This is a genomic window from Comamonas koreensis (assembly GCF_014076495.1).
Classification (GTDB): domain Bacteria; phylum Pseudomonadota; class Gammaproteobacteria; order Burkholderiales; family Burkholderiaceae_C; genus Comamonas; species Comamonas squillarum.
Map to the genome: position 1 here is coordinate 228951 of NZ_CP043575.1, position 110749 is coordinate 339699.

Below are 110749 nucleotides of genomic sequence, written 5' to 3' on the forward strand. Positions count from 1 at the left end.
AACACCCGGGTCACCTGGCCGAGCACGCCCATCTCGTCCATCACCGGCGAGCCGCGCGCAATGCCGGCGACCTCGCCCTTGTCGATCACGACGCGGCGGTTGAAGGCGTCCGCCGTCTCGTACACCACCTGGGCAGCGCGCCCCTCGGTCTTGAGGCGGGGCACCAGGTTGAGCAGCTGGCGCAGGCGCTGGTTCTCGTGGTCCAGGGTCTCGACCAGGTTGGCGCGATGCGTCAGCGCGATGGCGTTTTTCTCGGCCACTATGGCCGCTGCCTGCGCGGTGTGCAGGTCTTCAAAATACCTGGCGCCGCCCTGGGCCAGCAACACCGGCTGCAGCATCACCCACTGCATCGGGAACAGCACCGTGGCGACGGCCTTGCGCAGCGGCTCGGTGAGCTTGAAGCGCACGTCGGCCACCATCAGGAACACGGCCAGCGCCACGCACAGCGCCAGGCGCACATTGGCGCTGGGCCCCTGGGGTCGGAAGGTCGGTATACCGCCGGAGAAGACGTTGCGTGCCATGCGGTGGCCTCAGCAGAACCGGGCCCTGCGCGCTGCGCCTGTTCCGGGCGCGTGCCGCCCCGCCGCTCGGCGGTCTGCACGGTGGACAAGGGACATGAGCAGGGACATCAGAGAAAAGCGAAAAAGCAGAAGCGGGCGCATGGCGGCGGCGGGCCCATCAGCCAGACCTTGTGCACACTGCCAGTGGCAAGCGGGCCACAAAACGCAATGGCGGGCCGGCAGCGGGCTATGGGTTGCATAGTCGCTGACGCTCGCCATTATTGCGTATCCGCGCGGAGGGCGCCCGGGTTATTCGCTGGTGAAGATGGTCACGCCCTTGCGGTCGAGCGTATCGAGGGCGATACCGCAGCCGCGCACCACGCAGGTCAGTGGCTCCTCGGCCACCAGCACCGGCAGGCCGGTTTCCTCGGCCAGCAGGCGGTCCAGGTCGCGCAGCAAGGCGCCGCCACCGGTCAGCATCATGCCGCGGTCGGCAATATCGGCCCCCAGCTCGGGCGGCGTTTGCTCCAGCGCGTTCTTCACGGCAGAGACGATTTGGTTCAGCGGCTCGGTCAGGGCTTCCAGCACCTCGTTGGAGCTGATGGTGAAGCTGCGCGGCACGCCTTCGGAGAGGTTGCGGCCCTTGACTTCGATTTCCTTGACTTCGGAGCCCGGGAACGCCGAACCAATGCTCTTCTTGATCAGCTCGGCCGTGGGCTCGCCGATCATCATGCCGTAGTTGCGGCGGATGTAGTTGATGATGGATTCGTCGAACTTGTCACCGCCCACGCGCACACTGCCCTTGTAGACCATGCCGCCCAGCGAGATCACGCCCACTTCGGTGGTACCGCCACCAATGTCGACCACCATCGAGCCCGAGGCCTCGGACACCGGCAGGCCGGCACCGATACCGGCAGCCATCGGCTCTTCGATCAGCTCCACCTGGGTGGCGCCAGCCTTGAGCGCAGCATCCTTGATCGCGCGGCGCTCGACCTGGGTCGAGCCGCAGGGCACGCAGATGATGATGCGCGGGCTGGGCGAGAGCAAGGTGCGGGGGTGCACCATCTTGATGAACTGCTTGATCATCTGCTCGGTGATCAGGAAGTCGGCAATCACACCGTCCTTCATCGGGCGGATGGCTTCGATATTGCCGGGCACCTTGCCCAGCATGGCCTTGGCTTCGCGGCCTACGGCCTGGATGACCTTGCGGCCATGGGTGCCACCTTCATGGCGAATCGCAACCACGGAGGGCTCATCGAGCACAATCCCTTTGTCGCGTGCAAAAATCAAGGTGTTGGCCGTGCCCAGGTCGATGGCCAGGTCGGTGGAAAAGTAGCGACGGAACGCTCCGAACATGCAAGTTTCCTCTAGGGCATGGAACGCGCTTCGGCGCTCCATCGCCCTTCATTGGTGTGTGGTGAGATGACAGAAGGGTTTTTGATGCGCAATGACCGACGTTGCCGCGTTATTGCGTCAAAGACGGGATAATACCCCATCCCCTGTGAATAACTTACAGGGCAACGCTTTCCGGCCCCGTTTTTTTACGACTGGTTTACATACGACTATCTATGGCCCTGACAAAAGATGACATTGCCCGCATCGCCAACCTGGCGCGGCTCGAATTATCCGGCTCCGAGAGTGAGCGCATGCTCTTGCAGATGAATAACTTTTTCGGCATTGTGGAGAAGATGCAGGCTGTGGATACCTCCGGTGTCATGCCCCTGTCACACCCCGTGGCCGCGATCCAGGAAATCAGCCTGCGCCTGCGCGATGACGTCATCAGCGAACCCAATAACCGGGAGGCCAACCAGCGCAGTGCCCCTGCCGTGGAAAAAGGCTATTTCCTGGTGCCCAAGGTGATTGAGTAATTCACAGCATCTTCAGGCCTGGCGGGCCGGGCAAACACCGGCCCCCGGCCGGGGTGGCAGCCCAGGCTTGCAGCCCGCCCCTGAGACCGGCGCCCCGCGCCCCTTCCCATTCACCGAGATCGCCAAGATCGCGAGATTTGCATGAGCATCCCTACCGAATTGCATGACTTGAGCGTGGCCCAGCTGGCTGCCAAGCTCAAAAGCCGCGAAGTGTCCTCCGTCGAGGCCGCCCAGCACTTTCTGGCCCGCGCCAAGACCCACCAGGATCTGGGTGCCTACATCCACATCAATGAAGACGTGACGCTGGCCCAGGCCCGCGCTGCCGATGCCGCCATTGCAGCGGGCACGGCCGGCAAGCTCGCCGGTGTGCCGATGGGCCACAAGGACCTGTTCGTCACCCAGGACTTCCCCACCACCGCGGGCAGCAAGATGCTGGCCGGCTACCAGTCGCCGTTTGACGCCACCATGGTGACCAAGCTGGCAGCTGCTGGCGCGGTCACGCTGGGCAAGCTGAACATGGACGAGTTCGCCATGGGCTCGGCCAACGAGAACAGCGCCATCAGCCCGGTGCGCAACCCCTGGGACACCAGCCGGGTTCCCGGCGGCTCGTCCGGCGGCTCGGCAGCAGCGGTGGCCGCGCGCCTGGCGCCTGCGGCGACCGGCAGCGATACCGGCGGCTCGATCCGCCAGCCTGCGTCGTTCTGCGGCATCACCGGCATCAAGCCCACCTATGGGCGCGCCAGCCGCTACGGCATGATCGCCTTCGCCTCCAGCCTGGACCAGGCCGGCCCGATGGCGCGCACCGCCGAAGACTGCGCGCTGCTGCTGAGCGAAATGTGCGGCCCCGACCTGGACCGAGACTCCACGAGCCTGGACCACCCGGCCGAAGACTTCACGCTGCACCTCAACGACTCGCTGGCCGGCCTGCGCATTGGCGTGCCCGCCGAGTTCTTTGGCGATGGCCTGAGCAGCGATGTGCGCGCCGCCGTCGATGGGGCTTTGAAGGAGTACGAAAAGCTGGGCGCCAAGCTGGTGCCCATCAGCCTGCCGCGCACCGAGCTGTCCATCCCCGTCTACTACATCATCGCCCCGGCCGAGGCCTCGTCCAACCTCTCGCGCTTTGATGGCGTGAAGTTTGGCCACCGCGCCAAGGACTACAGCGACCTGGTGGACATGTACAAGAAGACCCGCGCCGAAGGCTTTGGCGACGAGGTCAAGCGCCGCATCATGACCGGTGCCTATGTGCTCTCGCACGGCTACTACGACGCCTACTACCTGCAGGCGCAAAAGATCCGCCGCATGATTGCCGACGACTTCCAGACCGCCTTCCAGGACTGCGACCTGATCGCCGGCCCCGCTGCGCCCACCGTGGCCTGGGCACTGGGCGGCAAGAGCGACCCGCTTGCCAACTACCTGGCCGACATCTACACGCTGCCCGCGTCGCTGGCCGGCCTGCCTGGCCTGAGCGTTCCCGCCGGCTTTGGCGAAGGCGGCATGCCCGTGGGGCTGCAGCTGATCGGCAACTATTTTGGTGAAGCCAAGCTCCTGAACGCCGCCCACCAGCTGCAGCAAGCCACCGACCACCACCTGCGCCAGCCAACCGGCATCGCGAAGTAACGCAGGGAGGAAAACAGAACATGACCGAAACAAGCATCAAGCTCATCAACGGCTACGAAGTGGTGATTGGCTTTGAAACCCACACCCAGCTGGCCGCCAACAGCAAGATCTTCAGCCGCGCCAGCACCGCCTTTGGCGCCGAGCCCAACACCCAGGCCTGCGCCGTAGACCTGGCCCTGCCCGGCACCCTGCCGGTGATGAACAAGAAGGCCGTCGAATGCGCCATCAAGCTCGGCCTGGCGCTGGGCAGCACGATTGCGCCCGTCAGCATCTTTGCACGCAAGAACTACTTCTACCCCGACCTGCCCAAGGGCTACCAGATCTCGCAGTTCGAGATCCCGGTGGTGCAAGGCGGTGAGGTGAGCTTCTTTGTCGGCGACCAGAAAAAGACCGTGCGCCTGGTGCGCGCCCACCTCGAAGAAGACGCGGGCAAATCGGTGCACGACGAGTTCATCGGCCAATCGGGTATTGACCTGAACCGCGCCGGCACGCCGCTGCTGGAGATCGTCACCGAGCCCGACATGGGCAGCACCGCCGAGGCCGTGGCCTACGCCAAGGAACTGCACAAGATCGTCACCTGGATCGGCATCTGCGACGGCAATATGCAGGAAGGCTCGTTCCGCTGCGATGCCAACGTGTCCGTGCGCAAGCCGGGCCAGCCGCTGGGCACCCGCCGCGAGATCAAGAACCTGAACTCGTTCAAGAACATGCAGATCGCCATCGATTACGAAATCCGCTGGCAGATCGAAGAGATCGAAGACGGCCGCGCGATCCAGCAGGCCACCGTGCTGTTCAACCCCGATACCGGCGAGACCCGTGCGATGCGCACCAAGGAAGACGCGGCCGATTACCGCTATTTCCCCGATCCGGACCTGCCGCCGCTGGTGGTCGCCGACAGCTGGGTGCAGGCTGTGAAGGCCGAGATGCCCGAGCTGCCGCGCCAGCGCGCCGACCGCTTTGTGGCCGACTACGGCCTGCCCGAGTACGACGCCACCACCCTGACCCAAAGCCAGGCGATGGCCGACTACTTTGAAGCCGCCGCCAAGGCCAGCGGCCAGCCCAAGCTGGCCAGCAACTGGGTGATGGGCGAGATCTCGCGCCGCCTGAACATGGAAGAGATCGGCATGGACCAGGTCAAGGTCAGCGCCGCGCAGCTGGGCACCTTGATCGCCCGCATCCACGGCAATGTCATCAGCAACAACAGCGCCAAGCAGGTGTTCGAAGCGCTCTGGAGCGGCGAAGGCACCGACGTCGACGCCGTCATCGACGCCAAGGACCTCAAGCAGTCCAACGACACCGGCGCGCTCGAAGCCATCATCGACGAGGTGATCGCCGCCAACCCCGGCAATGTCGAGCAGTACAAGGCCGGCAAGGACAAGGCTTTCAACGCCCTGGTCGGCCAGGTGATGAAGGCTTCCAAGGGCAAGGCCAACCCGGGCCAGGTCAATGAGCTGCTGAAGGCCAAGCTGGCCTGATCTCCCCGCCACCGCTGACAGCAAGAAGCCTCCAGCAATGGAGGCTTTTTTACGGGCTTGCCAGGCATGCACCCTGGCTGACCCTCCTGGTTATCGCGCGTTGGCGACTACCAGTTGCTTAGGCCAATGCGGGCTTCAGCGCTGCTGCTGGGAGCGGTCTTGCTGACCAGGCTGCTTTTGCTGCGGCGACTGCTGCTGGTGTTGCTGCTCTTTGGGCGAGCCGGGCTTTTGGCCCGATTGCTGCTGGTTCACCTGGTTGGGATTGCGTTGGCTGTTTGGCTGATTCATAGCGTTAGCTCCTTCAAGATGATGACCGGGCGACATGCCCTGCCATGGCTCTATGCTCGCGCTGCAGCCGAACGGCCGGTGTAGGAATTGACGCGCCGCTTGCATCGAGACGTTTCTCGGTGCACATTTTGCAAAGCCGCTTTGTGCATTCCAGGCGGTAAGCAGCGCAGGGCCGCCTACATTCCTTTTCCGTCCTTCACAGAAATACAAGCGAGGCTTTACTCCCAGCGGTCGGCCATATCTTCGGTATAGCCCATCACCAGGATGCGCTGGGTTTGCAGCAGCGCTGGCAAGGCTTGCCAGCCCGCATGGGCCAGCAGCGCCTCATCACCCGTGGCATACAGCGCCCGCAAATCCTCCACCAGCGCCTGGGCCTGCACGGCACCGGGCGGCTGCACGCGAGCCAGTGCCATCCAGGCGGCGCCCATGGCCAACAGCTGGTAGCCATGCTGCTCGGCCAGATGCTGGTGGATGGCGTGGTTTTGAAAGCTGTCCCAGTCTGCGCTGAAATAGCCATTGGGTTGGCCAGCAATCAGCGGATCGCCTTGGGCCAACGGCAGGCGCTGGATATAGACGACGTCATCGAGCAGCAGATCAGGCGCGCGATTCGCGGCCAGCAGTGCGTCGAGATCGCTGGCGCTTACCGCCAGGCTGCCGCAGACATCGGCCCAGCGTTGCGGGCCCTGGCGCAGCTGGCGCGCGCGGTGCTGCAGCGCCTGCAGATCCCAGGCCGCCTCCTGCACTGGGTCGTCCCAGTCCATATCCGGCGGGCTGGCCAGGTAGAGCCGGTCATCCTGGCTGGCATGGCCGCTGGTGTAGCTGCCCTGCTGGATATCGTCCAAGGTGCACAGATAGCGGTGCGCGGGGTCTGCGGCGCGCAGCGCTTCGACATGCGCCAGCAAGGCGGTCAGGCTGCCAACTTCTTCGATCCATTGGTAGGCAAAGCTGTAGTTGGTGCGGGGGTACGGCGGGCTGGGCTGCGCGAAGAATCCGGTGTTCATGGAGGTCTGCTGGCTGGGGGATGGAGAGCGCCAGTATCGCCGCGCATGCCCTGCCGCGCCCACAAAAAAGCCCGCATCGTGCGGGCTTTGGCGCAGGGTTCAGAAGATCAGCACATCTGTGCGTTGTCCGGCGTCTTGGGCTCGGTGCCCAGTTGGCGCCGGTTGCACTTGCACTGCTGCTGCGAGTACTTGGCCTCGCGCAACGGCTGGCCCTGTTGCAGCGGCCAAGGCTGCTGCTTGGTCATCGGCAATGGCAGTTGTTGCATGGGGTGCTCCGTGTGGTCTTCGTGGGCCGCGCTGTCGCAGCCTACTTCTGCGAGGACTGCTTGCGGTCCTGCTGGCCCGGTTGCTGCTGCTTCGGGGATTGCTGCTGTTGCTGCTGCTCCTTTTTCTGGGCAGGGTGCTGTCCGGACTGTTGGTGGTTCTGCTGGTTCATGGCGTTTACTCCTTCAGTGTCAGGTTGGCGGCAGGGACAAACGCCTGCCGTAAGGACATGGTGCCGCTGCAGGGTGGCGCTGGCTGTAGGAGTTTTGGAGATTCGTTTGGCTTTACGTAAACAGGCCGGTGGATTTGCAAAATTTCTTTACAAAACAGCGCTGTAGGCCAGCCAATAACTATCGGATGGCCCTGCACTTTTATCGTCCACTATCCACGTTGACAATGGGCCGCCCGGGCCGCGTGTGCTTGCCTTTGAACAGGTTCTTAGGCCTCAGTCCTCGCTGGGTTGCTCGAGGCGCTTTTGGGGCTGAAAGTCGACCAAGGTCTGGCCCTCGTTGTCGATCACCAGGGCTGGCAGGTTCAAGCCGGTGCTCAGGTAAAAACCGCCGGGCCAGGCCTGGGCCGCCAGGTGCTCGCCGTCAAACAGCAACTGCGGCATCTCGCGCGTGGACTTGCGCCACACCACTTGCAGGCTGTGCGCATCGACGATCTGCAGCACCACCTCGGCGGCGGTGGTAGGGGTCTCGTCGTAGCGCATCAGCACACGGTCCGCATTGCGGGCCAGCACCTCGCCGCTGAACTGCACCGGTACGCTGGCCACCGCGGCAATCTGGGTAATGCCCGCGTCGCGCAGCGCCTGGCGGCTGACGACAAAACCATCGCTGACCGGCTGGTAGAGCTTGGGGGCGGCGCGCACCTGCTTGTCGGCGCTGGAGTGCACGCTCAGCCGTGGCCAGCGCTCAAACTCGCCTGGCCTAACTTTTTGCGCAAACTGCAGCAAGATCATCGGCATGCCGTACTGGGCCACGTCGGTGTCAAAGTCGGCATAGTCGATGCGCGAGGCCGTCTGCGGGTACTGTGCCCAGGGGCGCTGCTGCCAGCGCTGCAGCCGCTCGGCCCAGGGGTAGAGCTCGCCACTGGCCCAGTACAGCGCATAGCGGTCGCCGGTATTGCTGGTCACATCCAAGAGGCCCGGCTCGCGCAGCTCGCCAAACGCATATTTGGACACGCCTGTGCCCAGCTCGGCCGCAAAGCGCTGGCGCAGCGCGGCATCCATCGGCGCAAACGCGGTCTGCGCCGGCTCGCGCAGCCACCAGTGCCGGTCATTGAGCAGCAGCGACAGCTGGCCATGGGCCTCGCTGCGCAAGCGCGCCGGCTGGCGCAGCTGGGCGCGCGGCAGCACAATGCGCTGGGGCTCGCCCAGCAGCTGCTTGGCCTGCAGGTCGTTGTCCAGCAGCACAAACACATCGTCCTGCGCGGTGCTGTGCTTCATCACCCGCAGCATGCGCAGGCTGCCGTCCTCCCCTTGGTAGATGGCCGAGGCGGCCACATCGCCCAGCTCCTCGGCCTTGTCTGCACCCGATTGCAGCAGCTTGACCGTCGCGGGCACCAGCAGCGGCAGCACAAAAAAGAACAGAAAGCCCAGGCCCATCGGAAGATAAAAACGCCGAGGAATGCTCACTGCGCAGCTCCTGCGGCCGCAGCCCCAAAGTCCTGCAGCACCTCGCCGTCATCGCCAATCAGCAGCGCGGGCTGGCGCATGTCGTTGACCAGCAAAAAGCCGGCGCTGACGGCCTGGCCGGTGACATACATGCCGCCTTCGCGCTGGCCCAGTGCGGGCAACTGGTCGATGGTGCGGCTCCACACCACCTGCTCGCTGGCCTTGTCCAGCAGCTGGATCACGCGCCCCTCCTGCCGCAGCGGCGTGGGGTTGTAGGCCAGCAGCAGGCGGCGCGCGTTCTCGGCCATCACATCGGCATGGAAGCGCGGCACCGCCGGCTGCACCACCTTGATGCGCAGCAGGCCCCGGTCCTTGGTGGCATAGGGGCGGGTCGAGAAGCCATCGCCAATGGCCACATAGCTGCGCGGCGATGTCTGCACCTCGCGGCTGTCGCTGGGCTGCAGGTCGTAATAGCCAAAGTAGGCGGGCTGGCCGGGCTCGTGCCGCCACCAGGACTGCACCAGCACGGCGCGGTTCTCCTCGCCGGTCGGGCGGGGCAGCGATTCATAGCGGTAGAAGGCGATCTCCTGGCGGTAGCCGGCCTGGGCCTTTTCGTAGAGGCTGCTGCTGTCGGCCGCCGGCCAGATCTGGCCGATCAGCCAGTACACCAGGTATTTGCTGCCGCTGCGGCTGGTGACCTCCAGGCTGTCGGGCCGGTCGCGGCCCTTGGGCGCTACGCCCACGATGCCCTCGCCCAGCTGCGCGGCAAATTTCTCACTGAGCTGGGGCAGCAGATCGACAAAGCGCAGGCTCGCCAGATCCAGCCGCCAAAAGCCGCGTTCCCGCAAAAACAGGTAGAGCTGGCCGTCCGAGAAAAACTGCAGCTCGGCCCGCCCGGAGCTGCCGGCCCAGGGCATGGCCATGCGCTGGGGCTCGCCCAGGCTGGCGCCGGTGGCCGCATCACGGACCAGCACGCGGTAGACCACATCGCCCTGCTCGCGGTTTTCAAACAGCTGCACGAGCAAGCGCTGGCCGTTGCGCTCGATCAGCGTCGTCGCCTCACTGCGGCCCAGTGCCAGCTGCGGTGCCTTGTCTTGCCAGGCAGTGGGCAGCTTCAGCTGGAGCCCGGGTTGCAGCCGGGGCAGCCACCAGGGGATGGACACCAGCATGGCCATCGCCACCGCCAGCCAGGGCAGGTGCTGGCGCAACCGCGCCCCGTTTGGCGCCCCTGGCGCGGCCTGACCAGCCGCGAAGGACTGGCCCTGCAGCTGCTCCAGCCGGAACTGCGCGCCGCACTGCAGGCAGGCAAAGCGGTCGCGCGCACCTGCGCTGCGGCAGTTCGCTGCGCCGCAGCGCGGGCAATACGGGGATGACAGAGAGGACGACGGGGGCCAGACGGGCATAAGCCAGCGATGATAAACCGAGGGCACAGAAGTGGAGGCAGCCGCTTTGCAAACGAAGCTGGGCGCCGCTGGGGCGGCGACTCCCAGGTGTCAGCCATGCGGCGCGGCTTGGCGGCCCAGCCGCTAATATCCAAGGTTTTGAACCTGCTGCGCCCTGCCCCATGACCACCACTGCATCCCCCGCTGTTGCCAACGACATCCCCGCCTACACCGTGGATGAGCCCGCCAACCAGATCTTCGGCCTCGGCATGGCCATGGCCGAGGCCTTCTTGCTCAAGGGCGAGGCGATCGGCAATGAGCGCGCCCGGGTGCGCATGCCCTACCAGAAGCAATACACCAACAGCCGGGGCGATATGCATGGCGGCGCCATCGCCACCTTGCTCGATGTGGGCCTGTCCTGCGCCGCTCGCGCGCATGATCCGTTGCGCTATGGCGTCATCACCGTGGACCTGACCATTCATTACATTGCGCCGGGCAGCGGCGATGTGGTCTGCACGGCCGTTTGCGAAAAGCGCGGCAAGAGCCTGTCCTTTGTGCGCGGCGAGCTGCATGACGATGCCGGCAACCTGTTGGGCCTGGCCACCGGCACCTTCAAGCTGGTCGATAAACAAAAAATCTAAGCCTGCAAAAAACCGGCAGATATGGCATGCTGGCGGTCTTATTGCTCACTTTTTGACCATGACGACGCGCCAATCCACCCATGCCATCCATCCCCAGTTTCTGGACCGTTTCTCGCCCCGCGCCTTCTCGGGCAAGGCGCTGACGCACAAGGACATCGAGACCATTGTGGAAGGCGCACGCTGGGCCCCTTCGGCCAGCAACAAGCAGCCCTGGCACTTTGCCTATTCGATCAACGGCGATGCCAACTGGCAGGCGTTTTCCACCATTCCCAACGAGTTCAACCGCCGCTGGTGCCTGAATGCCGGCGCCCTGTTGGTGGTGCTGTCGAACAAGGACGAGTCTCCCGCGCCCAGCTTTGACACCGGTTGCGCCTGGGGCTACCTGGCCCTGCAAGCCCATGCGATGGGCCTGGCCACCCACGCCATGGGCGGCATCGAGCGCGATGCTGCACGCGCCGTGCTCAAGCTCGGTGACAACTGGCAGGTCGAATGCCTGGTCGCCATTGGCGAGCGCGGCGACAAGTCCAGCCTGCCCGCCGACCTGGCCGAGCGCGAGACGCCCTCGCCGCGCAAGGCGCTGTCGGAAATCTTGACCGCAGGCCCCCTGGCTTAAACACCGGCACCCAGCAACGCAAAGGCTCCCGACTGGAAGCCTTTGTGCATGAGGTACTTGGTATTAAGCGACGTTGAGGCGCTCGCCACTTTGCCGGTCAAACACATGCCAGTGCTGCGGCGCCGTGTGCCAATGCAGCGCCTGGCCGGGCGCCAGCGCCAGGCGTTCCTTGACGGTCGAAATGAGTGGCTGCTGGCCAAAGCGGCTGACCACCTGGGTTTCGGCGCCGGTGGGCTCCACCACCTCGACGGTCGCAGCGCTAGTGGCGACACCGCTCAGGGGCGCCACTTCCAGCTGCACATGTTCGGGCCGCACGCCCAGCCACAGCGCACGCTCGCCCTGGGCCTGCAGGCCGGGCAGCAGCGGCAGGCGCAGGCCATCGTCGGTCACCAGCTGCCAGCCGTCCTGCGCTGGCTGGCTGCGGGCGGCAATCAGGTTCATCGAGGGCGAGCCAATGAACTGCGCGACAAAGGCATTGCGTGGCCGGTCGTACAGCTCCAGCGGCGTGCCCACCTGCTCGATCAGGCCGTCGCGCATCACCACGATGCGGTCGGCCATGGTCATGGCCTCGATCTGGTCATGCGTCACATAGACCGTGGTGGTGCGCAGGCGCTGGTGCAAGGCCTTGATCTCGGTGCGCATCTGCACGCGCAGCTTGGCATCCAGGTTGGACAGCGGCTCGTCAAACAAAAAGGCCAGTGGCTCGCGCACAATGGCGCGGCCCATGGCCACACGCTGGCGCTGGCCGCCCGACAGCTGGGCAGGCAGGCGGGCCAGCAGCGGCTCCAGGCCCAGAATCTCGGCCACCTGCTGCACGCGCTGCGCAATGGCTGCGGGCGCCTGGCGCTGCAGCTTGAGCGCAAAGCCCAGGTTCTCGGCCACCGTCATATGCGGGTAGAGCGCATAGTTCTGGAACACCATCGCAATATTGCGCTCGCGCGGCGGCACATCGTTGATGAGCTGGCCACCCAGCACGATCTGGCCGCTGCTGACCTCTTCGAGCCCGGCGAGCATGCGCAGCAAGGTGGATTTACCGCAGCCAGATGGGCCGACCAGCGCCACAAACTCGCCCTCGGCGATATCGAGCGAAATACCCTTGAGCACATCGTGCCCCTCAAAATGCTTGCGCAGCTGTCTCAATGCAATCGAAGCCATGTCAGTCCTTAACGCCACCGGCGGTGAGGCCGTGAACGAGGTATTTGCGCACCAGCACCGTGAACAGCAGCACCGGCAGCATCACCAGGGTGCCGGCCGCTGCAATCTTGGTCCACTCCCAGCCGTCGTACTGCAGAAAATTGACGATGGCCACCGGCGCCGTCACCGCCTGCGTGCGGGTCAGAATCAGTGCGAAGAAAAAGTCGCTCCACGAAAAGATGAAGCACAGCACGGCGGTGGCCACCAGGCCCGGCCGGGTCAGTGGCAAGGTCACATGCCAGAAGGCCGACCAGATGCTGCAGCCGTCCATCCAGGCCGCCTCTTCGAGCGCCGTGGGAATGGCCTCAAAAAAGCCCTGCATCATCCAGATCACGATGGCCAGGTTGAAGGTCAGGTAGACCAGCACCAGGCCCCAGACGGAATCGAGCAGGCCCAGCCAGCGAAATGCCAGAAAGAACGGAATCGTGAACGCAATGGGCGGCGCCATGCGTGTGCACAGCACCCACAGCGCCACCTGGCGCCGCTGCTTGAAGCGCCAGCGCGACAGCGCATAGGCAGCGGGCACCCCCAGGAGCAGCGACAGCCCGGTGGACAGCACACTCACCAGCAAGCTGTTGCCAAAGGAGCGTGCAAAGTTGTCCTGCCACAGGCCCGCAAAGGCCTCCAACGTGGGGCTGAAGACAAGATCCAGCGACAGCGCATCGCCCGCCGGGCGAAAGGCCATCTGCACCATCCACAAAAAAGGCAGCAGCACCACCATCAGCACCACCACGGCAGCGGTGCTGAGCAGATGGCGCTGCGCGCCTTGCACGGCGCGTTGCCATACGGGCAGCGCAGGTGCTGCGTGGTGCCAGGTCTCAGCGTGCATGGGCATCTCCCTTGGCCCGGCCCAGGCGGCTGACCAGTGCGCTCAGCACAAAGATGATGGCCAGCATCACCACCGCAATGGCGCTGCCGTAGCCCCAGTACGAGAAGTTGAAGGCCTGGATAAAGCCGTAGAAATTGGTGACCTCGGTCACGGTGCCCGGCCCGCCATTGGTCAGCACATACAAGAGCGGAAAGGCCTTGAAGCTGTCGATCAGGCGGAACAGCGCGCAGACCACCAGGGTGCGCTGCAGATAGGGCAGCACGATGTAGACAAACACCTGCCAGCGGTTGGCGCCATCGATGCGGGCGGCATCGACCGGGTCGCGCGGCACCATCTGCAGCTGGGCCAGCACCATCAGCATCGTGAACGGGAACCACTGCCAGACATCGGCGGCCACAATGGCCCACAGCGCGGTGTCGGGGTTGGCGATCAGCGAGCGCAGCGGCCAGCCCCACTGCTCGAGCAGCGCATGCATCGGGCTGATGTCGGGCGTGTAGATGATCTTCCAGACCAGGGCCACCACAATCGGCGGCAGCACCATCGGGATCAGAAAGAACGTGCGCAGGCCCGCGACCACCCGGCTGCTGCTGTGCAGCAGCAAGGCCAGGCCCAGGCCGACGAGCAGCTGCAGCAGCACACTGACCGACGAGAGCTTGGCCTGCACCCAGAGCGAATCGACAAAGCGCTGGTCCTGCAGCAGCTGCGCATAGTTGCCGGCGGGCTGCTCAAAATGGAAGGTCGCTGCTGGGTCGGTCAGGCTCAGCGGCGTGAGGCTCACTACCACCAGCGTGACCAGCGGCAGCAAGGTGATGGCGGCCAGCACCACCAGTGCGGGTGCCAGGCCCAGGCCATAGGCCCGTGCCGATTCGCGCTGCCAGTTGCGCTGCCAGTTGCGCGACGCTGCAGCCGCAGCGGGCTTGCCGCGCGCCTGGCTGGGCAGCGGGCGCGCGGGTCCGGTGTCGAGCGCCTGCGGCGCGAGAGATGCAGTGGGCGGCATGGGCGCGCTCCCTCGCCACTCAGACCGAGACGCCGGCGCGGCGCAGCTCGGCAATCGACGCGGTCTGCGCCTGCTTCATCGCCTGCTCAGGCGTGCGCTGGCCCGTCACGATCAGCTCAATGGCCTTGTTGATCTGCTGGTCCACCTGCGGGTAGGCAGCCACGGTGCGGTATTTCATATGGCCTTGCTTGGCCGACAGCTCCACCGACGATGTCACCAGCGACGCGATGTCATAGCCGTTGACGCGCTGGCGCTCACGGTAAGCGGCCGAGTCAATGTCCGAGCGCCGCGTGGGCGAGCCGTAACCTGCAGCCACGGCGCGCTGCAAGGTTTCCTTGGACGTGGCCCAGCGGATGAACTGCCAGGCGGCATCCTTGTTCTTGCTGCCCACCGGAATGCCCCAGCCATGGATGGCCGTGCCCGGAAAGCGCCCGGCCACACCCTTGGGCACCTGGCCCCAGGCCGCCGATGCCGCCACCTTGCTACTGGACTTATCGGCCAGCTGCGAGAGGTTGATCTGGCCTTGCACGCTCAAATGGCTGCGCCCGGCCTTGAGCGACTGCACGGCCTGGTCCGAGGTGTAGGAGACCACACCGTCGGGCCCGTACTCGCGCAGCAGGCGGGCAAAGTAGTCGGCCGCCGCTATCGCCTCGGGGCTGTCCAAGGTGGGGAACAGGTCATCGGGCGCCTTGCGGAACACATCGCCGCCAAAGGCCTGCAGGAACGGGATGAAGGTCCAGCCATAGTGGTTGTCGGTGACAAAGCCGGCCGCGCGCTCCTTGCGGTTGAGCAGCTTGGCCGCTTGCAGCCAGGCGTCTGTCGTATCGGGAAAGGCCAGGCCCGACTGCTGGAGCACATCAAAGCGCGAGGCCGCCGCAATCGTGACCTCGGCCTGCCAGGGGATGCCGTAGAGCTGGCCATCGCGGCCGCGCTCGGGCGCCAGCGCGCCTTCGAGAAAGTCGCGGATGTCAAAGCTCGCCGGCGTCTTGTTGGGGTCGTTGATATAGCCATCGAGCGGCGTCAGCCAGCCCGAATTGATCCAGCGGCTCGAATAGATGAAGGTGACATTGACCGCATCAAAGGCCGCCCCCTTGGTGGACAGCTCCAGGTCAGCGCGCTGGTTGTAGACCGGAAAGCCGGGCGTGTCGAAATTGACTTTGGCGCCCGTGGCCTCCTCGAACTCGGGAATCCAGGGCCGCAGCAGCTTGGAATACGGCGAGCTGTACAGCGAGGTATTGAGCGTTACGCCCTTGAGCGGCTTGCTGTCCAGCGCCAGTGCCGGAAAGCCCAGCACGCTGCCGGCGCCGGCCGCCAGCGCAGAGGCCAGCAGCTTGCGGCGCGGCACCAGCAGGCCGCCTTCGTAGTGGTAGGTGGTTCGGGTCATGGAAACTCTCTGTGGTGCGCGCAGGCGGCCATCGCCATCTGCGATCGGTGTGTTGCTGTTGGGGAGGGCGCTGCGCCCAGCCGGTGCGCCTGGCCGCCGCTCAGGCTGCTCAGGCCGCTGCCGGCTCGCGCACGGTCAGGTCGACGCTGGTGCGGCCATCGACCGAGGTCGCCACGTCGCCGGTGACCGTCACGCGCCGCATCACGCGGTGGGCATCGGCATAGTCATTGATGGCGTAGTGCTGGGTGGCGCGGTTGTCCCAGATGGCAACATCGCCCGGCTGCCAGTGCCAGCGCACGGTGTTTTCCAGCCGCACGATGCGCTCATGGAAGAGCTGCAGCAAGGCGGCAGACTCGTTGCTGCGCAGGCCCTTGATGCGCTTGGCAAAGTGGCCCAGCAGCAGCGCCTTCTCGCCCGTCTCGGCATGCACATGCACCAAGGGCTGCTCGGACTCGATGGTCTTGCTGGTGAAGACCTTGCGGTAGCTCGCCCGGCCCTGCGTCTCGGTCTGGCTGGCGGCTGTGTTCTGGCGGAAGTTCTCCGCATAGTCGTAGTCATTGCCATGCACGGCCCAGAGCTGCTCGGCGAGCTGCTGCAGCGGCGCGGGCAGGCCTTCATAGGCGGCCACGGTATTGGCCCAGACGGTGTCGCCACCATGGCCGGGCAAGGTCACGGCGCGCAGCACACAGACCTTGGGGAAGACCGCCTTGAAGGTCACATCGGTGTGCCAGGAATCGGCCCGGCCGCCGTGCTGCGAGTTGAGCTCCAGAAAGGCCGTGCCATCGGGCGCGGGCACGGTAGGGTGGGCCTCGATCTCACCAAACAAACGGCCAAAGGCCTGGTGGCCGGCGTCATCGAGGTGCTGCTGGCCCCGGAAGAAAATCACCCGGTGCTGCAGCAGCGCTGCCTTGATCTGGGCAAACAGCGCCGGTTCCAATGCACCCGACAGCGACACCCCATGCACCACCGCGCCGATGCGGCCCGCCAGGGGCTCGACGTGCAGGGCCGTAGCTGCAGCGGCATCGGCCGCTGGGCTCAGGTGGCGAACATTGGTGATGGCATTCATGGGCGCTCCTCGTGGTCTGGCAATCGGGTTGAAGCCTTCATGCTAGGCAGCGGGGTGCGCCACCACAACGACGCATTTCATGCATCGATATGCCAACAGCAGCTAAGAAAAAAGAGGCATAAGCCTCTTTCTTCGGTGTCTAAAGCCATCTACCGCATCGGCGCCGCTGGTTCGCCGTACGGTGGGCGCGGCATCAGAACAGCACGCGGCAGCGGATCGTGCCGGCGATCTGGGCCAGCTTCTCCAGCGCCAGGGCCGACGATTCCTGGTCGATATCGATCACCACATAGCCCACCTTTTCATCGGTGCGCAGGTACTGGCCGGCGATGTTGATGCCGTTGTCGGCCAGCACCTGGTTGATGGCCGACAGGATGCCTGGGCGGTTCTCGTGCACGTGCAGGATACGGTTCTTGCCAGGGTGCTCGGGCAGGGCCACTTCGGGGAAGTTGACCGCCGAGGTGGTGGTGCCGTTGTCGCTGTACTTGACCAGCTTTTCTGCCACTTCCAGGCCGATATTGGCCTGGGCTTCCATCGTCGAGCCGCCGATGTGCGGGGTCAGGATCACGTTGTCCATGCCGCGCAGCGGCGACTGGAACTCGTCCTTGTTGCTCTTGGGCTCGACCGGGAACACGTCGATGGCCGCGCCCAGCAGCTTCTTGGCTTGCAGCGCCTGGGCCAGCACGTCGAGGTCCACCACGGTGCCGCGCGAGGCATTGATCAAAATGCTGCCAGGCTTCATCGCCGCGATCTGGGCCGCGCCAATCATGTTGTGGGTCGAGGCCAACTCGGGAACGTGCAGGGTCACGATGTCGGACTGCGCCAGCAGCGCGTTGAGGTTGGCCGCCTGGTGCGCATTGCCCAGCGGCAGCTTGGTGACCACATCATGGAACACGACCTTCATGCCCAGGCCTTCGGCAAGCACCGACAATTGCGTGCCGATCGAGCCGTAGCCGACGATGCCCAAGGTCTTGCCACGGATCTCGAAGGAGTTGTCGGCGCTTTTCTTCCAGCCGCCCCGGTGCGATACCGCGTTCTTCTCGGGGATGCCGCGCAGCAGCAAGATGGCCTCGGCCAGCACCAGCTCCGCGACAGAGCGTGTGTTGGAGAAGGGCGCATTGAACACCGCAATACCGCGCTCGCGCGCCGCATTCAGATCGACCTGGTTGGTGCCGATGCAAAAACAGCCCACTGCCACCAGCTTGTTGGCCGCAGCAAACACATCGGCCGTCAGCTGCGTGCGCGAGCGGATGCCGACAAAGTGCACGTCGGCAATCTTGCGCTTGAGCTCTTCGCCCTCCAAGGCGCCGGTCAGCGCCTCGACCTGGGTATAGCCTGCCGCCTGCAACACCTTGAGCGCAGAAGGGTGGATGCCCTCGAGCAGCAAGAACTTGATCTTCGATTTATCCAGCGATGTTTTGGTCATGAATGCGCGCTTTCTCTTTCACAAACGACTGCGGTCTGCCCACCAGGCTGCGATCGGCAGCTAGCAGACCCGGGTCGATCATGGCGCAGAACCTTTGCCATTACGTGTTGTCGGGTTGACCCTAGGTTGTATCGCAGCAGGGCTGGCGCCCAATCACCTGCGCCAGCTTGCCCGCCGCCCCACAGCAAACCTTTGATTTGTTGGGTATTTAAGAATCCAAGGCCTTCGCTGACAGCGCCCGGGCTTCAACCCTGGCCTGCAAAGGGCGGGGCTGCGTGGTACAAAAAGCGGGTGATTTTGTGACACAACCACCAGGAGTTTTGTATGACAAGCACCGCAACCCATAACCTGTTTGAACCTGTGCAGGTGGGTGATCTGGCCCTGGCCAACCGCATTGCGATGGCCCCGTTGACGCGCAACCGTTCGCCCAAGGCCGTTCCCCAGCCGATGGCAGCCACCTACTATGCCCAGCGCGCCAGCGCCGGGCTGCTGATCACCGAGGCTACCGCCATCAGCCACCAGGGCCAGGGTTATGCCGATGTGCCCGGCCTGTACGAGCAGGACCAGCTCGATGGCTGGAGCAAGGTCACCAGCGCGGTGCATGCCAAGGGCGGCAAGATCGTCTGCCAGCTGTGGCATGTGGGCCGTGTCTCGCACCGCCTGCTGCAGCCGGACCAGCAGGCCCCCGTGGCGCCCTCGGCCATCACTGCCAAGACAAAGACCTACCTGATCGACCCGGCCACCGGCGAAGGCCGCTTCGAGCCGACCTCCGAGCCGCGCGCGCTGGATGCCGAGGAGATCCCCGGCATCGTGCACAGCTTTGCTGCGGCCGCCCGCAATGCGGTCAAGACCGCCGGCTTCGATGGCGTCGAGATCCACGGCGCCAACGGCTACCTGCTCGACCAGTTCTTGAAGACCGGCGCCAATGCGCGCCGCGACGACTACGGCGGCTCGATCGAAAACCGCGCCCGCCTGACCTTGGAAGTCACCCGCGCGGTGATCGACGCGGTCGGCCGTGGCAAGGTCGGCATCCGGCTCTCGCCCGTCACCCCCGCCAATGGCATCGACGACGCCGATCCCCAGAGCCTGTTCACCTACCTGGCCCACCAGCTGGCGCCGCTGGGCCTGGCCTATATCCATGTGATCGAAGGCGCCACCGGCGGCCCGCGTGAAGTCGAAGGCCGTCCCTTCGACTACGAGGCCTTCAAGGCGGAATACCGCCGCGCCGGCGGCAAGGCCGCCTGGATGGTGAACAACGGCTATGACCGTGCGCTGGCCGAGCAAGCCGTAGCCAGCGGCCAGGCCGATATCGTCGCCTTTGGCCGGCCCTACATTGCCAACCCCGACCTGGTCGAGCGCCTGCGTAGCGGCGCGGCGCTGAACACCGGCGACAGCAGCACCTACTATGGCGGCGGCGAGAAGGGCTATACCGACTACCCCACCCTCGCCGGCTAAGCGCCTTGAACGGCCTGGGCCTACAAAGGCCCGGGCCGCGGCTTTACCGGATTTTGGTAGAGTGCGCAGATGCCATTGACTCCCCTCTTCCGCACCACGTTCTGTCTGCTGCTGGTCCCCGGCCTGGCCGCCTGCTCCAGCCTCTGGCCCTCCAAAAAAGAGGCCCAACCGGCGCCACGTGCGCCCCAGCAGGCTCCCGCAGACAAACCGGCACCGCAGGCCCCGTCACCTGCGGCGGCCAGCATCAGCGAAGCCGACCTGGCCGGCGTCTGGGAATGCCAGTTCCAGATCAGCATGGGCAAGGACAGCGCCAGCTTTACCTATACCAACCAGTTCAACCCCGACCACAGCCTGCGCTCGCAGGCCTTTTTGGTCTATGACATGCCCAGCACCGACCAGCAATACCGCTTTGTGCTGCAAGGCACGGGCCAGTGGCGCATGGACGGCAGCACCATCACGATGATCGTGCCCGAGGTGGTCAAGCAGGACCGCTCCGAGCACAAGAAGCCCGAGCTGATGCAAGACAAGGATCTGGTGCCCGAAGATTTGAGCGACACCTGGGCGGTGCAGGCCCACAAGGGCAAGAACCTGCGCGTGACCGTGGGCAGCCTGGCTGACTCCATGCTCTGCAACAAGGAATAAAGGCCGGGCCTGCCATGGATTCGCTGACTCTGGCCTTTTTGCCGCTGGCCCTGTGGTGGCCGGTGGCCCTGGGCCTGTCCTTGCTGCTGGTGCTCGCCGCCGTGCTGTGGATGTTTGTGCAAAACCGCCCCACCCGGCAGCGCGCAGCAGGTGGCGGCCCCGCCTGGCTGCCCTGGGCCTTTGCGCTGTTGGCGCTGGCCTGGTGGGCCTGCGGCTTGGCGCTGGCCTTGTGGCCGCTGAGGGAGCTGGACGAACTGGGCCAGTGGGCCCGCGCACCCAGCTATGTGCTGGTGCCGCTGTGGATTGGCGGCATTGCCTGGGTGGGCGCGCTCCTGGTGCAGCGCCTGCTGCGCAGCACAGCGGCCATGCGCGGCTAAGAACCTGTTCAAAGCACCGGTTTGGTGGCGATTGCCGATTGACAGCCGCCCCATTTGCGCGACACTGGTGTTTACATCTGAGTTGGAGGCTTGCCATGACCGATATCGACAGCATCAACCTCGACAAGCTGCGCAATATTGTGCAGAAGTTCACGCACCGCGACTTCACGGCCGCCCAGATTGCCGACGACTACTGGGATGGCGCTGCCGAGCAGATCGGCGCCAGCGGCGCACAGTTTGAAGCCGTATTGCAGCGCAACGCGGCGCTGCTGGGCATACAGACCGTTGGCAGCCACCAGCCCGCCCGCTGGCATGTAGCGGCTTAACGGCTGTTTCACCTCCCCCTCTTCCCTGTCGCACAGCACCGCCGCCCAGCGGTGCTAGGCTTGCACCATGCTGCAGCCCGAACGCCTCCATTTCCGCGATTTCTCCCCCGCCGACCTGTTCGTCGTCGCCCATGCGATGGGTGATGCGCGGCTGACCGCGTTCTACGGGCTGGAAACAGAGCACAGCGATGCCCGCGCGATTGCGCAGGAGCAACTCGATTGGTATGCGTCCGTCGCCAGTGAGGGCAGCGGCTGGTGGCAGGCGGTGCTGCTCGATGGCGCCGTCATCGCGGCCGTCGGCCTCTACGACCATGACGACGAAGCCGACAGCGCCGATCTGGGCTACTGGCTGCTGCCCGACCACTGGGGCCAGGGTTGGATGGACCAGGCGCTGCGCCAGTGGCTGCCCAGCGCCTTTGCGCGTCTGGACTTGCACAGCGTGGTGGCCTATGTGGAGCCTGGCAATGCGGCATCGACCCGGCTGCTGGACCGCCTGGGCTTTTGCCACGAAGGCCTGCTGCGCGACTGCAGCAAGCGCGATGGAGCGTATGTATCGCTGCAGCGCTATTCGCTGCTGGTCAGCGAACTGGCTGGGCTGTAGCGCAACAGCGCTCAGCCCGCCGGCTGGCCATCGCGCACATGGCAGCCCTGCAGATGGTCATTGACCATGCCCATGGCCTGCATGAAGGCATAGACCGTGGTCGGGCCGACAAACTTCCAGCCGCGTTTTTTCAGGTCCTTGGACAGGGCGACCGCCTCGGGCGGCACACCCATCTGGCGCACGGCCTCCAGCGTGATGCGCTCGGGGCGGCTGGCGGGTGCTGGCGCAAAGCGCCACAGGTAGGCGTCAAAACTGCCGAACTCGCGCTGCACTTCGGCCAGGCGCTGGGCATTGTTGATCACCGCCTCGATCTTGCCCCGGTGGCGCACAATGCCGGCATCGGCCAGCAGGCGCTGCACATCGTCGGCGCCAAACTGCGCCACCTGCAGGGCATCAAACTGTGCAAAGGCGGCTCTGAATGACGCGCGCTTGTTCAGAATCGTCAGCCAGCTCAGGCCCGCCTGAAAGCCTTCGAGGCAGATCTTCTCGAACAGCCGGCGGTCGTCATGCACGGGGAAGCCCCATTCATGGTCATGGTAGTGCTGGTAGAGGGGCGAGGCCATGCACCAGCTGCAGCGCGCGCGCTGGTCGTCGGCCAGCGCCAGGCCTGGGGCGAGGGAGTCAAGAGGCATGGGGGCGTGCGCACGGCTACTTGGCAGCCGGGCTCCAGTAGGGTTTGAGGCTTTGGGCCTCTTCGTCAAAGCGCAGATTGGTGGCCTTGATCTCGTCGTTGATCGTGGCGATCTGCTCGTCCACTTCCTTGAAGTCACGGCGGTTGCCATCGAGGCGCGCCTGCAGCGGGGCGGGCGCCTTGCTCGGGTCCTTCTTGTAGAACTCCATGTCCTGGTCGATCTTCTTGCGGTCTTCCAGCAAGAAGCTGCGGCGCTCCTGCACGATGCGGATCTGGGCGCGCAGCACGTCGACGGCTTCAGCGCGTTCGGCGTCATGCGCGGCCTTGCTGGGGAAGCGGGTCGCCAGTGCCCGCTCGCGGCGCTTGCCGTCATTGGCGCGGTAGCGCTCTTCGGCCTCACGGCGCTGCTGGGCGGCCTGCTCGGCGCGCTCGCGCTCGGAGTAAGCAGGCCCGACCGTGCGTACCGCACCGCCGGGCATCGTGACCTGCTGCTCACGGTCCGCGCAGGCGGCAATGGGCCGGTCCGCCGTCAGGCGGCGCCCGCCCGCATCGACGCAGCTGTAGACCATGGTCGTAGACGGGGACTTTTGGGCATGGCTGGCGCCAGCGAGCATCAGCATCGCCATGGCCCAAGCAGCGGCACACCGGTCCTTGCGCATCGTCAGATCCTTATCATTCAAAACTATCGAATTCTAATAATCAATTGCCAACGCCATAACGTTCCCGGTACGCCAGCACCTGACTGTGGTGTTCACGCATCGAATCGGCGGCCGCACCCTGGGCCAGAAAGGCCAGCAGGTCCTCCAGCTTGGCGATGGTGCAGACCTGCATGCCCAGCTGGTCACGCACATATTGCACCGCACTATGCGCCACATCCTTGCCATTCTCAGTGGCTTTTTCCTGTCTGTCCAATGCAATGGCCATGGCGTGGGGGATGGCGCCCGCGCCCTGGATCAGCGCAATCGATTCGCGCGCGGCGGTGCCGGCCGACATCACATCGTCAATGATCAGCACGCGGCCCTTGAGGGGCGCACCCACCAGGCTGCCGCCTTCGCCGTGGTCCTTGGCCTCTTTGCGGTTATAGGCAAAGGGCACGTTCTTGCCCTGGCGCGCCAGCTCCACGGCCACGGTCGCAGCCAGCGGAATGCCCTTGTAGGCCGGGCCGAACACCATGTCGAATGCCACACCGCTGGCCAGAATTGCTTTTGCATAGAATTCGGACAGCCGCGCCATCTTGGCGCCGTCATCGAACAGGCCCGCATTGAAGAAATACGGGCTGATGCGGCCGGCCTTGGTGGTGAACTGCCCAAAGCGCAGCACGCCCGCGTCCACGGCAAACTCTACAAAATCCTGCGCCAGCTGCGCATCCGCGCCTGACTGTGGGAGACTAACGACCATGACCCAATCCTTGTTCAAATTAACCAGCCTCAACCTCAACGGCATCCGCTCCGCTGCCACCAAGGGCGTGATCCCCTGGATTGAGACAACCCGGCCCGATTGTATTTGTGTGCAGGAAATCAAGGCACAGCAAGCGGATATGCTGGACAAGTTCGACGTCATCGATGAGATGAACGGGTATTTCCAGTTTGCCGAGAAAAAAGGCTACTCGGGCGTGGGCATCTATACCCGCCATGCGCCCAGCGATGTGGTGATCGGCTTTTCGCCCAACGAGTTCGACGCCGAAGGCCGCTATGTGGAGCTGCGCTTTGACACGCCCACGCGCAAGCTCTCCATCATCAGCTGCTACTTCCCCAGCGGCAGCTCCGGCGAGATCCGCCAGGCCGCCAAGTACCGCTTTCTGGCCGAGCTGCACCCCCACCTGATGCGCCTGCGCGCCGAGCGCGACTTCATTCTCTGCGGCGACGTGAACATTGCCCACACCAATGCCGACATCAAGAACTGGCGCAGCAACCAGAAAAACAGCGGCTTTCTGCCCGAAGAGCGCAGCTGGATGACCCAGCTGCTGGAGAAAGAGACCGAGACCGGCGGCCTGGTCGATGTGTACCGCGTGCTGCAGCCCGATACCACCGATGCCTGCTACACCTGGTGGAGCAACCGGGGCCAGGCCTATGCCAACAACGTGGGATGGCGCCTGGACTACCACCTGGCCACGCCCGCGATTGCCGCGCTGGCCCGCAAGGAGCATATCTACAAGGATGTGAAGTTCTCGGACCACGCCCCGATTACCATCGATTACGACTTCCAGCTGTAACCCATCGCCCAGTCCCTGCGGCCTCCGTCCCGGGAGCTGCAACCGCCCTTCGGGAGCCTTCCATGCGCATGACCGCAGTACCTGTTCTTCTGGCCTGTCTGCTGGCCAGCACGGCCGCCTGCGCCAAGAATGCCTCCGACTACAGCACGCAGGAGCTGGTGGAGGCGCTGGCCCAGCGCCTGTCCAAGGTGCTGCTGGCAGGGCCTACGCGGGATTCACCAGACAATACCGCCGCCATCATCGTGCTCGAAGGCAAGGCCCTGGCACTGGCACCCCGGCTGCAGTCCACCGCCACGATGCGGGTGCTGAGCCGGGAGCAGCTGGTGGCCGAGCAGCGCGCCAACTTTCTGATCATCTCGCAGCTGGGCCAGCAGGGCGCGGACATGCTGGTCGATTACGAGACGCCCAATAACGCCTCGTACGGCACCCTGCGCATCCAGCACAAGGACGGCAAGCTGGTCTTCAAGGGCGAAGACACCTACCGCAGCAGCAGTGGCGCGCGCGCGACCTATGCCCGGCTGTATGGCGGCCTGCCCTGCCGCAATGGCAGCGAGATGGCCTACCGCTTCAACTATGCCGACCGCTATGCGCGCAGCGGCGAGTGCCCGGTCGAGCGCTTTCCCAAGAGTGACTCCGCCTTCGAATGGTAAGAGCGCTCAGCTTTTGAGCGTCGCCAGCACCTCATCGAGCATCTGCTTGGCATCGCCAAACAGCATGCGGTTGTTGTCCTTGTAGAAAAGCGGGTTGTCCACGCCCGCGTAACCGGTCGCCATCGAGCGCTTCATCACGATCGACTGGCGCGCCTTCCAGACCTCCAGCACCGGCATGCCGGCAATGGGGCTTGTGGGGTCGTCCTGCGCGGCCGGGTTCACGATGTCATTGGCGCCAATGACCATCGCCACATCGGTGTCGGGAAAGTCGTCGTTGATCTCGTCCATCTCCAGCACGATGTCATAGGGCAGCTTGGCCTCGGCCAGCAGCACATTCATGTGGCCGGGCATGCGGCCGGCCACAGGGTGGATCGCAAAGCGCACCTCGACGCCGCGCTCGCGCAGCGTGCGGGTGATCTCGTTGACGGTGTGCTGGGCCTGGGCGACTGCCATGCCATAGCCCGGCACAATGACCACGCGCTTGGCCTCACGCAGCATCTCGGCGGTTTCGGCCGCCGTCACCGCCACCACCTCACCCTGGGGCGCCGCACCTGCCTGGCCCGCGGACGTGGGCGCGCCACTGCCAAAGCCGCCAGCGATGACGCTGATAAAGCTGCGGTTCATCGCCTGGCACATGATGTAGCTCAGGATCGCCCCGGACGAGCCCACCAGCGCGCCGGTGACGATCAGCAGGTCATTGCCCAGCATGAAGCCCGTGGCCGCTGCGGCCCAGCCCGAATAGCTGTTGAGCATGGACACCACCACCGGCATGTCAGCACCGCCAATGGCCATCACCATGTGCAGGCCAAACAGCAGCGCGATGGCGGTCATCACCAGCAGCGCCAGCATGCCCAGGCCCAGCGATGCGCTCTGCACAAACCAGCAGCCCAGCGCGACCACCACCACCAGCCCCAGCAGATTGAGCAGGTGCCGGCCCGGCAGCAACAGCGGCTTGCCACCAATGCGGCCATTGAGCTTGCCAAAGGCCACCAGCGAGCCCGAGAACGTGACCGCGCCAATGAGAATGCCGATATAGATCTCGGCCGCATGGATGGCCTTCTCGGCGCCTTGCAGCGGGTGCGAGGTATCGACATAGCTGGCAAAACCCACCAGGCAGGCGGCCAGGCCGACGAGGCTGTGCATCAGCGCCACCAGCTCGGGCATCTGGGTCATCTTGACCCGCTTGGCAGCATACAGGCCGATGCCGCCGCCCAGCACCAGCGCAACCACAATGGCCACGACGCCGGACTGCGAGACGCGCGGGCCAAAAATGGTCGCCAGCACCGCCAGGCCCATGCCCAGCATGCCCAGCAGATTGCCGCGCCGCGCGGTCTCGGGGTGTGACAGCCCGCCCAGGCTGAGGATGAACAAGATGGCAGCGCCCAGGTAGGCGACGGTGGCAAGGCTTTCGGTCATGCAGTTCTACCTCGGTGGCCTATTTGTGGAACATGGCCAGCATGCGGCGCGTGACCGCAAAACCACCAAACATATTGATCGCCGTGAGCACCAGCGCCACAAAGGCCAGTGCGCCGATCAGCAGCCCCGGCCGGTCCGTGCCCACCACGCCCGGCGGCGCCATCTGCACCAGCGCGCCAATGGCGATGATGCTGGAGATCGCATTGGTCACGCTCATCAGCGGCGTGTGCAGCGCGGGCGTCACGTTCCAGACGACCATGTAGCCAATAAAGCAGGCCAGCACAAACACCGTCAGATGCCCCAGGAAGGCCGCAGGCGCATGGGCGCCAATGAGCCAGAAGAGCAGCGCCAGCACTGCAAAGAGGATCGCCAGGGTGCGTGCCGGCAAGGGGCTGCCGGCGCCATGGCCGTGGCCGCGTTTTTTGGCAGCCGCCGGGCTGGCTGCTGCCGTGCCCGCAGCTCCCGCAGTAGCCGCTGCCGGTTTGGCCACGGGTGCGGCCGCCAGCGCAGGCGCGGGCCAGCTGATGCTGCCCTGGTACACCACCGTCAGGCCCCGGATCGCATCGTCCTCCATGTTGACCAGCGCATGCCCATCCTTGGCCTTGCACAGCTCCTCGGTCAAGCGCAGCAGGTTGTTGGCATACAAGGTGGAGGACTGCGCCGCCAGGCGCGAGGCCAGGTCGGTGTAGCCCACAATCGTCACGCCGTGGCGCACCACGGCCTCGCCGGGCACCGTCAGCGCACAGTTGCCGCCCTGCTCGGCGGCCATGTCCACAATCACGCTGCCGGGCTTCATCGCCTGCACCATCTCGGCAGTGATCAAGCGCGGCGCCGGCTTGCCGGGGATCAGGGCCGTGGTAATGATGATGTCGGCCCATGCCGCCTGCTGCGCATACATCTGGCGCTGCGCGGCCTGAAAGCCCTCGCTCATCACCTTGGCGTAGCCGCCGCCACCACCGCCTTCTTCGGCATAGTCCACCGGCACAAAGGTGCCGCCCAGCGACAGCACCTGGTCGGCCGCCTCGGCCCGCGTATCGTTGGCGCGCACCACCGCGCCCAGGCTGACCGCCGTGCCAATCGCCGACAGGCCGGCCACCCCTGCTCCCGCAATAAACACCTGCGCAGGCGGCACCTTGCCCGCCGCCGTGATCTGCCCGTTGAAAAAACGCCCAAAGGCATGGGCAGCCTCGACCACCGCCCGGTAGCCGCTGACGCCCGCCATCGAGGTCAGCGCATCCATCTTCTGCGCGCGGCTCAGGGTGCGCGGCAGCGCATCCATGGCCAGCACGGTCAGCCCCTTGGCTGCCAGCTGCGCCATCAGCGCGGGGTTTTGCGCGGGCCAGACAAAGCCGACCAGGATCTGGCCGGCATGCATCCATTCCACCTCTTCAGGCGTCGGGGGCCGCACTTTGAAGAGAATGTCAGCCCCTGCCCAGATCGCCGCACTGGGCAGCACCTGGGCGCCCGCCGCGCGGTAGGCCTCGTCGCCAAAACTGGCCGCCTCGCCAGCGCCAGCCGCCACACTGACACGAAAGCCCAGCTTGACCAGCTTGTCGACCACCGCAGGCACAGTGGCGACACGCTTTTCACCGGGAAATATCTCGTGCGGCACACCGATACACTGGGGCGGAGACGCCGCGGCCTGCGGCGCAGGCGCGGTGGGCGGTGAGATGCTGGACATGGATGCGCGCTCCTGGTTCAGGGATCAACGGGCTTGCAGAGCGCCGGTATGCCCGGCGATGGCTGCAGCGCTGAACCCCTTGTATCACGGGGCAGCCATTTGGGCTACGCGCATTTTTGCCTAGGGCCTTGCATATCTACTATGCGAGTCATGACCATGGCTGGGCCGCGATCAGATCCAGAGACCATTCGCCACCGTGCGCGCGCCCGCCTCGCCATCCCCCGTATTCGCCACCCCACGCGGCTCGATCAGCAGCAGCTGAACCTCTTCCTGTGCAAAGGGTTTGTGCTCTATACCCTGGGGGATAACAGCCATTTGGCCGGCCTGCAGGTGGATGGCGCGGATGTCACCGCTGGCGTCGCGCAGGTCGATGCGCAGCTGGCCATCGAGGACGATAAAGGTCTCATCGGTGTCGCGGTGCTGGTGCCAGAGAAATTCGCCAGCGATCTTGACGACCTTGAACTGGTAGTCGTTCATCTCTGCCACCACGCGCGGCTGCCAGTGGCCCTGCAGCAATGCGATCTTGCCTTGCAGATCGATGGACTGGCCTTGGCCACGGTGGCTTGGAGTGGGAGCTGTTTCGGTAGGTGCTGACATGGTGGTGCTGTAAGTGTTGAAAACAGCAGCCAGCTTAAGAATGCACCGCCCAAAAGTATTGAACGTTTGTGGGGAAGCGTTCAGCGGCGTGATGCCTGGCGCATGACCTGCAGCCAGCGCCCCGGCGTGATGCCAAAGGTCTTGAGAAAATGCCGCGTCATATGGCTTTGATCGGCAAAACCGGCATCCTGGGCGGCCTCGGCCAGCGACAGGCCCGCCAGCAGCCCGCGCCGCACGGCATCGAGCCGGCGCATGGTGAGGTAGCGGTAGGGGCTGGTGCCGTAGAACATGCGGAAATCATGCGACAGGCTCCAGCGGTCGCGGCCGGTGGCCGCTTCCAACTCGTCCAGCGCCACGACCCGGGTGGCATGGGCCTGCAGATAGTCACGCGCGCGGAGGGCGGCTTGGTAGTCGCCCTTGCCTATGGCGCGCCGCGTGCCGGGCCCACCGGTGGCAGCGGCCAAGGCGTGGGCCAGCTGCACCAGCGCATCGCTTTGCTCCAGCGGCTCGGCAATATCCCCCACGCCTTGCAGCAGGACCTCAGCAGCGGCCGATATCGCCGGGTCGTTGGTGATGCCGCCCTCCAGAAATGGCAGCGCGCTGCCGCCCAGAATGTCCTGGATCAGCGCAGGCTCCACATAGACCATGCGGTAGCGAAAGCCCTCGTCCGTGCCGGCCTGCCCGTCATGCGCCTCGTCGGGATGGAGCACCAGGGTGCTGCCGGCCAGGCTGTCGCGCCGGCCGCGCCGGTAGTGAAAGCTCTGCACGCCCGCCAGGGTGCGCCCTATCGCATAGGTGTCGTGGCGGTGCATCGCGTAGGCCCGGCCCTGGAACCAGGCCTCGATGCGCTCCATGCTGTCGGAAGGCGGGCTGCGCAGCACCCAATCCGAACGTGGCAAGGCAGGGGGGCGGGGCATCAAGAGTCCAGATAGGTGGTGAAAGCAGGGGGCGAAGTGCTGATTCTACAAACCATCCCCCAATCGGCGCCCGCCACTTGCGGCTCCGAACCCCGCCCAGCCCCAAGCCCACCACAGCTTGCCGCACAATAGCCAGATTGCGCCCCGCATCCGCCAGCCCTGCGCGTTGCCGCAGGCACCGATTTGAACCATGCTCCACTACCACACGATTCCCGTCACCGCGTTTCAGCAAAACTGCTCCCTGGTCTGGTGCGACCAGCAGATGGAGGCCGCCGTCATCGATCCCGGTGGCGATCTGGATCGGATCGAGGCAGAGATCGCGCGCCTGGGTCTGCAGCTCCAGGCCATCTGGCTCACCCATGCGCATATCGACCATGCCGGTGGCGCCGGCGAGCTGGCCGCGCAGCGCGGCCTGCCGATCATTGGCCCGCACCCGGGCGACCAGTTCTGGATCGATGGCCTGCCCCAGCAAAGCCAGATGTTCGGCTTTCCACCCGCGCAAAGCTTTACACCTACGCGCTGGCTGCAGGATGGCGATACGGTCAGCATCGGGCAGGAGACCCTGCAGGTGCGCCATTGCCCCGGCCACACCCCCGGCCATGTGGTCTTCCATGCGCCGCAGATCACGCGCTGCTTTGTTGGCGATGTGCTGTTTGCCGGCAGCATTGGCCGCACCGATTTCCCCCAGGGCAACCACCAGCAGCTGATCGACTCCATCACCCAGCGGCTGTGGCCCATGGGCGATGCAACGGTGTTCATCCCCGGCCATGGCCCCGAGAGCAGCTTTGGCCGCGAGCGCCAAAGCAATCCTTATGTGGGTGGGACCTGATCCGGGGTTCAGGTTTTAACGCCAAAGGCCAGCGGCATGCCGCTGGCCTATTTTGCATGGGCGCCGATCAGAACTTGGCGGTCAGCGAGGCGTAGAACGAGCGACCGGGCTCGTTGTAGGTGGCGGCCCCTGCGCCGTAGATGGTGCGCGGGTTGTTCACGCCCACGGCATTGCCCATGCGGTAGAGCCGCTTGTCAAACAGGTTCTTGATGCCGGCGGTCAGGGTGACATCCTTGCTGAAGCTGTAGCGCGCGCCCACGCCCACCAGCGCATAGGGGGCCAGGCGGCGGGTTTCCTCGCCGGTCAGCGGCAGGCCCTGGTAGTCGAGCTTGTTGGGCTTTTGGCCGCCGTACCAGGTGACCGAGCCGAGCAGTTGCAAGGCGTTGGTGGTCTGCCACTCCATGCGTGAATTGAGCGTGTACTTGGGGATGATGGACAGCTGCTCGCCGGTGGTCTTGTTCTTGCTCTGCACCATGTACGTGAGGTTGTTGCTCAGGCGCACTGCGGGGCTGAGCTTGACGTTGAACGTACCCTCCACACCAGAGACCACTGCCTTGGGGATATTGGTCCAGGTGAACACATCGGCATTGGCATAGGCGCCGGTGCCGCCGGTCGCGGTGCCCACCGGGGTCATGCCCGCATCGATCTTGTTGCGGTAGTCGTTGTGGAACAGGGTCACGCCCGCCAGCAGGCCCTCGTCGGCATACTCGATGCCCAGCTCCTTGTTGATGCTGGTCTCGGGCTTGAGGTCGGCATTGCCCATCAGGTAGCAGGCGCCGCCCGCGCCCCAGCAACCAATGCCACGGCTGTAGAGCAGGTAGTTGGGGTTCGTCTGGTACAGATTGGGCGCCTTGTAGGCCCGCGCCACACCGGCCTTCAACGTGACCTTGTCCGTCAGGTAGTGCGACAGGTTCAGCGACGGGCTCCAGTTGGTGCCCACCTCGCTGTGCTGGTCCAGGCGCAGGCCGGGGGTCAGCAGGGTTCTGGCATTGAGCTCGATGTTGTCTTCGACAAAGAGCGAGGCAATGCGCGACGATGCTTTGCCGCTGCGGCCGGTGTTGTCCACCCCCGGCACGCTGCCGGCCTCGGTCGTGGTTTGCGAGACGGAGTTGCTGTCGTTGAGCTTTTGCTCCACCCACTCGGCGCCCAGGGTCATCACATGGGGCAGGCTGCCCCATTGGCCTCGGGCGCTGATCTCGCCATGGGCGGTCAGGATGTCGAGCTTGGAGGTGCCATAGGCATCGCTGGAGAACAGGCCTTCGGTACCGCCGGCCAGGCCTTCGTTCATGCGCGTGTTGCGCGTGGTTTCGTACTGCAGGTAGGCGGTGGAGCTGCCAAAGTCGTACTCGCCCTTGTGCGTGACGGCATAGGTCGAGCGGTACATGCGGTTGGTCTCGGTGCCCAGCGCATCGAGCACGCGCTGCGAGGTGGCCACCAGCTTGCCATTCGCATCGACCGTGTAGTTGTTGGTGTTTTGCGTATCGCCCGCGTAGATATTGCCCTGGCGCGCAAAGCTGGCATCGAAGTCGATGCGGTGGCCCGCTGCGGGCTTGAGGCTCAGGCGCCCCGAGAGGTTGCGGTCGCGCACGCCTTCGCGGCCGGCCGGAAAGGTGCCGGCATAAATGCCGGTGCGGGTCGAGGCATGGCCCTGGTTGATGTCCCAGGCGTCCGCATCGGTCTTGTCGACATTGCCGCTCAGGCGAAAGCCCAGCTGCTCGGAGATCGGCCCGGCGAGCGAAAAGCTGGTGCGGCTGCTGCTGCCGTCGCGCGAATCCTCTGGCTGGTTGTAGTACACGGTGGCGCTGCCGCTCAGCTTGTCGGGGATGCCCTTGGTGATGATGTTGACCACGCCGCCAGCCGCCCCATTGCCGTAGCGGGCAGCGGCGGGGCCGCGCAGCACCTCGATCTGCTCGACGGCCTCTTGCGGCACCCAGTTCATGTCGCCCCGCGTGTCGCGCTCGCCGCGCCAGCCGTAGCGCACCGATCCGCGGCTGTTGACGGGCTTGCCATCGACCAGGATCAAGGTGTTTTCCGGCCCCATGCCGCGCAGGTCGATCTGGCGGTTGTTGCCGCGCTGGCCGCTGCTGGAGTTGCTGGTCAGGTTCACACCGGGCTGCTGGCGCAGCACATCGGCGAGGTCATTGCTCGGCTGGCTGTCCAGGTCCTCGCGCGTGACGGTCGAGACGCCCGGCGCCTGCTTCCAGGCGCTTTCTGCCGTGCCCAGCACCTGCACCGTCGCCAAGGTCGGATCCTGCTCCGACGGCGCTTGCGCTGCAGCCTGTGTTTGCGCCTGGGCCCCTGCCTGCATGCCCAGCACCGCCACCGCCGCTGCCACGGCGCGCAAACGCCACCCCTGTTCCCCTGCCTGGATCGCCATACCACCCCTTTTTTGAAAGACAAATGATTTTCATTACCGAATATCGAATTCTTCCATTGCAGGGGTGACTCGTGGTTTGCGCGGCCAACAAAGATGTTTGCGCCAGCGGCAGCACAGGCATGCAGCAAGGCTAAAAGCCGGAAGGCGAGTGATTAAACCCGTACCCGCGCCAGCTTGGGCGCCAGGCCAAAGCGCCGGCGGTAGGCGGTGGCAAAGTTGGCGGCGCTGGTGTAGCCGGCCAGCAGCGCGGCCTGGCCCACGGTGATGCCATCGCGCTCCAGCGCCTGGCGGGCGCGCTGCAGCCGGCATTCGCGCAAAAACTCAAACACCGTGGTGCCGTAGACGCTGCGGAACTGGCGCTGCAAGGTGCTGGCATTGACGCCTGCCTGGCGCGCAATCGCATCCATCGACAGTGCATCGGCCTGGCCCGAGGCGAGAAACGCATGCAACTCGCGCAGCCGCTGGTGTTCGCGCGGCAGCAATCTCGCCGCACTGCCGCCCGCCGCTGCGGCCTCGCAATCGCCCACGGTGGCCAGCGCCTCGCCCAAGAGCTCCAGCGCATGGCTCTCCAGGTACATGTGCTGCAGCAGGGGAGTCAAGCCGGGCGGGTGCACGATCTGCTCGGCAATCACCGCAGCGCGCGGCGACAGCTGCCACTGGCGCGTGGCCAGGTGCTCGTGCATGAAGCGCTGCAGATCGGGCCAGCCGGCCCCATCGCCACCACCAGCCTGGGCCAGCCAGGCAGGGGTGAGCCCCAGGCTGACGCGGCGCGAGTACACGCCCGAGCGCGCCCGCCGCTCAAAGCGCTCGCGCTCGGCCACCGACACCAGCGCGGCGCTGGCGCCTGCGCCTTGGTGGCTCAGCGCCACCCGGGTCAGGCCGTAAGAGACATCGATACGCCCTTCGAGCAACACCACCAGGCGCAGCCCGGCATCGATATCGGCCTGCGCGGTCTGGTCGCGCGGGTCGCAGCCGTCTTCGCTGTGCAGGTTCAGGCCAGGGCGCAGCTCGCGCAGCCGCGAGACATGCGCGCGCAGCTCCGCCTCGGCGTTGATCGCGGAATCAGCGGCGCGCACAGGCCAGGCCGGTAGAGCGTGTTGAAGGAGCCCAGCATGCGCAAACATCTTTCTTGCTGCAGCAAACATGGGCCAAGCGGGTTTGTGCCATGCTTGCCATGATAATTTCTTAATGCAAATCATTCTCAAGCCCATGGTTGATTTGCCGCAAGCCCAGCCCCTATGCAACTCGCCCTGCCCCCTCTTCCCACCCTGCCCTTGGCCCAACTGGCCGATATAACCCGGCGCCGTTTGCTGGGCCTGGGCGCTGCGCTCGCGCTGCCCGGCTGCGCCTGGCACAGCAGCCTGAAGGACGCGCCACCGGTCACCCTGCCCGGCACGCGGCAGCTGGACCTGCGCGCCCCCGGCATGCCGGGCCCGGGCGCGCCCGAGCGCGTGCACCGCATCATGGTGGCCGTGCCGCCCGCGCCACCACCGCCCCAGGGCTACCCGGTGCTCTATCTGCTTGACGGCAACCTGCTGTTCACGCCCACCGCGCAGCTGATGCGCAACCGTTTTGCGCGCGGGCCCTCGGTGCCCACGCAAGGCGCCGTGGTCGTTGGCCTGGGCTATGCCGACAGCCAGGTGCTGGACCTTGCTGCGCGCAGCTATGACTACACGCCGCCGGCCCCCGGCCCGGCTACCGATGCGCGCGGACGCGCCGAAGGCGGTGCCGACCATTTCCTCGACTTCATCGACCAGCAGGTGCGCCCGCTGGTGGAGGGGAGCTTGCCGATCGACACGGCGCGCCAGACCTTTTTTGGCCACTCGTACGGCGGCCTCTGTGTGCTGCACGCGCTGCTGACGCGGCCGGGCAGATTTGGCCGCTATGTCGCCGCCAGCCCCTCGATCTGGTGGCGCGATGGCTTGGTGCTGCAGGCCTTGCCCGGATTCTTGGCGCATGCCGCCAGCCAGGCGAAGGATGCGCCGGCGCTGCGGCTGCTGGTCACGCAAGGCGAGCGCGAAGCGAGGCCTGTGGCGCCATCCACGCAGGCATCTCGGCCCGCGCCATCCCCCCCCGCCAGCGACCCGGCCCGCGACGCCATACGGCGCCAGCGCCAGAACGCCCCGGGCATCCCCGCGCTGATGGAGGGCCTGCGCGGCGCGCCGGACCTGGAGTTGCGCTATGCCAGCTTTCCCGGCGCCGACCACGGCAGCGCCATGCTGCCAGCGGCCCAGCAGGCGCTGGCCATGGCGATCGAGGACTGAGCGCCATGCCTGTGTCCACATTACCCATCCTCTCCAGCCAAGGCCAGGTCGCCACCCCGGAGGCCAGCCGCTATCTGCAGCGCCTGTGTTACCACTTCAGCCGCAAGATCAGCGTGCAGTACGACAGCCACCAGGGTGAGGCCCAGTTCCCCTGGGGCCACTGCAGCCTGCGGGCCGAGGGCGACATGCTGTCCTTTGTCTGCAGCGCTGACAATGCCGAGGCACTGGCCAGGGTGCGCCATGCGATCGACGCGCATGTGGCGCTGTTCTCGCGCAAGAACCCGATGGTGGTGGCCTGGGTGTAAGCCGCCCTAAACCTTCGCTTTAGCGCTTGGCCTGCTCGTAGAGGCCTTGCACCTTGGGCACATTGGCCTGCAGGCTGGCAATGCGGTTGGGCCCAGTCGGGTGGGTCGACAAAAAGCCGATGCCGCCCTTGCCGGTGGCAGCGCCCATCTTCTCCCACAAGCTGACGGCGGCCTGCGGTGCATAGCCGGCACGCGCAGCGATCTCCAGCCCCACCAGATCGGCGTCGGACTCATCGGAGCGGCTGAACTTGAGCGTAAGCAGCTGGCCGCCCAGGTTGGCCGCAGCGGTGCCCATATCGCCCAGACCCAAAATCGCCGCACCCAGGCGGATGCCCAAGCCAGTGGCCTGGGTCTTGGCCAGCTGCTCGCGCGAGTGCTCGCGCAGCGCATGCGCCATCTCATGGCCCATCACCATCGCAATCTCGTCGTCGCTGAGCTGGAGCTGGTCAATGAGCCCGGTGTAGAACACGATCTTGCCGCCAGGCATGCAAAAGGCGTTGATCTGCTTGTTGCCGATCAGGTTCACCTGCCACTTCCAGTCCTTGGCGCGCGGGTTCCAGGGCAGGGCCTGTGCAATCAGGCGCTGGGCAATCGTCTGCAGGCGCTGCAGCTGGGCATTGCCCGGCCCCGCCAATGCGCCCTGCTGCTTGGCCTGCGCCAGCAGCTCCCCGTACTGCTGCTGTGCCGCCTGCTCCAGCGCTTCGGCCGGCACCAGGTTGCGCAGCGCCGACGACTTGCCAACCTCCACCTGCGCCCAGGCCGTGCCCGTCCCGCCAGCACTGGCCACCACAGCTCCGGCCACCAGGGCCTGCAGCCAGGCACGGCGCCCTTGGCAGGCGCAGCTGAACAGTGGTGAGGGATGGGGTAGATCAGGCATTCCAGTTCCAATCATTAAAGAGCGATGATTGCACAGCATTTTTAGCCCCATATACGATTTCGCTTGGTACATCGATGAACATATTTAACAAATAAATTGCAAACAATGGTGGGCTCTGGTACAAATCGACACCTTATTACATTTTGCTTCCAAGCAAAGCGGGCCGCCCATGCCTTACCTGCGTCTTCTTGCCGCCGCGTGCCTCGCGGTCGGCTTCGCCTCCGCCGCACAGGCGCAGATGGAAATCCCCGCCGGCTCTGAAGGGAGCCTGGGCGGAGGCAGCCAGGATCTGGGCTGTGAATCTGTCACGATTGCAGGCACTTACTCCCTGGATGGGGGCAGCTTGCAAAATGCCGGTGCCTTCCTCATTGAAGCGGGTGGCGTGCTCGATGCCCAGGGCAGCATCCAACTGGGTTCTGATTTCCGCAACCAGGGCAGCTTGAACGCCGCAGCCAGCGCCATGGTGTTTGACGGCTCCTGCGCCGCCCCCGGGGCCAGCATCACGGTCACCGGCGTCACCACCGTGGCCAACCTCACCCTCAGCTCCAGCAGTGGCCAGAGCTTTGTGCTGCCCAACGGCGCCAATATCGTGGTCACCGGCAGCCTGGTGCTGCAGGGCCAGCCAGGCCAGCCGCTGCAGATCACCACCGCTGCCGGCCAACCGGCGACCTTCACGCTGGGCCCCGGCGCACAAGTCACCCAGCAAAACGTGAATCTGGTCAATGTCTATGTCGGCCCACCGCCCAGCACCGCGCCCGTCGCCGTGCCAGTCTCCGGCCTGGGCTGGACGGCCAGCCTCGCGCTGCTGCTTTCGCTTCTGTCTTGGGGCGCCTTGCGCTCCGCCCGCATCCGCTCTTTTCTGAGAACCCAGCCATGAACCTCGTCACCTCCTTCTTCCACAGCCGTTGGCTGGCCGGCGGCATCATGGCCCTGGTTGCCAGCGCCGCTTGGTCCGCCGATACCAGCTTCAAGCCGGCGGCGGGCTCGGGCTTTGTCATCAAGGGCCAGGCCAACCAGGATCTGTTCCGGGTGCAGGGAACTGGCGAGACCTATGCCCCGCCGCTGCCTTCCGCGCCGGCCACCGGTACCGAGCAGCTGTGTATGGACCCCGCCACGGGCCGCCTGCTGCGCTGCGCCGACGGCATTGGCACCGGGGCGACGGGCCCTGCTGGCCCCACGGGCCCTCAAGGTGCCGCTGGCCCGGTGGGTGCCACCGGCCCCGCTGGCCCTGCCGGCCCTGCCGGTGAAATTGGCCCTGCAGGCGCAGTGGGTCCCGCAGGCGCCACAGGCCCTGCAGGCCCCACGGGCACGACCGGTGTAGCAGGCCCCGTTGGCCCGGTCGGCCCCACGGGTAACGCAGGCCCCGCCGGCCCAGTCGGTCCCGTGGGTGCGACTGGCGCCACGGGCTCCACAGGCCCTGCAGGCGCGGTTGGCCCACAAGGCCCCACTGGACCACAAGGCATTCCAGGCCCCGTTGGCCTCACCGGTGCGACCGGTCCCCAGGGCCCCATCGGCCCTACCGGTGCAACAGGTGCGCCAGGCTCCATTGCTGCGGTCAATCTGCGCTCCGACACCAAATCAGGTGAACTCTGCCAGGCTTCGGCCTGCTGCGCCGCAAACGAACAAGTGGTGGGTGGCGGCTACGAAGCGGCCAATGCCAAGGGTGGCAATGCGAACTTTGATGTGCGCGTCTCGGCCAGTGCACCAGGCACGCCTGCCAGCTGTGGCGGCACGCAAGGCTGGACGGTACGCGTGCTCAACTCTTTCGTGGGTGATGGCTCCTTGAGCTGCACAGCCTACGCGCTCTGCGCTCCGGTCGCTCCCGCCGTCCCATGACCCTAGCAGCCGCTCCCTGCCCACCAGCCCAGCCCCGTCAGGGTCTGCGCCTGCAGGGCATCACCACCATGCGCCTGCCCTGGCGCCTGGAGGTAGCGGCCGCCTTGCAGCAAGCCCAGCAGTTGCCTGAATCGCTGTGGCGCATGCATTTCAACCAGGGCCGGCATGACGGCGGCTGGCAGGCGCTGGCCTTGCGGGCGTCTGCCCAGGCACCATCGGACATCATGCCGATGGATGCAGACGTGGACGCCTATACCGACTGCGAAGCGCTGCAGGCCTGCCCGGCCATTGCCGAGCTGTTGCGCAGCCTGGACCTGCAGTGCAAATCGGTGCGCCTGATGCGCCTGCAGCCCGACAGCGAAATCATGGAACACACCGACGCGGGCCTCTGTGCCGCCGAGGGCGATGCCCGGCTGCACATCCCCTTGCAAACCGAAGAGAAGGTGTTTTTCCACCTGGGTGGCCAGCGCGTGCCCATGCGCGTGGGCGAATGCTGGTACACCGATGTCTCCCTGCCCCACCGCGTGCGCAACCGCAGCGGCAAGGCGCGCATCCACCTGGTGGCCGATGTGCTGGTCGACGAGCGCCTGGCACAGGCCTTTGCAGCCGGTGACCAGGGCGAGCCTGCTACCGATGACGGCGACCCCTGGCTGGCCTTTACGCAGTTTCGCCAGGCCGTGTTTGCGCAAGAATCTCTGGCCGATGCGCTGGCCGGCTGCCCGGATCTGGCCAGTCTGAGCGCCCGCAGCATCGCGCTGGGCCAGGCCCAGGGGCTGGTGTTTGATGCCTCCGATGTGGAATCGGCGATGAAGGCCGGGCGCCGCGCCTGGAATGCCCAATGGATGCTCTGACACTCCGGGGCTGGCGGCCCGTTCGGCTGTACTGGGATGGGGCCCAGGTCATGGTGGACTGGGCGCGCCTGGGCGATGCGCCGCTGCGCGCACCGTTCTACCAAGAGAGCCTCAAGCCGCTGCTGGGCACCCCGTTCAACCAGGCGTTTCGCCGCCAGACGCCACTGGAGGTGCTGCTGGCTTGGCACGCGCAGTCGCCGGGCATGGCACCCTGCTTGCTGGTCTTCCATGTCTCGCGCTGCGGCTCCACCCTGTTCCCCCAGGCCCTGGCCGAAAGTGCCCACCACCTGGCGATGTCCGAGCCGCCTCCCGTCGATTTCCTGCTGCGCGAAGCGCTGGTCAACGGCTGGCTCAGCCCCGCGCAAGCCATCGCTGCCTTGCGCGCCTGGATGAGCGCCTGGGCCCAGCGCAGCGACGCGGCCAGCCCGGCACTGCAATCGGCCAGCCTCAAGATCGACGCCTGGAACACCGGCCAGGCCCCGCTGCTGATGCAGGCCTGGCCCGAGGCCTTGCCGGTGTTCCTGACGCGCGAGCCGCTGGCGGTGCTGGTGTCGCAAATGCAGGAACGCGCCTTTTACCTGGTGCCCGGTGCCTTTGGCCCCACATTCGGCCTGCCGGGCCTGAGCCTGCTGGAGCAGGCCACGATGCCGCCCGAGCAGTACTGCGCCCGCATGCTGGGCCGCATTTATGCGGACATGGCACGCGTCGCCGATCCGGCGCAAGCGCTGGTGCTGGACCATGCTCAGCTGCCCGAGGCCATTGAGCAACTGGTTCTGCCACGGCTGTCCTGGCAACCTGATGCAAAAGCCATGCAAGCGCTGCGCGAGCGTTTGTCGCGCCACGGCAAACGGCCGCATGAGCCCTTTGCCCAGGACACAGACAACAAACATGCCAAGGCCAACGCTGCATTGCGCGCGCTGGCCGAGCAATGGATGGCCACCCATTACCAGCAATTGCGGGCCCGGTGCGAAGCCCATGACCGCGCAGAGACTCTCTCCGAGGCCGCTATATGACCATGATTCCAAGACGCCATTTCCTCGCCTCCACCAGCGTGGCCGTCAGCACGACCGGTGGCTGGAGCGCAGCGCAGGCGCTGGCGCCCAGTGCCCCGGCCCGGCAAACCTCCAAGGCCTGGCAACTGCTGGCCGTCGCTCCCCAGTCGCACAAGGTGGCCGATCTGGGATCGGACTACCGCCGAGGCCTGGAGCTGGGCCTGGCCCAGCGGCCTGACGTTGCTGTACAGCTGCACTGGGTGGAAGCCCCACCCACCCCCAACCGCGCCGCCCGCAGCATCACGGCGGCGATCGATCAGCGGCCCCAGCTGCATGGTGTTGTCGGTTGGATGCCGCCCGCCGTCGAAGCCCAGGTCGCTGCCCATGCCCAGCCCCTGGGCCTGCCCCTGTGGGCCAGCGATACCGGCGCCGATCTGCCTGCCGCCGCCGAGCCCGGCCAGCCCCAGGCTGTCGTGCGCCATAGCCTGGATCTGTGCGGCAGCGCCGCGCAGCTGGCGCAGGCCGTCTACCAACAGCTAGGCCCTCGGGCCGTGCTGGCTGTTGGGCAGATGGAAGGGGGCTATGACTTTGTCTATAGTTTCGAGCATGCCTACCGTGCGCTGGGGGGGCGGGTGGTTGCTCGCCATGTGGGCGAGTTTGGGCCGCAGAGCGCGGAATTTGACGGCTTGCGCACTGCCGTTTTCAGCCACCGGCCTGATGCCGTTGTGGCCCTGTACTCTGGTCCGCAGTTGGCCCGCTTTGGCCGCTGGTGGCAGGCTCACGCCCAGTCGCAAGGCGCTTGGGGACTGGCTGGCTTGCCTTGGCTGGCGGATGTGCATACCGGCGGCAATGCCGTTACCGCCGGTGCATGGCCCAGCGCTGCACAGGCTCAGCCGGTTTGGAAGCAACGTTTTGAGCGGGTTGGATTGCCTTGGACCGCTGCTGCCCTGATGGGTGCCGAGGCGGGTTACAGCATTGCGGCTGCCCTCGACCAAAGTACGCAAGGCCCTTCTGCTTCTGCGTTGCACGAGGCTTGGATGATGCCGGTGCTGCAGGGCCCGCGCGCGGTTAGTTCGCGCATAACGACCTCAACCAACCACGTATTCAACCGCCCAGCCACCCCGCTTATCAGTGGATGGCTCAATGGCTATCTGCAAACCTAACAACATCAAAGGAACCGACCATGGAACCGTTTATTGGCATGATCACTATGTTCGCCGGTAATTTTGCCCCGCGGGGCTGGGCTTACTGTGCAGGGCAGACACTCGCTATTAGCCAAAATCCAGCCTTGTTCTCCATTTTAGGAACCACCTATGGTGGCAATGGGCAGACCACTTTTCAGCTTCCAAATTTGATGGGTCGGGTGCCGGTAGGCGCCGGTCAAGGACCAGGGCTTCCGTTCGTCACCCTGGGGGAGCAAAGTGGAACCCCAACCATCACGTTGAACCTGCAGCAACTCCCCCAACACAACCACCCCACAATAGCTAGCACTTCAGCAGGTACGCTACAGGCTCCGGCTACGGGCGCATTCCTGGCGCAATCAAACCAGCGAGACGCGCAGTACGTTGAGGCCAGTGGGGTAGGTACAACGGTCCCATTGGGTGGAAGCAGCATCGCTGGTGGGTCACAGCCGATTTCCATCATGCAACCCTATCTGGGCATAAATTTCATCATTGCACTTGAAGGCATCTTCCCATCGCGCAACTGAGAGGGTGTTCTTTCAGCAGCCCGCTCAGCCGGGCCGCTTCTGTTCCAAGCCCAGCGCATCCAGATAAGCCAGCACGGCGCCCAGAGCAACTTCAGGCGCCAAATCTTCGCCCTGAAGATGCAGCTCCGGCTGCAGCGGCCGCTCATACGGGCTGCCGATACCGGTAAAGTCGCGCAGTTCGCCGCGCCGAGCGCGCGCATACAAGCCCTTGGGATCGCGCGCCTCACACACAGCCAAGGGCGTATCGACAAAGACCTCGACAAAAGCTCCTGGCGCAAACAAGGCCCGCGCCTGTGCCCGGTCTGCTGCAAACGGCGAAATCGCAGAGACGATAACGACCAGACCCGCATCGACCATCAGCCGCGCCACATGGGCCATGCGGCGGATGTTTTCTGCCCGCGCCTCGGCGCTGAATCCCAGATCGGCATTGAGCCCCTTGCGCAGGTTGTCACCATCGAGCGCATAGGTATGGCAGCCGCGCTGGTGCAAGGCCCGCTCCAGCGCATGGGCCAGGCTGGTCTTGCCTGAGGCCGATAAGCCGGTAAGCCAAATGCAGCAGGGCGCATGGCCCATCAGCGCGGCGCGCTGCGCCGGCAGCACCGCCTGGCCTGGCGGAAAGATAAAAGCAGCGGGATCGGGTCGGCCGGTCATTCGGCAGGCTCCGTCTTGGCAGGCTCACGGCACATGGTCCAGTACAGCCCATCGCTTGGCAGCTGCACAAAGCCCAGCCGCCCATATAGATGGCGCGCCCGGTTCTGGGGCTCCACACTCAGCGCCATGGGCCGCTGCTGCGCGTCGGCGTGGTTGCACAGCCACCGCAGCAGCACGCTGCCCAGGCCTTGGCTGCGCTGTGCAGCCAGCAGCGAGATATCGACAACCCGCAGTGCATCAGCGCTGTCATCGACGATCAGGCGCCCAACCGGTTGGCCATCCCGCTCAACCAGGTAATGCAGCGCCTGGGGGTAGTAGCTGCGGTAATGCTGACGCTGAAAATCAAACTGCGAATGGCAGAAGGCATCGATGGCCTCGGGTGGCCAGCCGGTGAGCGCCAGCTCATCGCTGCGCACATCGCGGTAAAGAGCACGTAAAAAATCCGCATCTGACGCCAAAGACTGGCGCAGCTGCAAGCTGCCCAGTTGCAGGGCCGCAGGCAGCTCAGAGGGCATGGCTGAATTGGGCTTCGTAGTACACGCCTTGCGCATCGGCGCCGGTGGCGGACACCATGATCGCAAAATCACCCCATTCCGCATGGCGTGCGCGGTAAGTCTGGCTGGGCAGAACCGGGGCCGTCGGGCCCTGAAAATTGAGCCGGTATGCGGCCATGCCGGGGGCGGCTCGGCTTTGCGCCTCAAAAGCGGTCACCAACAGCGGAATCTGCTGCGTCTGCCCGGCAGTGTCCCCCGCCAGAAAGACCAGCGACTGGCCCTGGAGCTGGCTGGCCATCTCCTGCGTCAACACCCGCGTCCATACGGCGTCATCCAGTTGGTAAGTGGTGTCTGGCAAGGTCATACAGGGGCAGCAAACGCAGTCCGTGGTGGCAAGAGCGCCATTCTATCGCCGGGCCTGCAGAGCACGCCGTCCATGTGCGACCCGGCAGTCAACTGCGCATCTCGGCTTTCACGACCACCCATAGCCCCAGCAGCACGGCGGCCAGCCCCACCCAGGCCACCCAGGGCTGGTGTTCGCCGACGATCCACACGGCCAGCACAAAGGCCGCCACCGGCTCGATGAGGCTGAGCGCCACGCCGGTGGGCCCCGAGATATGGCGCAGACCCATCGAGAACAATAAATGTGCAATGCCCGAGACAACGGCGCCCAGGTAGACAACAACCAGCACGGCAGACAGGCTCCACTGCGGCATGCCCGCATACAGTGCGGCCACCGGCAGTGCGAGCAGTGCCGCGCCGCTGAACACATAGAAGTTCACCACCTTGGGGGACATATGGCTGACCAGGCGCTTGTTGACCAGCGCATAGCCGGCATAGGACAGACCCGCCAGCAGGCACAGCGCCAAGCCGGGCCAGGAGACCTGGCTGCTGCCGCCCTCGCCCATCACCATGGCCACACCGCCGGCCACGCTGACCAAGGTGCCCAGCCACCACAGCGGCGACAGGGGCGCGCGCAGCACCACGGCCTGCAGCAGGCCCGCCCAGATGGGGCTGCTGCCAATGGCAACGGCTGTGCCCACGCCCACACCGGCCATCTGCAGGCCGGCGTAGAAAAACACGCTATAGCCGCCAATGCCCAGCGAGGCCCAGAAGAACGACGACAGCCGCAGCCCCGCCTGGCGGGGCCGCAGCACCAGGCTGCCGGTGCTGCCACGCCGCGCCCACAGCAGGCTCAGGCCCAAAAATGCCGCCGCCACCGCCAGCTGCGCAGCCCCCACCCAGAACGGCGACAGCCCCGCAGCCCCGAGGTACTGGGCGGTGCCGCTGGTGCCCCAGAGCACGCCGGCAATGGCGACCAGCGCAATACCTTGCGCAGAGGCGCTGAAAAATGAAGAAGGGGCGGGGGATGCCATGCCGCTGGAAGTCTGTGTCATGCCGCTATGGTGCCGCGACGGGGCCGGGGCAAATGTCGAGAAACGCTTGTGGCTGGGCTGCCAAACGCACCCAGCGCATCATGCGCCGCCGCGTTTGCGCAGGCTGCGGCTGCCCACGCCGCGATCGCGCCGCAGCGCATAGGCCAGCGCGCTGGCCGTGCTGTAGCCGCAGCGCAGCGCCGTGGTCTCCAGCGGCTGGCCGGCGGCCAGGGCTTGGCTGGCCTCGGTCAGGCGCAGGTCGCGCAGCCATTGCTGGGGGGTGCTGCCGGTCAGCTCCTGCCAGCGCACATGAAAACGCTGGGCGCTCAGGTGTGCCAGCGCCGCCAGTTGGGGGGTGCGCCAGTCGCCGGCCAGATCGGCCCGTACCGCAGCGGTGATGGCCTGCACATCCAGCGCGCGGCGCAGCAGCAGCGCGGGCGACTGCTGGACCCAGGCCACATGGGCCTGGGCCACGGTCAAGGCCGAGGCATGGGTGGCCAGCCAGTCGCGCGGCGGGGCGGCAAAGCGGCGCATCTGCGCCCAGTCTGCGCCGTCGGGCACATCCACCACGGCCAGCGCGCTGCCCTTTTGTGCCAGGTAGGCGTGGGTGGCACCCGCCGGTATCACCACGCCGCTGGCGGTATCGACATAGGCGGCCTTGCCATCGACCTCCAGCTCCATGCGGCCGGCCAGTGCATACAAGAGCTGCACATGGTCATGGCTGTGCGCCTGCTGCTCGCCTTCGTAGTGGCGAACAGAGTAGTCAGGAGCCAGCAAGCGGTGGTGGTGGTGGTCGGCCATGGCAGCAGCGGTGCATCAGTGCATAGCGCACAGTGTAGCCAAGCGTGGGCCCTGACCCCTTGTTGCGCCGCTTGCCCCGTTCAGCAGCGCGGATCAGCGTATATTGGCGCATTGTCCGGGCCTGGCCTGGCCCACCCCTTTTTACTGTACGCCTCGTCCGCATGGCCGACACCTCTTCGCCCGCTACCGCCTCCTCCCCCGCCGCCCGCCGCTCCTGGGCGGACACGTTTCGCGTCTATACCGAGCCGGCCAGCCTGCGCATGCTGGCGCTGGGCTTTTCTGCCGGCCTGCCGCTGCTGCTGGTGCTGGGCACCTTGTCGTTCTGGCTGCGCAAGGCCGGCATCGACCGCAGCACCATCGGCTACCTCAGCTGGGTGGGCCTGGCCTATGCCTTCAAATGGGTCTGGTCGCCGCTGGTTGACCGGCTGCCGCTGCCCGGCCTCACGCGCCTGCTGGGGCGCCGGCGCAGCTGGCTGCTGCTGGCCCAGGGCCTGGTAGTTGCCGGCCTGCTGGGCATGGCCTGGGTCGATCCGCAGCTGCACCTCAACCATGTGGTCTGGTGCGCGCTGGCGGTGGCCTTTGGTTCGGCCACGCAGGATATTGCGCTCGATGCCTACCGCATCGAATCGGCCGACGCCGATCGCCAGGCCGCGCTGGCCGCCACCTACCAGACCGGCTACCGCATCGCGATGATCTGGGCCGGTGCGGGCGTGCTGTGGCTGGTGGCCCTGGGCCTGCAAGAGGGCGCGGGCGACTACCAGCGCCAGGCCTGGGGCTTTGCCTATATGGTGATGGCCGCCTCGATGCTGGTGGGCGTGGTCACCGTGCTGCTGTCGCCTGAGCCGGCGGCCAAGCCCATGACCCCCGCCCGCAATGCCGCCCAGTGGCTGCAGGAGGCACTGGTCGCCCCGTTTGCCGACTTTGTCGGGCGTTACGGCTGGCATGCAGTGCTGATCCTGGCCTTGATTGCGATCTACCGCATCTCGGACGTGGTGATGGGCATCATGGCCAACCCCTTCTATGTCGACATGGGCTACACCGAGGCCGAGGTCGCCTCGGTCAGCAAGATCTTTGGCGTCATCATGACCCTGGTCGGCGCGTTCATTGGCGGCGTGATCTCGATGCGCATCGGCGTGATGCGGGTCTTGATGCTGGGCGCGGTGCTCTCAGCCGGCAGCAACCTGCTGTTTGCCTGGCTGGCCACGCGCGGCCATGACCTGGCGGGCCTGATTGCCGTGGTCTCGGCCGACAACCTGGCCGGCGGTATTGCGTCGGCCGCCTTTATCGCCTACCTGTCGAGCCTGACAAACGTGAACTACTCGGCCACCCAGTACGCGCTGTTCAGCTCGATGATGATGCTGCTGCCCAAGTGGATTGCCGGGTTCTCGGGCGTGTACGTGGACCATTTTGGCTATGCGCAGTTCTTTGTATCGACGGCGCTTTTGGGGCTGCCGGTGCTGGTGCTGGTCTGGCTGGCGTCGCGCATCAGGCCTGTCACTGGGGAGTTTTGAGAACGTTGACAGGAGCTCGGTGCGGTTTACCAAACTTTACGGCAGGGACAATCCGGCGCGACCCCAGCGTGCCACGATGACTCCCTATAGCAAAATCTGCGGGTTCTCCCGCCCATAACCATGACTGCCATGCATACCCACCAACTGTTGATGATCGAAGATGACGAGCGTCTGGCCAATATGGTGAGCGAGTATCTGGCCCAGTCGGGGCTGCAGGTCAGCCACATGGCCGATGGCGCCAGCGGCCTGTCGGCGCTGCAGGACCCGGCCAGCGGCCAGTCGCCCGACCTGGTCATCCTCGACCTGATGCTGCCCGATCTGGACGGCCTGGAGGTCTGCCGCCGCATCCGTACCTTGAGCGGCCCCGCGGCCCAGGTGCCTATCCTGATGCTCACCGCCAAGGGCGACCCGATGGACCGCGTCATCGGCCTCGAAGTGGGCGCCGATGACTACCTGCCCAAGCCGTTTGAGCCGCGTGAGCTGCTCGCCCGCATCCGCGCCATTCTGCGCCGCCGCGTCGATGGCGGCAGCGCCGCGGCCCCGGCCAGCCAGGTGCTGCGCTTTGGCAGCCTGGAGATCGACCGCGACGCCCGGGCTGTCACCATCAGCGGCAAGCCCGCCGACCTGACCAGCTACCAGTTTGACCTGCTGGTCACCCTCGCCGAGCGCGCCGGCCGCGTGCTCAGCCGCGACCAGATCATGGAAGCGGTGCGCGGCCGCGAGCTCGAAGCCTTTGACCGCTCCATCGACGTGCACATGGGCCGCATCCGCGCCGCCATCGAGGCCGATGCGAAAAACCCGCGTCGTATCCTGACCGTGCGCGGCGTGGGCTATGTGTTTGCCAAACAGCAGGACTGAGACCCGGCGCTAGCGCCCCCTTTGCACGTTTGCACGCATGCATCTCTACAAATACTTCGCCGAGCGGCTTTATCTGCGCATCTGGCTCACCGTGGTGGGCGGCGTGGCCGTGCTGATCCTGGTGATTGGCTGGGCCTGGCAGGCGGCGGCGGAGAAAAACGCCACGCCGCTGCAGCCGCCCGCGCGCGAGCTGCTGATCCGCAGTGCCGATGGCGGAGTGCTGCTGCATGGCGAGGCGGTGCGCCAGCCCGGCGACCCGAGCGAATTGGTGCTCTACCTGATTGAAGACGACCAGGGCCGCACCTACGAGATGGAGCTGCAGCGCCGCTCCGGCCGGGGCGAAGGCCACCGCCCCCCGCCGCCCAACCTGGGCCCCTGGTGGTTCTGGGTCAAGCCGCCGTTTGGCTTTTTCTGGATGCTGGGCCTCATCGGTGTCGTCGTCGTGGTCGGCGTGTTCCCCATCATCCGCCGCCTGATGGGCCGGCTCGAAGCGCTGCGCAAAGGCGTCAAGCAGTTTGGCGATGGCGACCTGTCCGTGCGCGTCGATGTACGCGGCAATGACGAGGTCAGCGACCTGGCCGAGCAGTTCAATGCCGCCGCCGCCCGCATCGAGGCACTGGTGCAGGCGCACAAATCGCTGCTGGCCAACTCCTCGCATGAGCTGCGCAGCCCGCTGACCCGCATCCGCATGGGGGTGGAGCTGATGGGCGAGAAGCCCTCGCCCACCTTCAAGCAGGAGATCCAGCGCAATATCGCCGAGCTCGACCAGCTGGTCGACGAGATCCTGCTGGCCAGCCGCCTGGGCGCGCGCGAGGCCGATGTGGGCACCCCCGAGATGATCGACATCATCGGCCTGTGCGCCGAAGAGTGCGCGCGGGTCGAGGCCGATCTGGAAGTCGCCGACATGCACGGCGATGCGATCGAGGTGCGCGGCATTGCCAAGCTGCTGCGCCGCGCCGTGCGCAACCTGCTGGAAAACGCCCGCCGCTACTCCCAGGGCCCGATCACCCTGTTCCTGGACAAGCAAGGCGCCTATGCCGAGATCCGCGTGGCCGACCGGGGGCCCGGCGTGCCGCCCGACCAGCGCGAGCGCATTTTTGAATCTTTTTACCGCATGCCTGGCGCCAGCGAACGCCATGGCGGTGTGGGCCTGGGCCTGGCCCTGGTGCGCTCGATTGCCGAACGCCACGAAGGCAGCGTGCACTGCGAGGGGCGTGACGGTGGCGGCGCAGTCTTTGTGCTGCGCCTGCCTTTGGCACCGCTGGCACGCACCGCACCTGCACAAGCGCTGCCTCCGCCCAACGTGTGACAGCGGCTCAAGCACGCACCAAAGGGTCTTGCCTAGCGGCTGAGACTCTTTTTTTATTCAAGCGCTTTCAGGGCGACGCCTTCTTAAAACACCACGCCCGAATGCAGCACGATATTGGCGTACGGTGTGCATTCGCCGGTGCGCACCACCGCCACGGCCTGGCGGCTCAGGGTCTTGAACTCTTCATGCGGCACGCATTGCGGCGCGCTCGGCAGGCCATCGGCTTGGCGCTGCTGGTACCAGGCCGGCAGTTGCTGCCCGTCCAGGCACTCCAGGGCCACGGTGGCGGTCTCCACCTGCAGCTCGCTCAAGATGGCCTGCAGCACCTGGTCCAGGCTCGGCACGCCACGGGCCACGGCCAGGTCCACGCGCCGCACGCCGGGGGGCACCGGCAGCCCGGCATCGCCAATCACCAACATATCGCCATGGCCCATGCTGGCGATGATCTGCGACAACTCGATATTCAACAGTGCGGCTCGCTTCATACGGGACTCCAGGGGCTGGCTTCGGTGCGGGTGGCGACCTCGGCATGGAAGGGGATGGAAGGCTGCGCACCGGCGCGCGTCACGCAAATGCCAGCGGCGCGGATGGCCCACTGCGTGGCCTCGTCGAGGCTGGCGCCGGAGGCCAGTTGCACGGTGAGCGCACCCAGGAAGGTGTCGCCGGCGGCCGTGGTATCTACCGCCTGCACCTGGGGCGCGCGGTGCCAATGGGCAGGGGCCTCTGCGGTGCTGGCGCTGCGCGCATCGCAGCAGACGGCGCCCTGGCTGCCCAGGGTCACCACCACCTGGCCGGCGCCCTTGGCCTGCAGCCAGCGCGCGGCGCGGGCGGCGCTCTCGGGGCTGTCGACCGGGCTGCCGCTCAGCTGCGCGGCCTCGGCTTCGTTGACCACCAGCACATCAATCGCAGGCCACCAGGCATCGGGCAGCGGCTGCACCGGCGAGGGGTTGAGCACCGTCTTGCAGCCCACGGCGCGCGCGCTGCGCAAGGCCTGGTCCACTTCTTCCAGCGGCGTCTCGAACTGCAGCACCACATAGGCGGCATCCTGCAGCAGCGGGCGCAGCACCGGCTCGGTCACCTGCAAGCGCAGGTTGGCGCCGGGTACCACCACGATCTGGTTCTGGGCGCTGTCATCGACGCTGATGACGGCCACGCCGGTGGCATCGCGCGCGCTGCGCTGCACATGCTGCACATCGATATGGTCGGCCACGAGGCCAGCGAGCAGCTGGTCGGCATAGGCGTCCTCGCCCACGCAGGACAGCAGGCTGACGGCCGCCCCCTGGCGCGCGCAGCTGACGGCCTGGTTGCCGCCCTTGCCGCCAGGCACCTGGCTGAGCGACTGGCCCAGCATGGTCTCGCCAGCGCGCGGCATATGCGGCACGCGCAGCACCAGGTCCATGTTCAAACTGCCCAGCACCACGATACGCGGGGCCTGGCTCAAGATAGGCACATTCACAGGTTTTCTCCAATCGCAATCGGCACGGCGGCCCGGGCCAGGGACCGGCTGCTCTCGCGGGTCACCAGCGCCGGCACCAGCAGCTGCGTGGCCGCCGCGACAGGCTCAGCGCCGCGGCCCGCCTGGATGCGTTCGAGCAGCCAGGCCAGCGCTTGCTCGGCCATGGCCTGGGTGGGCTGGGCCACCGTGGTCAGCGCCGGCTGGGTGTAGCCCGCCAGCTCGATATCGTCATAGCCCACCACGGCCACATCGCGGGGCACCTGCAGGCCCGCTTCATGCACGGCGCGCAGCGCGCCCATGGCCATCAGGTCGTTGCAGGCAAATATGGCCGTGGGCCGGTCGGCGGCACGGTCGCGCAGCAGGCGCCGCATCGCCACATAGCCACCATTGGCGGTGAAATCGCCATGCACCAGCAAATCGCTGGGCAGGCCCACCAGCTGCAGCGCCTGGCGCCAGCCCTGCACCCGCTGCTCGCTGGACTGCAGGTCCTGCGGGCCGCCCACACAGGCAATGCGCTTGCGGCCCAGCGCCATCAGGTGCTGGGTGGCCAGCATGCCGCCTTGCACATGGTCGGTCTGCACGCAAGGCCGCTCCAGGCCGACAATGGCCCGGTCGATCAGCACCATCGGCAGCGCCGTCTGCGCCAGGTGCTGGGACATCAGCGCATCATCGCTGGTCGAGGCCACGATCAGGCCATCGACCCGCTTTTGCGACAGCACATCCAGGTAGACCTGCTGGCGCCCGGCATGGTTGTCGGTATTGCACAGCAGCAGTGCATAGCCGGCGGCAAAGCAGGCGTCTTCGACGGCGCGCACCAGCTCGGCAAAGTAGGGGTTGGAGTTGTCCGGCACCAGCATGCCGATGGTGTGCGTGGCGTTGATCTTGAGGCTGCGCGCCACGGCGCTGGGCACATAGCCCAGGGTCTGCACGGCTTCGAGCACGCGCTCTTGCGTGGCCGGCAGCACCGCGCGCGTCTTGTTGAGCACATGCGAGACCGTGGTGACGGACACGCCCGCCAGGCGCGCCACATCCTTGATACTGCTCATTGCCACCGTGAGGCCCGGCGTGCGGCACGGCGCTGGCGCACCGTGTCGATGATCACGGCCACGACGATCACGGCGCCGGTGATGATGCGCTTGGCAGGCTCGCTGGCGCCAATCTGGGCCAGGCCCGCTTCCAGCACCGCGATGATCAGCACGCCAAAGAAGGTCGCGATCACCGAGCCGCGCCCACCCATCAGGCTGGTGCCGCCAATCACGACGGCGGCAATCACCTGCAGCTCCATGCCGCTGCCGGCGTTGGGGTCGGCTGCTTCGAGGCGCGCCGACTGCATCAGGCCGGCCAGGCCGGCGAGCAGGCCGGTCAGCGCAAACACCAGGATGCGGATGGGGCGCGGGTCGATACCGGCCAGGCGCATGGCCTCTTCATTGGTGCCGATGCCCACCACATAGCGGCCAAACACGGTGCGGGTCAGCACAATCTGGCCCAGCGCAACCACCACGATGGCGATGACAAAAGCGGACGAGACACCATAGGCGATGGGTGCGGCCAGGCCCGAGATCGCATCACCCACATACTGGGTGCGCGAATCGGTCACCAGGTAGGCCGCGCCCCGCAGTGCTTCGAGCATGCCCAGCGACACAATGAAGGTCGGCAGGCGCCAGACCACCGAGATCGAGCCCAGCACCGCGCCGCACAGCAGGCCGCAGAGCAGGCCCAGCGCGCCAGCAGCCCAGGGGTTGAGGCCCCAGACCAGGATCGCCTGGGCCGCCACTGCCGCCGACAGCGCCAGCACCGAGCCCACCGACAGGTCAATGCCCGCCAGGATCAGCACAAAGGTCATGCCCACAGCCATCACCGCCAGCGCGGGAATCTCGTTGGCGATGGTGACAAAGGTCTCGGCGCTCCAGAAATACTCGCTCAGGAAGCTGAACAGCGCGACCATCGCGGCCAGCACCAGAAACAGGCCCACATAGGTGCCCCAGGCCTGCATGCGGCCCGAAGAGGCCTTGGCAGCCGACGGCGTAGGCGCGCTGGCGCGCGCGGAAAGGGGGGTGGTCATGGCTTGGTCCTCTTGCCTGCTTTTTTATTCGGGGGTTGCAGCCTGGGCTGCGGCGTGGGCCGATGGGGCTTCATCCACATTGCCAAAGGCGGCGGCCAGCATCTGCTGGTCGCTCCACTGGCCGCGCTCGAACACGGCCACCAGCTCGCCGTCATGCATCACGCCGATGCGGTCGCACATGGCCATCAACTCGCGCAGGTCGCTGGAGACCATCAAGACGGCCTTGCCGTCGTCGCACATGCGGTCGATCTCGTGGTAAATATCAGCGCGCGCGCCCACATCGACGCCGCGTGTGGGCTCGTCGAGCAGCAGCACATCGCAGGGCTGGTGCAGCCAGCGGGCAAACACCACCTTTTGCTGGTTGCCGCCGCTCAAGGTGGAGACGGCCTGCTCGGCGCTGCGCGAGCGGATGCGCAGGCGCTCGACAAAATGGCGCGCCACTTCGCTCTCCTGGGCGCGCTGCAACCAGCCGCCGCGCGCTATCTTGTGCATGCCCGCCAACGTGGTGTTGGCGCGGATGGATTGCGACAGCAGCAGGCCTTGCGACTTGCGGTCTTCGGTCACCAGGCCGATGCCGGCGCGGATGGCCTGCACGGGGCTGCTCCAGTTGGGCGCCACCTTGTGCGTGGCCGCCGCGCTGCCAGCGGCATGCAGGCTGATTTCGCCCTGCTCGGCGCGGTCTGCGCCAAACAGCAGGCGCACCAGCTCGGTACGGCCCGAGCCGACCAGGCCCGCCAGGCCCATGATTTCGCCCGCATAGAGCGACAGACTCACGCCGCGCACCTGCGCGCCGCGTTGCAAATTTTTCGCAGACAGGCGCAGCGCGCCACGCGTGCGGCGCGGCCGGCCTTCGTTGTCCTGCACCGCATGGCCGACCATGCGCTCGACCAGCTCATGTTCCTGCACGCCCTGCATGGGCCGCACATCGACGAGGCGCCCATCGCGCAGCACGGCCACCCGGTCGGCAATGCGCTGCAGCTCTTCGAGCCGGTGCGACACATAGACCAGGGCCACACCGCGCGCCTTGAGCAGCGCAATCTGCGTGAACAGGTGCTCGGTTTCCTTGAGCGTCAGCATGGCGGTGGGCTCATCGAGCACCAGCACCCGCGTGCCGTCCTGCAGATTGCGGGCGATCTCCACCATCTGCTGCTGGCCAATGCCCAGCTGCGAGACCGGGGTGTCCGGGTCGATATGCTCCATGCCGATCTTGGCCAGCTGGGTGCGGGCCAGCGCCCGCATCGCGGTATGGTCGAGCCAGCCCATCTTGTGGGGGAGCTGGCCGAGCAGCAGGTTTTCGGCCACCGTCAAGGTGGCCACCAGGCCCAGCTCCTGCATCACCATGCGCACGCCCTGGCGCTCGGCATCGCGGCGCGATGTGGGGGCAAAGGGCTTGCCATCGAGCTGCATCTGGCCCTGCGATGGATCCACCAACCCGCACAGAATCTTGGACAAGGTGCTCTTGCCCGCGCCGTTTTCTCCGGTCAACGCCATCACCTCGCCCGCATGCAGATCCAGGCTCACGCCCTCGAGCACCAAGGTGCCGGAGTAGGCCTTGCCCATCTGCTGCAGACGCACGCGTGGCGTGCCGGCGCCTTGCGCCTCAGTCGTTGCCATGGTGTGCGCCGTTGTTACTTGCTGTCCTTGGTCACCAAGGCCACATCGGTCTTGACCTCAGCGGGCAGCTCGCTCTGCTTTTTCTTCTCGGCCAGGGCCTTGAGCGCGATCTCGATACCGAACACGGCCTGCTTGGCAGCGTACTGGTCAGCAGTGGCCAGCACGCGGCCGTCCTTGAGCATGGGCTTGATGGCGGCGATGTTGTCATAGCCCACCACCTGCACCTTGCCGGTGCGGCCCGAAGCCTTGACCGCCGCGACCACGCCCAGCGCCATGCTGTCGTTGCCGGCCATGATCGCCTTCAGATCGGGGTGCTCGCGCAGCATGCCGGCAGCCACCGTGTTGCCCTTGTCGATTTCCCACTGGCCCGATTGCAGGCTGACCACATTGGCGCCAGCGGCCTTCATCGCATCCTGGAAGCCCAGGGTGCGCTGCTGGGCGTTGAACGTGGTCGAGACGCCTTCAACGATACCGACCTTGTCACCGGCTTGCAGCTGCTTGCCCAGGAAATCGCCCACCAGCTTGGCGCCGGCACGGTTGTCCGGACCGACAAACGGCACGTTCAGGTCCTTGCTCTTGAGCGCATCGGCATCGAGCTTGTTGTCGATGTTGACGATCAGCACGCCCTTGTCTGCTGCATTTTTCAGCACAGACACCAGCGCCTTGGAATCTGCCGGAGCAATCACGATGGCCTGCACGCGCTGGGCCACCATCTGCTCGACCATCTTGATCTGCGCGGCCGTATCGGTCTCGTCCTTGATGCCGTTCGCCACCAGCGTGTACTGGGCGGCATTGGCCTTCTGGTGCGCCTTGGCGCCGTCTTCCATCGTGCGGAAGAACTCGTTGGCCAGCGATTTCATCACCAGCGCCACCTTGGGCTTGTCAGCCGCGACGGCTTGGTGGGAAAAACCAGCCACGGTGGCCAAAGCCAGCGCAGCAGTCAGGGTACGGCGGGTAAAGCGCATGAGATAAGTCTCCGAAGGATTGTTGTGCATCACGCGGCGCTATCCACAGCAGTAGCCGCGAGATGCCGCATGTTTGCATAGGCGCAAACGTTTGCGCCCCGGAGTTTACCCCAAGGTCAAACAATGTTTCACGAGTTGGACATGCGGGCCGGGTGCCTTGGAGCGCCCGGTTTAGCAGCCCCTTTGCCCGGGGCTGCCAGCGGCGTTTCCGCCGCTCAGCCCTGGTGCGGATGGCGCCAGACCATGCCGGCCAGAATCACCATGCCCAGCACCAGCGCGCCGCCCGCTGCCGCTAGGCCATAGGCAAAGCCCTGCTGGGTGCTGGCACTGTGGGCCAGCATCCAGGCGACCATCGGCGGACCCACGATCTGGCCCAGCCCATAGGCAGCCGTCAGCAGGCCCGGAAAGCTGCTGAGCGCAGTCGGCCAGATGCGGCGCGCCTCTTGCAGCGCAAAAAAGGTCAGCGCAGTAAACGGCAGGCCCAGCAGCAGGCTGCCCAGCGAAAAGCCCAGCGGCGTGGGCCACAGCGCGCTGATCGCAATCGACACCGCCTGGATGCCGTAACCGGCCATCAGGAGCCGGCGCCGGTCCCAACGGGCGGGCAAATGGGTCGAGAGGTAGGCACCCAGCGCCACGCCCCCGCCAAACATGGGCCAGAACAGGTCGGGCCAGATCGAATCGGCCGGCAGTGCGCCGCGCGCAATCACCGGCAGGTAGGTGGCGGTGACGATATAGCCCAGGCCGGCCAGGCTGTAAGCCAGGGTCAGCAGCAGCCGATCCACCGGACCCTCGGGAGCGAGCGCCACGGCGGCTCCCGCCTGCGTGGGGGCTGGCGGCGGCGCCAGCGGCCCGCGCACCACCGTCATCACCATCAGCCACAGCACCACGGCCAGCAGCGCAAACGCCAGCCAGGCGCTCACCGCATGCCAGCCGGCCGCCACCATCGCGCTGGTGGCCAGGCCCGTGAGCGCAATGCCGATGCCCGGGCCGCAAAACAGCAGGCCGCCCATTTGCGGCCGCCCCAGATGCGCCAGCTGCGACATGCACCACAAGGTGATATTGAGAAACACCACCGCACTGGCCACGCCCGAGACAAAACGCAGGCTGGCCCAGGCGCCAGGCCAGTTCAGCGCCATCGCCGCCGTCAGCACTGCGGTGATGAACAGCCACCAGTGCACCATGCGCGAGGGGTGCAGGCGCTGCATCAAGCCCGAGGCCACCCAGGGCAGCACCATGCAGACCAGCGAGCCGACAAAGTAGCCCAGGTAGTTGCTCATCGCCAGCCAGCTGCCTTGCGCCAGGTCGATGCTGCCGTCGTGCAGCATCATCGGCATCAAGGGCGTAAAGGCAAAGCGCCCTACGCCCATGGCCGAGGCCAGCGCCAGCATGCCGGCCACCGCCACCCACCAGGGGCGCTGGCCCCAGCGCAGTGAGGGTGCAGGGGTGGAAGAGGAAACCGAGGAGCTGACCGAGGGTGGCATGGTGCGGACCTAGTGCTTATGTATCTTTTTTGGAGATGCCATGTTAAATTAACATCTTCAAAAAAGATAGATACCGCCGTGTTGGATCTCGCCACCCTCGCCATTTTTCAGCAGGTCATTGCCAGCGGCAGCATCACCCGTGCTGCGCAGCAGCTGGGCCGTGCCCAGTCCAATATCACCACCCGCATCCAGCAGCTGGAGGAGTCGCTGGGCGTCGCGCTTTTTGTACGCGAAGCCCGGCGCATGGTGCTGACACCCGAGGGACAGCAGCTGCAGCGCTATGCCGACCAGCTCTTGACCTTGGCCGAAGAGGCCACGCAAAGCCTGCGCGGCCAGCAGTCCAGCGGGCGGCTGCGCCTGGGCTCGATGGAGAGCACGGCTGCCGCGCGCCTGCCGCTGCCGTTGGCCGCTTTCCACCGCAGCCACCCGCAGGTGCAGCTGGAGCTGTCAACAGCCGCCTCGCTGCAGCTGATGGAGCAGGTGCTGGACCACCAGCTCGATGCCGCGCTGGTCGCCTGGCCGCCCCCGGATGTGGATGCGCCGCTGCCGCTCGATCTGGTGCCACTGTACGAAGAATCGCTGCTGCTGCTGCGCCCCGCCCAAACCCAGCAGGGGGAGCTGCCGCGCACCCTGGCCGGTTTCAGTGATGGCTGCACCTACCGCCGCATTGGCGAGCAGTGGATGGCGCAGACCCATGGCCCGGCGCCTACGCGCGTGCTGCAGCTGTCCTCGTACCATGCGATCGTGGCGGCCGTGGCCGCAGGCAGCGCGGTCGCCGTGGTGCCGCAGACCGTGCTGGATCTGCAGCGCGATGCGCTGCCGGTGCGCAGCGAGCCCTTGGGCGCCTGCACCACCATGTTTGTCACCCGCCAGGGCTATGCCACGCCTGCGGTACAGCAGCTGCTGGCCGTGTTGCAGGCAGCGGCCCCCACCCCTTTACCCACCGCGATGGAGACCGTATGACCCGCAACCTGACACAAGAACTGGGCCTGCAGCTGCCCGTGGTGCAGGGCCCGATGACCGGCTCGGACAGCCCGGCGCTGGCCGCTGCCGTCAGCGCCAGCGGCGGCCTGGGCTCGCTGGGCTGCGGCATGCGCTCGCCCCAGGCGATGGCGGAAGCCGCCGCTGCGGTGCGCGCGCAGACCGACCGGCCCTTTGCGATGAATCTGTTTGTGCAGGCCACCCCCGCGCCCGATGCCGCCACCGTGCAGCAGGCCTTGCAGCGCCTGGCCCCGCTGTATGCGCGCTTTGGCGCCGAGCCGGCCGTGCCCGCGCAGTGGTGCGAAGACTTTGCGCAGCAGCTCGATGCGCTCGTCGCCTGCCGCCCGGCGGTCGCCAGCTTTACCTTCGGCATTCTCAGCGCCGCCCAGGTGCAGCGCCTGCAGGCCGCAGGCAGCCAGGTCTGGGGCACGGCCACCACCGTGGCCGAGGCGTTGGCCTGGCAGGCGGTGGGGGCCGATGCGGTCATCGCCAGTGGCAGCGAAGCCGGCGGCCACCGGGGTACCTTTTTGGCAGACTATGCCTCGTCCATGGTCTCCACCCTGCCACTGGTGCGCGACTGCGTGCAGCAGCTGCAGCTGCCGGTGATTGCAGCGGGCGGCATCATGGATGGCGCCGGCATTGCCGCCGCCCAGGCGCTGGGCGCGCAGGCGGTGCAAATGGGCACGGCCTTTCTGGTCTGCCCCGAATCGGCCATCAACGCGGCCTACCGCGCTGCGCTGGCTGCCGCCCAGGCCACCGACACGGTCACCACCCGCACCATCTCGGGCCGGCCGGCACGCGGCATCCGCAATGCGATGATCGATGCGCTCGAAGCCGAGGAGGCCGCCATTCCGCCCTACCCGGTGCAAAACGCACTGACTGGCGCGCTGCGCAAGCTCGCGGGCGCGGCAGGTGATGCGCAGTACCTGTCGCTCTGGGCCGGCCAGGGTGTGGCCCAGGCCCGAGCCCTGCCCGCTGCGCAACTATTGCAGCAGCTCAAGGCGGAGTGGCAGGCAGCGGGCGCACAATAGCAGCCAACGCCCGGCAGCCTGGTCCGGGCCTTGCAAAGACTGCCTACCGTGAACACTGCCGCACCCTCTGCCCAAAGCTCTGCCGTTAGCTCCGTCAGCCCCGCCGCTCGCCCCGTCATCCTGTCCATCCAATCGCATGTGGCCTGGGGCTATGTCGGCAACTCGGCGGCGGTGTTTGCGCTGCAGCGCCTGGGTTTTGAGGTGCTGCAGGTGCATACCGTCTTGTTCAGCAACCACACCGGCTATGGGCAGTTCCGGGGCCAGATCCTGAGCGCCGAACACATCCGCGAAATCCTCGCCGGCCTGCGCGAGCGCGGCGCGCTGCACCAAGTGGGGGCCGTGCTCTCGGGTTACCTGGGCAATGCCGATACCGGCGCGGCCATTCTCGATGCCGTCAATGACATCCGCCAGGCCAACCCGCAGCTGCGCTACCTCTGCGACCCGGTGATGGGCGATGTGGGCCGGGGGCTCTTCGTGAACCCGGCCATCCCCGATTTTCTGCGCGACCAGGCCATCCCGTTTGCCAATATCATCACGCCCAACCAGTTCGAGTTCGAGTTGCTGAGCGGCACCAAGCTGGCCAACACCGAAGAGGCCGTCGCCGTCGCGCGCCAGATGCGTGGCCGGGGGCCGGACACCATTGTCATCACCAGCCTGGCCACGCCCGATATCGCTGCCGACCAACTGGGCACCTTGGCCGTCAACGGCCAGGGCGCCTGGCTGGTGACCACGCCGCGCATCGACCTGCACCCGCTGCCCAACGGCATGGGCGATGTGTTTGCCGCCACCTTGCTGGGCCGCCTGATGGATGGCCGCCCCTTGCCGGAGGCGCTGGAGCTGGCGACGGCCACCTTGTATTCGCTGGTCAAGGGCACGCTGGCAGGATCACGCGATCTGCCGCTGGTGGCAGCGCAGGCCCAGCTGATCGAGCCGGCAGCGCGCTTTGCCGCGCGCCAAGTGGCTTGAAGGCCAGGCACCGCATGTCCCATCCCTCCTCCGCTCCCCGCCTTCAGCTGCGCGCCTTTGTGTCCAGCGATTTCGAGGCCTACGCCCACTACCATCGCCAGCCTGCCGTCTACCGCTACCTGTATGCCGATGCACCGCAGGACACCGCTGTACTGCAGGCCCAGTTCGCACGTGATGCGCTGCCCCAGCGCCTGGCGCAGGAGGGCGACACCCGGCGCTTTGCCGTGGTGCGCAGCAGCGATGGCTGCCTGCTGGGCGAGACCTTGCTCAAGCTGGCCAGCACCGCTGCGCGCCAGGCCGAGGTGGGCTATATCTTTGATCCAGCCTATGCTGGCAAAGGCTATGCCACCGAGGCGGTGGCGCTCACATTAGCGCAGGGGTTTGGCGATTTGGGCTTTCACCGCATTTTTGCGCGCCTGGATGCCGCCAACCAGGGCTCGGTAGGCGTGGTCGAGCGCCTGGGCATGCGGCGTGAGGCGCACCTGATCGAGAACGACCAGTTCAACGGCCAGTGGGCTGATGAATACATCTATGCGCTACTGGCGCGCGAGTGGCACCGCCGCCAAAGCTGACGCAGATTCTGCCTGGCAAAGCGCTGGGTTCAGTGTCTGGGGTACAAGGCCAGCAGTGCGCGCTCACGTCCAATCAGCGCGCCCAGCACCAGCACCAGCAGGTAGACATAGAACAGATGCCCGCTGTTATGGGCAAAGAACACCTGGGTCAGGCCAAAGCCCATGTAGCACAGCGGCACCATGATGCCCAGCATGCGCAGGTAGAGGATCTGGCGGTCCATCGGTGCGCCGGGGCACTGGGCCATGCGCTTTTGTGTGGGCCAGAAGATCAGCAGCGGCACGGCATAGAAAGCCAGCAGCAGCGCCACCCCCACCAGGCCGCGCTTGGCAAACATGTCGAGCAGCTCGTTATGGGCATGGTCGTAGGGGAGGACCGAGGCACTGGCCTCGCCTGCTTGCACGCGGCGGGCCTTCTCGGCGATATAACCTTTGAGGCCCCAGCCGGTCAGCGGCTTGTCCAGCCCCATGTGCCAGGCCAGGTGCCAGTGGGCCAGGCGTTGGCCCACCGAGGTCTCTGCCGCATCGCGGTCCTGCACCTCGTAGCTCTGCACCTCGTGCACGGCGGTGTGGTAGCGCTGGGCCATCTCGTCGCCTTTGAGCGAGACCAGCCCGCCAATGCCCAGCACGGCGGCCAGCAGGCCCAGGCCCACCGGTTTGCGCAGGCCGCAGCGCCACAGCAGTACCGCGCCAATCAGCAGCACAAAGGGCAGCACGATCCAGCTGCCGCGCGTATCGGACAGGATGACGGCGAGCAAGCCGAACAGGCTGCACACCAAGCCCAAGGCGCGCTGCCAGGCCACCAGTGAGCGCCACAGCAGCAGCACGCCAAAGCAGCAGGCCAGCGCCAGCACCAGCGCAATGCCGCTGAACTGGATCGCATTGGTAAAGCCGTTGGCACGGTGGGCATCGGTCCAGCCCGTCTGGTAGACGGCGACCAGGCCCGCGCCCAGCGCACCGGCCAACATGCCCCAGCCCAGCGGCCGGACCCGGGGCGCACAGGTCTGCAAAAAACCCAGGCCGGTGATGGCCAGCGCATATTTGACGAACTGGTCGCTGCGCGAGCGCAGGTGCCAGTCATCAAAGCTCATGGTCCACAGCACGGCCATGGCGGCCAGCATCAGCGCCCAGGCGATCGCGCGGCGGTCCCAGCGGTGGCCCCACCACTGGCGCACAAATACGAGGCTGGCCAGCGCCAGCACGGCAGCGCCAAAGGAGTAGCCCGAGGGCAAGGTCAGCGCCACACCGGGCACCAAAAAAGCCGCCAGCTGGCTGGCCCGCATCGCGGGCGTGGGTGCAGCGGACCCCGCCGCAGCCAGGCTCATCGGCGTACGTCTCCGCTCAGATACGGGCGGTCATAGGCCAGGGCCACATAGCGGAAGAAGCTCTCGAGCGCGACAAAGACGCAGTACAAAAAGCCCGCGCCCCCACATAGGATGCCGAAATGGAAGAAGTAAAGACGCACAAACATGGCCACCGACGAGGCCAGACCGCGCAAGATACCGCCGCGCACGCCCTCTTCGGCGCGCTTGGCCGCGCCCAGCATCGCGTACTGGGTGAGTTTTTCCAGGCTGGAATGCACGGTGCTGCGCGAATGGTGCAGCAGCGGCGTGCGCATCAGGTGGCGCGTCACATTGGCGCGGCTCAGCTGCGCCTCTTCGTGCACCACGCCGGTGTATTCGCGCAGCAAACCGCGCCAGAACAGGCGCTCGACCTTGGCGGTGGAGCGCAGGTATTTGAGCTCCTTGCCGAAAGCGACCATGCGCCAGCGCACCATCCAGATCGCCTCCTCGCCCGACTGGACGATGGCTTCCAGCTCCTCGCGGAAAGCAGGAGAGATGGTTTCATCGGCATCGAGGAAGAACACATAGTCTCCCTTGGCGTGGCTGAGCAGCCGGTTGCGCTGCAAGGCAAAGCCCTGCCAGTCCTCGTAGCGAAACACCTGGGCACCGAGGCCGCAAGCTATGGCCGTGGTGCGGTCCACACTGCCACTGTCCACCACCACCACCTGGTCGGCAAACGAGGCGCTGCGCAAGCAGGCCTCGATGTTGTCTTCTTCGTTGAGGGTGAGGATGCCAATGGTCAGCGTCAGCCTGCGCGAAGCTGCAGCGCCGCCCAATGGGGAATCAGTCACTCAATGGCCGCCGTGGAAGGTTTCGCCCGCCTTGAGGCGATACACCGTACCGCAGTAGGGGCACTTGGCCTCACCGCTGTGGCCCACGTCCAGAAAGACGCGGGGGTGGCCACTCCACAATTTCATATCTGCCTTGGGGTTGGGGCAAAACACGCCGCCTTGGGCGTTCAGGTCTTTGGCCAGCAACTCAACAACTGCCTGCGTCATGGTTTTCAACTTTCCTGCGCCAGCCCTGCACCCCTGGGGCGGACTGGCTATCGATGATTCTGTGGGCACGGGCAAATGGTGGGGACCAGCCCCCAGGGGCTCCCATGCTGGGCAGTGATTTTACGTGGACGGCGCCCGACTTGGCAGAAGATGCAGACCACGCACCTCAGAATTGCGCGCCAACCCCGCCTAAAAGGCGTGCGCAAGCGCTCGGCAGGTCGCCCTTGTTACAAGTAAGCCTGCCTCAAGGCTGAGGGTTGGCGTGGCTGCCCGCCCCCTGCTGCGTGTCGCTGGGGCGCTGCAGTGTCCATTTTTGCAGGCGTCCGTGCACAAACTCGCAGGTGACGCTGGAGTCCGTGTTGTCGCGCCATACAAACACCTCGGGCTGCTCCAAAGCCTGCGACTGGCGCAGGCCCAGCGAGCGCGTCATGGCAACCACATGGACCAGCGGCACATTGGCTTTGAGCTTGGCATTGAGCATGACGGCGCTGGCCACATAGCCCAAAGGGCGCTCGGACGCGCGCTTCATGATGGTCATCAGACGGGTGAAGTGCAGCATCAGCCACAGCACAATGCCGCCACTGACGGCCAGCACGCCCATCCATTTGTAATTTTGGTAAGCAGCCCCCAGCAGCACCAACAGGCCAATGGGGATCAGTATGTTTCTCCAGTTCATGGCGCTATTGTCCACTGCCTGTGCAGATGCCCTTGTCGCCAGGGGCCAATTGTTTGCGCGCCTTGGCCCCAGGGCTCAGCGGCGGCAGGCGTACCTTTGGCCCAACACCGCCGGCCGCAGGCCCTAGCGCAACACCGCGTTGGCTGGCATGCTAGCGCGCCAAACCGTCCTATTGCCTGGTGCCCTTCCATGAGTTTTGCCATTGCCTTTGCCGCCTTCAGCAAGAGCTTTTTGCTGGTGGTCGCCACCATGCTGCCGATCCTGAACCCCGTGAGTGTCTCGGCCATCTTCCTGACGCTGACCGAAGGGGCCTCCAACGCCACCCGCCGCAGCATCGCCACCCGCATCGCCGTCAATGTGACCTTGCTGCTGATCTTTTTCATGCTGGTGGGCTCCTACCTGCTCGAGATGTTCGGCCTGTCCATCGATGTCGTCCGGCTGGGCGGCGGCCTGCTCGTCTCCGTCATTGGCTGGAACATGATCAACACCAACTCCACCGAAGGGCGCACCGAGAAGCTGGCCGAGGCCTTCACACCCGAGATGGCACGCCGCCGCGCGTTCTACCCGCTGACCTTCCCGCTCACCTATGGCCCGGGCAGCCTGGCGGCCACGATCACGATCGGCGTGAGCCTGCTCGACCGCAGCTCGCCAGGCATCACCGTGGTCAACGTCATGGGGGCGGCGGTCGGCAGCCTGGTGGTGGGCATCATCTTGCTGCTGTGCAACCGTTATGCCGACAAGCTGCTCAAACCCCTTGGCGAGACCGGCACCATTGTGTTTCTGCGCATCTCCGCGTTCATCCTGCTGTGCCTGGGCATACAGATCGCCTGGAGCGGGCTGAGCAACCTGATCAGTGATGCCATTGCCCATGGCGTCACCCAGGCTTATGAGCAGCGGCACTGAGGCATACATGGCGGTCTCGTCATTCGCCATGTCGGCCAATGCATAGGTGCCATAACACCTGCCCCAGGTGCAGCGCCACTTTTATTTTGATAGCATGCCAGGCTACTGGCTTGCCCGCTCCTGCGTCTGTGGCCCCATCCAAGACGCGAACCCCGACACCATGACCCATTGCTCATCTTCCTCTTTGTGGCGCAACGGCCTGGCGCTTGCGCTGGCTGCCGTGCTGGCAGCGCCCGCCCTGGCCCAGGCACCGTTGCTACAGGCGGCCACCCCGCTCGCAGCCGAGGCCGCCGGGCCAGCGCCCACGGCATCAGCAACGCCTGCAGCCGCCAACCAGCTCCCTGCGGCTGCCGCCGATGCTCCCCCGCCCTCGCCCGATGCCCAGCAAGCCTATATGGCCGCACGCGACAAGCTGGTGCAGATCCGCACCTTGCGCCGCCAGACCAATACGCAAAGCAGCACCGGCTCGGGCTTTTTTGTCTCCGAGGACGGCCTGCTGATCACCAACTACCACGTCGTCAGCCAGCTGGCGCTGGAGCCAGAACGCCACCGCGCGGTGCTGGTCTCGGTCAGCGGCCAGGAGGCACCGGTGCAGCTCCTGGCCATCGATGTGCTGCATGACCTGGCGCTGCTGCGCGTGGCCCCGGCCAAGGACAGCAGCGCAGGCGCAGAAGGGGCCACGGAGCGCCACTACAGCGCGCTGCCGCTGCGCCCCAGCAGCCGGCCGCTGAGCGGGGGCGAGCGCATCTTCTCGCTGGGCAACCCGCTTGATGTCGGCTTTGCGATCACCGAGGGCACCTACAACGGCCTGGTGCAGCGCAGCTTCTACCCGCGCATCTTTTTTGGCGGCACCTTGAACCCGGGCATGAGCGGTGGCCCGGCCATCGACACCCAGGGCCGTGTGGTCGGCGTCAATGTCGCCAAGCAACTGGGCGCCGAGCAGCTGAGCTTTCTGGTGCCGGTGGAGTTTGTCGAGCAGTTGCTCGCCCAGGGCCGCGAGGCCTCACCGGTCAAGGGCGCCATGCATGCCGAAGTCACGCGCCAGCTGATGGCGCACCAGAAGGACCTGGTCGACCGGGTGCTGAGCGGCAGCAGCCGCACAGAGCGCTATGGCCCCTACCGCGTGCCCGTGCCGTCCGAGACGCTGGCGCGCTGCTGGGGCGACGGCCGCGAGCGGCGCAGCGAATCGCTGTTTGATTTTGAGCGCAGCCAATGCCGCATCGACAGCGAAGTCTTCACCGGCGACGGTGATGTCGGCGGCCTGGGCATGCGCTACGAGGCCTATGACGCGCCGCGCCTGAGCCCCTGGCAGTTTGCGCACACCTATGGCGCCAGCTTTGCCAATGAGCCGATGCGCAAGCGCGGCAACCGCGTGCGCACCGGCTATGAATGCCGCGAGGATTTTGTCGCGGGCGACGCCAAGCTGCCGCTGCGCGCCGTCGTCTGCATGGCCGCCTACCGCAAGTTCAGCGGCCTCTATGACCTGACCGTGCTGGCCGTCTCGGTGGACCAGCCGCGCCAGGGCGTGCTCGGCCGCCTCAACGTCAGCGCCGTGAGTTTTGACAATGCCCAGCGCCTGGCCCGCCAGTACCTGCAAGGCTTCTCCAGCGAGGCCGCCCAATGAGCCAGCACGACTACCCCGAATTGACCGACATCGCCCCCGACCACGAGGAAGCCAGCACCCAGGCACCACCCCTGGCGCAGGAGCCCGAAGGCGCCGTGCTGGAGCTCGTTGAGCGCGGCCACCGCCTGGCCATGGCCCTGCCGGTGTTTGCCTGGCCCTGCACCATCGGCCGGGCCGCCACCAATGACCTGGTGCTGACCGACCCCAGCATTGGTCCCAGCCATGTGCGCCTGCACCAACCGCAAGCAGGCCATTACGACGTCGAGGTGCTGGACAGCACCAATGGCGTTTGGCACGGCCGGCGCCACTACCAGGCCGGTGAGCGATTTGCTTGGCAGCCCGGCCAGCGCCTGACGCTGGGCCGGGGCGTGCAGCTGAACCTGCGCAGCACCGCCCAGCCGCTGCCCGCCACCCAGCGCTGGCGCCCGTTTTCACGCGCCCAAGGGCTGCTGACGGCCATGGCCCTGGTGCTGCTGGTGCTGCTGTCAGCCTGGACCACCTGGCTGGGTGCCACCGAAACTGGGGCGCTGGCCCGCCAGTTGCCCGCCATCTTGCTGTGGATGCTGGGCGGCCTGCTGGTCTGGGCACTGGGCTGGTCGCTGATGGGCAAGCTGTTCACCGGGGTGACGGGCTTTTGGCGCCATGTCTGCATCGCCTCGGTCGGCATGGTCGCCATGGCCTTGCTCGATGTGCTGCTGTCGGTAACAGGCTTTGCGCTGTCCTGGCCGCTGCTCAGCCGCTTTGCCAGCCTGGCGTCCTTCAGCTTGATGGCTGTGGTCATCTGGCTCCACCTGCGCGCGGCCACCCTGGTGTCGGCCCGTACCTTGGCACTGGCCGTTGGCGGCCTGCTGGTGCTGGGCGTGGGCGCCAAGCTAGGCCTGCAGTGGCAGACGCAAAAGCGCCTGGGCGACAACCTGTACATGTCCACCATGCTGCCGCCTGAGTGGCGCTGGGCGCCCACCACCTCGGTGGACCAGTTCATGCAAGGCACTGACAGCATGCGCGAGCAGCTGCAAAACCGCAGCCAGCTGGAAAAGGACGACGACGAGGAAGGCGACGACAGCGGTCTCGATTGAGCAAGGGGAGCGGCGGGGCAAGCCGCAGCCCGTGACTGACAAACCGGCGGCGGCCCGCTAGCATCGAGGAACTCGACCTGATTCCCGAAGGACCAAGATGCAGTACCGCCAGCTGGGCGCCAGCCCCCTCCAAGTCTCCGCCCTGTGCCTGGGCACGATGATGTTCGCCGACCAGACCGACCTCCAGGAGGCGGCCGCCATCGTGGCCGATGCGCGCGCCCAGGGCGTCAACTTCATCGACACCGCCGATATCTACAGCAAGGGCGAATCCGAGCGCATGGTCGGCCAGCTGCTGCAAGACCAGCGCGATGACTGGGTGCTGGCCACCAAGCTGGGCAACGCCATGGGCAGCGGGCCCAACCAAGGCTATTACTCGCGCGCCTGGATGCTGCGCGAGGTCGAGGCCAGCCTGCGCCGCCTGCAGACCGACCGCATCGACATCCTCTACCTGCACCGCGACCGCGCCGGCCTGCAGCTGCATGAGCCCCTGTATGCCCTCAAGCAGCTGATCGACAGCGGCAAGATTCTGTACTGGGGCCTGTCCAACTTTCGCGGCTGGCGCATTGTCGAAGCGGTCTACACCGCGCGCGAGATCGGCCTGCCACCGCCCGTCGTCTGCCAGCCCTACTACAACCTGCTCAACCGCATGCCCGAGACCGACATCCTGCCCGCCTGCGCGCAGTTCGGCATCGGCGTTGTGCCCTTCAGCCCCATTGCGCGGGGCGTGCTCAGCGGCAAGTACCAGCCCGGCATGGCGCCGCCCCAAGACAGCCGCGCCGGCCGCCAGGATGCCCGCATCCTGCAGACCGAGTTCCGCCCCGAATCCCTCTTGATCGCCCAGCAGGTGCAGCAGCACGCCGAGCAGCAAGGCATCAGCGCCGCGCAGTTCGCCACCGCCTGGGTGCTGGCCCACAACGCCATCAGCGCGGTCATCGCCGGCCCGCGCACCTTGAAGCAATGGCAGGACTACCAGCCGGCGCTGAACTACCAGATCACCGTGGACGACGAGCGCCTGGTCAACGGCCTGGTCAGCCCCGGCCACCCCTCGACGCCCGGGTACAACGACCCGGCGCATCTGTGGCCCCAGGGGCGGCTGGCATAAAACGCCTCTCTCTGAACGCAGTCACACCGCGCAAGCCCAAGCCAGCCCATAGGGGAGCTGCGCTGGGCCATAGAGAAAGTGCAGCACGCGCCGGCGACTGCCGCCAGTCGCTTTGGAGGAGGCATGCAGCAGCAAGGGTCGCATGACCAAGGCATCGCCTTGTGCGGCAGGGCATGTCTTTTCTCCACGGCGGTCGCGCACCTGCCTGGCACGCGTGGCATCGATGATCCCCATGGCATGCGAGCCCGGCACCACCCGCAAAGGGCCGTCATCGGGGCCGCAGTCATCCAGATGCACACGCACAGCCACCAGCTGCTCCAGCAACTGCTGCGGCGCTTGCACAAAGTGGGTCCCACCCTTGGCCGACCAGCCCGTCAACGCAGGATGCTCGACCCGGGCCTGGACGGCAATTGCCAGGTCCTGGTGCAAGGCGACCAGCCAGTTGGTATCTCTGGATTTTTCAAAATACGTGCACTGCACCGCCCTATGGCTTTGAGGAATCAATGCCGCCAAGCCCAGGGCCGTGCGCAGTTGCTTGGATAGCCGCTCGCACCATGGCAAGGACAGCAGATGGCGCGCACCTGGGCCATCGCCGGTTTGGCCCCGGGGTGCCTCCAGCGTTGCGGTGCATTCGGCAGCAGTCATCACGCCATTGACCAGCGCGAAGCCATCGCGCACGAAGGCAGCAGCGGCCATACGCTCAGTCCAATCCCCGCACCAGCGATATCGCCTCGTCCACCCGGTCCACCGGGTGGATCGTGATGCCCTCGATCGGCTTTTTGGGCGCATTGGCTCTGGGCACCACGGCGACGCTAAAGCCCAGCTTGGCGGCTTCCTTCAGGCGTTCCTGGCCGCGCGGGGCGGGGCGCACTTCGCCGGCCAGGCCCACCTCGCCAAAGGCGATAAAGCCCTTGGGCAGTGCCTTGCCGCGCAGGCTGCTGGTGATGGAGAGCATGACAGCCAGGTCAGCGGCTGGCTCGCCAATGCGAACGCCGCCCACGGCGTTGACAAACACATCCTGGTCGGCGCAGGCCACGCCGGCATGGCGGTTGAGCACGGCCAGCAGCATCGCCAGGCGGTCGCGGTCCAGGCCCACCGACAGGCGGCGCGGGCTGGGGCCGCCGTCATCCACCAGCGCCTGGATCTCGACCAACAGCGGGCGCGAGCCTTCCAGGGTGACGAGCACGCAGCTGCCGGGCACCGGCTCGCTGTGCTGGCTCAGGAAGATGGCGCTGGGGTTGTTCACGCCCTTGAGGCCTTTTTCCGTCATCGCGAAGACGCCAATCTCGTTGACGGCGCCAAAGCGGTTCTTGATGGCGCGCACCAGGCGGAAGCTGCTGTGCGTGTCGCCTTCAAAGTACAGCACGGTATCGACCATGTGTTCGAGCACGCGCGGGCCGGCCAGTGCGCCTTCCTTGGTCACATGGCCGACCAGTACCACCGCGATGCCGGTGCTCTTGGCCATGCGCGTCAGGTGCGCCGCGCATTCGCGCACCTGGGCCACCGAGCCGGGGGCCGAACTCAGCTGGTCCGAGTACATGGTTTGGATCGAGTCGATGATGACGATGGCCGGCTGCCTGCTCTCGCAGGTGGCCAGAATCTTCTCCAGCTGGATCTCGCTCAGCACATCGACCTGGCTGTTGTCCAGCCCCAGCCGGCGCGAGCGCAGCGCCACTTGCGCGCCACTTTCCTCACCGGTCACATACAGGGCGGGCAGCCCCTGGCGCTGCAGCGCATCCACCGCCTGCAGCAGCAAGGTCGATTTGCCAATGCCCGGGTCGCCGCCGATCAGCACCACCCCGCCTTCGACAATGCCGCCGCCCAGCACCCGGTCCAGCTCGGCAATGCCGCTGGGGGTGCGAGCCACCTCGGTGGCCTCGATGGCGGCCAGCGGCGTGACGGCCTGGGCCTGGCCGGCGTAACCGGTGCGGCCGGTCTGGCTCAGGCGGTTCTTGCCGCCACCTGCCGATTCGGCGGCGCTCTCCACCAGGGTGTTCCAGGCATTGCAAGCGGGGCACTTGCCCAGCCAGCGCGGGCTGGTGCCGCCGCATTCGCTGCAGATGTAAACGGATTTTTCTTTGGCCATGGGGTGGACGTTTCGGAACAGACACCCATGGTAACGGCGAGCGCGGCGCGCGGCCGGCAAATCGATTAGCATCCCCAGGCGATACGGCAGGCGCCATGCGCTGGCGCTGCCGCCAACCCCCATCCAAGGAGCCCCATGAGCCAAGACCTGACCCTGTACTACGCCCCCGGAACCTGCGCACAGGCCGTGCTGATTGCCTTGCATGAGGCGGGCGCTGCCTTTGAGGCCCAGCGCCTGAACATGGCCGAAGGCGCGCAGCGCACGCCTGCCTACCTGGCCATCAACCCCAAGGGCCGCGTGCCCGCCTTGGTCACCCCGCAAGGCGTGCTGACCGAGACGGCCGCGCTGCTGCTGTATGTGGCGCAAACCCACCCCGACAAACAACTGGCGCCGCTGAGCGACCCGTTCCAACTCGCCCGTCTGCAGGAGTTCAACAGCTACCTGGCCTCGACCGTGCACATCAGCCATGCCCACCGCCCACGCGCTGCGCGCTGGGCCGATGACGAAGCCGCACAAAAGGCCATGCAGGCCAAGGTGCCGCAGAACATGCGCGATGCCTTTGCGCTGATCGAGCAGCACTACCTGGGCGACAAGACCTGGGTGATGGGCGAGCAGTACACGGTGGCCGATGGCTACCTGTTCACGATGGCCGGCTGGCTCAAGAGCGATGGCGTGGATATCAACGAGTTTCCGCGTGTCGCCGCCCATTACGCCCGCGTGGCAGCGCGCCCTGCGGTGCAGGCAGCGCTGGCGCAGGCCTGAGACGCTCCCAGTCTCAAGGCTGGTACTCAGCCGGATCCAGGTGCTCGGCCGGCGGCGGTGGCGGCCGCGATACCCCTGCCACCGGCTCCCAGCCTGAGCCGTTCCAGTCATGCATGGCCGCTTCGCGCTGGTAGAAGCGGGCCAGCAGCTGGGCCCCTGCGGTGCTGCAGGCCTGGCGAACAATGCCGGCGCTGTAGACCGCCTCGTAGGCCAGGGGGGGCGGCATCTTGCCCACCACCTGCACCTCGGCAGAGCGCGGCAGCTCGCTGCGCAGCAGCAGGCCCAGCTCCGCATCGCCCCGTGCCACCAGCTGGGCCACCTGCGGGCCAAACACCTTGATGCTCTTGGGCAGAGCCTGGGCAGTCAAATCCAGCTCGCGAAACAGCTTTTGCTCGATAAAGTCGCTGCCATCGGCCGACGGGTAGGCGATGCTGCGGGTGGCCTCCAGCATCTTCTTGGCGTCTTCCGTGTCCTGGAGCACCGGCACGGGGCGGCCGGCCTGCACGATGGCCATCAGCGGTGAGCGCACCACATCGTAGAGGCGCCCCGGCCGCACCAGGCCCTGGGCCTGCAACAGCTGCAACACCGCGCGCGGCGCCAGCACCAGATCGACGCAACCCGCCTGCTGCAGGTACTGGGCCAGCGCCTGCGCCACTGCAGGCGACGCGCCGTAGCCGGGCTCGGCACGGATCTGGGTGGGGATCATCAGCTGCCCGGCCAGTGCCCGATGCACAGGCACAAAGCCCTCGGTCATCAGCAGCTGCACCGGCAGGCTGGCCTGGTCCAGCGCGGGTTCAGGATCGGGCTGCGGCGGCTCGGAGGCACAGCCCAGCAGCGCCGCAGCGGCACAGATGAGCAAGAAGGAGCGGCGAAGAGGCATCAGGCGCATGCGGGCATTATCAGACAGCGGCGCCGTGGCCCTCTCACCCGCCCGTCAATGGGCCACATTCAGCAGACGCCAGTCGATGTAGTTGTCCGCGCGGGTCGGGATGCTGACCTTCTTGCTGGCCGCCCAAGGGGTGATCAGGTTGAACAGCGGAATATGCGAGATGGCCTTGTGCTCGTTGAGCAGCACCTTCTCGATCAGCTGGTTGCGCAGCTTCAGATCGGTCTCGGTCTTGACGCGCTCGATCATGGCATCTTGCTGCGGGTCGGAGAAGCGGCCCAGGTTGAAGTTGCCGTCGCCACTGCCGCCAGGCGAGCGCAACAGCGCCTGCAGGCTGTAGTACGCATCGAACGTGGGCACCGACCAGCCCAGCAGATACACGCTGGCTTCGTAGCGCTGGATCATCGGGAAGTAGGTCGCAAACGGGTACGTGCGCAGCTTGGCCTTGATGCCGACCTTGGCCCACTGGGCACTGATGGCCTGGCACAGCTGCTCGTCGCTCGGGTAGCGGCCGGCCGGGCAGGAGAACTCGAACTCGAAGCCATCGGGGTAGCCCGCCTGGGCCAGCAGCTTTTTGGCGCCTTCGGCATCAAAAGCCAGGCGCTTATCAGCTTGCTTGGTCCAGCCATTCACATGGTGGGCAATCAAGGTGCCGGTGGGCTGGGCCAGGCCGCGCATCACCACGCGCTGGATGGTGCCCATGTCAATCGACTGGTAAAGCGCCTGGCGCACGCGCACATCCTTGAGCGGGTTCTTGCCCTTGACGCTGGACTGGGGCAGCTCGTCGCGGAACTGGTCCATGCCCAGGAACAGGGTGCGGTCAGCCGCGGATTCGAGCACCTGCAGGTTGGGCGCCTGCTTGATGCGCTGCAGGTCGTTCATGCTCGGGTCGATGATGAAATCCACCTCGCCCGACAGCAGCGCGGCCGTGCGCGTGGCGTCCGATTTGATCGGCGTGTAGACCGCCTGCGTGATGTTGCTGGGGTACTGGGTCTTGCCCCACCACTGCGGGTTGCGCTTGAGCACCAGGCGCGAATCCTGCGACCAGCTGTCGAGCACATAGGGGCCGGTGCCCAGCGCATGGCGGTGGGCATAGTTCTCGTCCTTGGCCTTGATGTCCTTGGGCACCTCGGACTGGTGCTGCACCGCCCAGGGCTTGCTCATGATGCGCAGCTCAGTCAGTTGGTTGACCAGCACCGGGTTGGGCACGTCCGAGAAGATATCCAAGGTGGTGGCATTGACCACCTCGATGCGGTCGATGCCCTGGGTGTAGACCACAAAGCCGGAGCTCTTGGCCTTGGCGCGCTCGAGCGAGAACTTCACGTCCTCGGGCGTCAGCGGCGAGCCATCGCTGAAGGTCACGCCTTCGCGCAAGGTGATGCGCAGCTGCTTGGGGTTGATGCGCTCCCACTTGGTCGCCAGCGAGGGCTCGGGCTTTTGCGTCTGGCTGTTGTACTCGACCAGCGCTTCGTAGACGGCGCGGTGCACCGAGTTGTTGACCCCAACATTTTGCGCATGGATATCCCAGGACGACAGATCGGCCGAGCGGGTCCAGCGGAAGTTCGATGCCTGGGCAGAAAATGCCATGCCGGCCACTGCGCCGGCGATGGCCAGGGTGCAGACGCTGCGCGCCCAGCCGTTGCGGCCTTGCAGATAAGTGGTGGGTTGCATCACAGATTCCTTCATTCCATGCAAAAAATCAAAACGCCGCACTATGGCAGTGCAGCCCGGCCGCGCCAACGATTTATTCGTTGTATCGATATGGGCCTGGTGCTGCGCATTTTCTGCTAGCGGTGGGCGGGCAGACCAGTGTAACGGCCCCGCCAAAAACCAGATGCAGCCTAGGCCGAGGCACGCCAGGCCAGCGCAACTGCGCCCGCAGCACTGTCCAGATCCCAGAGCGCGATGCCGGCATTCCAGCCCTTTTGCCGGTGATCGGCTTCGGCCAGTGCCAGCCCGGCGCATTTGAGCTGGGCTTCCAGCCGCGCCCATTGCCGGGCAAAGCCGCGCTGCCAATCCATGCGCTGCAAGCCGGTCAGTGTGGCGGCCGCATCAGGCTCCAGGTACAGCGCAGCCACCGCCGGCCAGCCAGCGGCATCGATATCGGTCTGCGCATCCCCGGGCGGGCCCTGCACATCGATACCGACAGTGCCGCCTTGCGTGCAAGCCCACACCGCCAGCGCATCGGCATAGCTGATGGACAGTTGCCACCCTGGCAGCACCTGCCCGTTGCGCAGCAGCTGCGGCGCCTGGCCGGCCTGGCGCTGCACGGCCAGTTGCGCTGGCTCGCAGCCCAGCTGTGGCGCCAAGGTCTCGCCAATGGCCAGGTAGACGGCCTCGCGCATGGTCTCGCGCGGCAGCGCGCCTGATGGCGCTGCGCCCGCCATCACCACCGCCTGGGCCTGCACCCGGCCCTGCAGCGCTGGCGGCAAGGCCAGCGGCTGCCTGGTCCAGTTCAATGCTAAGCCCGCCATGGCGCGGCCGGCGCGCCCTGCCAGCGGGTGCCGGCGGGCAGGCGCTCGCCCTTCATCACCAGGGTCATCGGGCCCAGCTGCACGCCATCGCCCAGCTCGGCGCTGTAGAGCACGGTGCAGCGCGCGCCCACCGTGACCCGCGCGCCAATCACCACGTCATCGACCTTCATCACCCGGTCTTCAAACAAATGGGTTTGCGGGCAAGACAGCGCATTGAGCTCGCTGTGCGCGCCAATGGTCACGCAGTCATGCTCGGTGATGTCGGTGGTGTCCAGGTAGGCGCTGCTGGCAATCTTGCTACCCAGCAGGTTCATCGCCAGATTGAGCCAGGGCGTGCCGCGCAGGTAGCGCAGAAAATTGGGCACGGCAATGCCTTCGTACATGCTGGTCGTCGCCTCAGACAGCCAGACGAACGGCGTCCACATCGGCGCGGCCTTTTTGCGGTAGCGCCCCACCAGCAGCCACTTGAACAGCGCCACCGCCCAGAAGGCGCCCAGGCCAAAGACCATGCCGGCGACGGCCAGATCCAGCACCACCGCGCCCCAGCGGCCCGCTGCTGCCAACGGCATGGCGTCCAGCACAATCGCATAACCGGCGGCAATCACCAGCGCATGGGGCGCGCCAATGCGGAAGGCCTCGACCAGGCCCCGGCCCAGCACGCGGCGGCGTGACGGGGCAAAGGTCAGGTGGTCGGGGTAGCCCTGCACGACTTCGCGCGCCGGCAGGTTGATGGCCGGCGAGCCAATCCAGGTCTGGCCAGCCTGCATGTCGGCATTGCGCGGCACGGCCGACATCACCCCGATCAGCACCCCTTCGGGGATGGTCGAGCCATCGGGCACATAGGCACCATTGCCGATAAAGCTGCGGCGCGAGACCACCGTGGGCTGCACCGTCATGTAGCCGCCGTCGATGCGCTCGTCGCCCAGCATCACCGCATCGGCCACAAAGCACTCGTCGCCCAGGGTCAGCATATCGGGCACCACGCCCAGCGCGGTCGACAGCTCGGTGCGCTTGCCCACCTTGGCGCCCAGCATGCGGTACCAGCTGGCCGAAAACACCGTCGCATAGATGCCGTGCAAGGTCGCCAGGCTCCCCTCCTGGATCTGGTTGGTGAGCCACTTGCCCAGGTAGCGGCCGCTGTGCACCGACCAGGTGCCCGGCTGCAGCCGGGGCAGGAACAGGTAGCGGATCAAGGCGGCCACCAGCATGGTGCAGACCACCAGCACCAGGCTGGCAGGCAGCGCCAGCACAAAGAACTTGAAAAAGCGCAGGATAAAGGCACCCAGCGCATCGACCGTGCCGTCTTCGAGCAAAGGCCGCACCGAGATCGCGTCCACATCCAGCCAATCGATCAGCAAAAACGCCGGGAACACCGGCATGAAGAACAGGGTCGCGATGCTCAGGCCACCCACCGCATAGACCAGCATCTCCCAGGCGCGCCAGGCGGCGCTGGGCCGCAGGCGCTCGGGCATGCAGCTGGTGTCAAAGTCCGAGACGGGCTGGGCCGGTGAGCCGGTCCAGACGCTGCGCGCGGGCTGCACCTGGCCGTCGCTCAGGCTCGACTGCCCTTCCAGATGGGCCCAGTCGCCCAGGCGGGTATTGCCCTCCAGCACCACATAGGAGCCAATGCAGGCATCGGCACCGATATCGACCGTGCCCAGCAGCAGCCAGCCGCCTTCGACACGAGCATTCTCCAGGCTCACCACATTGCCCACGCTCGCTCCGGCGCCAATGCGCAGCAGATCCGGGGCGCGCACCGTCATCGAGCCCAGCAGCACATCGTTGCCGATCTTGGCGCCCAGCGCGCGCAGCCACAGCGGAAACAGCGACGAGCCGGTGATCATGCCCACCGGCACGGCTTCCACGAGCCGGTCGGCCAGCCACCAGCGGAAATAGGTCAGGCCCCAGAGCGGGTAGCGCCCCGGCTTGAGGCGGCCGGCAATCAGCCACTTGCCGGCCCAGGCCACGACAAACTCCAGCACCGTGGCCAGCGCAAAGGCGAGCACCGACACCGCAATGGCCACGGCAACCGAATCGTTCTCGTCACCGGTAAAGAAGTGGTAGGTGAAGAACGGCGCCAGCCATTGCGCCATCTTGACCAGCACCAGCAAAGGAATCGCCACCGCCTGCGCAGCGCCACAGCGCCAGCGGCGCAGCGCCGAATGCTCGCGGAAAGCGCGCGGCGCCGCAGCCGGCGCATCGTCCGCCACCATGCTGGCCTGCAGCGCCTGGGCAATCGCGCCCACGCGGCGCTGCTGGTAGATGGTGCTGACGGTGGCCTGCGCAAAACGCGCATCGGCGCGCAGCACCGAGGTCAGGCGCGCGGCAAACAGCGAGTGGCCGCCCAGGTCGCTGAAGAAATCGAGCGAGCGGCGGATGGGCTGGCCCGGGAACATCTGCGCCAGCGCGGCAAACAGCAGCGCCTCGGCCGGGGTCTCGGCGGTGTCCGAATCACCGCTGTCCACCGCGGCACTGAGCGCGGCGGCACGCAGCGCCTTGCGGTCGATCTTGCCCGAGGTCAGGCGCGGCATCAGCGCCAGCGCCTCAAAGCGGGCCGGCACCATATAGGGCGGCAGGCGCTCGGCCAGCGCGCTGCGTAGCGCAGCATGGCTGGGGGGCGTATCCAGCGGCACATAAAAGGCCACCAGCTGGTCGATGCCGTCATCCTTGCGCAGCAGCACCGCCGTGGTGCCCACACCGGGTTGCTGGGCCAGCACGGCCTCGATCTCGCCCAGCTCGACGCGAAAGCCACGGATCTTCACCTGGTCATCGGCCCGGCCCAGGCACTGCATCTGGCCTTTTTCATCGATGCGCGCCAGGTCGCCGGTGCGGTAGAGGCGCGTGTCGTGCGCCCCTGCCGGCCAGGGGTTGTCCAAGAACTTCTCGGCCGTCAGCTCGGGCCGGCCCAGGTAGCCGGCGGCCACGCCGCGGCCGGTAATGCACAGCTCGCCCACCTCACCGGCCGGCAGCCCCACCAAGCGGGGCGCGGTGCCGGCGGGAAAGCTGTCCGCCTCGATCACCTGCACGACCACCATGCTGTAGTTGGGCAGCGGCGTGCCGATGGTGACGGGCTCGCCCGCCTGCAGCTCGGCCAGGCTCGCCGATACGGTGGCCTCGGTCGGCCCATAGGTGTTGAACAGCTGGCGAGGCGCGCCGGTGCCCGAGCGCGCCCAGCGATCGACCAGCGCTTCGGGGCACATCTCGCCACCCAGGTTGATGATGCGCAGGCTGGGCACATCCTGCGCAAACAGCGCCAGCAACGTGGGCACGGCATGCAGCACGGTGACCTGCTGCTCCAGCAAGGCCTGCGGTAGCGCCTCGGGGTCGCCGGCAATCTCGCACGGCGCAATCCACAAGGTGGCGCCCACCAGGTAGCTGATCCAGATCTCCTCGAACGACATGTCAAAGGCCACCGAGAAGCCCTGGTAGACCTTGTCACCCAGGCGCACGCCCAGGCGCGCATTCTCGCTGCGCAAAAAGTGGCAGATGCTGCCCTGGTTGATGGCGATGCCCTTGGGCTTGCCGGTCGAGCCGCTGGTGTAGATCACATAGGCCGGATCGCCGGGCTGGGCATTGCTGCGCCGGCGCAGCGGGGTGCCAGCGGGCAGCTCGGCCAGCAGGTCCAGATCGGTCAGCAGCGGGCACAGCACCTGGGCATCGCGCAGGCCCTGCTGGGGCGTGGCAGCGGCCATCAGCAGCGCCTTGGCACTGGCGTCTTCGAGGCAGGTCGCAATGCGCTCGGGCGGTGTCTCGCTGTCAAAGGGCAGCCAGGCGGCGCCCGTCTTGGCAATGGCCAGCTGCAGGCTGAGCAGCGCGATGCCGCGCGGCAGCCACAGGCCCACCATATCGCCCGGGCCGATGCCCGCCTCCATCAGCCGGTGTGCCGCACGGCTGGCGTCGGCATCGAGCTGGGCATAGGTCAGCTGCCGCGCGCCGGCCATCAGCGCCACCTGCTCGGGGTGGGCATAGGCGGTGGCCTCGAACACATCGGCCAGCACCTCGTGGCGCAACAGATCGGGGCGCTCGGGCCCCCGCAAAACAACAGTCTCAGACATGGCAGCAATACCCGGCAGCTGCAGAAGGCGCAGGCGCACCGCCTTTCTGCACAAAACGCCCCAGAATGGGGCATTCGCGCATTATGCGGCGGCGCCAACGCCCGCCAGGCCGGGATCACCCCTGGCAAGGCCTGCCTGAGGGCTGGGCGCAACGCTTTGCGCCCGGCTTAAGCCCCGCCTAATCTGCGGCGGCGGGTTGCGCAGCGGCGGCCGGCAACACCGCATCGGCCGACCAGCCCCCGCCCAGCGCGCGGTACAGCGCAATCTGGTTGTCCAGCCGGCTTTGGCGCAGGTTCACCAGCTCGGTCTCGGCCTGGAACAGGTTGCGCTGGGCATCGATCTGCTCCAAGTAGGACGCATAGCCCGCCTCGTAGCGGTCCTTGGCATAACCCAGGGTCTGGGCCAGCACGGCGCGGCGGCGCTCGGCGGCCTGCTCCTGCTCGGCCAGGCGCTGCACGCCCACCAGCGCGTTTTCCACATCGCCCAGGGCCGACAGCACCGCGCCCCGGTAGGCGTAGGCGGCCTGGTCGCGCTGGGCCGTGGCGCTGTCGTACTGCGCGTCGAGCCGGCCGCCATCCAACAGCGGCGCCAGCGCGCTCGCGCCCAGGCTCCAGACATTGATGGGGTTGTATTGCAGCGCATTGACAAACAGCCGCCCCGCGCTGGCGCTGAGGTTGACCTGGGGCAGGTAGGCGGCGCGGCTGGCGCGCAGGCTGGCATCGCTGGCGGCCAGGTTCAGCTCGGCCTGCACCAGGTCCGGCCGGCGCCGCAGCAGGGACGAGGGCAGTGCAGCGGGCACCACCGGCATCTGCAGCCGGGCAAAGCCCTGGCCGTCGGCCGCAGCCGTATCGCGCACGGCGGGCACGTCACCGGCCAGCAATTGCAACGCGTTGTACTGGCGCGCAATGGCCAGCTCCAGCGGCGGGATCTGGCCCTGGATGGCCTCGTACTCGGCCTGCGCCTGCGTCACCTGCAGGCGCGAGATATAGCCCACCGATTCCTGGTCCCGCGCCAATTGCAGCGCGGTGCTGCGGGTCTGCAGGGTCTGGCGCGTCTGGGCCAGCTGCGCCTCGCGGCCCAGCAGATCGACATAGGCCTGGGCCGTGGTGGCCGCCACCGTCAGCGCCACCGCATCGCGGTCGGCCTGGCTGGCGCGGTACTGCAGATCGGCTGCGGTACTTCGGTCACCCAGGCGGCCCCAGAGATCGGGCTCCCAGCTGGCCTGCAGTTGGGGCTGGACGGAGCGGCTGGTGGTGATGCCCGAGGTGGTCAAGGTGTGGGTGGCGCCCACATTGGCGCCCAGCGACAGGCTGGGTTGCAGCGCGGCATCGGCCGCCGCCAGCTGGGCGCGGGCTGCGGCCACTCGGGTGCCGGCCACCTGCAGGTTGGCATTGCGCGCCAGCGCCGCCTGCACATAGCCGTTGAGCTTTTCATCGCCAAAGGCCTGCCACCAGGCGGTGGGCACCGCCGCTTGCGGCCCGCTGGTGGCAGCAGCCTCGGTCTGCGCCCAGGTGCTGGGCACGGTGACGGCCGCATCGGTGGGCGCCTGGCGCAGTGCCGGCGCACAACCGGCCAGCAGCAGGGCCATGCCCAGGACCGTCAGCGTGGTGGCGGCCGAGCCTTGCAAAAACCGGCTGCGGGTCATGGCCGGTCTCCTTGCGCTGCGGCCTTGGCTGCGCGCGTGTCCACATGCACTTCGACGGACATGCCCGGGCGCAGGCGGGCGGCGAGCGGCTGGTTCGGGTCGATCGCAATGCGGATCGGCAGGCGCTGCACGATCTTGATGAAGTTGCCCGATGCGTTGTCGGCCTTGATGACGCTGAACTCCGAGCCGGTGGCCGGTGCCATCTGCTCGATACGGCCAGTCAGCTCGGCGCCTTCGAGCGCATCGACATAGAAGCTCGCCGCCTGGCCCTGCTGCATGTGGGCGATCTGGGTTTCCTTGAAGTTGGCCACCACCCACAGCTGCTCGGGCACCAGGAACAGCAGCTGCGTGCCCGAGGCCACATACTGGCCCAGGCGCACCGAGGCCTCGCTGATCTGGCCATCGCGCGGCGCACGCACCACGGTGTTGTCCAGGTCGATCTGGGCCAGGCCCAGCTGGGCTTGGGCGGCCTTCACCTGCGCTTCCAGGCTGGCGCGTGCCACCTGGGTGGATTTGATGCTCTGCTCGCCAATGCGGATATCGGCCTGCGCCTTTTGCACATTGGCCTTGGCCAGCTGGCTGGTAGCACGCGACTGGTCGCGCTCGCGCAGCGACACCGAGCCGCGCGCGGCCAGGTCCTCGACCCGCTGCAGATCGGCTGCCGCGCGGCGCGCTTCGGCGTCCACCGCCGACAGGCTGGCCTGGCGCGCACCCAGGTTGGCCCGGTTTTGCGCCTGGGTCTGGTCCGAGTTGGCCAGCTGCGCGCGGGCATTGTCGAGCTGCGCCTGGGCCTGGGCCACTTTTTCGGCATAGATGCGGTCATCGATGCGCAGCAGCACATCACCGCGCTTGACATGGGCATAGTCCTGCACGTTCACTTCCGTCACATAGCCGCTGACCTGGGGCGCCAGCACGGTGATCTGGCCGCGCACATAGGCGTTGTCGGTGCGCATCACGTCGGAGGCAAAGGGCGGCAGCTTCCAGGCCCAGAGCACCAGCAGCACGCCGGCCAATGCGACGACCGCCATGGTCAGCACCGCGCGGCGGCTGGGCCGGATCAGCTTGGCCGTCGGCGATGCTGTGGGTGCCGGGGTGGCTGCCGTAGCAGCGGCTGCCGACGCTTGGGCAGCCGATGCGGCGGCCGCAGCCGCCGTGGCTTGGGGGGCAGCGGGCTGCGCTGCGGGAGCGGGGGCCGCTTGGGGGGTGGGTTTTTCAGTATCAGCCATTGTTGTTGCTTTGTAGATAGGGATCGAAAAAGGGGATGGAGGTCAGACGGGCGCCGGCAGCTCACCCCGGCGCCGCGCCAGCCAGGCCAGCATGTGCTGGCGCAGCACGCGGTAGAACGCCCAGGCCAGAAAGGCCAGCGCCATCGCGCCAATCACGCGGAACACATCGTTGAAGGCGCGCACCGCCGCCTCACGCCGGATCACTTGCACCAGCTGGGCCTGGCTTTGGGCGCCGCGCTGCACCGGGTCGGTGATGGTGCGGCCGAGCGACTGCGACTGCTGGGCCAGGCGCTGCGCAACCAGCGGGTTGGTCACCGGCATATCGGCCGCAATCGCCTGCGTGTAGAGCTGGGCGCGCTGCTGCTGGATGCTGCCCAGCAGCGCGGGGCCGAGCAGACCGCCCAGACTTTGGGTGACCGAGAACAGCACGACAAAGGTGACCATGTGGTCCAGCCCCTTGCCCAGCGCGCGCTGGATGCCGATCATCATCACCGGCCCCATGAACAGCGCCGCCGAGAACGCGATCAGGAACTGGCTGAAGAAAAAGTCATGCGGACGGCTCAGGCTGGTGGAGTGCAGATCCAGCCAGCCGCCCACGCCGATCAGCAGGATCGAGGTCAGGATCTGCGGCAGGATGGCCTGGGGGCTGAAGGTGGCAGCACCCACGATCACGCCCAGCAGCATGCCGACAAAAATGACGCCGTACAGCGCCTGCAGCTGCTCGGGCACCACGCCCATCGCGCGCAGCAGGCCGACCACGCCATAGTTCTGCTCCGAGATCATGAAACGCATCATGATGGCGCCGGCCATGAAGGTCAGCGTCGTGGGGTGCATCAGCCAGCGCAGCTGGATCAGCGGCGTGCGCCGGCTGTATTCCAGCAGGGCGGCCAGCGCAAACAGCACCAGCGACGCGATCAGCGCATAGGCCAGCCAGGGGGCGTTGAACCACCAAGCATTGACGCCCTGGGCCAGCACCGCGCACAGCAGGCCCACCGCAGGCGCCACCAGCAGGAAGGTCACAAAATCCAGCGGCTCGAACACATGGATCTGCAGGCCGCGCGGCAGCTTGAGCACCACCACGGCGGCAAAGGCCATCAGCGCCAGACCCGCCTCGAATGCATACAGATGGGGCCAGGGGTTGACGTTGACCAGCGAAGGCGACAGCACCCAGGCCAGCGGCACGGCGATCGAGGACATGTTCATGCCCAGGATGAAGGCCGAGGGCACCTTGGAGGCCGGAAAGCCCTGCATCACATACATGACGGCCAGCGAGGTGGTGGTGGCACCGGCAAAACCGGCGACGGCCCGCACCACGATGGACATGGTGTAGCCTTCGACAAACACGTGCAGCAGCGCCAAGAGCGCATAGATGCCCAGGCCCCATTCGGCAAACACCCGCAGGCCCAGCTGCTGGCGGCTTTTGAAGACCAGCAGGTTGGCCGTCACATTGACCATCACATAGGCCGCAGGCAGCCAGGCGGCCTCGACCGCTGTCAGGCCCAGCTGGCCCTGAATCGAGGTGAGGTTGGCCGTGACCAGGCCATTGCCCAGACCCCCAACCAGCCCGACAAACAGACCCACCATGATGTAGGCAATGCGCCGGGGCAGCGTATGCTGCAGCCGCGCGGGCGAGCCCGGCAGCACGGGGCGCTCATGCGTCTCCCAATCCGGGGGTTGCTCGACATAGCGAAAGGCAGGCGCGTTCATACCGTCTCCCTGGCATCCATGCGCAGGCCCTCGGTGATCAGCTGCCAGGCGCGGTCGCTCAGCTGCAGGCGCTCGGCCGGCGTGCGGCCGCGCCGCGCCGCGCTGAACATGCCCACAATCAGCAGCAGATCAGCGCCCTGCAGATCCTCCCGGCAGCGCCCTGCCGCCTTGGCTTGCAGCAGCAAGGGCGTCACCAGCGCCAACAGGCGCGCGCGCAGGTCGACGACCAAGGGGTCATCGAGCGGCAGCGAGCGCCAGTAATCGCTCAGCGGAACGGTCAGCACCGAGTCATGCGCCCAGAGGCGCAGAAACTCGAACAGCGCATCGGCATCACCCGTCTCACTCAAGGCATGGGCCTTGGCGGCCAGCCGCTCCAGGATATGGATCAGCAAGGCCCGCAGCAGCGCCGAGCGGTCCGCAAAATTGCGGTACAGCGTCGTGCGGCTCACCCCGGCGCGCTCGGCCACCACATCCAAAGCCACCGTCACCCCCTGCTCGGTAAACACATGCAGGGCCGCATCGAGCAACTGGCTGCGATGGGCCAGCGCATCACTGCGGGGTTGGCGTTCTTTGGTGGTCATGGGGTGGAGGCAAAAGCATTAAACGTACAAAACTGTACGCTAATTTTTTCAGGCCTGCACAAACCCTGAGAGCATCAGGGTAAACCCGTGGGTGGTTTTATTTATAGATTTGTATTTTTTGGGCTGAACACTAATATCTATGAATGCCTCGCCAAAATTCGCCGCCCTCGGACTACCCGGAAATCGTGCTGCAGCAGATCAAACAGCTGGGCCTGAACATTGCGATTGCACGCAAGCGTCGTGGTGAATCACAGGCGCAATGGGCCATGAGGCTGGGCGTTTCGCAACCCACAATGGCCCGTATCGAGCGTGGGGACCCATCCGTGGCCATGGCGTCCTATGTGATGTGCATCTGGTTGGTCAATCCACGCAGTTCTCTGGCGGAACTGATTGCGCCGCAGCATGACCATGGCGCGCTGGAGAAAGAAATAGCACGCGTCCGGAGCAAGCGCTCACTCGACAAGCAAGCCAACCTCTACAGTGCAAGCGCAAAGGAAGCTCCACCAGACGCGGGACCGCCTGGCCAAGCGGGGTCAGCCATTTCCCCGCTGAAAAAAATGTCATCCACACAGACAGGCCCTGGCTTTTCCAGCATCCACCCGGGTATTGCAGCGCTGCTGAACAAATCCCACCCAAATGAGCCATGAGTGAACTCGCAGCCAGCATCGACCGCGACGCGCTCAGACGGCAAAGGCAGGCTTTTCTTTAAAGTCTGCGGGGCTGGAAGAGTCCTTCAACAACGAAGGCGCAGCGCCAACCCAGCCCTTGACGAATCTGCCTATTTTTGAGGCATCTCAGCGCCCATCCACGACCACCGGCACCCGTGGCGCCACCGCGCACATCAGCTCATAGCCCACGGTGCCAGCGGCCTGGGCCACTTCGTCGATGGAGAGCACCGTGCCGTTGGCCGCGCGGCCCCAGAGGGTGACCTCGCTGCCCCAGCCCGCTTGGGGGATGTCCGTGAGGTCGACGGTCAGCATGTCCATGCTGACCCGGCCGATCAGGCGCGAGCGCTGGCCGTCGACCAGCACGGGGGTGCCGTTGCCGCAGTGGCGCGGGTAGCCGTCGGCATAGCCGCAGGCGACGACGCCGATGCGCATGGGCTTGCCGGCGGTGAACGCCGAGCCATAGCCGACGGTGTCGCCGGGCTGCAGCTCCTGCACGCCGATGACCTTGGCCGACAAGCTCATCGTCGGCTGCAGGCCCCAGTCATCTGCCGTTTGCAGCGGGTAATCGGGCGCGCTGCCGTAGAGCAGGATGCCGCCGCGCACCCAGTCGCCGCGCTCGCTGGCCGACATACCGGGGTTGCGCAGCATCGCGGCGCTGTTGCAGATGCTGCGCTCGCCGGGCAGGTCCAAGGTGGTCTGGTTGAACAGCGCCATGGCCGCGCCAATGCCCTTGGCGGTGTCGGCATCGCTGAAATGGGTGATGAAGGAAATCTCGTCGACCTGGGGCAGCGCATTGAGCCGGGCCCAGGCCGAGCGGTAGCGCTCGGCGGTGAAGCCCAGGCGGTTCATGCCGGAGTTCATCTTCAAAAACACGCGGTGGGGCTGCTGGGTCTTGTGGGCGGCGAGCCAGTCGATCTGCTGGTCGCAGTGCACCGTGTGCCAGAGGTTCAGGCGCGAGCACAGCTCCAGGTCACGGGCATCGAAAACGCCTTCGAGCAGCAGGATCGGGCCGCGCCAGCCCAGATCGCGGATGCGCTGCGCCTCGGACGGCTCCAGCAGCGCAAAGCCGTCAGCGGCGCGCATGCCATCAAACACCTGCTCGATGCCATGGCCGTAAGCGTTTGCTTTCACCACACACCACAGCTTGGCGTCTTGGGCCGCCAGACGGGCACGTGCCAGGTTATGTTGCAAGGCAGCAGTGTGAATGGTGGCTAGAATGGGGCGCGGCATGGCAAATACTCACAACAAGATTATGAAAACCCCTAGTATTCTGGCACCGTGCTTTCGCCCCTGCGTGCTATAACCTCGACTCCCTACACGCAGCTTACAAATTTCTCGCGCCATTAGCATCCCTTATCAGCCTCCCAACGAATGAAGCGCGGTTTCTACACCATCATGTCGGCGCAGTTTTTCAGCTCGCTGGCTGACAACGCCCTGTTTGTCGTTGCCGTCGATCTGTTGATCAGCGCAGGCGCTGCGGAGTGGCAGCGTGCCGCCCTGGTGCCCATGTTCGCGCTGTTCTACGTGATCCTGGCACCGTTTGTGGGCGCCTTTGCCGATGCCTACCCCAAGGGGCAGGTGATGTTCATCAGCAATGCGATCAAGGTGATCGGCTGCCTGCTGATGCTGTTTGGCCACCACCCGCTGCTCGCCTATGCCGTCGTCGGCCTGGGCGCTGCCGCCTACTCCCCGGCCAAGTACGGCATCCTCACCGAGCTGCTGCCGGCCAGCCAGCTGGTGCGGGCCAATGGCTGGATCGAGGGGCTGACCATTACCTCGATCATCCTGGGCGTGCTGCTGGGCGGCCAGCTGGTGGGCCCGCAGGTCTCGGGCTGGCTGCTGTCCTTTGATCTGCCCTTGATCGACACCCCCATTGATACCCCTTCCGAGGCGGCGATCTGCGTGATCGGTCTCTTGTACGCAGGTGCGGCCTGGTTCAATACCCGCATCCCCCGCACCAATACCAAGCTGGTTCCGCTGCGCCAGGACATGGAGCGCAGCATGTTCTCCAACGTGATGGACCTGCTGCCCGACTTCTGGCGCTGCAACAGCCGCCTGTGGCGCGACAAGCTCGGCCAGATCTCGCTGTCGACCACCACCCTGTTCTGGGGCGTGTCGGGCAATCTGCGCTATATCGTGCTGGCCTGGAGTGCGGTGGCACTGGGCTACAGCACCACCAAGGCCTCGGCGCTGGTCGGCGTCGTCGCCATCGGCACGGCAGTTGGCGCCATCCTCGCTTCGATGCGTATGAAGCTCGACGGCGCCACGCGCGTGATCCCGCTGGGCATTGCGATGGGCCTGCTGGTGGTGTGCATGAACTTTATCCATAGCATCTGGCTGGCGGTGCCGTTTCTGGTGGTGCTGGGCGGCCTGGGTGGCTTTCTGGTGGTGCCGATGAACGCCCTGCTGCAGCACCGGGGCCACAACCTGATGGGCTCGGGCCGCTCGATTGCGGTGCAGAACTTCAACGAGCAGGCCTGCATCCTGGGCCTGGGTGTCGTCTACAGCATGTTCACCCGCTTTGGCATGTCGGCCTATGGCGCCATCACCTGCTTTGGCCTGCTGGTGGCCGGCATCATGTGGTGCATCCTGCTGTGGCACCGGCATAATTGCAAGCAGCATCCGCAGGAAGTCCAACGGCTGCTGGACATTGCCCGCCACGACCACCACCACTGAGTGATCCGCCGGTGGGCCTCGCGCCAAGCCCATCCGCCCCTCCTGCATCCCTTAGAAAAATTGAAAGCGGACAGCGCCTGTTGACCCCAGGCGCTGTTTCACATCGCCCCATGCTCACCGCGCTGCCCTTTTTAGCCCTGATGACCAACGCCCTGATCTGGGGCACGATCTGGTGGCCGTTCCGCCAGCTGCAGGCCCTGGGAGTGCACCCGGTGCTGGGCACGGCCCTGGTCTACCTGATCCTGTTTTGCGGGCTGCTGCTGGTCAAACCGGCGGCAGCGGCCATTGCCCGGCGCCACCCGCTGCTGCTGCTGCTGGCCTTTACCTCGGGCAGCACCAATGTGCTGTTCAACTGGGCGGCCACCACCGGCGATGTGGTGCGCGTGGTGCTGCTGTTTTATCTGATGCCCGCCTGGTCGGTGCTGCTGGCCTGGTACTTTCTGGGTGAAAAGCCCAACAAGTACTCCATCCTGCGCCTGGTGCTGGCCTTCAGCGGCGTGCTGATCGTGATGATTCCGGCCGGCGCCACCTGGCAGAGCCTGACAGCCAACCTTTCGCTGCCCGATGCGCTGGCCATTGTCGGGGGCTTTACCTTTGCTGGCACCAATGTGGTGTTGCGCAGCCAGTACCGCGTGCCGGGTGAGGCGCGCATGCTGGCCATGTTCTTCGGCGGCCTGGTGGCCGCCGGTGCCATGTCGGTGTTGGGCATCTCCCTGGGCCGCATGCCGGCCGTGCCCGATATCGCCTGGGGCTGGCCGCTGATGGTGCTGGTCGTCGCTGTGCTGATCATGCTGAGCAACTGGACCTTGCAATACGGCGCCTCGCGCCTGGCCGCCACCACCGCAGCGGTGGTGATGCTGTCCGAGGTGGTCTTTGCCAGCGCCTCCAATGTGCTGATCGAGGGCACAGTGCTCTCGGGCCGCCTGCTGCTGGGCGGCGCGCTGGTGCTGTCGGCCTCGCTGATCGCGGCGCTGGAGTCGCGCCTGCCCTGAGTGGCGCTGAACGAGGGTTAGCGACTAAGATAGCCGCCATGCCCGCAACACCGCACACCATCCAGGACTTTGTTCTCCACGACGCCAGCGCCAAGCCCCTGCCGCTGTCGCGCTATGCCGGCCAGGTGGTGCTGGTGGTCAACACGGCCACCGCCTGCGGCTTTACGCCGCAGCTCCAAGGGCTTGAAGCCTTGCAGCAACAGTATGGCCCCCAGGGCCTGCAGGTGCTGGGCCTGCCCTGCAACCAGTTTGGCGCCCAGGCCCCCGGCAGCAACACCGAGATTGCGCAGTTTTGCGAGCTGAACTACCAGACGAGTTTCCCAAGCCTGGCCAAGGTGGAGGTCAACGGCCCGCACACCGACCCGCTGTTTGTCTGGCTCAAGGCGCAGGCCCCGGGCCTCCTGGGTGGGCGGATTCTGTGGAATTTCACCAAGTTTCTGGTCGGGCGCGATGGCCGCACGGTGCAGCGCTTTGCCCCGATGACCAAGCCGGCCAAGCTGGCAGCCGCTATCGAAAAAGCCCTGGCTGCTTCGTAAACACCGGCCGGCGCTCAGTCCATCAACGCCGTCTCCAGCCCGGCGGCAATGCTGGCCAGGCCCGCAATCACGCAGACCGCACCCCAGAACTTGCGCAGCCAGCGGCGATTGCGCTGGGCTTGGGGGGTATCGGGCTTCATGGCGTACTCCTTGCGCAGATGGTGGTCATCCGCAGGTCTCAGGAACTCAGTGTAAGCAGCGGCGGGTCAGCGAGCAAGCCAGGGGCATAAAAAAAGCTGTCCACGCTCCAGAAGCGTGGGCAGCTTTTTGCTGGGCGAATGCCGGGCTTATTCAGCAGCAGCGCTGTCGTCGGCCTTGGCAGCGGCCGGCTCGGCCGCATCGCCCTCGTCCGCCGCTTCGGGGGCCGCAGGGGCGGCTGCCGGGCGAGCAGCAATCGCCTGGGTCTGGGCGGCGCGGTGCAGGTGGCGCTCCACAGCAGCAGGGTGCATGCCGTACATATCGGCAAACTCGGCCACGCTCTTGCCGCTGGCGGCATGGGCGGTGGCCAGGGCCTCAGCCTTGGCATCGAACTCGGCTACTTCCTGCATGGCGGCAGCCAGCAGTGCCTGGGTCGCTTCATCCTTGACCTGGACCTTGGCCAGGAAGTCGTCGCGGCTCAGGTCGGACGCGATATAGGCCATGCCGATGCGGCGGCGCAGCTTGAGCTGCAGGTCTTCGCCGTCGCGCGGCTTGCGGCGGCGGAAGGACTCCACCAGCGCATGGAACACGTGCTCGGGCGCCATCGCCTCGACGACCTGGCCTTGCAGGTCATGGCGGGGCTGGCCCATGGCCACGGCGTTGAGGTAGCGGGTCGAGCGGGTATGCAGGCCCAGGGCCACCTTCAGCTCATTCTTCTCGAAGGCATCGGGGTGGGCGGCCATCAGGTCCTGGAACACACCGCGCTTGAGCGGCAGCGGCTGGTCGCCAAACAGTGCAGGGTACAGACCGGCGAGCTTTTCCACCACGGGGTGGCGTGGGCGGGCAGGGGCCTTGGGCGCAGCGGGGGCCGCCTGGCCACCGTCACGGCGTGGACCACGGCCGCCGCCAGCGCCCTGGCCTTCGCGGCGTGCGCCATTGCCGGGCTTGTTGCTGCGGCGGGGCGCCTGGCCCGTGCGGGCGGGGCGCTCACTGCGCGCCTGGCGCTGCACCGGCGCGGCATCGGCTTCGACCGGGGCCGCTGGCGCAGCGGCCACTTCCAGCGCATGGCCCTTGGTGGCCGCGCGCAGCGCATCGGCCATGGCCGAGTTCAGCACCGGCGCTTGGCCTGAAGGGCGCTCGCGGCGCTCCTGCTTGGGCTGGCGACGCGTATCACCGCCCGCTGCGGGCGCTGCCGCAGCTGGTGCCGGTGCGGAAGCATCAGAAGAGGTGGGGAGGGTCGGTTCGGTCATAAACAGAGGCTGGCGCAGAAAAAAGTGCAGACCCGCCAAGAGCAGCTGCACCGGTAAAAAGCAAAACGCCCTGGATCACCCAAGGCAAGACTGCAAGTATAACGAATCAAGCCCATCGCCCGGTAAGCAGCTGCACACCGCAGCAGGGCTTTAGAACGGACGCAGACAAGGCCAGTTGCGCGCTTGCATCGCGCAGCCAGGCCACCCAGCAGCCCCGGCTTTGTCCTTTGTCAATAAGTGCCCGGATACTCGCCCCCATCGATCAGCCAGCTCTGCCCGGTCACATAGCCGGTGTGCTGCGATGCCAGGTAGGCGATCAGCGCGCCGACTTCTTCGGGCTGGCCAAAGCGGCCTGCGGGGTTGGCGGCCTCGCGGCTTTGACGCACCTGGGCCGGCGAGCGGCCGCTTTGCTGGGCGAGCTTGTGGATGTGGCGAGCCTGGGCATCGGTGTCGAACGCGCCGGGCAGCACATTGTTGATGGTGACGTTGTGGCGCACCGTCTGGCGAGCCAGGCCCGCGACAAAGCCGACCAGTCCCGAACGCGCGCCGTTGGACAGGCCCAGCTCGGCATGCGCCGCCTTGACGCTGCGCGAGACGATATTGATGATGCGCCCATAGCCGCGCTGCTGCATGCCATCGACCACGCGGCGCATCATGTCGATGGGGCCGACCATCATCATGTCCAGCGCCTCGTGCCAGGTCTCATCGCTCCAGTCACGGAAGTCACCGGGCGGGTAGCCGTCCGAGTTGTTGACCAGAATGTCCGGCTGCGGGCAGGCAGCCAATGCCGCTTCGCGGCCCGCCTTCTTGGTGATGTCAGCCACCACATAGCGCACCGTGCGGCCACATTCGGCAGTCAAAGCCTGCGCTGCTGCCTGCAAGCTGCTTTCGGTGCGCGCGGCGATCACCACGTCCACCCCTTCCAGCGCCAGCTGGCGCGCGGCGGCATAGCCCATGCCCTTGCTGCCGCCCCAGACCAGCGCGGCCTTGCCCGTTAATCCCAGATCCATGGTGTGGTTCCTCAGCTTTGTTCGCTCAACTCGGCCACGGCGGCCGCTTCGTTCTGGAAGATGAAGCTGTCGCTGTAGATCTTGTCCAGCGCCGCGCCCGACAGCGCCATCAGCGCCTTCGCATCGGCAATCATAGAGGGCGATCCGCACAGATAGATCGAATGCTCGGACAGGTCCTCGAAGTCCTCGGCAATGGCGTCCTGCACATAGCCACGCCGGCCGGTCCAGCGATCGGACGGGCGCGAGAGCACCGGCACAAAAGTGAACTCATAGAGCTGCCCGGCCCAGGCCGCGATCTCATCGAGCAAATACAGATCGGCCTCACTGCGCATGCCCCAGTAGAAGTGGATCGGCGGGCAGTCGGCATCGCCCAGCAGCGATTCAAGAATCGCCTTGATCGGCGCAAAGCCGGTGCCGGTGGCGGCAAACACCATCGGCTGGTAGTCCTGCGCGCGGTAGTAAAAGCTGCCGTGGGGCAGTTCCACCTCCAGCACATCGCCCACTGCCATCGTCGCCAGCAGGCCATCGGTAAAGCGCCCGCCGGCAATCCTGCGGATCTGCAGGCTGACGCGCCGGCCCTGCGGCGGCGTGGCCATCGAGAAGCTGCGGTACGCGCCACCGGGCAGGCAGATGTTCAGGTACTGGCCGGGCACATAGCGCAGGCCATGGTCCTCGGGCAGGTCGAGCGCCAGGTGGTAGATATTGGGCGTGTGCATGCGCAGCTCGGCCACGGTGGCCTGCACGCGGGTGGGCGCGGAGCTGTCCGGCCCGGTCGCGATGCTGATGACCAGATCGGACTGCGCCCGGGCCTGGCAGGCCAGCGCATAGCCCTGGGTGTGCTCCTCTTCACCCATGGCCAGCGGCAGCTCGCCGTCGGCATAGGCAAACTCGCCCTCTTCGACCTTCATGCGGCAGCTGCCACAGCCGCCAAAGGTGCAGTCATGGGGCAGCGCCACGCCCTGGCGCGTGGCGGCGTCAAGCACCGATTCATCGGCACCCACGTCAAACGATTGCTGCGTCTGCAGCCACTGTACGCGGTAGTTCATCGCAGACCTCGTGCGCTATGCGCTGGTAGGTTGGTGCTTATTTCTTGATATCGGCCTGCACCAGCACATCGGCGGTGGCGCCCAGGTGGTCTTTCAGCGCCTGCAAGGCAGCCACGCCACAGGCGGTGTCCTGCTCGCCATTGCCGCCCGACAGGCCCACGCCGCCAATCACCTCGCCGTTGACGACGATGGGGTAGCCGCCAACGAAGACCGCAAACTTGCCCTCAAAGCTCCACTGGATGCCAAAGGCCTCGTTGCCCGGCAACGCCGGCCCGTTGGGCAAGGTGTTGAACAGGTGCGTGGAGCGCTTGTGTCCCGCTGCCGTGAAGGCCTTGTTCCAGGCGATCTGCGGGCCGGTGACGCGGGCGCCATCCATGCGCTCGAGCACCAGCGGAAAGCCGCCTTCGTCGGTGATGCAGACCGTCTCGGTCACGCCAATTTCCTTGGCCTTGGCCAGCGCGGCCAGGGACATCACACGGGCTTCTGCCAGTTCCAGTTTCAGTGCGCTTTTCATCGTGTTTCCTCTTGCAGTCAGGGGTTCAGATACCGCGGTAGACGGTCTTGATCTGGGTAAAAAATTCCAGGCCGGCGCGGCCGGACTCGCGGAAGGTGGAGGTGCTGGAGTTCTTCAGCCCGCCAAAGGGCGCATTGACCAGGTTGCCGGTGGTCGTGCGGTTGATCTTGACGGTGCCCGCCTGGATCTCGTTGGTGAACACATGCATGTAGCGCGGGTTCATCGTGACGATGCTGGCCGACAGGCCGTACTGCGAGTCGTTGGCCTGGCGCAGCGCGTCGTCAAAGTCGGCGACTTCGATGATCGCCAGCACCGGGCCGAAGATCTCCTCCTGCGCAATGCGCATGCTGTTCTTCACATCGGTGAACACTGCGGGCGACAGGTAGTAGCCATGGTCGAACTCGCCGCCGGTGAGCCGCTCGCCGCCGCAGAGCCAGCGGGCCTCGCTCTTGCCGATGTCGATGTAGCGCTGCACGGTCTGCAGCTGCTTTTCCGTCGCCAAGGGGCCCAGGTCCATGCCCGGCGCCATGCCGTTGCCGATCTTGAGCTGGGACACGCGCGTGAGCAGCTTGTCGGTAAAGGCCGCCTTGACGCTGGGCACCACCAAGATGCGGCTGGTGCCGGTGCAGGCCTGGCCGGTGAGCGAGAAGCCGCCCTTGATCGCCAGGTCCACCGCCAGGTTGAGGTCGGCGTCCTCCATCACGATCAGTGGGTTCTTGCCGCCCAGCTCCATCTGCAAGCGGGTGGACAGGTGCACGGTGCGGTGGATCTGGGTGCCGGCCGTCGTCGAGCCGGTGAACGAGATCGCGCGGATGGCCTGCGAATTGGTGATCACCGGCCCCACCTCGCCAGCGCGGCCGGTGACGCAGTTGACCACGCCTGGCGGTACACCCGCCTGCTCCAGCGCCTCAACCAGGCGCAGACCCGAGAGCGGTGCATCCGACGAGGGCTTGAACACCACCGTGTTGCCGGTGATCAGCGCCGGCGCCAGCTTGCGCGCCGGGATGGACGCGGGGAAGTTCCAGGGCGAGATCACCGTCACCACGCCCAGCGGCTCGCGGTGGCTGAACACATGCATGTTGGCATCGTCCTGCGGGTAGGTCTCGCCGCCCAGGGTCTGGCCTTCGGTGGCATAAAAACGAAAGGTTTGTGCGCTGCGCAGAAACTCGTCGCGCGCCTGGCTCAGCTGCTTGCCCTCCTCGCGCGTCAGTTCCTGGGCAAACTGCTCCACGTTCTGCTCCAGGTAGCTGGCCGCATCGTTGAGGATCTTGGCGCGCTTGCCAATGGCCAGCTTGCGCCAGCCGTCAAAGGCCTTTTGCGCGGCCTGCACCGCCGCCTCGGCGTCAGCCGGGCCCGAGGCCTGAAAACGCCCCACCACATCGCGGGTATCGGCGGGGTTGAGGTTGTCAAAGGTGCTGCCCAGCAGGCAGGGCACCCAGGCGCCGTCGATATAGTTCAGAAACGTTTGCACGGTGTCGGCCATGGTCGGGAGGTCTTGGAGGGGTGAGGGAGGTCGGTCACAGCGGCGGCCGCCAGGGGCGCGCCGCTGCGCGGGGCAAAGGGGTGCCGCCAGGCTCAGGCGGCCAGCAGCTCTTCCTGCGAGATTTGCAGGTCCTTGGCGACATAGTCGTGGTAGAGCGCCGTGGTGTAGAGCAGGCGCATCTGGGCACCGATCTCGCAGATGCGCAGGCATTTGGCTTGCAGCTCGGGCGTGTTGGCGTGCTCGAGCACGATCTGGTAGCCGCGCTCGCCATGGATTTCGTCAGAGACGATGTGCAGGTCAAAGAACTCGACCTCTTCATCGGTAAAGCCGTACTTGTCACGCAAGGTGGGCGTCTGCTTGCGGTAGATCGACGGCACCTGCGACTCCAGGCCCACGACCAGGCCGGCCACCGCGACCACCGGGTCTTCGCGCATCGCAATCGCATAGCACCAGGACTGCAGGCCGCGTGTGGTGGGCGACATATTGTTGGGGTCCACGACGCGCTCGCGCGTCGTGCCGCAGGCTTCGGCAAAGCGGATCAGCAGATCGGTGTGGCGGTCGCCACCAATCTCCTCCTCATACATATTGGCCAGCAGAAAGTCCTTGGCCTCTGTCATATGGTCTGGCGTGCGGGCATACAGATAGCCCAGGTAGTCGGCAAACGGGCCTACATAGTGGTAGTGGTTCTCGGCCCAGCGCGCCAGGTGCTCACGGCTCAGGCGGCCTGTGGCCCAGGCCACGCTGAAAGGGGCCTTGTTGGCGCTCTTGCCCTTGATGGCATTTTCAAGCGCAGCGCGGAATTCGTCGCGGTTCATCAATGTGCTGGTCATGGCGGGTTCCTCTGAAATGTTGGAGTCGTCGCCCAAGTCAAACCGATCCAAGCGACGAAGTTAGAATACTGTATACAGAAAACATGGTCAATGTTTTCACACCCCATTCCGCCTCAGTGCTTACCCCTATCTCCAGCAAATCTCAGAGGTAAGCATCGTCTTCTCATAGCCACAATTCCTTGATATTCCATCATTTTCAGGTGCGCCAATGCAGCCCCAATTCCCACTGCATCAGGTTATCCCTAATACATCCACAACATCCGTTTGTATACAGTATACGTAATTGCAATGCGGAGAAGCCCATGCCCCAGATCACCTTTCACAAGAACGGCCAGACCTTCCAAGGCGAGGTCAAGACCGGCGCCAACCTGGTGGTGCGCGCGGGGATCAAGCAGTTCCCCTATCCCCACCTGGCCTACCAGTGCGGCATGGGCAAGTGCGCCACCTGCGCCTGCAAGGTGCTGGCGGGGGCTGAGCACCTGCCGGCGCCGAACTGGAAAGAAAAGAAGCAGCTGGGCGCGCACCTGGACCAGGGCTTTCGCCTGGTCTGCCAGCTCTGGCCCGAGCAGGACCTGGAGCTGGAACAAGTGCCGCTGCCGGCCACCAACGCCGGCGCCGCCAGCGCCACCCAGCCCGCAGGCACAGCGCCCGCCACCCCTGCAGCCTGAGGAGCGCCCATGTTTGTGATCTTGACCAGCAAGCCCGGCCAGTACCGCACGCAGGCCAATGCCGACATCAGCCTGCTCGAAGCCTGGGACTACCACTTTTGCGGCCGCCTGCTGGCCCACTTTGCCGTGGGCGAGTTGCTGCGCGAGACCAAGGTCCAGGTGATCGAGGATGGCCCCGGCGGCACCACCAACCAGGTGCCATCCAAGTTTCTGGAGCGCTTTGACTCGCTGGAGCAAGCGCGTAGCGAGCTGCAGCACCTGTGCCAGTTCGGCGCGCTCGATGCCACCCTGACCCCGGCACCCCTCACCGCCCCGCCAGCCACCCCATCCGCTGCCTGATTGCCCCGTATGCCCACCATCACCTTTGTCAGCAACGACAACAAGACCGTCGAAGCCCCGGAAAACAGCAACCTGCTGCGCGTGTCGCTGCGCGAGAAAGGCGGCATCCCCTTCAAATGCGGCGGGGGCCTGTGCGGCACCTGTAAATGCCGCATCGAGGAAGGACTGGCCCACACCGATGCCATCAAGGCCAAGGAGCGCAAGCATTTCAGCGACGAAGAGTTTGCCGCCGGCCACCGCCTGGCCTGCCAGACCTTTGTCAACGGCGACATCAAGGTCAGCTGGGTGCGACCCGCATGAGTGCCTGGACGGCGATGGCCGAGCAGCTCTCCTGGGGCCGCTACCTGGCCATGGGCCTGATGGTGCTCGCGGGCGCTGCGATGCAGGGCGTGGGCGGCCTGGGCTATGCGATGTTCTGCGCGCCGCTGGCGGCGATCTTTTTCCCCGAGCTGGTGCCCGGCCCGCTGCTGGCCGTGGGCGCGCCGCTGGCCTTGCTGGCCTATCTGCGCGAGCGCGAGGCGCTCAACCACCAGGTCGCTGCCGCCACCTTGGTGGGCCGCGTCATCGGCACCTTTGCGGCCACCGGCCTGCTGGTGCTGTTCAGCACCCATGCGCTGTCCATTCTGTTTGCGGTGCTGATCCTGGCAGCCGTCTGCCTCAGCACCATGGGCTGGCGCGTGCAGCCCAGCACCACCAACCTGTCGATTGCCGGTGTGGCCAGCGGCATCATGGGCACGATCACCGCCGCCGGCGGCCCGCCGTTTGCGATTGCGATGCAGCACCTGGCACCGGCGACGATGCGCTCGACGCTGGGCGTGGTCTTTTTTGCCGGCACCATCGTCTCGCTCAGCGCGCTGGCCTGGGTCGGCCGCATGGGCAGTGACCAGTGGCTGCTCAGCCTCGTGCTGCTGCCCTGGATGCTGGGCGGTTTTCTCGCCTCCAACCGCCTGGCCCGCCATATCTCCAAGGCCACCATCCGCCGCTGGCTGCTGGGCACCGCCGCCGTCAGCGCCTGCATCATCCTGCTGCGCGTCTGGCTCTGAGCGCATTCCCCCACCAACCCATCACCCCACACACACCATGCTGCACATCACCGATGCCATGGTGGACACCCTGGTGTCCACCGACCAAGCCCTGCAGGCCATGCACCGCGCCTTTGCCGCCTTTGGGGCGGGCGAGGCAGCGATGCAAGCGCGCGAGCGCACCGATGCCGGGGGCGTCAAGCTGTCCACGCTGGGGGCCGTCATCCCCGCGCAAGGGGTGACCGGCGCCAAGGTCTACACCACCATTGCCAGCCAGTTCAACTTTGTCATCCTGCTGTTTTCCACCGAGACTGGCGCGCCGCTGGCCACCTTGGATGCCAATGCGATCACGCGCCTGCGCACCGCCGCCACCACGGTGCTGGTGGCCCAGCACCTGGCGCCCGCCAACGCGCGCCATCTGTTTTTGTGCGGCGCTGGCGTGCAGGGCCTCGCCCATGCGCAGCAGATGGTGCAGCAATTCGGGCTGCAGCGCATCGATGTGTTTGACCCCTATGCGCCCAGCGGCCTTGAAGCACGCCTGGCGCAGCTCACCGGTTTGCCCGAGGCGCAGATCCGCCGCGTGGCGCACACCCAGGGCGTGGGCGAGGCCGACATCATCGTCACCGCCTCACGCGCCAAAGAGCCGCTGTTCAACGGCGCGCATGTCGCCCCCCATGCGCTGGTCGCCGCCATTGGCTCCAGCCTGCCCCACACCCGCGAGCTCGACGATGCCTTGCTGGCGCGCGCGCAGCTGATTGCGGTGGAATGGAAAAAGCAGGCAACGAGCGAAGCAGGCGACCTGGTGCTGGCCGACCCGGGTCTGTCGCTCGCAGACAAACTGGTGGAGCTGGGTGATATCGTCAGCGGCCGCCATGCCGTCAGCGCGCAGCCGGGCCTCCGGCTGTACAAGGCCGTGGGCGTGGGTTTGGAAGATATTGCGCTGGCTGGCGTGGCCTACCAGAACTACCTGGCCAGCCAATCGTAAACGGGAAACTCAGGGCTCGATGCCGGCCGCGTTGTAGATATGGCGCGCGGCCAGCAGGCCGGCCAGCTCGGGATCGCCCTTGATCACGGCGCGCAGGATGGCGGCATGCTCTTCCCAGTTCTGCGGCGCACGCGCCTGGCTGCGCGGCGCAAACAGCACCTCGGTGCGGTCGCGCAAGGACAGCATCACCTCTTGCAGCACCGAGTTGGCGGCAATCTTGCCCAGCGCCAGGTGGAACTTCTGGTTCAGCACAGCCAGCACATCGCCATCGCCGGAATGGGCGTTCTTGGTGCCTTCGGCCAGCAAGGCCTCCAGCGCGGCAATCTGCTCGGGGTCATGGCGCTTGGCAGCCAGGCGTGCGTTGAGCGCCTCCAGGGTGGCGCGCACTTCGACCAGCTCGCGCAGCAGATCGCCATGGAACTTGGCAACCGAGGCACCGCGCCGGGGCTCGATGATCACCAGGCCGCTGGCCGCCAGCTGGCGCAAGGCCTCACGCACGGGCATGCGCGAGACGGAAAACTCCTCGGACAGACGCTCTTCCACCAGCCGCTCGCCCGAGGCCAGCTCGCCCGACATGATCTTCTCGCGCAAGGCCTCCACCAGCTGCTGGGTCAGCGGCGAGTGGTTGAGTCCAGGTTTTTTGTCTCCGTTGGCAATGGGCATGAAAGTCGGTCCGTTGGGTACGTTGCAAGCCCCAGGGCCAGCGCATTGGCTGCAATGCGCCGCTCAGGGTCGCGCCCAGTTTACATGCCCAGCCAGGGTTTGCAGCGTCTTTGCCTTGCCTTGTATACAGAAATCTGCGCTCAGCGCCGGGCGCGGCGGATCTCGGCCAATGAGCGCGTATCTTGCAGTGCCTGGGCCCACAGACGCCCCGGCTCCAGCTCGGCCAGGCGCTTGGCCTGCCAGCGCACAAAGGCGTTTTCCACCGCCGACAACCAGCCCAGTGATGCCGGCAGCAAGGCTTGGCGGGGCTCACGCAGTACCAGCAGATCGTCTTGCTGGGCAACCACAGAGGGGGAAACAATGTTCTTCATGGAATAGCTCCTGGATAACCTAGTAATAACCCTAGTGTATCCAGTGTACAAATCCATGTCCTTGATCTGGGTCCATAACCCTGCACTATCCAAGCCTTTGATCCGTCTCGCAAATCCCCTAAAAAACAAGACTCTGACACCGCCATAGCGCCAGGCATGCAAAAGCCTTCATCGCACAAATGTGCCCTGACATTTCCATTTTTGTATACGAAAACAGCTTTTTTTCACATTTAACCCGGGTTCATCGCATGTTGCAATGCAATATTTCTGGTATTCCCTGATGATTTTTCGCATCATTGTATTTAGTATACAAATTGGCTGTTTAAACATACCAAGGAGTAGCCGCGATGGATCCGTCAGTCTCTATAGGCCCTGCGCACTGGGCCTACCTCGCCGGGGTGCTGGTCATCATTGTGACCATGGCCTTCCGTGCCAATGTGGTGGTGCCATCGATACTGGCCACCGTCGTCGTCGCCTTCGCCTGGAGCGGCAGCTTCATCACCGGGATTGGAAGCATATTTGGTGCCAGCATGGTGGCGGCCAAGGAGCTGTTCAACATCTTTCTGATCATTGCGCTGATGACAGCCTTGCTCAACGCGCTCAAGGACCTGGGCTCGGACATCCGCATGGTCAAGCCCTTCCGTGCGGTGATGAAAAATGGACACATCGCCTATTTCATCCTGGCGCTGGTCACCTACCTGATCTCGCTGTTCTTCTGGCCCACGCCGGCCGTACCCCTGGTCGCTGCCGTGCTGCTGCCGGCAGCGATTGCGGCGGGCCTGCCGCCCATTGCAGGGGCAATGGCGATTGCGATTGCCGGCCAAGGCATGGCGCTGTCATCCGACTATGTGATTGGCGTGGCGCCGGGCATCAGCGCCAAGGCCGCTGGCGGCATCAGTGCGGTGGCGGTGGCCGACAAGGCGCTGCTGCTGTCCTGGGTGGTCGGCATGATTGCGCTGTTCCTGTCGTACTTCAAGGTGCGCAAGCTCATCGTGCCCAGCGACAACGCGCTGCTGGAGCGCTGGGAGCTCAACCCCGCCGGCATCGACGCGCAGATGGAAGGGGCAGGGCCCTACGACAAGGCCGAGATCGCCAAGGGCACCGCCCACGACGGCGACCTGGGCACCAACTCGGAGCTGGAAGCCGAGCTGCGCAAGACCCAGCCGCTGGCCTCGGCCTCCAAGCTGTTTGCCGTTGTCACGCCGCTGGCATTCTTGCTGGTGATTTTGGTGATGGTCGCGCCCAAGTTCACCAGCGCGGTGCCCGAGCTCAAGGGTGGCGATGCGGCCATGCTGATCGGCGGCGTCGCTGCGCTGCTGATGATCTGGGCCACCACCGCCGCCCGGGGCTTTCGCAAGATGCTCGACGGCGCAGCTGACCACATCACCGATGGCTTTGTGTTTGCGTTCAAGGCCATGGGCTCGGTGCTGCCGATTGCCGGCTTCTTCTTCATCGGCTCGGGCGAGACGGCTGGTGCCATCCTGGGCATTGCACCGGGCACCACGCCGCCGAGCCTGCTGTTCGAGCTGGTGCAAGCCGGCCAGCACCTGATCCCGGACAGCCAGCTGCTGGTCTCGCTGGGGGTCCTCATCATGGGCATGATCACCGGCATCGACGGCTCGGGCTTCTCCGGCCTGCCGCTGACCGGCACCATCGCCGGAGCACTGGGCCCGGCCTCGGGCATGGATGTGTCGGCCCTGGCCGCGCTGGGCCAGATGGGCGCGGTCTGGACGGGTGGCGGCACCTTGATCGCCTGGTCCTCGCTGATTGCGGTGGCAGGCTTTGCCCGCGTGAATGTGCTGGAGCTGGCCCGGGCGCTGCTGATACCGGTGGTGCTGGGCTTGCTGGCCGCAGTCTTCACCGCCGTGGCGCTCTGGGGCGGCTGAGATGGCACAGCTGCACCACCAAGGCGCGCCCGGCGTGCTGGGCCGGGGCGCGATGCTGGCCACCGGCCACCCGCTGGCCGCAGCGGCCGCGCAGGCCCAGCTGCAGCAAGGCGGCTCAGCGGTCGATGCCGCGATTGCCGCCGATGCGGTGCTGGGCGTTGTCGAGCCCATGGCCACCGGCGTGGGCGGCGACCTGCTGGCGATGCTGGTGCCGTCCGGCCAGGCGCCGCTGGCTTATAACGGCACCGGGCGTGCGCCCCAAGCTTTGACGGCGGCCCTGGTCGAGGCCCTGCCCCAGTGCCGCATCCCCGAGCGCCATCCGCTGTCCGTCACCACGCCCGGCGTGGTGCAAGGCTGGTGGGATCTGCACCAGCGTTTTGGCAAACGCCCCTGGGCGCAGCTGTTCGATGCCGCCGTGCAGGCCGCCAGCCAGGGCTTTGCGGTGGCCCCCGTTGCTGCGCGCGAATGGGCACTGTTCCAGCCGGTGATTGCCCGCGATGCGGCCAGCGCCGCCCTCTACCGCGCCGATGCCCCGCCGCGCGCTGGCGAGCAATTTGACAACCCGGCACTGGCCCGCTTGCTGCAAGCAGTCGCTGCGCAGGGGCCACAGGCCTTTTATGCGGGTGCCATCCCCGCCGCCTGCGCCGCTGCGGTGCAGGCAGCGGGCGGCGTGTTGGCCGCTGCGGATTTCAGCGCCCACCAGGGCAACTTCTGCACCCCAGTGAGCACCTCGTTTCGTGGCGCCACCATCCATGAATGCCCACCCAATACCCATGGTGTGGCGGTGCTGCATGCGCTGGCTGCCATGCAGGACCAGGCCATCGACATGGCCAGCGCTGCCACCCAGGTCGCGCTGGTGCAGGCGATGGAGGCAGCGATGGCCCATGCCCAGCAGACCGTGGCCGACCCGGCCGGTAACACCGTCTGCACCACCGTGGTCGATGGCGATGGCCTGGCCATCAGCCTGATGAGCAGCGTGTTCAAGCGCTTTGGCTCGGGCATTGGTGTGGCCGAAGGCGGCTTTGTGCTGCAGAACCGGGGCCATGGCTTTTCGCAACCCGGCCATATCAATGGGCCGGCGCCCGGCAAGCGCCCCTATCACACGGTGGTGCCGGGAGCTGCCACACGCAATGGCCAATTCCTCGGCGTGTTTGGCGTGGTGGGCGGCGCCATGCAACCCCAAGGCCAGGTGCAGCTGCTGTGCCGCCTGCTGGCGGGCGGCGAGGCACCGCAGCCCGCGTTGAACCAGCCGCGCTGGCGCCTGGAAGGCGGCCGGGTGTTGGCGGTGGAGGCGGGCATGCCGCCCGCGATCACCGCCGCGCTGCGGGCCCAGGGCTACCGCGAGCCCAGCGGCGAAGGCGAGCTGGGGGGGCGCAGCGACTTTGGCGGCGCGCAGTGCATCTGGCGCCTGGCCGATGGACAGCTGTGCGGCGCCTCCGACCAACGCAAGGACGGCCTGGCGCTGGCCGTCTAAGCGCTAGCAGCCGCCATCCATCAGCGCTGGGGCTTTTGCGGCGCCAGCGCCTCGTCCACCACCTCGATCCAGTGGCGCACCGGCACATCGGTGCCCGATTGCAGGTGCGAGATGCAGCCGATGTTGGCCGACAGAATCGCGGCGGGCGGCGCATCGCTGCAGGCCTGGTTCAAGGTGCCGATCTTGCGGTCGCGCAGCTGGTGCGCAATCTCGGGCTGCAGCAGCGAATAGGTGCCGGCCGAGCCGCAGCACAGGTGCGATTCCACCCGCGAGACGCGGATGTCAAAGCCCAGGCGACGCAGGCTCGTCTCCACCCCGCCGCGCAGCTTTTGGCCATGCTGCAAGGTGCAGGGCGGGTGGTAGGCCAGGGGGGCTTCAGGCAAGTTCAGCTGGCCCTGCAGGCGCTGCTCCAGCTCGGGCAGCATGTCGGGCAGCAGCTCGCAAAGGTCACGCGCCAATGCGCTAATGGCAGCGGCGCGCGCGGCATAGGCCGGGTCATGGCGCAGCAGGTGGCCGTAGTCCTTGACCATCACGCCACAGCCAGAAGCCGTGGTCACAATGGCCTCGACCTGCTGGCTCTCCACATGGGGCCACCAGGCATCGATATTGGCGCGTGCCTGCGCCAGCGCGCCCTGCGGGTCGCTCAGATGTTGCTGCACCGCGCCGCAGCAGGCGGCGGCTGGGGTAATCAAGGTCTGGATGCCCACGGCATCGAGCACCCGGGCAGCGGCGGCATTGATATTGGGCAGCATCACCGGCTGCACGCAACCGGCCAGCATCAGCACCTTGCGCGCATGCGTGCGCGTGGGCCACTTGCCAGCACGCGGCACGCGCGCCAGCTTGGCCTTGAGCGCAGCAGGCAGCACCGGGCGGGCCAGCCGCCCCAGCGCCAGCGCCGGTCCAAAGGCCTTGGAGACCATGCCCTTGCGCAGCGCCCAGCGCTGCAGGCGCTCGGCCGTCGGACGCTCGACCTTCTGGTCGACGATATGGCGGCCGATATCGAGCAGCTTGCCGTATTGCACGCCGCTGGGGCAGGTCGATTCGCAATTGCGGCAGGTCAGGCAGCGGTCCAGGTGGGTCTGGGTCTTGCGTGTGGGCTCCTGGCCCTCGAGCACCTGCTTGATCAGGTAGATACGGCCGCGCGGGCCATCGAGCTCATCGCCCAGCAGCTGGTAGGTGGGGCAGGTCGCGGTGCAAAAGCCGCAATGCACGCACTTGCGCAAAATGGCCTCGGCCTCCTGGCCTTCGGGGGTGTCTTTGAATTCGGGGGCTAATTGGGTTTGCATGGTGCAGGGGTGCCTCGATTAGCGGAGATGCGCTTAGCTCAACGCCCAGTCGCCCAGGCGGCCGGGGTTGAAAATGCCATGGGGGTCAAACGCATGCTTGAGCCGCTGCTGCACCTGGCGCAGTGCGGGCGAGGCAGGCGTCAAACCAAAATCATCGGATGCGACCAGGCCCACCTGCGGGCCGGGCCTGAAGCACACGGCGCTGCCGCCCACACTGGTGGCCAGCGCCTGCAAGGCCTGGGCATGCTGCATGGGGGCTTGCACCCAGCGCAGCGCGCCGCCCCATTCCATCAGCGGCTGCAGGCCTTCTTCGGTGCAGGGCAGCACCGGCGTCGTGGCCGGCAGCGACAGGCGCCACAGCGCGTGGCTCGGGTCCATGGCACTGAACCAGGGCAGCTGCTGCTCACGGCAGGCCAGCCAGGCGGCATCGGCCTGGCCGTGGTCCAGCATGGTGCCGCCCATGCCATCCAGGGCCGACTGCACAGCGGCCACCGCACCGCGCAACCGCACCAGCAGATGGCCTTGCTCACCGTCGCCCGATTGCTGCCACAGGCTGGCATTGATGGGCAGCGGCTTGGCGCGCCAGGCCGAGAGCTTGTCGAGTGCCTGCTGCGCCGTGCATTCGTAGTACAGGGTCGCTTGGGCGCGCTGCATCGGCAGCACCTTGAGGCTGATGTCGGTCAGCAGGCCCAGGGTGCCCCAGGCACCGGCCATCAGCCGCGACACGTCATAGCCCGCGACGTTCTTCATCACCTGGCCGCCAAAGCGCAGCAGCTCACCCTGGCCGTTGATCAGCTCCAGGCCCAGGATGTAGTCACGCACCGCGCCCACCGCCGCCCGCGAGGGGCCCGACAGGCCGGCCGCCACCATGCCGCCGACGGTGGCCTCCGGGCCAAAATGTGGCGGGTCAAAAGCCAGGCATTGGCCGCATTCGGCCAGGCTCGCCTCCAGCGCCGCCAGCGCTGTGCCGGCCCGCACGGTCACGACCAACTCACTGGGCTCGTAGCTGATGATGCCGCTGTAGCTGCGGGTGTCGAACACCTCGCCGCCCAGGCGCGCACCATAAAAATCCTTGCTGCCACCGCCCCGGATGCGCAGCGGCGTCTTGTGGGCATGCGCCGATCGAACGCGCTCCTGCCAGTCGAGCACGGTGGGGGAAAGAGAGGCAGCCACAGCTTGGTCCATGGCCCCATGGTAGCGGCAGTTACGCCAGGCGTGCGGCGCTCAAGTTAGATGGGGGACTTTGAAGTACTTCTCAGAACCCATGCCCGATTTCCCGCCAAGGCTGGGTCGGCAGGCCGGCCACACCGGCGCGCATCGCAAACACGCAGCCCGACAGCGGCAGCTGGGCCAGCTCGTCGCGGCTGCGGCCGTGGCGGGCGGAGGTGACGTACAAGGTGCGGCCATCGCTGCCACCAAAGCAGGGCATCGTGGGGCAGAGCGCCGGCGTGTAGTGGCTGGCGAGGATGCGGCCTTGCGGGGAGATCTGCAGCACGCGCCCGCCCTCGTACATCGCGCACCAGTAGTTGCCTTCAACGTCCACAGCGGCACCATCGGGCCGGCCGCCATAGCCGGGCTCGCCCGGGGTCCAGCCCTCGGGCTTGGCATCAAAGCGCATGAAGACTTCGCCCTCGCCTTGCGGATAGCCGCTCACGTCGCAGGCGAATTTCTTGATCGTGTGGCTGGGGGTATCGGCCCAGTACATGGTGCGCCGGTCGGGCGACCAGGCCAGGCCATTGGCGTTGGAGACGCCATCTTGCACCTTGCGCACCGTCGTGGTGCCCGTCAGCCCATCGATGCAGTAGAGCGCGGCCACCGGTTGGCGCGGGCCGCTGGCGGGCTCGTGGATGGTGCCGACCCAGAAGCGGCCCTGCGCATCGCAGCGGCCATCGTTGCCGCGCTCGGTGGCCGGGTCGATCGGCAGGCGGGCGATGTCGTGCAGGGTACCGCCCCAGTGGGTGGCGCGGCAGATGCGGTCGCGCAGCACGACGATCCAGCCGTCCAGCGCGCCGCCGCTGCGGGCCGGCGCAATGCAGCCGGGCTCGGCGGGCATGTCCCAGCGGTCCATATAGCCCGATCCGGGCATCGTGCGCCACAGCTGTTTGCCAGCGACATCGACGCCATAGAGAACACCACCGCTGGCTTGCCAGAAAGGGGACTCCCCCAACGCAAAGGGCTGGCTGACCACGGTATGCCAGATCATGGCGTTCCTTTAGAAATGAATTGCATGGAAAACCCTAAGCATTATCTGTGCCACCTGGCTTGCAGCGAGGCTGGCTTATGGAATATAGGACAGCGGCAAGGCGGTGGTGAACTTCAGCTCTTCCATCGCAAAGCTCGACGACACATCGAGCAGCTGGGTATCGGCGATCAGGCGCTTGTAGACCTTGTCGTAGGCGGCGATATCGGGCACCACCACGCGCAGCAGGTAGTCCACCTCGCCGCTCATGCGGTAGAACTCGACCACCTCGGCAATGGCCGCCACTGCCGCACGAAAGCGCTCAAACCACTCCTGGCTGTGCGTGCTGGTGCGCACCGCCACAAACACCGTCACGCCCACATTGACCTTGTCGCGGTCCACCAGCGCCACCTGGCGCTTGATGACCCCGGCCTCCTTGAGCCGCTGGATACGGCGCCAGCAGGGCGTGGCCGACAGCCCGACCTGGGCCGCCAGATCGGCCACCTGGGTCTCCGCGTCGGCCTGCAGCAACTCCAGCAGTTTGCGGTCAATAGAATCCAATTTCATTTTTTTCCTATTTTCTGGAATAGAACTCCAATATTGTGCAGTAGCTGGCGAATTTTGCGACTGTATTCCCCGGCCCGGGCTGGACAATTTGGGCATGGAAATCTACCTCGACGCCAACGCCACCACCCCCGTTCTCCCCCAAGCCCGCGCCGCCGCCCTGGCGGTGATGGCCGATGCCTACGGCAACCCCAGCAGCATCCATGGCAGCGGCCTCAAGGCCCGCGCGCTGCTCGACGAAGCACGTGCCGCCGCGCGCCAGGTGCTGGGCGTGCCCAGCGGCCAGCTGCTGTTCACCAGCGGTGCGACCGAGGGCATCCAGACCGCCGTGCTGTCGGCGCTGAGCGCCCTGCGCCAGCGCCGCGAGGCCGGCGACAGCACTGTGCTGCAGCTGCTCTATGGCGCGACCGAGCACAAGGCCGTGCCCGAGGCCCTCAAGCACTGGAACGCCGTACTCGGCCTGCACCTGCCGATTGCCGCCATCCCCGTGGGCCGCGATGGCCGCCATGACCTGGCCTGGCTGCGCGCGCAGGCACCCTCGGCCGGCCTGGTGTGCACGATGGCCGCCAACAACGAAACCGGCGTCATCAGCGACCTGGACGGCATTGCCGATGCGCTGCGCGGCAGCCCGGCGCTGTGGCTGGTCGATGGCGTGCAGGCGCTGGGCAAGCTGGCGCTCAAGCCGGTAGAGCGCGGCATCGACTACGCGCCGTTCTCCGGCCACAAGCTCTATGCCCCCAAGGGCGTGGGCATGCTCTATGTGCGCGAGGGCGCGCCCTTTACCCCGCTGCTGGCCGGCGGCGGGCAGGAAGGCGCACTGCGCGCCGGCACCGAGAACATGGCCGGCATTGCCGCGCTGGGCGCCGTGCTGCGCGCGCTGCAGGACGGCAGCAGCTTTGCCAGCGCCGCCACGATGGCGGGCCACCGCAGCCAGCTCGAAGCCGCACTGCGCGAGGCCTTTGCCGGCCTGGTGTTCAATGCGCCGCCCGCGCTGTGCCTGCCCACCACGTTGAATTTTGCCGTGCCGGGCCTCAGCGCCAAGCTGCTGCTCGATCTGTTTGACGCTGCCGGCCTGCGGGTGAGTGGCGGCTCGGCCTGCAGTGCCAGCAAGGCGCAGCCCAGCTATGTGCTCGAGGCCATGGGCCTGCCCGCCTGGCAGACGGCCGCTGCGGTGCGCATGTCCTTTGGCGCGGCCGACCCGGCCGAGATGATCGCCGAGGCCTGCCAGCGCATCCGCGCCTGCGGCGCGGCACTGCGCGCGAACTGTCTGGTGGAAGCGCCTGAGGACACCGCCCATGGCACAGCCCCGCTGCTGACGCGCTTTGTCGTTGACGGCGCCTGCTGCTACCTGCTGGCCGATGCTGCCAGCCAGCGCTGTGTGGTCGTCGATCCGCTGCCCGAGCTGGTCGAGCGCCTGGCGCAATGGCTGCGCTGCCGGGGCTTTACCCTGGCGGCCGTGCTCGATACCCACAGCCATGGCGACCATGCCTCATCGGCGGCCGAGCTGCGCGCTGCCGTTCCCGCTGCGCTGCAGGCCACGGGCGCGGTCGATGCGCTGGGCTGGCCCCAAGGCGCCACGCAGATCACGCTGGGCGCCTACCGCTTAAGCCGCCTGGCGCTGCCCGGCCACACCGAAGACTCCACCGCCTACCTGCTGCATGAAGGCACTCAGCTGCAGCTGGCACTGGTGGGCGATACCGTGCTGCCCGGCGCGCTGGGCCGCAGCGATTTTGTGCAGAGCGCGCCGCTCGCCTATGCGGACAGCCTGCGCCTGTTGGCCCGGGCCGTGGGCCCGCAAACCCTGCTGCTGCCCGGCCATGACTATGACAACCGCTTTGCCTGCACCTTGGCCGTTGAAGCTGCAGCCCAGCCGCTGCTGGCCGGCGTGCTGCAAGGCCAGCTCGATGCCGCCGCCTTTGCCGCTGCCAAGGCCGCGCTGGAGCAGGACCTGGCCCCCACCGCCTACCAGACAATGGCCTGCGGCGCCCGCGTCGATGCCGCCACGCCCGCCGTGTGTGTGGAGCTGCCCGTGGCCCGTGCCCAGGCGCTGCAGCAGGCGGGCAGCGCCGCGCTGCTGGTGGATGTGCGCGAGCCCTATGAACAGCAGCTGGGCCAGGCGCCTGGCCTGGACGATGGCGCCAGCAGCCAGGCCGTGCCGCTGTCGGGCCTGCTCAATGCGCTGCCGCAGTGGCTGGCCTTGCCGGCCGATACCCCCGTGGTGTTTTACTGCCGCAGCGGCAACCGCAGCGCCCAGGCCGCCCATGCATTGCGCCGGCTGGGCCACCAACAGGCCTTCAGCGTGGCCGGCGGCCTGGCGCTGTGGCCAGAGCGCGCCACGGCATCCGTCTGAGAACGCATTTCAACCGCCAGCACGGCGCATAAAAAAAGGCCGGCCGGGTTGTGCACCCGTCCGGCCCCCCAAGGAGTATCCGCAAGAATCAACGTCCGTAGGCCGCTTCGCCGTGGGAGGTGATGTCCAGGCCTTCGCGTTCGGCTTCTTCCGTCACACGCAGACCACCGGTCAGCAAACCTGCCACCTTGTACGAGATCCAGGCCACCACACCCGACCACACGATGGTGATCAGCACGCCCTTGGTTTGCACCCAGATCTGGTGGGCCATGTTGTAGCCTTCTGGCTCGACACCGCCGAGGCTGGAGGCGCAGAACACACCGGTCAGGATGGCACCCAGGATACCGCCCACGCCGTGCACACCAAAGACGTCGCAGGTGTCATCGACCTTGAGCAGCCGCTTGAGACCGGACACACCCCACAGGCACAGAGCACCGGCGAGCAGACCCATCACGATGGCACCCATGGGGCCGACAAAACCGGCGGCCGGGGTGATGACCACCAGGCCACCAACGGCACCCGAAGCGGCACCCAGCATTGAGGGCTTGCCCTTGTGCAGCGTCTCGCACACCAACCAGCTCACGCAGGCTGCGCCGGTGGCCACGATGGTGTTGATGAAGGCCAGGCCCGCAATACCGTTGGCAGCACCTGCCGAGCCGGCGTTGAAGCCGAACCAGCCCACCCACAGCAGCGATGCGCCCACCATGGTCAAGGTCAGGTTGTGCGGAGCCAGCGCTTCGCGGCCAAAGCCCAGGCGCTTGCCCAGCACATAGGAGCCCACCAGACCGGCCACACCGGCGTTGATGTGCACAACGGTGCCGCCGGCAAAGTCCAGCGCGCCATCCTTGCCCAGCAGACCACCGCCCCAGACCATGTGGGCAATCGGCAGGTAGCTGAAGGTGAACCACAGCACGGCGAAGATCATCACGGCCGCAAACTTGATGCGCTCGGCAAAGGCACCGACGATCAGCGCCACGGTGATGGCGGCGAACGTGGCCTGGAACGAGACGAACACATACTCCGGCACAGTCGCCATCGCACCCGACAAGGTATCGGGCGTGATGCCCATCAGGAACACCTTGCCGAAGTCGCCAAAGAAGTTGCCTTCACCGGAGAAGGTCAGCGAGTAGCCGTAGATGGTCCACAGCACAGTGATCAGCGAGAAGATCGTGAACACCTGGGCCAGCACCGACAGCATGTTCTTGCTGCGCACCAGACCGCCATAGAACAGCGCCAGACCCGGGATGACCATCAGGATCACCAGCATGGTCGAGGTCATGATCCAGGCGGTATCGCCTGCATTCAGAACGGGAGCTGCCGCATCGGCCGCAGCCGCGTTGCCCGCAGTGGCCAGTGCCACTGCCGCCAGCCCTGCCAAGGAAAGAAGTCGTCTCATGTTGTTCACACCTTCAAGATAAATTGGCTTGTTGCGCGCGCCTTGCCAGCGCGGAGCGCTGTTTTTTAGATCGCGTTCGGGCCGGTTTCGCCGGTACGGATACGCACCACCTGCTCCAGCGGCGAGACAAAGATCTTGCCGTCGCCGATCTTGCCGGTGCGCGCTGCGTTCTCGATGGCCTCGATCACCCGGTCCACCAGGTCCTCGGCCACCGCAATCTCCAGCTTCACCTTGGGCAGGAAGTCCACCACGTACTCGGCGCCTCGGTACAGCTCGGTATGGCCCTTCTGACGGCCAAAGCCCTTGACCTCGCTCACCGTGATGCCTTGCACCCCAATATCGGACAGCGCCTCACGCACTTCATCGAGCTTGAAGGGCTTGATCACCGCCACTACCAGTTTCATGTTCATAGTCTCTCCTGTCGTCACTTATTGCAGCGGCGCTGCGTCAAAAAGCCTTGGTCAGCGATACGATCGCGCGACCCTTGTTCACAAAGCCAAAGGCACCCGTCTTGTTGGCGCCCACCCAGGCAGCGCTCAGCGAGAAGCCATCACCCAGGTCATAGGCACCGCCCACGCTGTAGTCCAGGTAGTTGGGCACGCCCAGGTCCTTGATGTCGCTGGAAAAGCGCGTATAGCCCACGGCCAGCTTCAAGGTCGTCTTGGGCGCCACTTCCTGGGCGAATGCCACATTCAGGTAACCGGTGTTGCGGCCCTTGTACGTGCTGTCGTACTTGGTGCCGGCCCAGCCAAAGTAATCCTTCGACACGGTGTGCGAGTACTTCACGGTCACGGGACCGTAGGTGCCCGAGCCATACAGTTCGGTGGTGTTGCCCAGCGTGTTGCCGGGGTAGACATAGGTCAGCAGACCCACATCCCAATCCACATCAGCGGCCTTGAACTTGTAGCCACCGTAGAAATCCATCTCCAGCTTGTTGTTGTCGAGCCAGTCGACGGTGGAGTTCCAGTTCCCCACATAAAAGCCGCTGTCGCCAAAGGCGTAGTCGACCCCTCCCTGGAGTGCGGGCTTGACCCATTGGGCACTAGAGGACTTCTGGTCCTGACCGCGGAACTTGTAGTTCGTGGTCACGCTCACATTGGCGGTCAGCTGCGCGCTTGCCACCATTGGCAGCGCCAGGAACGCTGCACCCGCCACCACCATCCAGCCTCTGTTGCTCATTGCCATTGCCACACTCCTTGTTGATGAATTCGACCCATCCGTTTGTGGCAAGCACAATGCACAGAGCGTGCCAAACCCAGCGCTACCCGCTGCGTTGCGCGCACCAGACAAGCGCAGCGCGCTATATTTTTTTGCAAATGCTTACGTTCTGAGCCGCCACAGGGCGGCCGGGGGCGCGGGATGGCAGGCCGGCGCCGCCGCCACGCCTTCCCCGGGCTGTCGCCACTTGTTGCTGCCAGCGACTTTTGCGATGCTGGTGGCAGCCGTGCCTCCA

General features: G+C 66.2%; 112 protein-coding genes (1 of these 112 running past the window's edge). 45 read left to right on the forward strand and 67 right to left on the reverse strand.

Features of this window, described 5'->3' with window-relative positions; genetic code table 11:
* On the reverse strand, positions 1–521 hold the 5' portion of the coding sequence (mreC, locus tag F0Q04_RS01115) for a rod shape-determining protein MreC (protein ID WP_116926798.1). It extends 421 nt beyond the left edge of the window; the window shows 521 of its 942 coding nt (coding positions 1–521); the start codon lies at positions 519–521; its stop codon lies off the left edge, out of view.
* A 288-nt stretch (positions 522–809) separates the two neighbouring features.
* Positions 810–1856 (reverse strand): rod shape-determining protein, encoded by a 1047-nt coding sequence (locus F0Q04_RS01120; RefSeq protein ID WP_021026802.1) that lies wholly within the window; start codon positions 1854–1856, stop codon positions 810–812.
* A 212-nt stretch (positions 1857–2068) separates the two neighbouring features.
* On the opposite strand from F0Q04_RS01120, the gene gatC reads away from it, so the two are divergent.
* The 3 genes from gatC to gatB all read left to right on the forward strand — a co-directional run bounded on the left by gatC (position 2069) and on the right by gatB (position 5460).
* The gene (gatC, locus tag F0Q04_RS01125; protein WP_182344037.1) at positions 2069–2368 is read left to right on the forward strand and encodes an Asp-tRNA(Asn)/Glu-tRNA(Gln) amidotransferase subunit GatC; all 300 of its coding nucleotides are present in this window, start codon (positions 2069–2071) and stop codon (positions 2366–2368) included.
* A gap of 141 nt (positions 2369–2509) precedes the next feature.
* Positions 2510–3985: an Asp-tRNA(Asn)/Glu-tRNA(Gln) amidotransferase subunit GatA gene (gene gatA / locus F0Q04_RS01130; RefSeq protein ID WP_182344038.1), complete on the forward strand. Its 1476-nt coding sequence runs from the start codon at positions 2510–2512 to the stop codon at positions 3983–3985.
* A 20-nt stretch (positions 3986–4005) separates the two neighbouring features.
* The gene (gatB, locus tag F0Q04_RS01135) at positions 4006–5460 is read left to right on the forward strand and encodes an Asp-tRNA(Asn)/Glu-tRNA(Gln) amidotransferase subunit GatB (RefSeq protein WP_182344041.1); all 1455 of its coding nucleotides are present in this window, start codon (positions 4006–4008) and stop codon (positions 5458–5460) included.
* A 135-nt stretch (positions 5461–5595) separates the two neighbouring features.
* On the opposite strand, the gene F0Q04_RS01140 is transcribed toward gatB, so the two are convergent.
* From F0Q04_RS01140 to F0Q04_RS01165, 6 genes are all read right to left on the reverse strand, one after another.
* The gene (locus tag F0Q04_RS01140) at positions 5596–5748 is read right to left on the reverse strand and encodes a transcription initiation factor TFIID subunit D10 (RefSeq protein ID WP_182344043.1); all 153 of its coding nucleotides are present in this window, start codon (positions 5746–5748) and stop codon (positions 5596–5598) included.
* A 218-nt stretch (positions 5749–5966) separates the two neighbouring features.
* Entirely contained in the window at positions 5967–6749 is a 783-nt protein-coding gene (locus F0Q04_RS01145) for a hypothetical protein (RefSeq protein WP_116926793.1), read from the reverse strand.
* A 107-nt stretch (positions 6750–6856) separates the two neighbouring features.
* Positions 6857–7015: a hypothetical protein gene (locus tag F0Q04_RS01150; RefSeq protein WP_165841215.1), complete on the reverse strand. Its 159-nt coding sequence runs from the start codon at positions 7013–7015 to the stop codon at positions 6857–6859.
* Positions 7016–7056: 41 nt separating this feature from the next.
* Entirely contained in the window at positions 7057–7185 is a 129-nt protein-coding gene (locus F0Q04_RS01155) for a transcription initiation factor TFIID subunit D10 (RefSeq protein WP_116926792.1), read from the reverse strand.
* Between the two features lie 273 nt (positions 7186–7458).
* Positions 7459–8649 (reverse strand): hypothetical protein, encoded by a 1191-nt coding sequence (locus F0Q04_RS01160; RefSeq protein WP_133248183.1) that lies wholly within the window; start codon positions 8647–8649, stop codon positions 7459–7461.
* Complete coding sequence (locus tag F0Q04_RS01165; RefSeq protein ID WP_133248182.1) at positions 8646–10031, reverse strand: hypothetical protein; 1386 nt, start codon at positions 10029–10031, stop codon at positions 8646–8648. Before F0Q04_RS01165 ends, F0Q04_RS01160 begins: the two co-directional genes overlap by 4 nt.
* A gap of 161 nt (positions 10032–10192) precedes the next feature.
* Between F0Q04_RS01165 and F0Q04_RS01170 the strand changes: the two genes are divergently transcribed.
* Together F0Q04_RS01170 and F0Q04_RS01175 are read left to right on the forward strand one after the other, a co-directional pair.
* Positions 10193–10651, forward strand: a complete 459-nt coding sequence (locus F0Q04_RS01170) for a PaaI family thioesterase (RefSeq protein WP_116926789.1) — start codon at positions 10193–10195, stop codon at positions 10649–10651.
* 58 nt (positions 10652–10709) lie between these two features.
* On the forward strand, positions 10710–11264 hold the full coding sequence (locus tag F0Q04_RS01175; protein WP_182344045.1) for a nitroreductase family protein: 555 nt from the start codon (positions 10710–10712) through the stop codon (positions 11262–11264).
* A gap of 63 nt (positions 11265–11327) precedes the next feature.
* Here the strand turns inward: F0Q04_RS01175 and F0Q04_RS01180 are convergent, their stop codons facing one another.
* The 6 genes from F0Q04_RS01180 to serA all read right to left on the reverse strand — a co-directional run bounded on the left by F0Q04_RS01180 (position 11328) and on the right by serA (position 18157).
* On the reverse strand, positions 11328–12419 hold the full coding sequence (locus F0Q04_RS01180; RefSeq protein ID WP_116926787.1) for an ABC transporter ATP-binding protein: 1092 nt from the start codon (positions 12417–12419) through the stop codon (positions 11328–11330).
* 1 nt (position 12420) lies between these two features.
* Positions 12421–13287: a carbohydrate ABC transporter permease gene (locus tag F0Q04_RS01185; protein ID WP_232539471.1), complete on the reverse strand. Its 867-nt coding sequence runs from the start codon at positions 13285–13287 to the stop codon at positions 12421–12423.
* Complete coding sequence (locus F0Q04_RS01190; RefSeq protein ID WP_182344050.1) at positions 13277–14284, reverse strand: carbohydrate ABC transporter permease; 1008 nt, start codon at positions 14282–14284, stop codon at positions 13277–13279. The genes F0Q04_RS01185 and F0Q04_RS01190 overlap by 11 nt, the downstream gene beginning before the upstream one ends.
* Positions 14285–14303: 19 nt before the next feature.
* Complete coding sequence (locus tag F0Q04_RS01195) at positions 14304–15668, reverse strand: ABC transporter substrate-binding protein (protein WP_232539472.1); 1365 nt, start codon at positions 15666–15668, stop codon at positions 14304–14306.
* A gap of 109 nt (positions 15669–15777) precedes the next feature.
* Positions 15778–16734 carry a TauD/TfdA dioxygenase family protein gene (locus F0Q04_RS01200; protein WP_116926784.1) on the reverse strand — a complete coding sequence of 319 codons (957 nt, stop codon included), beginning with the start codon at positions 16732–16734 and terminating at the stop codon, positions 15778–15780.
* Between the two features lie 193 nt (positions 16735–16927).
* A complete protein-coding gene (serA, locus tag F0Q04_RS01205; protein WP_116926783.1) occupies positions 16928–18157 on the reverse strand; it encodes a phosphoglycerate dehydrogenase in 1230 nt (409 codons plus the stop codon).
* A gap of 324 nt (positions 18158–18481) precedes the next feature.
* On the opposite strand from serA, the gene F0Q04_RS01210 reads away from it, so the two are divergent.
* The 5 genes from F0Q04_RS01210 (at position 18482) to F0Q04_RS01230 (ending at position 21558) form a co-directional block, all read left to right on the forward strand.
* Positions 18482–19612, forward strand: a complete 1131-nt coding sequence (locus tag F0Q04_RS01210) for an alkene reductase (protein WP_116926782.1) — start codon at positions 18482–18484, stop codon at positions 19610–19612.
* 69 nt (positions 19613–19681) lie between these two features.
* Complete coding sequence (locus F0Q04_RS01215) at positions 19682–20254, forward strand: hypothetical protein (RefSeq protein ID WP_133248181.1); 573 nt, start codon at positions 19682–19684, stop codon at positions 20252–20254.
* Positions 20255–20268: 14 nt separating this feature from the next.
* A complete protein-coding gene (locus tag F0Q04_RS01220; RefSeq protein WP_116926780.1) occupies positions 20269–20631 on the forward strand; it encodes a hypothetical protein in 363 nt (120 codons plus the stop codon).
* A 95-nt stretch (positions 20632–20726) separates the two neighbouring features.
* A complete protein-coding gene (locus tag F0Q04_RS01225) occupies positions 20727–20957 on the forward strand; it encodes a hypothetical protein (protein ID WP_021026822.1) in 231 nt (76 codons plus the stop codon).
* A 67-nt stretch (positions 20958–21024) separates the two neighbouring features.
* A complete protein-coding gene (locus F0Q04_RS01230; RefSeq protein WP_182344052.1) occupies positions 21025–21558 on the forward strand; it encodes a GNAT family N-acetyltransferase in 534 nt (177 codons plus the stop codon).
* An 11-nt stretch (positions 21559–21569) separates the two neighbouring features.
* Here the strand turns inward: F0Q04_RS01230 and F0Q04_RS01235 are convergent, their stop codons facing one another.
* The 3 genes from F0Q04_RS01235 to pyrE are packed head-to-tail and all read right to left on the reverse strand — an operon-like array spanning position 21570 to position 23587.
* Positions 21570–22190, reverse strand: a complete 621-nt coding sequence (locus F0Q04_RS01235; protein ID WP_116926778.1) for a DNA-3-methyladenine glycosylase I — start codon at positions 22188–22190, stop codon at positions 21570–21572.
* Between the two features lie 16 nt (positions 22191–22206).
* Entirely contained in the window at positions 22207–22848 is a 642-nt protein-coding gene (locus tag F0Q04_RS01240; RefSeq protein ID WP_133248180.1) for a DUF4124 domain-containing protein, read from the reverse strand.
* Positions 22849–22888: 40 nt separating this feature from the next.
* On the reverse strand, positions 22889–23587 hold the full coding sequence (pyrE, locus tag F0Q04_RS01245) for an orotate phosphoribosyltransferase (protein ID WP_021026826.1): 699 nt from the start codon (positions 23585–23587) through the stop codon (positions 22889–22891).
* A 10-nt stretch (positions 23588–23597) separates the two neighbouring features.
* Between pyrE and F0Q04_RS01250 the strand changes: the two genes are divergently transcribed.
* Positions 23598–24401, forward strand: a complete 804-nt coding sequence (locus tag F0Q04_RS01250; RefSeq protein WP_182345519.1) for an exodeoxyribonuclease III — start codon at positions 23598–23600, stop codon at positions 24399–24401.
* A gap of 62 nt (positions 24402–24463) precedes the next feature.
* Complete coding sequence (locus tag F0Q04_RS01255; RefSeq protein ID WP_116926776.1) at positions 24464–25051, forward strand: hypothetical protein; 588 nt, start codon at positions 24464–24466, stop codon at positions 25049–25051.
* A 6-nt stretch (positions 25052–25057) separates the two neighbouring features.
* Here F0Q04_RS01255 and pntB read toward each other — a convergent pair whose 3' ends face one another.
* The 4 genes from pntB to F0Q04_RS01275 form a co-directional block, all read right to left on the reverse strand.
* On the reverse strand, positions 25058–26467 hold the full coding sequence (gene pntB, locus F0Q04_RS01260) for a Re/Si-specific NAD(P)(+) transhydrogenase subunit beta (protein ID WP_182344054.1): 1410 nt from the start codon (positions 26465–26467) through the stop codon (positions 25058–25060).
* A gap of 19 nt (positions 26468–26486) precedes the next feature.
* Positions 26487–28148, reverse strand: a complete 1662-nt coding sequence (locus tag F0Q04_RS01265) for a Re/Si-specific NAD(P)(+) transhydrogenase subunit alpha (RefSeq protein ID WP_182344056.1) — start codon at positions 28146–28148, stop codon at positions 26487–26489.
* Between the two features lie 171 nt (positions 28149–28319).
* On the reverse strand, positions 28320–28745 hold the full coding sequence (locus tag F0Q04_RS01270; RefSeq protein ID WP_182344058.1) for a cupin domain-containing protein: 426 nt from the start codon (positions 28743–28745) through the stop codon (positions 28320–28322).
* Between the two features lie 80 nt (positions 28746–28825).
* Positions 28826–29662: an AraC family transcriptional regulator gene (locus F0Q04_RS01275; protein WP_182344060.1), complete on the reverse strand. Its 837-nt coding sequence runs from the start codon at positions 29660–29662 to the stop codon at positions 28826–28828.
* Between the two features lie 190 nt (positions 29663–29852).
* On the opposite strand from F0Q04_RS01275, the gene F0Q04_RS01280 reads away from it, so the two are divergent.
* A complete protein-coding gene (locus F0Q04_RS01280; protein ID WP_116926770.1) occupies positions 29853–30491 on the forward strand; it encodes an MBL fold metallo-hydrolase in 639 nt (212 codons plus the stop codon).
* 67 nt (positions 30492–30558) lie between these two features.
* Here the strand turns inward: F0Q04_RS01280 and F0Q04_RS01285 are convergent, their stop codons facing one another.
* Positions 30559–32868 carry a TonB-dependent siderophore receptor gene (locus F0Q04_RS01285; RefSeq protein WP_182344062.1) on the reverse strand — a complete coding sequence of 770 codons (2310 nt, stop codon included), beginning with the start codon at positions 32866–32868 and terminating at the stop codon, positions 30559–30561.
* 152 nt (positions 32869–33020) lie between these two features.
* A complete protein-coding gene (locus F0Q04_RS01290; RefSeq protein WP_232539473.1) occupies positions 33021–33944 on the reverse strand; it encodes a helix-turn-helix transcriptional regulator in 924 nt (307 codons plus the stop codon).
* Between the two features lie 162 nt (positions 33945–34106).
* Here F0Q04_RS01290 and F0Q04_RS01295 point away from each other — a divergent pair, with 162 nt between their 5' ends.
* Complete coding sequence (locus tag F0Q04_RS01295) at positions 34107–35132, forward strand: alpha/beta hydrolase (RefSeq protein ID WP_116926767.1); 1026 nt, start codon at positions 34107–34109, stop codon at positions 35130–35132.
* 5 nt (positions 35133–35137) lie between these two features.
* On the forward strand, positions 35138–35437 hold the full coding sequence (locus tag F0Q04_RS01300; RefSeq protein ID WP_232539474.1) for a DUF2218 domain-containing protein: 300 nt from the start codon (positions 35138–35140) through the stop codon (positions 35435–35437).
* Between the two features lie 19 nt (positions 35438–35456).
* On the opposite strand, the gene F0Q04_RS01305 is transcribed toward F0Q04_RS01300, so the two are convergent.
* On the reverse strand, positions 35457–36314 hold the full coding sequence (locus tag F0Q04_RS01305) for a M48 family metallopeptidase (protein WP_116926766.1): 858 nt from the start codon (positions 36312–36314) through the stop codon (positions 35457–35459).
* Between the two features lie 169 nt (positions 36315–36483).
* Between F0Q04_RS01305 and F0Q04_RS01310 the strand changes: the two genes are divergently transcribed.
* Genes F0Q04_RS01310 through F0Q04_RS01335 form a run of 6 tightly spaced genes read left to right on the forward strand, consistent with a single transcriptional unit; the run spans position 36484 to position 41701 of the window.
* The gene (locus F0Q04_RS01310; protein ID WP_182344064.1) at positions 36484–37191 is read left to right on the forward strand and encodes a hypothetical protein; all 708 of its coding nucleotides are present in this window, start codon (positions 36484–36486) and stop codon (positions 37189–37191) included.
* The gene (locus F0Q04_RS24130) at positions 37188–38150 is read left to right on the forward strand and encodes a collagen-like protein (RefSeq protein WP_133248176.1); all 963 of its coding nucleotides are present in this window, start codon (positions 37188–37190) and stop codon (positions 38148–38150) included. The genes F0Q04_RS01310 and F0Q04_RS24130 overlap by 4 nt, the downstream gene beginning before the upstream one ends.
* The gene (locus F0Q04_RS01320; RefSeq protein WP_182344066.1) at positions 38147–39001 is read left to right on the forward strand and encodes an aspartyl/asparaginyl beta-hydroxylase domain-containing protein; all 855 of its coding nucleotides are present in this window, start codon (positions 38147–38149) and stop codon (positions 38999–39001) included. The genes F0Q04_RS24130 and F0Q04_RS01320 overlap by 4 nt, the downstream gene beginning before the upstream one ends.
* Positions 38989–40014 (forward strand): sulfotransferase family protein, encoded by a 1026-nt coding sequence (locus F0Q04_RS01325; protein ID WP_182344068.1) that lies wholly within the window; start codon positions 38989–38991, stop codon positions 40012–40014. Before F0Q04_RS01320 ends, F0Q04_RS01325 begins: the two co-directional genes overlap by 13 nt.
* Positions 40011–41156, forward strand: coding sequence for an ABC transporter substrate-binding protein (locus tag F0Q04_RS01330; RefSeq protein ID WP_182344070.1), 1146 nt, complete (start codon positions 40011–40013; stop codon positions 41154–41156). Before F0Q04_RS01325 ends, F0Q04_RS01330 begins: the two co-directional genes overlap by 4 nt.
* A 20-nt stretch (positions 41157–41176) precedes the next feature.
* Entirely contained in the window at positions 41177–41701 is a 525-nt protein-coding gene (locus F0Q04_RS01335) for a phage tail protein (RefSeq protein WP_116926761.1), read from the forward strand.
* Between the two features lie 24 nt (positions 41702–41725).
* Here F0Q04_RS01335 and cysC read toward each other — a convergent pair whose 3' ends face one another.
* The 5 genes from cysC to F0Q04_RS01360 form a co-directional block, all read right to left on the reverse strand.
* A complete protein-coding gene (gene cysC, locus F0Q04_RS01340) occupies positions 41726–42352 on the reverse strand; it encodes an adenylyl-sulfate kinase (RefSeq protein ID WP_116926760.1) in 627 nt (208 codons plus the stop codon).
* Positions 42349–42867, reverse strand: a complete 519-nt coding sequence (locus F0Q04_RS01345) for a GNAT family N-acetyltransferase (protein WP_182344072.1) — start codon at positions 42865–42867, stop codon at positions 42349–42351. The genes cysC and F0Q04_RS01345 overlap by 4 nt, the downstream gene beginning before the upstream one ends.
* The gene (locus F0Q04_RS01350; protein ID WP_116926758.1) at positions 42857–43210 is read right to left on the reverse strand and encodes a DUF6916 family protein; all 354 of its coding nucleotides are present in this window, start codon (positions 43208–43210) and stop codon (positions 42857–42859) included. The genes F0Q04_RS01345 and F0Q04_RS01350 overlap by 11 nt, the downstream gene beginning before the upstream one ends.
* 88 nt (positions 43211–43298) lie before the next feature.
* Complete coding sequence (locus F0Q04_RS01355) at positions 43299–44243, reverse strand: DMT family transporter (protein WP_232539475.1); 945 nt, start codon at positions 44241–44243, stop codon at positions 43299–43301.
* A gap of 78 nt (positions 44244–44321) precedes the next feature.
* Positions 44322–45023, reverse strand: a complete 702-nt coding sequence (locus F0Q04_RS01360) for a helix-turn-helix domain-containing protein (protein ID WP_182344074.1) — start codon at positions 45021–45023, stop codon at positions 44322–44324.
* Positions 45024–45184: 161 nt separating this feature from the next.
* Between F0Q04_RS01360 and F0Q04_RS01365 the strand changes: the two genes are divergently transcribed.
* From F0Q04_RS01365 to F0Q04_RS01375, 3 genes are all read left to right on the forward strand, one after another.
* Positions 45185–46534: an AmpG family muropeptide MFS transporter gene (locus F0Q04_RS01365; protein WP_182344077.1), complete on the forward strand. Its 1350-nt coding sequence runs from the start codon at positions 45185–45187 to the stop codon at positions 46532–46534.
* A gap of 129 nt (positions 46535–46663) precedes the next feature.
* Positions 46664–47392, forward strand: a complete 729-nt coding sequence (locus tag F0Q04_RS01370) for a response regulator transcription factor (RefSeq protein ID WP_043340843.1) — start codon at positions 46664–46666, stop codon at positions 47390–47392.
* A gap of 37 nt (positions 47393–47429) precedes the next feature.
* A complete protein-coding gene (locus F0Q04_RS01375; RefSeq protein WP_116926754.1) occupies positions 47430–48701 on the forward strand; it encodes a sensor histidine kinase in 1272 nt (423 codons plus the stop codon).
* Between the two features lie 83 nt (positions 48702–48784).
* Here F0Q04_RS01375 and rbsD read toward each other — a convergent pair whose 3' ends face one another.
* The 7 genes from rbsD to F0Q04_RS01410 form a co-directional block, all read right to left on the reverse strand.
* Positions 48785–49186, reverse strand: a complete 402-nt coding sequence (rbsD, locus tag F0Q04_RS01380; RefSeq protein ID WP_116926753.1) for a D-ribose pyranase — start codon at positions 49184–49186, stop codon at positions 48785–48787.
* Positions 49183–50157, reverse strand: a complete 975-nt coding sequence (gene rbsK / locus F0Q04_RS01385; RefSeq protein ID WP_260718454.1) for a ribokinase — start codon at positions 50155–50157, stop codon at positions 49183–49185. The genes rbsD and rbsK overlap by 4 nt, the downstream gene beginning before the upstream one ends.
* Positions 50154–51203 (reverse strand): LacI family DNA-binding transcriptional regulator, encoded by a 1050-nt coding sequence (locus F0Q04_RS01390; protein ID WP_116926752.1) that lies wholly within the window; start codon positions 51201–51203, stop codon positions 50154–50156. The genes rbsK and F0Q04_RS01390 overlap by 4 nt, the downstream gene beginning before the upstream one ends.
* Positions 51200–52219, reverse strand: coding sequence for an ABC transporter permease (locus F0Q04_RS01395; protein ID WP_182344079.1), 1020 nt, complete (start codon positions 52217–52219; stop codon positions 51200–51202). The genes F0Q04_RS01390 and F0Q04_RS01395 overlap by 4 nt, the downstream gene beginning before the upstream one ends.
* A gap of 24 nt (positions 52220–52243) precedes the next feature.
* Positions 52244–53833, reverse strand: a complete 1590-nt coding sequence (locus F0Q04_RS01400; protein ID WP_182344081.1) for a sugar ABC transporter ATP-binding protein — start codon at positions 53831–53833, stop codon at positions 52244–52246.
* 14 nt (positions 53834–53847) lie between these two features.
* Positions 53848–54798 (reverse strand): sugar ABC transporter substrate-binding protein, encoded by a 951-nt coding sequence (locus F0Q04_RS01405; protein WP_116926749.1) that lies wholly within the window; start codon positions 54796–54798, stop codon positions 53848–53850.
* Positions 54799–55013: 215 nt separating this feature from the next.
* Complete coding sequence (locus F0Q04_RS01410; protein ID WP_182344083.1) at positions 55014–56279, reverse strand: YbfB/YjiJ family MFS transporter; 1266 nt, start codon at positions 56277–56279, stop codon at positions 55014–55016.
* Between the two features lie 78 nt (positions 56280–56357).
* On the opposite strand from F0Q04_RS01410, the gene F0Q04_RS01415 reads away from it, so the two are divergent.
* Genes F0Q04_RS01415 through F0Q04_RS01430 form a run of 4 tightly spaced genes read left to right on the forward strand, consistent with a single transcriptional unit; the run spans position 56358 to position 59829 of the window.
* The gene (locus F0Q04_RS01415) at positions 56358–57242 is read left to right on the forward strand and encodes a LysR family transcriptional regulator (protein WP_332839218.1); all 885 of its coding nucleotides are present in this window, start codon (positions 56358–56360) and stop codon (positions 57240–57242) included.
* Entirely contained in the window at positions 57239–58291 is a 1053-nt protein-coding gene (locus tag F0Q04_RS01420) for an NAD(P)H-dependent flavin oxidoreductase (RefSeq protein WP_182344085.1), read from the forward strand. Before F0Q04_RS01415 ends, F0Q04_RS01420 begins: the two co-directional genes overlap by 4 nt.
* A 48-nt stretch (positions 58292–58339) precedes the next feature.
* Positions 58340–59257: a pyridoxal kinase PdxY gene (gene pdxY, locus F0Q04_RS01425; protein ID WP_182344087.1), complete on the forward strand. Its 918-nt coding sequence runs from the start codon at positions 58340–58342 to the stop codon at positions 59255–59257.
* A gap of 14 nt (positions 59258–59271) precedes the next feature.
* On the forward strand, positions 59272–59829 hold the full coding sequence (locus tag F0Q04_RS01430; RefSeq protein ID WP_182344089.1) for a GNAT family N-acetyltransferase: 558 nt from the start codon (positions 59272–59274) through the stop codon (positions 59827–59829).
* Between the two features lie 29 nt (positions 59830–59858).
* Here F0Q04_RS01430 and F0Q04_RS01435 read toward each other — a convergent pair whose 3' ends face one another.
* The 4 genes from F0Q04_RS01435 to F0Q04_RS01450 form a co-directional block, all read right to left on the reverse strand.
* A complete protein-coding gene (locus tag F0Q04_RS01435) occupies positions 59859–61151 on the reverse strand; it encodes an O-antigen ligase family protein (RefSeq protein ID WP_182344091.1) in 1293 nt (430 codons plus the stop codon).
* Positions 61148–61960 (reverse strand): glycosyltransferase family 2 protein, encoded by an 813-nt coding sequence (locus F0Q04_RS01440; protein WP_232539476.1) that lies wholly within the window; start codon positions 61958–61960, stop codon positions 61148–61150. The genes F0Q04_RS01435 and F0Q04_RS01440 overlap by 4 nt, the downstream gene beginning before the upstream one ends.
* On the reverse strand, positions 61961–62167 hold the full coding sequence (locus tag F0Q04_RS01445; protein WP_021028650.1) for a zinc-finger domain-containing protein: 207 nt from the start codon (positions 62165–62167) through the stop codon (positions 61961–61963).
* A gap of 244 nt (positions 62168–62411) precedes the next feature.
* On the reverse strand, positions 62412–62843 hold the full coding sequence (locus F0Q04_RS01450; RefSeq protein WP_116926741.1) for a glycerate kinase: 432 nt from the start codon (positions 62841–62843) through the stop codon (positions 62412–62414).
* A gap of 189 nt (positions 62844–63032) precedes the next feature.
* Here F0Q04_RS01450 and F0Q04_RS01455 point away from each other — a divergent pair, with 189 nt between their 5' ends.
* The 4 genes from F0Q04_RS01455 to F0Q04_RS01470 all read left to right on the forward strand — a co-directional run bounded on the left by F0Q04_RS01455 (position 63033) and on the right by F0Q04_RS01470 (position 67548).
* Positions 63033–63746: a MarC family protein gene (locus F0Q04_RS01455; RefSeq protein ID WP_116926740.1), complete on the forward strand. Its 714-nt coding sequence runs from the start codon at positions 63033–63035 to the stop codon at positions 63744–63746.
* A 160-nt stretch (positions 63747–63906) separates the two neighbouring features.
* Positions 63907–65370 (forward strand): S1C family serine protease, encoded by a 1464-nt coding sequence (locus F0Q04_RS01460; protein WP_116926850.1) that lies wholly within the window; start codon positions 63907–63909, stop codon positions 65368–65370.
* Positions 65367–66446 carry an FHA domain-containing protein gene (locus tag F0Q04_RS01465; RefSeq protein ID WP_116926739.1) on the forward strand — a complete coding sequence of 360 codons (1080 nt, stop codon included), beginning with the start codon at positions 65367–65369 and terminating at the stop codon, positions 66444–66446. The genes F0Q04_RS01460 and F0Q04_RS01465 overlap by 4 nt, the downstream gene beginning before the upstream one ends.
* 97 nt (positions 66447–66543) lie before the next feature.
* Positions 66544–67548, forward strand: a complete 1005-nt coding sequence (locus F0Q04_RS01470) for an aldo/keto reductase (RefSeq protein WP_182344093.1) — start codon at positions 66544–66546, stop codon at positions 67546–67548.
* A gap of 21 nt (positions 67549–67569) precedes the next feature.
* On the opposite strand, the gene F0Q04_RS01475 is transcribed toward F0Q04_RS01470, so the two are convergent.
* Both F0Q04_RS01475 and radA read right to left on the reverse strand, forming a co-directional pair.
* On the reverse strand, positions 67570–68244 hold the full coding sequence (locus F0Q04_RS01475) for a phytanoyl-CoA dioxygenase family protein (protein WP_116926737.1): 675 nt from the start codon (positions 68242–68244) through the stop codon (positions 67570–67572).
* 4 nt (positions 68245–68248) lie between these two features.
* A complete protein-coding gene (radA, locus tag F0Q04_RS01480; RefSeq protein WP_116926736.1) occupies positions 68249–69634 on the reverse strand; it encodes a DNA repair protein RadA in 1386 nt (461 codons plus the stop codon).
* 135 nt (positions 69635–69769) lie between these two features.
* Here radA and F0Q04_RS01485 point away from each other — a divergent pair, with 135 nt between their 5' ends.
* Positions 69770–70396, forward strand: a complete 627-nt coding sequence (locus tag F0Q04_RS01485; protein WP_182344095.1) for a glutathione S-transferase family protein — start codon at positions 69770–69772, stop codon at positions 70394–70396.
* Between the two features lie 13 nt (positions 70397–70409).
* Here F0Q04_RS01485 and F0Q04_RS01490 read toward each other — a convergent pair whose 3' ends face one another.
* The 8 genes from F0Q04_RS01490 to F0Q04_RS01525 form a co-directional block, all read right to left on the reverse strand.
* Positions 70410–71285: a substrate-binding domain-containing protein gene (locus tag F0Q04_RS01490; RefSeq protein WP_182344097.1), complete on the reverse strand. Its 876-nt coding sequence runs from the start codon at positions 71283–71285 to the stop codon at positions 70410–70412.
* Positions 71286–71330: 45 nt separating this feature from the next.
* Positions 71331–72953 carry an ABC transporter substrate-binding protein gene (locus F0Q04_RS01495; RefSeq protein ID WP_182344099.1) on the reverse strand — a complete coding sequence of 541 codons (1623 nt, stop codon included), beginning with the start codon at positions 72951–72953 and terminating at the stop codon, positions 71331–71333.
* 170 nt (positions 72954–73123) lie between these two features.
* Positions 73124–73741 (reverse strand): 4'-phosphopantetheinyl transferase family protein, encoded by a 618-nt coding sequence (locus F0Q04_RS01500; protein ID WP_182344101.1) that lies wholly within the window; start codon positions 73739–73741, stop codon positions 73124–73126.
* A 2-nt stretch (positions 73742–73743) separates the two neighbouring features.
* Complete coding sequence (locus F0Q04_RS01505) at positions 73744–77811, reverse strand: Pls/PosA family non-ribosomal peptide synthetase (RefSeq protein WP_182344103.1); 4068 nt, start codon at positions 77809–77811, stop codon at positions 73744–73746.
* A 178-nt stretch (positions 77812–77989) separates the two neighbouring features.
* Positions 77990–79456, reverse strand: a complete 1467-nt coding sequence (locus F0Q04_RS01510) for an efflux transporter outer membrane subunit (RefSeq protein ID WP_182344105.1) — start codon at positions 79454–79456, stop codon at positions 77990–77992.
* A complete protein-coding gene (locus F0Q04_RS01515) occupies positions 79453–80682 on the reverse strand; it encodes an HlyD family secretion protein (protein ID WP_116926731.1) in 1230 nt (409 codons plus the stop codon). The genes F0Q04_RS01510 and F0Q04_RS01515 overlap by 4 nt, the downstream gene beginning before the upstream one ends.
* Before the next feature lie 42 nt (positions 80683–80724).
* Positions 80725–82389 carry an MFS transporter gene (locus tag F0Q04_RS01520; protein WP_182344107.1) on the reverse strand — a complete coding sequence of 555 codons (1665 nt, stop codon included), beginning with the start codon at positions 82387–82389 and terminating at the stop codon, positions 80725–80727.
* Entirely contained in the window at positions 82386–82970 is a 585-nt protein-coding gene (locus tag F0Q04_RS01525; protein WP_182344109.1) for a TetR/AcrR family transcriptional regulator, read from the reverse strand. Before F0Q04_RS01525 ends, F0Q04_RS01520 begins: the two co-directional genes overlap by 4 nt.
* Before the next feature lie 143 nt (positions 82971–83113).
* Here F0Q04_RS01525 and F0Q04_RS01530 point away from each other — a divergent pair, with 143 nt between their 5' ends.
* Entirely contained in the window at positions 83114–83617 is a 504-nt protein-coding gene (locus F0Q04_RS01530) for a helix-turn-helix transcriptional regulator (RefSeq protein WP_182344111.1), read from the forward strand.
* A 147-nt stretch (positions 83618–83764) separates the two neighbouring features.
* Here F0Q04_RS01530 and alr read toward each other — a convergent pair whose 3' ends face one another.
* Positions 83765–84868 carry an alanine racemase gene (gene alr / locus F0Q04_RS01535; RefSeq protein ID WP_116926727.1) on the reverse strand — a complete coding sequence of 368 codons (1104 nt, stop codon included), beginning with the start codon at positions 84866–84868 and terminating at the stop codon, positions 83765–83767.
* A gap of 141 nt (positions 84869–85009) precedes the next feature.
* Here alr and lplT point away from each other — a divergent pair, with 141 nt between their 5' ends.
* The 3 genes from lplT (at position 85010) to F0Q04_RS01550 (ending at position 87842) form a co-directional block, all read left to right on the forward strand.
* On the forward strand, positions 85010–86314 hold the full coding sequence (gene lplT, locus F0Q04_RS01540) for a lysophospholipid transporter LplT (protein ID WP_182344113.1): 1305 nt from the start codon (positions 85010–85012) through the stop codon (positions 86312–86314).
* Between the two features lie 110 nt (positions 86315–86424).
* Positions 86425–87306 (forward strand): DMT family transporter, encoded by an 882-nt coding sequence (locus F0Q04_RS01545; RefSeq protein ID WP_182344115.1) that lies wholly within the window; start codon positions 86425–86427, stop codon positions 87304–87306.
* A 38-nt stretch (positions 87307–87344) separates the two neighbouring features.
* Positions 87345–87842: a glutathione peroxidase gene (locus F0Q04_RS01550; RefSeq protein WP_182344117.1), complete on the forward strand. Its 498-nt coding sequence runs from the start codon at positions 87345–87347 to the stop codon at positions 87840–87842.
* 14 nt (positions 87843–87856) lie between these two features.
* Here the strand turns inward: F0Q04_RS01550 and F0Q04_RS24135 are convergent, their stop codons facing one another.
* The 7 genes from F0Q04_RS24135 to F0Q04_RS01580 all read right to left on the reverse strand — a co-directional run bounded on the left by F0Q04_RS24135 (position 87857) and on the right by F0Q04_RS01580 (position 94113).
* Entirely contained in the window at positions 87857–87982 is a 126-nt protein-coding gene (locus tag F0Q04_RS24135; RefSeq protein ID WP_260718468.1) for a hypothetical protein, read from the reverse strand.
* Positions 87983–88129: 147 nt separating this feature from the next.
* Positions 88130–89230 carry a ProQ/FINO family protein gene (locus F0Q04_RS01555; RefSeq protein ID WP_232539477.1) on the reverse strand — a complete coding sequence of 367 codons (1101 nt, stop codon included), beginning with the start codon at positions 89228–89230 and terminating at the stop codon, positions 88130–88132.
* Between the two features lie 230 nt (positions 89231–89460).
* Positions 89461–90240 carry an SDR family oxidoreductase gene (locus tag F0Q04_RS01560; RefSeq protein WP_182344119.1) on the reverse strand — a complete coding sequence of 260 codons (780 nt, stop codon included), beginning with the start codon at positions 90238–90240 and terminating at the stop codon, positions 89461–89463.
* 11 nt (positions 90241–90251) lie between these two features.
* Positions 90252–91286: a 2Fe-2S iron-sulfur cluster-binding protein gene (locus F0Q04_RS01565; protein WP_182344121.1), complete on the reverse strand. Its 1035-nt coding sequence runs from the start codon at positions 91284–91286 to the stop codon at positions 90252–90254.
* Positions 91287–91323: 37 nt separating this feature from the next.
* Entirely contained in the window at positions 91324–91800 is a 477-nt protein-coding gene (locus tag F0Q04_RS01570) for a GlcG/HbpS family heme-binding protein (protein ID WP_116927572.1), read from the reverse strand.
* Positions 91801–91825: 25 nt separating this feature from the next.
* Positions 91826–93283, reverse strand: coding sequence for an aldehyde dehydrogenase family protein (locus F0Q04_RS01575; RefSeq protein ID WP_116927573.1), 1458 nt, complete (start codon positions 93281–93283; stop codon positions 91826–91828).
* 92 nt (positions 93284–93375) lie between these two features.
* Entirely contained in the window at positions 93376–94113 is a 738-nt protein-coding gene (locus F0Q04_RS01580) for a TenA family transcriptional regulator (RefSeq protein ID WP_116927629.1), read from the reverse strand.
* A 302-nt stretch (positions 94114–94415) separates the two neighbouring features.
* Between F0Q04_RS01580 and F0Q04_RS01585 the strand changes: the two genes are divergently transcribed.
* The 5 genes from F0Q04_RS01585 to F0Q04_RS01605 are packed head-to-tail and all read left to right on the forward strand — an operon-like array spanning position 94416 to position 97127.
* Complete coding sequence (locus F0Q04_RS01585; protein WP_182344122.1) at positions 94416–94781, forward strand: 2Fe-2S iron-sulfur cluster-binding protein; 366 nt, start codon at positions 94416–94418, stop codon at positions 94779–94781.
* Between the two features lie 9 nt (positions 94782–94790).
* The gene (locus F0Q04_RS01590; RefSeq protein WP_116927575.1) at positions 94791–95120 is read left to right on the forward strand and encodes a ferredoxin; all 330 of its coding nucleotides are present in this window, start codon (positions 94791–94793) and stop codon (positions 95118–95120) included.
* A 9-nt stretch (positions 95121–95129) separates the two neighbouring features.
* Positions 95130–95420 (forward strand): 2Fe-2S iron-sulfur cluster-binding protein, encoded by a 291-nt coding sequence (locus tag F0Q04_RS01595; protein WP_116927576.1) that lies wholly within the window; start codon positions 95130–95132, stop codon positions 95418–95420.
* The gene (locus F0Q04_RS01600; RefSeq protein WP_232539478.1) at positions 95417–96163 is read left to right on the forward strand and encodes a sulfite exporter TauE/SafE family protein; all 747 of its coding nucleotides are present in this window, start codon (positions 95417–95419) and stop codon (positions 96161–96163) included. Before F0Q04_RS01595 ends, F0Q04_RS01600 begins: the two co-directional genes overlap by 4 nt.
* A gap of 37 nt (positions 96164–96200) precedes the next feature.
* Positions 96201–97127: an ornithine cyclodeaminase family protein gene (locus F0Q04_RS01605; RefSeq protein WP_182344124.1), complete on the forward strand. Its 927-nt coding sequence runs from the start codon at positions 96201–96203 to the stop codon at positions 97125–97127.
* Between the two features lie 9 nt (positions 97128–97136).
* Here the strand turns inward: F0Q04_RS01605 and F0Q04_RS01610 are convergent, their stop codons facing one another.
* Positions 97137–97790, reverse strand: a complete 654-nt coding sequence (locus F0Q04_RS01610; protein ID WP_021024713.1) for a GntR family transcriptional regulator — start codon at positions 97788–97790, stop codon at positions 97137–97139.
* A 140-nt stretch (positions 97791–97930) separates the two neighbouring features.
* The gene (locus F0Q04_RS01615) at positions 97931–98161 is read right to left on the reverse strand and encodes a hypothetical protein (RefSeq protein WP_182344126.1); all 231 of its coding nucleotides are present in this window, start codon (positions 98159–98161) and stop codon (positions 97931–97933) included.
* A 347-nt stretch (positions 98162–98508) separates the two neighbouring features.
* Between F0Q04_RS01615 and F0Q04_RS01620 the strand changes: the two genes are divergently transcribed.
* Both F0Q04_RS01620 and F0Q04_RS01625 read left to right on the forward strand, forming a co-directional pair.
* The gene (locus F0Q04_RS01620; RefSeq protein WP_182344128.1) at positions 98509–100047 is read left to right on the forward strand and encodes a hypothetical protein; all 1539 of its coding nucleotides are present in this window, start codon (positions 98509–98511) and stop codon (positions 100045–100047) included.
* A gap of 1 nt (position 100048) precedes the next feature.
* Positions 100049–101521: a gamma-glutamyltransferase family protein gene (locus tag F0Q04_RS01625; protein ID WP_182344130.1), complete on the forward strand. Its 1473-nt coding sequence runs from the start codon at positions 100049–100051 to the stop codon at positions 101519–101521.
* Between the two features lie 20 nt (positions 101522–101541).
* Here F0Q04_RS01625 and glcF read toward each other — a convergent pair whose 3' ends face one another.
* From glcF to F0Q04_RS01645, 4 genes are all read right to left on the reverse strand, one after another.
* Positions 101542–102807, reverse strand: coding sequence for a glycolate oxidase subunit GlcF (gene glcF, locus F0Q04_RS01630; protein WP_116927581.1), 1266 nt, complete (start codon positions 102805–102807; stop codon positions 101542–101544).
* A gap of 33 nt (positions 102808–102840) precedes the next feature.
* Complete coding sequence (gene glcE / locus F0Q04_RS01635; protein ID WP_182344132.1) at positions 102841–103992, reverse strand: glycolate oxidase subunit GlcE; 1152 nt, start codon at positions 103990–103992, stop codon at positions 102841–102843.
* Positions 103993–104062: 70 nt separating this feature from the next.
* A complete protein-coding gene (locus F0Q04_RS01640) occupies positions 104063–105010 on the reverse strand; it encodes an SMP-30/gluconolactonase/LRE family protein (protein WP_182344134.1) in 948 nt (315 codons plus the stop codon).
* Positions 105011–105085: 75 nt separating this feature from the next.
* Positions 105086–105547, reverse strand: coding sequence for an Lrp/AsnC family transcriptional regulator (locus tag F0Q04_RS01645; RefSeq protein WP_027011371.1), 462 nt, complete (start codon positions 105545–105547; stop codon positions 105086–105088).
* Positions 105548–105647: 100 nt separating this feature from the next.
* On the opposite strand from F0Q04_RS01645, the gene F0Q04_RS01650 reads away from it, so the two are divergent.
* Positions 105648–107900: an aminotransferase class V-fold PLP-dependent enzyme gene (locus F0Q04_RS01650; RefSeq protein ID WP_182344136.1), complete on the forward strand. Its 2253-nt coding sequence runs from the start codon at positions 105648–105650 to the stop codon at positions 107898–107900.
* Between the two features lie 88 nt (positions 107901–107988).
* Here the strand turns inward: F0Q04_RS01650 and F0Q04_RS01655 are convergent, their stop codons facing one another.
* The 3 genes from F0Q04_RS01655 to F0Q04_RS01665 form a co-directional block, all read right to left on the reverse strand.
* The gene (locus F0Q04_RS01655; protein WP_043338911.1) at positions 107989–109296 is read right to left on the reverse strand and encodes an ammonium transporter; all 1308 of its coding nucleotides are present in this window, start codon (positions 109294–109296) and stop codon (positions 107989–107991) included.
* A gap of 65 nt (positions 109297–109361) precedes the next feature.
* Positions 109362–109700 carry a P-II family nitrogen regulator gene (gene glnK, locus F0Q04_RS01660; RefSeq protein ID WP_027010591.1) on the reverse strand — a complete coding sequence of 113 codons (339 nt, stop codon included), beginning with the start codon at positions 109698–109700 and terminating at the stop codon, positions 109362–109364.
* Between the two features lie 43 nt (positions 109701–109743).
* The gene (locus F0Q04_RS01665) at positions 109744–110475 is read right to left on the reverse strand and encodes a TorF family putative porin (RefSeq protein ID WP_116927585.1); all 732 of its coding nucleotides are present in this window, start codon (positions 110473–110475) and stop codon (positions 109744–109746) included.
* Positions 110476–110749: the final 274 nt, after the last annotated feature.

Coding starts and splice junctions, on each gene's coding strand:
- F0Q04_RS01120 (WP_021026802.1), bottom strand. CDS start 1,856: ATGTTCGGAGCGTTCCGTCGCTACTTTTCCACCGACCTGGCCATCGAC.
- gatC (WP_182344037.1), top strand. CDS start 2,069: ATGGCCCTGACAAAAGATGACATTGCCCGCATCGCCAACCTGGCGCGG.
- gatA (WP_182344038.1), top strand. CDS start 2,510: ATGAGCATCCCTACCGAATTGCATGACTTGAGCGTGGCCCAGCTGGCT.
- gatB (WP_182344041.1), top strand. CDS start 4,006: ATGACCGAAACAAGCATCAAGCTCATCAACGGCTACGAAGTGGTGATT.
- F0Q04_RS01140 (WP_182344043.1), bottom strand. CDS start 5,748: ATGAATCAGCCAAACAGCCAACGCAATCCCAACCAGGTGAACCAGCAG.
- F0Q04_RS01145 (WP_116926793.1), bottom strand. CDS start 6,749: ATGAACACCGGATTCTTCGCGCAGCCCAGCCCGCCGTACCCCCGCACC.
- F0Q04_RS01150 (WP_165841215.1), bottom strand. CDS start 7,015: ATGCAACAACTGCCATTGCCGATGACCAAGCAGCAGCCTTGGCCGCTG.
- F0Q04_RS01155 (WP_116926792.1), bottom strand. CDS start 7,185: ATGAACCAGCAGAACCACCAACAGTCCGGACAGCACCCTGCCCAGAAA.
- F0Q04_RS01165 (WP_133248182.1), bottom strand. CDS start 10,031: ATGCCCGTCTGGCCCCCGTCGTCCTCTCTGTCATCCCCGTATTGCCCG.
- F0Q04_RS01170 (WP_116926789.1), top strand. CDS start 10,193: ATGACCACCACTGCATCCCCCGCTGTTGCCAACGACATCCCCGCCTAC.
- F0Q04_RS01175 (WP_182344045.1), top strand. CDS start 10,710: ATGACGACGCGCCAATCCACCCATGCCATCCATCCCCAGTTTCTGGAC.
- F0Q04_RS01180 (WP_116926787.1), bottom strand. CDS start 12,419: ATGGCTTCGATTGCATTGAGACAGCTGCGCAAGCATTTTGAGGGGCAC.
- F0Q04_RS01185 (WP_232539471.1), bottom strand. CDS start 13,287: ATGCACGCTGAGACCTGGCACCACGCAGCACCTGCGCTGCCCGTATGG.
- F0Q04_RS01190 (WP_182344050.1), bottom strand. CDS start 14,284: ATGCCGCCCACTGCATCTCTCGCGCCGCAGGCGCTCGACACCGGACCC.
- F0Q04_RS01195 (WP_232539472.1), bottom strand. CDS start 15,668: ATGACCCGAACCACCTACCACTACGAAGGCGGCCTGCTGGTGCCGCGC.
- F0Q04_RS01200 (WP_116926784.1), bottom strand. CDS start 16,734: ATGAATGCCATCACCAATGTTCGCCACCTGAGCCCAGCGGCCGATGCC.
- serA (WP_116926783.1), bottom strand. CDS start 18,157: ATGACCAAAACATCGCTGGATAAATCGAAGATCAAGTTCTTGCTGCTC.
- F0Q04_RS01210 (WP_116926782.1), top strand. CDS start 18,482: ATGACAAGCACCGCAACCCATAACCTGTTTGAACCTGTGCAGGTGGGT.
- F0Q04_RS01215 (WP_133248181.1), top strand. CDS start 19,682: ATGCCATTGACTCCCCTCTTCCGCACCACGTTCTGTCTGCTGCTGGTC.
- F0Q04_RS01220 (WP_116926780.1), top strand. CDS start 20,269: ATGGATTCGCTGACTCTGGCCTTTTTGCCGCTGGCCCTGTGGTGGCCG.
- F0Q04_RS01225 (WP_021026822.1), top strand. CDS start 20,727: ATGACCGATATCGACAGCATCAACCTCGACAAGCTGCGCAATATTGTG.
- F0Q04_RS01230 (WP_182344052.1), top strand. CDS start 21,025: ATGCTGCAGCCCGAACGCCTCCATTTCCGCGATTTCTCCCCCGCCGAC.
- F0Q04_RS01235 (WP_116926778.1), bottom strand. CDS start 22,190: ATGCCTCTTGACTCCCTCGCCCCAGGCCTGGCGCTGGCCGACGACCAG.
- F0Q04_RS01240 (WP_133248180.1), bottom strand. CDS start 22,848: ATGCGCAAGGACCGGTGTGCCGCTGCTTGGGCCATGGCGATGCTGATG.
- pyrE (WP_021026826.1), bottom strand. CDS start 23,587: ATGGTCGTTAGTCTCCCACAGTCAGGCGCGGATGCGCAGCTGGCGCAG.
- F0Q04_RS01255 (WP_116926776.1), top strand. CDS start 24,464: ATGCGCATGACCGCAGTACCTGTTCTTCTGGCCTGTCTGCTGGCCAGC.
- pntB (WP_182344054.1), bottom strand. CDS start 26,467: ATGACCGAAAGCCTTGCCACCGTCGCCTACCTGGGCGCTGCCATCTTG.
- F0Q04_RS01265 (WP_182344056.1), bottom strand. CDS start 28,148: ATGTCCAGCATCTCACCGCCCACCGCGCCTGCGCCGCAGGCCGCGGCG.
- F0Q04_RS01270 (WP_182344058.1), bottom strand. CDS start 28,745: ATGTCAGCACCTACCGAAACAGCTCCCACTCCAAGCCACCGTGGCCAA.
- F0Q04_RS01275 (WP_182344060.1), bottom strand. CDS start 29,662: ATGCCCCGCCCCCCTGCCTTGCCACGTTCGGATTGGGTGCTGCGCAGC.
- F0Q04_RS01280 (WP_116926770.1), top strand. CDS start 29,853: ATGCTCCACTACCACACGATTCCCGTCACCGCGTTTCAGCAAAACTGC.
- F0Q04_RS01285 (WP_182344062.1), bottom strand. CDS start 32,868: ATGGCGATCCAGGCAGGGGAACAGGGGTGGCGTTTGCGCGCCGTGGCA.
- F0Q04_RS01295 (WP_116926767.1), top strand. CDS start 34,107: ATGCAACTCGCCCTGCCCCCTCTTCCCACCCTGCCCTTGGCCCAACTG.
- F0Q04_RS01300 (WP_232539474.1), top strand. CDS start 35,138: ATGCCTGTGTCCACATTACCCATCCTCTCCAGCCAAGGCCAGGTCGCC.
- F0Q04_RS01305 (WP_116926766.1), bottom strand. CDS start 36,314: ATGCCTGATCTACCCCATCCCTCACCACTGTTCAGCTGCGCCTGCCAA.
- F0Q04_RS01310 (WP_182344064.1), top strand. CDS start 36,484: ATGCCTTACCTGCGTCTTCTTGCCGCCGCGTGCCTCGCGGTCGGCTTC.
- F0Q04_RS24130 (WP_133248176.1), top strand. CDS start 37,188: ATGAACCTCGTCACCTCCTTCTTCCACAGCCGTTGGCTGGCCGGCGGC.
- F0Q04_RS01320 (WP_182344066.1), top strand. CDS start 38,147: ATGACCCTAGCAGCCGCTCCCTGCCCACCAGCCCAGCCCCGTCAGGGT.
- F0Q04_RS01325 (WP_182344068.1), top strand. CDS start 38,989: ATGGATGCTCTGACACTCCGGGGCTGGCGGCCCGTTCGGCTGTACTGG.
- F0Q04_RS01330 (WP_182344070.1), top strand. CDS start 40,011: ATGACCATGATTCCAAGACGCCATTTCCTCGCCTCCACCAGCGTGGCC.
- F0Q04_RS01335 (WP_116926761.1), top strand. CDS start 41,177: ATGGAACCGTTTATTGGCATGATCACTATGTTCGCCGGTAATTTTGCC.
- cysC (WP_116926760.1), bottom strand. CDS start 42,352: ATGACCGGCCGACCCGATCCCGCTGCTTTTATCTTTCCGCCAGGCCAG.
- F0Q04_RS01345 (WP_182344072.1), bottom strand. CDS start 42,867: ATGCCCTCTGAGCTGCCTGCGGCCCTGCAACTGGGCAGCTTGCAGCTG.
- F0Q04_RS01350 (WP_116926758.1), bottom strand. CDS start 43,210: ATGACCTTGCCAGACACCACTTACCAACTGGATGACGCCGTATGGACG.
- F0Q04_RS01355 (WP_232539475.1), bottom strand. CDS start 44,243: ATGACACAGACTTCCAGCGGCATGGCATCCCCCGCCCCTTCTTCATTT.
- F0Q04_RS01360 (WP_182344074.1), bottom strand. CDS start 45,023: ATGGCCGACCACCACCACCACCGCTTGCTGGCTCCTGACTACTCTGTT.
- F0Q04_RS01365 (WP_182344077.1), top strand. CDS start 45,185: ATGGCCGACACCTCTTCGCCCGCTACCGCCTCCTCCCCCGCCGCCCGC.
- F0Q04_RS01370 (WP_043340843.1), top strand. CDS start 46,664: ATGCATACCCACCAACTGTTGATGATCGAAGATGACGAGCGTCTGGCC.
- F0Q04_RS01375 (WP_116926754.1), top strand. CDS start 47,430: ATGCATCTCTACAAATACTTCGCCGAGCGGCTTTATCTGCGCATCTGG.
- rbsD (WP_116926753.1), bottom strand. CDS start 49,186: ATGAAGCGAGCCGCACTGTTGAATATCGAGTTGTCGCAGATCATCGCC.
- F0Q04_RS01390 (WP_116926752.1), bottom strand. CDS start 51,203: ATGAGCAGTATCAAGGATGTGGCGCGCCTGGCGGGCGTGTCCGTCACC.
- F0Q04_RS01395 (WP_182344079.1), bottom strand. CDS start 52,219: ATGACCACCCCCCTTTCCGCGCGCGCCAGCGCGCCTACGCCGTCGGCT.
- F0Q04_RS01400 (WP_182344081.1), bottom strand. CDS start 53,833: ATGGCAACGACTGAGGCGCAAGGCGCCGGCACGCCACGCGTGCGTCTG.
- F0Q04_RS01405 (WP_116926749.1), bottom strand. CDS start 54,798: ATGCGCTTTACCCGCCGTACCCTGACTGCTGCGCTGGCTTTGGCCACC.
- F0Q04_RS01410 (WP_182344083.1), bottom strand. CDS start 56,279: ATGCCACCCTCGGTCAGCTCCTCGGTTTCCTCTTCCACCCCTGCACCC.
- F0Q04_RS01420 (WP_182344085.1), top strand. CDS start 57,239: ATGACCCGCAACCTGACACAAGAACTGGGCCTGCAGCTGCCCGTGGTG.
- F0Q04_RS01430 (WP_182344089.1), top strand. CDS start 59,272: ATGTCCCATCCCTCCTCCGCTCCCCGCCTTCAGCTGCGCGCCTTTGTG.
- F0Q04_RS01435 (WP_182344091.1), bottom strand. CDS start 61,151: ATGAGCCTGGCTGCGGCGGGGTCCGCTGCACCCACGCCCGCGATGCGG.
- F0Q04_RS01445 (WP_021028650.1), bottom strand. CDS start 62,167: ATGACGCAGGCAGTTGTTGAGTTGCTGGCCAAAGACCTGAACGCCCAA.
- F0Q04_RS01450 (WP_116926741.1), bottom strand. CDS start 62,843: ATGAACTGGAGAAACATACTGATCCCCATTGGCCTGTTGGTGCTGCTG.
- F0Q04_RS01455 (WP_116926740.1), top strand. CDS start 63,033: ATGAGTTTTGCCATTGCCTTTGCCGCCTTCAGCAAGAGCTTTTTGCTG.
- F0Q04_RS01460 (WP_116926850.1), top strand. CDS start 63,907: ATGACCCATTGCTCATCTTCCTCTTTGTGGCGCAACGGCCTGGCGCTT.
- F0Q04_RS01465 (WP_116926739.1), top strand. CDS start 65,367: ATGAGCCAGCACGACTACCCCGAATTGACCGACATCGCCCCCGACCAC.
- F0Q04_RS01470 (WP_182344093.1), top strand. CDS start 66,544: ATGCAGTACCGCCAGCTGGGCGCCAGCCCCCTCCAAGTCTCCGCCCTG.
- F0Q04_RS01475 (WP_116926737.1), bottom strand. CDS start 68,244: ATGGCCGCTGCTGCCTTCGTGCGCGATGGCTTCGCGCTGGTCAATGGC.
- radA (WP_116926736.1), bottom strand. CDS start 69,634: ATGGCCAAAGAAAAATCCGTTTACATCTGCAGCGAATGCGGCGGCACC.
- F0Q04_RS01485 (WP_182344095.1), top strand. CDS start 69,770: ATGAGCCAAGACCTGACCCTGTACTACGCCCCCGGAACCTGCGCACAG.
- F0Q04_RS01490 (WP_182344097.1), bottom strand. CDS start 71,285: ATGCGCCTGATGCCTCTTCGCCGCTCCTTCTTGCTCATCTGTGCCGCT.
- F0Q04_RS01495 (WP_182344099.1), bottom strand. CDS start 72,953: ATGCAACCCACCACTTATCTGCAAGGCCGCAACGGCTGGGCGCGCAGC.
- F0Q04_RS01505 (WP_182344103.1), bottom strand. CDS start 77,811: ATGTCTGAGACTGTTGTTTTGCGGGGGCCCGAGCGCCCCGATCTGTTG.
- F0Q04_RS01510 (WP_182344105.1), bottom strand. CDS start 79,456: ATGACCCGCAGCCGGTTTTTGCAAGGCTCGGCCGCCACCACGCTGACG.
- F0Q04_RS01515 (WP_116926731.1), bottom strand. CDS start 80,682: ATGGCTGATACTGAAAAACCCACCCCCCAAGCGGCCCCCGCTCCCGCA.
- F0Q04_RS01520 (WP_182344107.1), bottom strand. CDS start 82,389: ATGAACGCGCCTGCCTTTCGCTATGTCGAGCAACCCCCGGATTGGGAG.
- F0Q04_RS01525 (WP_182344109.1), bottom strand. CDS start 82,970: ATGACCACCAAAGAACGCCAACCCCGCAGTGATGCGCTGGCCCATCGC.
- F0Q04_RS01530 (WP_182344111.1), top strand. CDS start 83,114: ATGCCTCGCCAAAATTCGCCGCCCTCGGACTACCCGGAAATCGTGCTG.
- alr (WP_116926727.1), bottom strand. CDS start 84,868: ATGCCGCGCCCCATTCTAGCCACCATTCACACTGCTGCCTTGCAACAT.
- lplT (WP_182344113.1), top strand. CDS start 85,010: ATGAAGCGCGGTTTCTACACCATCATGTCGGCGCAGTTTTTCAGCTCG.
- F0Q04_RS01545 (WP_182344115.1), top strand. CDS start 86,425: ATGCTCACCGCGCTGCCCTTTTTAGCCCTGATGACCAACGCCCTGATC.
- F0Q04_RS01550 (WP_182344117.1), top strand. CDS start 87,345: ATGCCCGCAACACCGCACACCATCCAGGACTTTGTTCTCCACGACGCC.
- F0Q04_RS24135 (WP_260718468.1), bottom strand. CDS start 87,982: ATGAAGCCCGATACCCCCCAAGCCCAGCGCAATCGCCGCTGGCTGCGC.
- F0Q04_RS01555 (WP_232539477.1), bottom strand. CDS start 89,230: ATGACCGAACCGACCCTCCCCACCTCTTCTGATGCTTCCGCACCGGCA.
- F0Q04_RS01560 (WP_182344119.1), bottom strand. CDS start 90,240: ATGGATCTGGGATTAACGGGCAAGGCCGCGCTGGTCTGGGGCGGCAGC.
- F0Q04_RS01565 (WP_182344121.1), bottom strand. CDS start 91,286: ATGAACTACCGCGTACAGTGGCTGCAGACGCAGCAATCGTTTGACGTG.
- F0Q04_RS01570 (WP_116927572.1), bottom strand. CDS start 91,800: ATGAAAAGCGCACTGAAACTGGAACTGGCAGAAGCCCGTGTGATGTCC.
- F0Q04_RS01575 (WP_116927573.1), bottom strand. CDS start 93,283: ATGGCCGACACCGTGCAAACGTTTCTGAACTATATCGACGGCGCCTGG.
- F0Q04_RS01580 (WP_116927629.1), bottom strand. CDS start 94,113: ATGACCAGCACATTGATGAACCGCGACGAATTCCGCGCTGCGCTTGAA.
- F0Q04_RS01585 (WP_182344122.1), top strand. CDS start 94,416: ATGCCCCAGATCACCTTTCACAAGAACGGCCAGACCTTCCAAGGCGAG.
- F0Q04_RS01590 (WP_116927575.1), top strand. CDS start 94,791: ATGTTTGTGATCTTGACCAGCAAGCCCGGCCAGTACCGCACGCAGGCC.
- F0Q04_RS01595 (WP_116927576.1), top strand. CDS start 95,130: ATGCCCACCATCACCTTTGTCAGCAACGACAACAAGACCGTCGAAGCC.
- F0Q04_RS01600 (WP_232539478.1), top strand. CDS start 95,417: ATGAGTGCCTGGACGGCGATGGCCGAGCAGCTCTCCTGGGGCCGCTAC.
- F0Q04_RS01605 (WP_182344124.1), top strand. CDS start 96,201: ATGCTGCACATCACCGATGCCATGGTGGACACCCTGGTGTCCACCGAC.
- F0Q04_RS01610 (WP_021024713.1), bottom strand. CDS start 97,790: ATGCCCATTGCCAACGGAGACAAAAAACCTGGACTCAACCACTCGCCG.
- F0Q04_RS01615 (WP_182344126.1), bottom strand. CDS start 98,161: ATGAAGAACATTGTTTCCCCCTCTGTGGTTGCCCAGCAAGACGATCTG.
- F0Q04_RS01620 (WP_182344128.1), top strand. CDS start 98,509: ATGGATCCGTCAGTCTCTATAGGCCCTGCGCACTGGGCCTACCTCGCC.
- F0Q04_RS01625 (WP_182344130.1), top strand. CDS start 100,049: ATGGCACAGCTGCACCACCAAGGCGCGCCCGGCGTGCTGGGCCGGGGC.
- glcF (WP_116927581.1), bottom strand. CDS start 102,807: ATGCAAACCCAATTAGCCCCCGAATTCAAAGACACCCCCGAAGGCCAG.
- glcE (WP_182344132.1), bottom strand. CDS start 103,992: ATGGACCAAGCTGTGGCTGCCTCTCTTTCCCCCACCGTGCTCGACTGG.
- F0Q04_RS01640 (WP_182344134.1), bottom strand. CDS start 105,010: ATGATCTGGCATACCGTGGTCAGCCAGCCCTTTGCGTTGGGGGAGTCC.
- F0Q04_RS01650 (WP_182344136.1), top strand. CDS start 105,648: ATGGAAATCTACCTCGACGCCAACGCCACCACCCCCGTTCTCCCCCAA.
- F0Q04_RS01655 (WP_043338911.1), bottom strand. CDS start 109,296: ATGAGACGACTTCTTTCCTTGGCAGGGCTGGCGGCAGTGGCACTGGCC.
- glnK (WP_027010591.1), bottom strand. CDS start 109,700: ATGAAACTGGTAGTGGCGGTGATCAAGCCCTTCAAGCTCGATGAAGTG.
- F0Q04_RS01665 (WP_116927585.1), bottom strand. CDS start 110,475: ATGAGCAACAGAGGCTGGATGGTGGTGGCGGGTGCAGCGTTCCTGGCG.